The 115,343-nt window shown below is 45.3% G+C and carries 115 protein-coding genes, 1 tRNA gene and 1 pseudogene (1 of these 117 running past the window's edge); 79 read left to right on the top strand and 38 right to left on the bottom strand.

Annotated features, from left to right (window positions below):
* A protein-coding gene (locus tag L4C34_RS08085) for an ion channel (RefSeq protein ID WP_428788830.1) crosses the window boundary here: on the top strand, positions 1-704 show its 3' portion. The gene continues 271 nt to the left of window position 1, outside the view; only the last 704 of its 975 coding nucleotides appear in the window; its start codon lies beyond the left edge, outside the window; it ends in the stop codon at positions 702-704.
* Between the two features lie 32 nt (positions 705-736).
* Here L4C34_RS08085 and L4C34_RS08080 read toward each other — a convergent pair whose 3' ends face one another.
* Positions 737-1,699 carry a D-2-hydroxyacid dehydrogenase gene (locus L4C34_RS08080; protein ID WP_428788829.1) on the bottom strand — a complete coding sequence of 321 codons (963 nt, stop codon included), beginning with the start codon at positions 1,697-1,699 and terminating at the stop codon, positions 737-739.
* Positions 1,700-1,956: 257 nt separating this feature from the next.
* Here L4C34_RS08080 and L4C34_RS08075 point away from each other — a divergent pair, with 257 nt between their 5' ends.
* On the top strand, positions 1,957-2,694 hold the full coding sequence (locus tag L4C34_RS08075; RefSeq protein ID WP_428788828.1) for a pirin family protein: 738 nt from the start codon (positions 1,957-1,959) through the stop codon (positions 2,692-2,694).
* Positions 2,695-2,766: 72 nt separating this feature from the next.
* On the opposite strand, the gene L4C34_RS08070 is transcribed toward L4C34_RS08075, so the two are convergent.
* The 3 genes from L4C34_RS08070 to citS form a co-directional block, all read right to left on the bottom strand.
* Complete coding sequence (locus tag L4C34_RS08070; protein ID WP_428788963.1) at positions 2,767-3,453, bottom strand: response regulator; 687 nt, start codon at positions 3,451-3,453, stop codon at positions 2,767-2,769.
* Positions 3,437-5,062 carry an ATP-binding protein gene (locus L4C34_RS08065; protein WP_428788962.1) on the bottom strand — a complete coding sequence of 542 codons (1,626 nt, stop codon included), beginning with the start codon at positions 5,060-5,062 and terminating at the stop codon, positions 3,437-3,439. Before L4C34_RS08065 ends, L4C34_RS08070 begins: the two co-directional genes overlap by 17 nt.
* Before the next feature lie 317 nt (positions 5,063-5,379).
* Complete coding sequence (gene citS / locus L4C34_RS08060) at positions 5,380-6,726, bottom strand: citrate/sodium symporter CitS (RefSeq protein ID WP_428788961.1); 1,347 nt, start codon at positions 6,724-6,726, stop codon at positions 5,380-5,382.
* A gap of 453 nt (positions 6,727-7,179) precedes the next feature.
* On the opposite strand from citS, the gene L4C34_RS08055 reads away from it, so the two are divergent.
* The gene (locus tag L4C34_RS08055; protein WP_428788827.1) at positions 7,180-7,395 is read left to right on the top strand and encodes a MerR family transcriptional regulator; all 216 of its coding nucleotides are present in this window, start codon (positions 7,180-7,182) and stop codon (positions 7,393-7,395) included.
* Positions 7,370-7,600: a GDCCVxC domain-containing (seleno)protein gene (locus tag L4C34_RS08050; RefSeq protein WP_428788826.1), complete on the top strand. Its 231-nt coding sequence runs from the start codon at positions 7,370-7,372 to the stop codon at positions 7,598-7,600. Before L4C34_RS08055 ends, L4C34_RS08050 begins: the two co-directional genes overlap by 26 nt.
* 188 nt (positions 7,601-7,788) lie before the next feature.
* Here the strand turns inward: L4C34_RS08050 and L4C34_RS08045 are convergent, their stop codons facing one another.
* Entirely contained in the window at positions 7,789-9,147 is a 1,359-nt protein-coding gene (locus L4C34_RS08045; RefSeq protein WP_428788825.1) for an aminotransferase-like domain-containing protein, read from the bottom strand.
* A 157-nt stretch (positions 9,148-9,304) separates the two neighbouring features.
* Here L4C34_RS08045 and L4C34_RS08040 point away from each other — a divergent pair, with 157 nt between their 5' ends.
* Positions 9,305-9,913: a LysE family translocator gene (locus L4C34_RS08040; protein ID WP_428788824.1), complete on the top strand. Its 609-nt coding sequence runs from the start codon at positions 9,305-9,307 to the stop codon at positions 9,911-9,913.
* 97 nt (positions 9,914-10,010) lie between these two features.
* Entirely contained in the window at positions 10,011-10,277 is a 267-nt protein-coding gene (locus tag L4C34_RS08035; protein WP_428788823.1) for a hypothetical protein, read from the top strand.
* A gap of 188 nt (positions 10,278-10,465) precedes the next feature.
* Here the strand turns inward: L4C34_RS08035 and L4C34_RS08030 are convergent.
* The 12 genes and pseudogenes from L4C34_RS08030 to L4C34_RS07975 all read right to left on the bottom strand — a co-directional run bounded on the left by L4C34_RS08030 (position 10,466) and on the right by L4C34_RS07975 (position 20,866).
* Positions 10,466-11,312: pseudogene (locus L4C34_RS08030) on the bottom strand (MBL fold metallo-hydrolase).
* Between the two features lie 215 nt (positions 11,313-11,527).
* Positions 11,528-12,184, bottom strand: coding sequence for a substrate-binding periplasmic protein (locus L4C34_RS08025; RefSeq protein WP_428788822.1), 657 nt, complete (start codon positions 12,182-12,184; stop codon positions 11,528-11,530).
* 247 nt (positions 12,185-12,431) lie between these two features.
* Positions 12,432-12,719, bottom strand: coding sequence for a hypothetical protein (locus L4C34_RS08020; RefSeq protein WP_428788821.1), 288 nt, complete (start codon positions 12,717-12,719; stop codon positions 12,432-12,434).
* Positions 12,703-12,843: a hypothetical protein gene (locus L4C34_RS08015; protein ID WP_428788820.1), complete on the bottom strand. Its 141-nt coding sequence runs from the start codon at positions 12,841-12,843 to the stop codon at positions 12,703-12,705. Before L4C34_RS08015 ends, L4C34_RS08020 begins: the two co-directional genes overlap by 17 nt.
* 313 nt (positions 12,844-13,156) lie before the next feature.
* The gene (gene csdA / locus L4C34_RS08010) at positions 13,157-14,368 is read right to left on the bottom strand and encodes a cysteine desulfurase CsdA (protein WP_428788819.1); all 1,212 of its coding nucleotides are present in this window, start codon (positions 14,366-14,368) and stop codon (positions 13,157-13,159) included.
* The gene (locus L4C34_RS08005) at positions 14,365-14,967 is read right to left on the bottom strand and encodes a DJ-1 family glyoxalase III (protein ID WP_428788818.1); all 603 of its coding nucleotides are present in this window, start codon (positions 14,965-14,967) and stop codon (positions 14,365-14,367) included. The genes csdA and L4C34_RS08005 overlap by 4 nt, the downstream gene beginning before the upstream one ends.
* Before the next feature lie 5 nt (positions 14,968-14,972).
* The gene (gene panE / locus L4C34_RS08000; RefSeq protein ID WP_428788817.1) at positions 14,973-15,863 is read right to left on the bottom strand and encodes a 2-dehydropantoate 2-reductase; all 891 of its coding nucleotides are present in this window, start codon (positions 15,861-15,863) and stop codon (positions 14,973-14,975) included.
* Positions 15,864-15,978: 115 nt separating this feature from the next.
* Positions 15,979-16,767: a nucleoside-specific channel-forming Tsx family protein gene (locus L4C34_RS07995; protein ID WP_428788816.1), complete on the bottom strand. Its 789-nt coding sequence runs from the start codon at positions 16,765-16,767 to the stop codon at positions 15,979-15,981.
* 350 nt (positions 16,768-17,117) lie between these two features.
* The gene (locus tag L4C34_RS07990; RefSeq protein ID WP_428788815.1) at positions 17,118-18,506 is read right to left on the bottom strand and encodes an AmpG family muropeptide MFS transporter; all 1,389 of its coding nucleotides are present in this window, start codon (positions 18,504-18,506) and stop codon (positions 17,118-17,120) included.
* 61 nt (positions 18,507-18,567) lie between these two features.
* Positions 18,568-19,119, bottom strand: coding sequence for a peptidylprolyl isomerase (locus L4C34_RS07985; RefSeq protein WP_428788814.1), 552 nt, complete (start codon positions 19,117-19,119; stop codon positions 18,568-18,570).
* Entirely contained in the window at positions 19,119-19,688 is a 570-nt protein-coding gene (locus L4C34_RS07980; protein ID WP_428788813.1) for a YajG family lipoprotein, read from the bottom strand. The genes L4C34_RS07985 and L4C34_RS07980 overlap by 1 nt, the downstream gene beginning before the upstream one ends.
* 47 nt (positions 19,689-19,735) lie before the next feature.
* Complete coding sequence (locus L4C34_RS07975) at positions 19,736-20,866, bottom strand: methyltransferase (protein ID WP_428788812.1); 1,131 nt, start codon at positions 20,864-20,866, stop codon at positions 19,736-19,738.
* Positions 20,867-21,179: 313 nt separating this feature from the next.
* On the opposite strand from L4C34_RS07975, the gene L4C34_RS07970 reads away from it, so the two are divergent.
* The 9 genes from L4C34_RS07970 to nqrM all read left to right on the top strand — a co-directional run bounded on the left by L4C34_RS07970 (position 21,180) and on the right by nqrM (position 29,244).
* A complete protein-coding gene (locus L4C34_RS07970) occupies positions 21,180-21,497 on the top strand; it encodes a BolA family protein (RefSeq protein ID WP_428788811.1) in 318 nt (105 codons plus the stop codon).
* A 418-nt stretch (positions 21,498-21,915) separates the two neighbouring features.
* A complete protein-coding gene (locus L4C34_RS07965) occupies positions 21,916-23,262 on the top strand; it encodes a Na(+)-translocating NADH-quinone reductase subunit A (protein WP_428788810.1) in 1,347 nt (448 codons plus the stop codon).
* Positions 23,263-23,269: 7 nt separating this feature from the next.
* On the top strand, positions 23,270-24,517 hold the full coding sequence (locus L4C34_RS07960) for an NADH:ubiquinone reductase (Na(+)-transporting) subunit B (RefSeq protein WP_428788809.1): 1,248 nt from the start codon (positions 23,270-23,272) through the stop codon (positions 24,515-24,517).
* Complete coding sequence (locus tag L4C34_RS07955) at positions 24,504-25,271, top strand: Na(+)-translocating NADH-quinone reductase subunit C (RefSeq protein ID WP_428788808.1); 768 nt, start codon at positions 24,504-24,506, stop codon at positions 25,269-25,271. The genes L4C34_RS07960 and L4C34_RS07955 overlap by 14 nt, the downstream gene beginning before the upstream one ends.
* Positions 25,271-25,903: an NADH:ubiquinone reductase (Na(+)-transporting) subunit D gene (locus L4C34_RS07950; RefSeq protein WP_428788807.1), complete on the top strand. Its 633-nt coding sequence runs from the start codon at positions 25,271-25,273 to the stop codon at positions 25,901-25,903. Before L4C34_RS07955 ends, L4C34_RS07950 begins: the two co-directional genes overlap by 1 nt.
* Before the next feature lie 7 nt (positions 25,904-25,910).
* Positions 25,911-26,507: an NADH:ubiquinone reductase (Na(+)-transporting) subunit E gene (nqrE, locus tag L4C34_RS07945; protein ID WP_428788806.1), complete on the top strand. Its 597-nt coding sequence runs from the start codon at positions 25,911-25,913 to the stop codon at positions 26,505-26,507.
* A 33-nt stretch (positions 26,508-26,540) separates the two neighbouring features.
* A complete protein-coding gene (gene nqrF, locus L4C34_RS07940; protein ID WP_428788805.1) occupies positions 26,541-27,767 on the top strand; it encodes an NADH:ubiquinone reductase (Na(+)-transporting) subunit F in 1,227 nt (408 codons plus the stop codon).
* 198 nt (positions 27,768-27,965) lie between these two features.
* Complete coding sequence (locus L4C34_RS07935) at positions 27,966-29,003, top strand: FAD:protein FMN transferase (RefSeq protein ID WP_428788804.1); 1,038 nt, start codon at positions 27,966-27,968, stop codon at positions 29,001-29,003.
* 7 nt (positions 29,004-29,010) lie between these two features.
* Positions 29,011-29,244 carry a (Na+)-NQR maturation NqrM gene (nqrM, locus tag L4C34_RS07930; RefSeq protein ID WP_428788803.1) on the top strand — a complete coding sequence of 78 codons (234 nt, stop codon included), beginning with the start codon at positions 29,011-29,013 and terminating at the stop codon, positions 29,242-29,244.
* Positions 29,245-29,386: 142 nt separating this feature from the next.
* Here the strand turns inward: nqrM and L4C34_RS07925 are convergent, their stop codons facing one another.
* Positions 29,387-30,601, bottom strand: a complete 1,215-nt coding sequence (locus L4C34_RS07925) for a GGDEF domain-containing response regulator (RefSeq protein ID WP_428788802.1) — start codon at positions 30,599-30,601, stop codon at positions 29,387-29,389.
* Between the two features lie 283 nt (positions 30,602-30,884).
* On the opposite strand from L4C34_RS07925, the gene dinB reads away from it, so the two are divergent.
* Positions 30,885-31,946 (top strand): DNA polymerase IV, encoded by a 1,062-nt coding sequence (gene dinB / locus L4C34_RS07920; RefSeq protein WP_428788801.1) that lies wholly within the window; start codon positions 30,885-30,887, stop codon positions 31,944-31,946.
* Here the strand turns inward: dinB and L4C34_RS07915 are convergent.
* Entirely contained in the window at positions 31,915-32,757 is an 843-nt protein-coding gene (locus L4C34_RS07915) for a helix-turn-helix transcriptional regulator (RefSeq protein ID WP_428788800.1), read from the bottom strand. The genes dinB and L4C34_RS07915 overlap by 32 nt on opposite strands.
* A 127-nt stretch (positions 32,758-32,884) precedes the next feature.
* Between L4C34_RS07915 and L4C34_RS07910 the strand changes: the two genes are divergently transcribed.
* Positions 32,885-33,643 carry an HAD-IIB family hydrolase gene (locus L4C34_RS07910; RefSeq protein ID WP_428788799.1) on the top strand — a complete coding sequence of 253 codons (759 nt, stop codon included), beginning with the start codon at positions 32,885-32,887 and terminating at the stop codon, positions 33,641-33,643.
* Between the two features lie 108 nt (positions 33,644-33,751).
* Here L4C34_RS07910 and L4C34_RS07905 read toward each other — a convergent pair whose 3' ends face one another.
* Complete coding sequence (locus L4C34_RS07905; RefSeq protein WP_428788798.1) at positions 33,752-35,224, bottom strand: aminoacyl-histidine dipeptidase; 1,473 nt, start codon at positions 35,222-35,224, stop codon at positions 33,752-33,754.
* A gap of 363 nt (positions 35,225-35,587) precedes the next feature.
* Between L4C34_RS07905 and L4C34_RS07900 the strand changes: the two genes are divergently transcribed.
* The 14 genes from L4C34_RS07900 (at position 35,588) to pgpA (ending at position 48,167) form a co-directional block, all read left to right on the top strand.
* Positions 35,588-36,877, top strand: coding sequence for an NCS2 family permease (locus L4C34_RS07900; RefSeq protein WP_428788797.1), 1,290 nt, complete (start codon positions 35,588-35,590; stop codon positions 36,875-36,877).
* A gap of 29 nt (positions 36,878-36,906) precedes the next feature.
* The gene (gpt, locus tag L4C34_RS07895) at positions 36,907-37,371 is read left to right on the top strand and encodes a xanthine phosphoribosyltransferase (RefSeq protein WP_428788796.1); all 465 of its coding nucleotides are present in this window, start codon (positions 36,907-36,909) and stop codon (positions 37,369-37,371) included.
* A gap of 167 nt (positions 37,372-37,538) precedes the next feature.
* A complete protein-coding gene (gene frsA, locus L4C34_RS07890) occupies positions 37,539-38,786 on the top strand; it encodes an esterase FrsA (protein WP_428788795.1) in 1,248 nt (415 codons plus the stop codon).
* 161 nt (positions 38,787-38,947) lie between these two features.
* A complete protein-coding gene (gene crl / locus L4C34_RS07885) occupies positions 38,948-39,337 on the top strand; it encodes a sigma factor-binding protein Crl (protein ID WP_428788794.1) in 390 nt (129 codons plus the stop codon).
* Positions 39,338-39,514: 177 nt separating this feature from the next.
* Positions 39,515-40,654: a glutamate 5-kinase gene (gene proB, locus L4C34_RS07880; protein ID WP_428788793.1), complete on the top strand. Its 1,140-nt coding sequence runs from the start codon at positions 39,515-39,517 to the stop codon at positions 40,652-40,654.
* Positions 40,655-40,665: 11 nt separating this feature from the next.
* The gene (locus L4C34_RS07875; protein WP_428788792.1) at positions 40,666-41,916 is read left to right on the top strand and encodes a glutamate-5-semialdehyde dehydrogenase; all 1,251 of its coding nucleotides are present in this window, start codon (positions 40,666-40,668) and stop codon (positions 41,914-41,916) included.
* 185 nt (positions 41,917-42,101) lie between these two features.
* Complete coding sequence (nrdR, locus tag L4C34_RS07870) at positions 42,102-42,551, top strand: transcriptional regulator NrdR (protein WP_428788791.1); 450 nt, start codon at positions 42,102-42,104, stop codon at positions 42,549-42,551.
* A 19-nt stretch (positions 42,552-42,570) separates the two neighbouring features.
* A complete protein-coding gene (gene ribD, locus L4C34_RS07865) occupies positions 42,571-43,671 on the top strand; it encodes a bifunctional diaminohydroxyphosphoribosylaminopyrimidine deaminase/5-amino-6-(5-phosphoribosylamino)uracil reductase RibD (RefSeq protein ID WP_428788790.1) in 1,101 nt (366 codons plus the stop codon).
* Between the two features lie 14 nt (positions 43,672-43,685).
* Positions 43,686-44,342: a riboflavin synthase gene (locus L4C34_RS07860; protein WP_428788789.1), complete on the top strand. Its 657-nt coding sequence runs from the start codon at positions 43,686-43,688 to the stop codon at positions 44,340-44,342.
* Positions 44,343-44,446: 104 nt separating this feature from the next.
* Positions 44,447-45,559 carry a bifunctional 3,4-dihydroxy-2-butanone-4-phosphate synthase/GTP cyclohydrolase II gene (gene ribBA, locus L4C34_RS07855; RefSeq protein ID WP_428788788.1) on the top strand — a complete coding sequence of 371 codons (1,113 nt, stop codon included), beginning with the start codon at positions 44,447-44,449 and terminating at the stop codon, positions 45,557-45,559.
* A gap of 120 nt (positions 45,560-45,679) precedes the next feature.
* Positions 45,680-46,150: a 6,7-dimethyl-8-ribityllumazine synthase gene (gene ribH, locus L4C34_RS07850; RefSeq protein ID WP_428788787.1), complete on the top strand. Its 471-nt coding sequence runs from the start codon at positions 45,680-45,682 to the stop codon at positions 46,148-46,150.
* On the top strand, positions 46,150-46,617 hold the full coding sequence (nusB, locus tag L4C34_RS07845; RefSeq protein WP_428788786.1) for a transcription antitermination factor NusB: 468 nt from the start codon (positions 46,150-46,152) through the stop codon (positions 46,615-46,617). The genes ribH and nusB overlap by 1 nt, the downstream gene beginning before the upstream one ends.
* A gap of 75 nt (positions 46,618-46,692) precedes the next feature.
* Entirely contained in the window at positions 46,693-47,664 is a 972-nt protein-coding gene (thiL, locus tag L4C34_RS07840; protein ID WP_428788785.1) for a thiamine-phosphate kinase, read from the top strand.
* Positions 47,664-48,167 carry a phosphatidylglycerophosphatase A gene (gene pgpA, locus L4C34_RS07835; RefSeq protein ID WP_428788960.1) on the top strand — a complete coding sequence of 168 codons (504 nt, stop codon included), beginning with the start codon at positions 47,664-47,666 and terminating at the stop codon, positions 48,165-48,167. Before thiL ends, pgpA begins: the two co-directional genes overlap by 1 nt.
* Positions 48,168-48,261: 94 nt before the next feature.
* Here the strand turns inward: pgpA and L4C34_RS07830 are convergent, their stop codons facing one another.
* The 4 genes from L4C34_RS07830 to map all read right to left on the bottom strand — a co-directional run bounded on the left by L4C34_RS07830 (position 48,262) and on the right by map (position 53,055).
* On the bottom strand, positions 48,262-48,645 hold the full coding sequence (locus L4C34_RS07830) for a DUF3461 family protein (protein ID WP_428788784.1): 384 nt from the start codon (positions 48,643-48,645) through the stop codon (positions 48,262-48,264).
* Positions 48,646-48,842: 197 nt separating this feature from the next.
* A complete protein-coding gene (locus tag L4C34_RS07825; protein WP_428788783.1) occupies positions 48,843-49,280 on the bottom strand; it encodes a hypothetical protein in 438 nt (145 codons plus the stop codon).
* Positions 49,281-49,467: 187 nt separating this feature from the next.
* The gene (gene glnD / locus L4C34_RS07820; RefSeq protein ID WP_428788959.1) at positions 49,468-52,053 is read right to left on the bottom strand and encodes a bifunctional uridylyltransferase/uridylyl-removing protein GlnD; all 2,586 of its coding nucleotides are present in this window, start codon (positions 52,051-52,053) and stop codon (positions 49,468-49,470) included.
* A gap of 162 nt (positions 52,054-52,215) precedes the next feature.
* Positions 52,216-53,055, bottom strand: a complete 840-nt coding sequence (map, locus tag L4C34_RS07815; protein WP_428788782.1) for a type I methionyl aminopeptidase — start codon at positions 53,053-53,055, stop codon at positions 52,216-52,218.
* A 380-nt stretch (positions 53,056-53,435) separates the two neighbouring features.
* Between map and rpsB the strand changes: the two genes are divergently transcribed.
* Positions 53,436-54,167 (top strand): 30S ribosomal protein S2, encoded by a 732-nt coding sequence (gene rpsB / locus L4C34_RS07810; protein WP_428788781.1) that lies wholly within the window; start codon positions 53,436-53,438, stop codon positions 54,165-54,167.
* A gap of 128 nt (positions 54,168-54,295) precedes the next feature.
* Positions 54,296-55,138 (top strand): translation elongation factor Ts, encoded by an 843-nt coding sequence (gene tsf, locus L4C34_RS07805; RefSeq protein ID WP_428788780.1) that lies wholly within the window; start codon positions 54,296-54,298, stop codon positions 55,136-55,138.
* A gap of 16 nt (positions 55,139-55,154) precedes the next feature.
* On the opposite strand, the gene L4C34_RS07800 is transcribed toward tsf, so the two are convergent.
* The gene (locus L4C34_RS07800; RefSeq protein ID WP_428788779.1) at positions 55,155-55,316 is read right to left on the bottom strand and encodes a hypothetical protein; all 162 of its coding nucleotides are present in this window, start codon (positions 55,314-55,316) and stop codon (positions 55,155-55,157) included.
* Here L4C34_RS07800 and pyrH point away from each other — a divergent pair.
* The 19 genes from pyrH (at position 55,315) to L4C34_RS07705 (ending at position 76,148) form a co-directional block, all read left to right on the top strand.
* A complete protein-coding gene (gene pyrH, locus L4C34_RS07795) occupies positions 55,315-56,061 on the top strand; it encodes a UMP kinase (RefSeq protein ID WP_428788778.1) in 747 nt (248 codons plus the stop codon). The genes L4C34_RS07800 and pyrH overlap by 2 nt on opposite strands.
* An 88-nt stretch (positions 56,062-56,149) precedes the next feature.
* The gene (frr, locus tag L4C34_RS07790; protein WP_428788777.1) at positions 56,150-56,707 is read left to right on the top strand and encodes a ribosome recycling factor; all 558 of its coding nucleotides are present in this window, start codon (positions 56,150-56,152) and stop codon (positions 56,705-56,707) included.
* A gap of 106 nt (positions 56,708-56,813) precedes the next feature.
* Entirely contained in the window at positions 56,814-57,566 is a 753-nt protein-coding gene (gene uppS / locus L4C34_RS07785; RefSeq protein ID WP_428788776.1) for an undecaprenyl pyrophosphate synthase, read from the top strand.
* A gap of 17 nt (positions 57,567-57,583) precedes the next feature.
* Positions 57,584-58,426 carry a phosphatidate cytidylyltransferase gene (locus L4C34_RS07780; protein ID WP_428788775.1) on the top strand — a complete coding sequence of 281 codons (843 nt, stop codon included), beginning with the start codon at positions 57,584-57,586 and terminating at the stop codon, positions 58,424-58,426.
* Positions 58,427-58,477: 51 nt separating this feature from the next.
* Positions 58,478-59,686 carry a 1-deoxy-D-xylulose-5-phosphate reductoisomerase gene (gene ispC, locus L4C34_RS07775; RefSeq protein WP_428788958.1) on the top strand — a complete coding sequence of 403 codons (1,209 nt, stop codon included), beginning with the start codon at positions 58,478-58,480 and terminating at the stop codon, positions 59,684-59,686.
* Entirely contained in the window at positions 59,683-61,041 is a 1,359-nt protein-coding gene (gene rseP, locus L4C34_RS07770; RefSeq protein ID WP_428788774.1) for a sigma E protease regulator RseP, read from the top strand. Before ispC ends, rseP begins: the two co-directional genes overlap by 4 nt.
* A 38-nt stretch (positions 61,042-61,079) precedes the next feature.
* Positions 61,080-63,527 (top strand): outer membrane protein assembly factor BamA, encoded by a 2,448-nt coding sequence (gene bamA, locus L4C34_RS07765; protein ID WP_428788773.1) that lies wholly within the window; start codon positions 61,080-61,082, stop codon positions 63,525-63,527.
* A 14-nt stretch (positions 63,528-63,541) separates the two neighbouring features.
* Positions 63,542-64,051, top strand: coding sequence for an OmpH family outer membrane protein (locus tag L4C34_RS07760; RefSeq protein WP_428788772.1), 510 nt, complete (start codon positions 63,542-63,544; stop codon positions 64,049-64,051).
* 7 nt (positions 64,052-64,058) lie between these two features.
* On the top strand, positions 64,059-65,090 hold the full coding sequence (gene lpxD, locus L4C34_RS07755; RefSeq protein ID WP_428788771.1) for a UDP-3-O-(3-hydroxymyristoyl)glucosamine N-acyltransferase: 1,032 nt from the start codon (positions 64,059-64,061) through the stop codon (positions 65,088-65,090).
* A 101-nt stretch (positions 65,091-65,191) separates the two neighbouring features.
* Entirely contained in the window at positions 65,192-65,644 is a 453-nt protein-coding gene (fabZ, locus tag L4C34_RS07750) for a 3-hydroxyacyl-ACP dehydratase FabZ (RefSeq protein WP_428788770.1), read from the top strand.
* Between the two features lies 1 nt (position 65,645).
* Entirely contained in the window at positions 65,646-66,434 is a 789-nt protein-coding gene (gene lpxA / locus L4C34_RS07745; protein ID WP_428788769.1) for an acyl-ACP--UDP-N-acetylglucosamine O-acyltransferase, read from the top strand.
* Between the two features lie 133 nt (positions 66,435-66,567).
* Positions 66,568-67,707 (top strand): lipid-A-disaccharide synthase, encoded by a 1,140-nt coding sequence (lpxB, locus tag L4C34_RS07740; RefSeq protein ID WP_428788768.1) that lies wholly within the window; start codon positions 66,568-66,570, stop codon positions 67,705-67,707.
* 1 nt (position 67,708) lies between these two features.
* Positions 67,709-68,341: a ribonuclease HII gene (gene rnhB / locus L4C34_RS07735; RefSeq protein ID WP_428788767.1), complete on the top strand. Its 633-nt coding sequence runs from the start codon at positions 67,709-67,711 to the stop codon at positions 68,339-68,341.
* Positions 68,342-68,410: 69 nt separating this feature from the next.
* On the top strand, positions 68,411-71,890 hold the full coding sequence (dnaE, locus tag L4C34_RS07730) for a DNA polymerase III subunit alpha (protein ID WP_428788766.1): 3,480 nt from the start codon (positions 68,411-68,413) through the stop codon (positions 71,888-71,890).
* A gap of 36 nt (positions 71,891-71,926) precedes the next feature.
* Positions 71,927-72,886, top strand: coding sequence for an acetyl-CoA carboxylase carboxyl transferase subunit alpha (accA, locus tag L4C34_RS07725; protein ID WP_428788765.1), 960 nt, complete (start codon positions 71,927-71,929; stop codon positions 72,884-72,886).
* Positions 72,887-73,109: 223 nt separating this feature from the next.
* On the top strand, positions 73,110-74,444 hold the full coding sequence (tilS, locus tag L4C34_RS07720) for a tRNA lysidine(34) synthetase TilS (protein WP_428788764.1): 1,335 nt from the start codon (positions 73,110-73,112) through the stop codon (positions 74,442-74,444).
* 5 nt (positions 74,445-74,449) lie between these two features.
* Entirely contained in the window at positions 74,450-74,767 is a 318-nt protein-coding gene (locus L4C34_RS07715) for a c-type cytochrome (RefSeq protein ID WP_428788763.1), read from the top strand.
* Positions 74,768-74,911: 144 nt separating this feature from the next.
* Positions 74,912-75,250, top strand: coding sequence for a nitrogen regulatory protein P-II (gene glnB, locus L4C34_RS07710; RefSeq protein ID WP_428788762.1), 339 nt, complete (start codon positions 74,912-74,914; stop codon positions 75,248-75,250).
* A gap of 40 nt (positions 75,251-75,290) precedes the next feature.
* Positions 75,291-76,148: an endonuclease/exonuclease/phosphatase family protein gene (locus L4C34_RS07705; protein WP_428788957.1), complete on the top strand. Its 858-nt coding sequence runs from the start codon at positions 75,291-75,293 to the stop codon at positions 76,146-76,148.
* A 93-nt stretch (positions 76,149-76,241) separates the two neighbouring features.
* On the opposite strand, the gene L4C34_RS07700 is transcribed toward L4C34_RS07705, so the two are convergent.
* Together L4C34_RS07700 and gloB are read right to left on the bottom strand one after the other, a co-directional pair.
* Positions 76,242-77,837, bottom strand: coding sequence for a LysM peptidoglycan-binding domain-containing protein (locus L4C34_RS07700; RefSeq protein WP_428788761.1), 1,596 nt, complete (start codon positions 77,835-77,837; stop codon positions 76,242-76,244).
* A gap of 70 nt (positions 77,838-77,907) precedes the next feature.
* Positions 77,908-78,666, bottom strand: a complete 759-nt coding sequence (gloB, locus tag L4C34_RS07695) for a hydroxyacylglutathione hydrolase (protein WP_428788760.1) — start codon at positions 78,664-78,666, stop codon at positions 77,908-77,910.
* 41 nt (positions 78,667-78,707) lie between these two features.
* On the opposite strand from gloB, the gene L4C34_RS07690 reads away from it, so the two are divergent.
* Positions 78,708-79,481, top strand: coding sequence for a class I SAM-dependent methyltransferase (locus tag L4C34_RS07690; RefSeq protein WP_428788759.1), 774 nt, complete (start codon positions 78,708-78,710; stop codon positions 79,479-79,481).
* Between the two features lie 147 nt (positions 79,482-79,628).
* On the opposite strand, the gene rnhA is transcribed toward L4C34_RS07690, so the two are convergent.
* Positions 79,629-80,096: a ribonuclease HI gene (gene rnhA / locus L4C34_RS07685; protein ID WP_428788758.1), complete on the bottom strand. Its 468-nt coding sequence runs from the start codon at positions 80,094-80,096 to the stop codon at positions 79,629-79,631.
* A gap of 54 nt (positions 80,097-80,150) precedes the next feature.
* Here rnhA and dnaQ point away from each other — a divergent pair, with 54 nt between their 5' ends.
* The 6 genes from dnaQ (at position 80,151) to L4C34_RS07655 (ending at position 86,984) form a co-directional block, all read left to right on the top strand.
* A complete protein-coding gene (gene dnaQ / locus L4C34_RS07680; protein WP_428788757.1) occupies positions 80,151-80,891 on the top strand; it encodes a DNA polymerase III subunit epsilon in 741 nt (246 codons plus the stop codon).
* A gap of 97 nt (positions 80,892-80,988) precedes the next feature.
* Complete coding sequence (locus tag L4C34_RS07675) at positions 80,989-82,242, top strand: TIGR03503 family protein (protein WP_428788756.1); 1,254 nt, start codon at positions 80,989-80,991, stop codon at positions 82,240-82,242.
* 73 nt (positions 82,243-82,315) lie between these two features.
* Positions 82,316-83,941, top strand: a complete 1,626-nt coding sequence (locus L4C34_RS07670; RefSeq protein WP_428788755.1) for a peptidoglycan-binding protein — start codon at positions 82,316-82,318, stop codon at positions 83,939-83,941.
* A 429-nt stretch (positions 83,942-84,370) separates the two neighbouring features.
* A complete protein-coding gene (locus tag L4C34_RS07665) occupies positions 84,371-84,742 on the top strand; it encodes a hypothetical protein (RefSeq protein ID WP_428788754.1) in 372 nt (123 codons plus the stop codon).
* 723 nt (positions 84,743-85,465) lie between these two features.
* The gene (locus L4C34_RS07660) at positions 85,466-85,837 is read left to right on the top strand and encodes a hypothetical protein (protein ID WP_428788753.1); all 372 of its coding nucleotides are present in this window, start codon (positions 85,466-85,468) and stop codon (positions 85,835-85,837) included.
* A gap of 811 nt (positions 85,838-86,648) precedes the next feature.
* Positions 86,649-86,984 carry a hypothetical protein gene (locus tag L4C34_RS07655; RefSeq protein ID WP_428788752.1) on the top strand — a complete coding sequence of 112 codons (336 nt, stop codon included), beginning with the start codon at positions 86,649-86,651 and terminating at the stop codon, positions 86,982-86,984.
* A gap of 919 nt (positions 86,985-87,903) precedes the next feature.
* Here the strand turns inward: L4C34_RS07655 and fadE are convergent.
* Positions 87,904-90,348 (bottom strand): acyl-CoA dehydrogenase FadE, encoded by a 2,445-nt coding sequence (gene fadE, locus L4C34_RS07650; protein WP_428788751.1) that lies wholly within the window; start codon positions 90,346-90,348, stop codon positions 87,904-87,906.
* Positions 90,349-90,688: 340 nt separating this feature from the next.
* Between fadE and lpcA the strand changes: the two genes are divergently transcribed.
* Together lpcA and L4C34_RS07640 are read left to right on the top strand one after the other, a co-directional pair.
* On the top strand, positions 90,689-91,264 hold the full coding sequence (gene lpcA / locus L4C34_RS07645; protein ID WP_428788750.1) for a D-sedoheptulose 7-phosphate isomerase: 576 nt from the start codon (positions 90,689-90,691) through the stop codon (positions 91,262-91,264).
* A 74-nt stretch (positions 91,265-91,338) separates the two neighbouring features.
* The gene (locus L4C34_RS07640) at positions 91,339-92,166 is read left to right on the top strand and encodes a class II glutamine amidotransferase (RefSeq protein WP_428788749.1); all 828 of its coding nucleotides are present in this window, start codon (positions 91,339-91,341) and stop codon (positions 92,164-92,166) included.
* Between the two features lie 171 nt (positions 92,167-92,337).
* Here L4C34_RS07640 and purN read toward each other — a convergent pair whose 3' ends face one another.
* Complete coding sequence (purN, locus tag L4C34_RS07635) at positions 92,338-92,976, bottom strand: phosphoribosylglycinamide formyltransferase (protein WP_428788748.1); 639 nt, start codon at positions 92,974-92,976, stop codon at positions 92,338-92,340.
* Positions 92,977-92,978: 2 nt separating this feature from the next.
* Positions 92,979-94,019: a phosphoribosylformylglycinamidine cyclo-ligase gene (gene purM / locus L4C34_RS07630; RefSeq protein ID WP_428788747.1), complete on the bottom strand. Its 1,041-nt coding sequence runs from the start codon at positions 94,017-94,019 to the stop codon at positions 92,979-92,981.
* A 175-nt stretch (positions 94,020-94,194) separates the two neighbouring features.
* Between purM and upp the strand changes: the two genes are divergently transcribed.
* Together upp and L4C34_RS07620 are read left to right on the top strand one after the other, a co-directional pair.
* Positions 94,195-94,821, top strand: coding sequence for a uracil phosphoribosyltransferase (upp, locus tag L4C34_RS07625; RefSeq protein WP_428788746.1), 627 nt, complete (start codon positions 94,195-94,197; stop codon positions 94,819-94,821).
* Positions 94,822-95,060: 239 nt separating this feature from the next.
* Positions 95,061-95,468, top strand: coding sequence for a hypothetical protein (locus L4C34_RS07620; RefSeq protein WP_428788745.1), 408 nt, complete (start codon positions 95,061-95,063; stop codon positions 95,466-95,468).
* 103 nt (positions 95,469-95,571) lie between these two features.
* Here the strand turns inward: L4C34_RS07620 and rluF are convergent, their stop codons facing one another.
* Together rluF and smrA are read right to left on the bottom strand one after the other, a co-directional pair.
* Positions 95,572-96,591 carry a 23S rRNA pseudouridine(2604) synthase RluF gene (gene rluF, locus L4C34_RS07615; RefSeq protein ID WP_428788744.1) on the bottom strand — a complete coding sequence of 340 codons (1,020 nt, stop codon included), beginning with the start codon at positions 96,589-96,591 and terminating at the stop codon, positions 95,572-95,574.
* 61 nt (positions 96,592-96,652) lie between these two features.
* Complete coding sequence (smrA, locus tag L4C34_RS07610; protein WP_428788743.1) at positions 96,653-97,231, bottom strand: DNA endonuclease SmrA; 579 nt, start codon at positions 97,229-97,231, stop codon at positions 96,653-96,655.
* Positions 97,232-97,487: 256 nt separating this feature from the next.
* Between smrA and L4C34_RS07605 the strand changes: the two genes are divergently transcribed.
* A tRNA-Pro gene (locus L4C34_RS07605) sits at positions 97,488-97,564 on the top strand.
* Between the two features lie 122 nt (positions 97,565-97,686).
* Here L4C34_RS07605 and L4C34_RS07600 read toward each other — a convergent pair.
* Positions 97,687-98,547 (bottom strand): TraB/GumN family protein, encoded by an 861-nt coding sequence (locus tag L4C34_RS07600; protein ID WP_428788742.1) that lies wholly within the window; start codon positions 98,545-98,547, stop codon positions 97,687-97,689.
* Between the two features lie 79 nt (positions 98,548-98,626).
* Positions 98,627-101,359 (bottom strand): heavy metal translocating P-type ATPase, encoded by a 2,733-nt coding sequence (locus tag L4C34_RS07595; RefSeq protein WP_428788741.1) that lies wholly within the window; start codon positions 101,357-101,359, stop codon positions 98,627-98,629.
* Between the two features lie 238 nt (positions 101,360-101,597).
* On the opposite strand from L4C34_RS07595, the gene gltX reads away from it, so the two are divergent.
* Positions 101,598-103,025, top strand: coding sequence for a glutamate--tRNA ligase (gltX, locus tag L4C34_RS07590; protein ID WP_428788740.1), 1,428 nt, complete (start codon positions 101,598-101,600; stop codon positions 103,023-103,025).
* A gap of 90 nt (positions 103,026-103,115) precedes the next feature.
* Here gltX and L4C34_RS07585 read toward each other — a convergent pair whose 3' ends face one another.
* Positions 103,116-103,961 (bottom strand): AraC family transcriptional regulator, encoded by an 846-nt coding sequence (locus L4C34_RS07585; protein WP_428788739.1) that lies wholly within the window; start codon positions 103,959-103,961, stop codon positions 103,116-103,118.
* A 109-nt stretch (positions 103,962-104,070) separates the two neighbouring features.
* Here L4C34_RS07585 and L4C34_RS07580 point away from each other — a divergent pair, with 109 nt between their 5' ends.
* Positions 104,071-104,529 carry a GNAT family N-acetyltransferase gene (locus L4C34_RS07580; protein ID WP_428788738.1) on the top strand — a complete coding sequence of 153 codons (459 nt, stop codon included), beginning with the start codon at positions 104,071-104,073 and terminating at the stop codon, positions 104,527-104,529.
* Between the two features lie 167 nt (positions 104,530-104,696).
* A complete protein-coding gene (locus L4C34_RS07575) occupies positions 104,697-105,887 on the top strand; it encodes an MFS transporter (protein WP_428788737.1) in 1,191 nt (396 codons plus the stop codon).
* A gap of 112 nt (positions 105,888-105,999) precedes the next feature.
* Here L4C34_RS07575 and L4C34_RS07570 read toward each other — a convergent pair whose 3' ends face one another.
* Positions 106,000-107,988 (bottom strand): BCCT family transporter, encoded by a 1,989-nt coding sequence (locus L4C34_RS07570; protein WP_428788736.1) that lies wholly within the window; start codon positions 107,986-107,988, stop codon positions 106,000-106,002.
* 434 nt (positions 107,989-108,422) lie between these two features.
* Between L4C34_RS07570 and L4C34_RS07565 the strand changes: the two genes are divergently transcribed.
* Positions 108,423-108,896: a MarR family winged helix-turn-helix transcriptional regulator gene (locus L4C34_RS07565; protein ID WP_428788735.1), complete on the top strand. Its 474-nt coding sequence runs from the start codon at positions 108,423-108,425 to the stop codon at positions 108,894-108,896.
* A gap of 312 nt (positions 108,897-109,208) precedes the next feature.
* Here L4C34_RS07565 and L4C34_RS07560 read toward each other — a convergent pair whose 3' ends face one another.
* Positions 109,209-109,967 carry a substrate-binding periplasmic protein gene (locus L4C34_RS07560; protein ID WP_428788734.1) on the bottom strand — a complete coding sequence of 253 codons (759 nt, stop codon included), beginning with the start codon at positions 109,965-109,967 and terminating at the stop codon, positions 109,209-109,211.
* Between the two features lie 404 nt (positions 109,968-110,371).
* Here L4C34_RS07560 and L4C34_RS07555 point away from each other — a divergent pair, with 404 nt between their 5' ends.
* From L4C34_RS07555 to L4C34_RS07505, 11 genes are all read left to right on the top strand, one after another.
* On the top strand, positions 110,372-110,515 hold the full coding sequence (locus tag L4C34_RS07555; protein ID WP_428788733.1) for a replication endonuclease: 144 nt from the start codon (positions 110,372-110,374) through the stop codon (positions 110,513-110,515).
* Positions 110,478-110,948 carry a hypothetical protein gene (locus L4C34_RS07550; protein ID WP_428788732.1) on the top strand — a complete coding sequence of 157 codons (471 nt, stop codon included), beginning with the start codon at positions 110,478-110,480 and terminating at the stop codon, positions 110,946-110,948. The genes L4C34_RS07555 and L4C34_RS07550 overlap by 38 nt, the downstream gene beginning before the upstream one ends.
* A 114-nt stretch (positions 110,949-111,062) precedes the next feature.
* On the top strand, positions 111,063-111,854 hold the full coding sequence (locus L4C34_RS07545; RefSeq protein ID WP_428788731.1) for a YwqG family protein: 792 nt from the start codon (positions 111,063-111,065) through the stop codon (positions 111,852-111,854).
* 56 nt (positions 111,855-111,910) lie between these two features.
* Entirely contained in the window at positions 111,911-112,618 is a 708-nt protein-coding gene (locus L4C34_RS07540; protein WP_428788730.1) for a hypothetical protein, read from the top strand.
* A gap of 48 nt (positions 112,619-112,666) precedes the next feature.
* The gene (locus tag L4C34_RS07535; protein WP_428788729.1) at positions 112,667-112,969 is read left to right on the top strand and encodes a hypothetical protein; all 303 of its coding nucleotides are present in this window, start codon (positions 112,667-112,669) and stop codon (positions 112,967-112,969) included.
* A 24-nt stretch (positions 112,970-112,993) separates the two neighbouring features.
* The gene (locus L4C34_RS07530) at positions 112,994-113,227 is read left to right on the top strand and encodes a DUF4259 domain-containing protein (RefSeq protein ID WP_428788728.1); all 234 of its coding nucleotides are present in this window, start codon (positions 112,994-112,996) and stop codon (positions 113,225-113,227) included.
* 127 nt (positions 113,228-113,354) lie between these two features.
* Entirely contained in the window at positions 113,355-113,810 is a 456-nt protein-coding gene (locus tag L4C34_RS07525) for a DUF7832 domain-containing protein (protein WP_428788727.1), read from the top strand.
* 49 nt (positions 113,811-113,859) lie between these two features.
* Positions 113,860-114,270 (top strand): hypothetical protein, encoded by a 411-nt coding sequence (locus L4C34_RS07520; RefSeq protein ID WP_428788726.1) that lies wholly within the window; start codon positions 113,860-113,862, stop codon positions 114,268-114,270.
* A 50-nt stretch (positions 114,271-114,320) separates the two neighbouring features.
* The gene (locus L4C34_RS07515) at positions 114,321-114,761 is read left to right on the top strand and encodes a hypothetical protein (protein ID WP_428788725.1); all 441 of its coding nucleotides are present in this window, start codon (positions 114,321-114,323) and stop codon (positions 114,759-114,761) included.
* A gap of 3 nt (positions 114,762-114,764) precedes the next feature.
* Complete coding sequence (locus tag L4C34_RS07510; protein ID WP_428788724.1) at positions 114,765-115,226, top strand: DUF6881 domain-containing protein; 462 nt, start codon at positions 114,765-114,767, stop codon at positions 115,224-115,226.
* Positions 115,127-115,343, top strand: a 217-nt coding sequence (locus tag L4C34_RS07505) for a transposase (protein ID WP_428788723.1), incomplete at its 3' end; no start/stop codon positions are given. The genes L4C34_RS07510 and L4C34_RS07505, both read left to right, overlap by 100 nt.

The raw sequence follows: 115,343 nt of genomic DNA, 5'->3' as shown, positions 1-115,343 counted from the left end.
TGACGGAGGCACACTTTTTTGGCTTGGATCTTCGCGGTTCGTCTTTGATGAAAGCCAAACTCAATTGCGCTAACTTGCACTGTGCGCGGTTAAATGACTGCAATTTACTCGGCGCAGATTTATCGCGAGCAAGATTGGAAAATATAGATTGGGGACCTGAATTAAAACAAGAAAGCGAAGCTAAAAAAGCACACTCGCAAGGACGAAGAGCTGAAAGTATTTCCTTGTATCAAGAGGCGGAAGAAGTATGTCGTAACGTACGTAAGCAATGCGAAACTCAAGGGTTATTTGAAACCGCAGGGATATTCTTTAAAAAGGAAATGCGCTTTCGCCGCTATCAAATGCCGAGGTTCAGTTTCGCTCGGACTATTTCTAAGCTCGTCGATGCATTCTGTGGTTATGGTGAATCACCAGCGCGCGTGGTGGCTTTCTCGTTGGGCTTGATCACTGCGTGTGCGATAGCGTACTTTTTCCTAGATACGACCTCTGAGCACCCGCTATATGAAGGGGAAAAAGGCTGGAGATTCTATTTGTTTGAGTTTCTTAATGCCTTGTATTTTAGTGTGGTGACCTTTACAACGCTCGGCTATGGCGATATTTCGCCGGTGGGAGCCGCGAGGTTTATCGCGGCATTTGAAGCCTTTCTAGGTAGTTTTACTATGGCGTTGTTCGTGGTGGTTTTTGTAAAAAAAATGACCCGTTGACGAGCTGATTTCCACGAGAACGTCTTGTTTAATCACACTATATTTTGCGGTTGGCCAGCAAGAAAAGAGGCCACGTTTTTTGCGACGATATCCATAATTCGTTGGCGGGCATCTAAGGTCGCCCATGCGATATGTGGCGTAATCACACAGCGTTTCGCGGTCAGCAAAGGGTTACTTTGCAATGGCGGCTCTTGCCATAAAGTATCTAAGGCGGCCCCAAAAATTTGATTCTGATTCAGTGCGTCGGCTAAGGCTTGTTCATCAATTAACTGGCCGCGAGCAGTGTTGATCAATAACGCGCTTGGTTTCATTTGTTTCAGTCGTTCAGCGTTGATCATATTTTCTGTTTCAGGCTGTGCGGGGCAGTGTAAAGAAACTATATCAGAATCGCGAAATATCGTATCAATATCAACGTGCTGATGCGGGTAACTAGGATACGTCTTCGGCGTTCTGTCGTGAGCAAGTACCTTCATATTAAAGGCTTGGGCGATAGCGCCGACGCGTTGCCCGATGTTACCAAACCCGACAAGGCCAATGGTTTTTCCGGCGAGTTCCATTTGTGGTGACAGCCAGTAACTCCAATCTTTATTTTGGCTCCAACCTAAATTTTTTCTCACATCATCGCAGTTTCTTCCGACGTTTCTTGCCAGTTGGAACAGCAGCGCAAAAACCATCTCCGCCACCGTATCGTTGCCATAAGATGGCACGTTCATGACCACAATGCCTTTTTGTTTGGCGTATTTGACATCCACCACATTGTAGCCTGTCGCAAGAACCACAATGCACTCTAGCTGAGGGCAAGCATCAATCACCTGTCGGTCTAGGCAGGTTTTGTTGGTGAGCAGGATATTGGCTGGATGGGCGCGCTCAATCACTTGTTCAATGCCGCTCGTGGAGCGTTCATAGCAGTGAAAGTCGCCCAGCTTTTCAATCGCTCGCCATGGGTTATCACCCGGATTGAGTGTATAGCCGTCGAGGCACACTATGGTTTTCATCGTCTTTCCTTGCTGATATTAAAGTTGCCTCTGCGTGAGTCAGAGGTTGGATATAGGGTTATTTCACTTCACCCCATAAAAGTCAAACCTTACTGAGAAGATTGCCAATGGGGTAGGCTTTTATTGTCATAGTCACTTGTTCAAAAATCTTGATGGAGATGGTTAGCGTGAATGGATTTTTTCAGTGCTGACATATCACTATGCTTGATGAAGGTTCACATTAGTTTTTGTCTTTACTGAAGCATAAGGAGGCGGAGATGATAAGTATTCGGCATAGAAATGAACGCGGCCAAGTGGATTTGGGGTGGCTGAACAGCAAGCACAGTTTTTCGTTTGGTGACTACTACGATCCCGAGCATATGGGGTATTCCGCATTACGAGTGATCAACGACGATCAGGTAGCACCGAGCGCAGGTTTTGCGCGCCATGGTCATCGTAATATGGAGATCATCAGCTATGTATTAGAAGGTGAAATGGTTCATCAAGATAGCCAAGATAATCAACAAAATCTCGTGGCAGGTGAGGTTCAATTGATGTCGGCAGGTAGCGGCATTGAACACAGTGAATACAATGCGTCTAGTGATTCTAATCTGAAGTTTTTGCAAATTTGGATTGAACCCAATGTGCTAGACCAAGCGCCGAGTTACCAACAGCGCCCGTTTCCAAATGATACTGGTTGGACGACGTTGGTGACACCGGATGGGCGCAATGACAGTTTGCAAATTAAGCAAGACATGACTTTGCGACAGTTGATGTTATTACCAAAGCAAAGCATGCAACTTGACCTTATAGAAGGGCGAAGAGTGTATCTTCAGCAGGTGAAAGGGGAGATAAAAATGGAGGCTGTGACACTGAAAGCAGGTGATGGTGCCAAGTTAGAGAACGGTTTAACTAATGCTGTCGATGTAATTAACGCTGTCGATGCAAGTCAGCATATTACCTTAACCAACGATGGCAGTGTTGCTAGCACTACCTTAGTGTTTGATTTGCCTTAGTGGTTGATAATTTGTCTTAGTGATTGATGATATGGCGCACGGTTTTCCGTTTGTCACAAGAAAAAGCCAAGCCTAGGCCTTCAACTTTTGATACATACGCTCAGGGCGACCGACTCGACCATGCTGGATTTCAGCCGATAAAATGCCTTGGGCGGTGAGGTGTTCAAGGTAGCGTCGAGCGGTAGTTTTGCTGATGCCACTCAGCTTGCCAAGTTCTTCGGCAGTCAGTGGAAGCGGGCTGCCATCAAATACCGCTCTTACTTTATCTAGTGTGAGCTCGTCGATACCTTTTGGCAACGCTGGGCTGTGCATAGATTTACTTTGAAAGTTGAACAGCTGATCGACATGGCGCTGATTAACGTTGTCGCTGGCTTTCAGAGAATTAGTGTATTTGAGATAGCGTTCAAGTGAATCGCTGAGCCTGTCATAAGAGATGGGCTTGAGCAGATAATCAAATGCGCCGCAGCGTACGCCTTGGCGTACGTTTTCCATATCGTTGGCCGCGGTGATAAAAATGACATCGGGTGTCGGGAGCACGGCGCTGATTTCTTGCAGCAGCTCGATGCCAGAGCCGTCGGGAAGATAATTGTCGAGCAATATTAACCTAGGCTTTAGCAGCCGAATCATCTGCTTTGCTTGTTCAATGCTATGGGCGATGCCAACTGGATTAAAACGCTGGGTTTGATGCAGGTAATGAGAATGAAATTCGGCAATGTTGGCCTCATCCTCAACAATTAAAACGTCATAAACTTCCATGATCGGGTAATTTCTCGTTTGGTATAAAAATAGAAAAGATGGTGCCGCTGGGCTCGGCATTGTCCAGTAAAATAGTGCCGTCTACGCCGCTGACCAACTGTTGTATCAAGTGCAAACCGATACCATGGTTGGCTTGTGATTTGGTGGTGGCACCTCGCTCAAACATCGAACTCGCCACTCGCTCATCAATACCGATACCATTGTCCGACACTTCTATCACCAGCTCTTTTTTGTTGGCGTCACTGACAAATAAGGTAATGCGGCGGTGACTGTCTGGGTTTTTTAGGGTTGCTTCAAATGCATTGTCGAGCAAATTGCCAATAATGGCTGCCAGTTTGTCGCCCTCTAATGGCGTATTTCGCGATAACTGACAAGCGGGATCAAATTGTAGATTGAGCCCTAACTCCTTTGCACGGCTATATTTTCCCAGTAGTAAGCCAGCCACGACACTTGGTTGAAAAGTTGCCGTCACGGTATCGATTAAAGTTTGCTGCTGCTGCGATTCTTGCCGAATAGCTTTAAGCGCCTGCTCAGGCTGCCCCATTTGAATTAAGCCGCCCACCATTGAAAGTGTGTTGGCGTATTCGTGGCTGAGCACGCGTAGGTTGTCGGTTTGCTGGCGGATATGGCTGAGCTGAGTGGTCAGTATGCTGATTTTATCTCGTAGGCGAAAGCTGGTGACCCAGCCAACTCGCTTGCCATTTTCCATCATTGCTACACGGGTCGCGAGCAGGGTTTCGCCATTGCAACTGATGCATCGAGCGTGGCGATCTGAATCGCTCGCGGTTTGCCTATCATCTAGACCCACGAAGAAATCCGCTGGAGTAATATGCTGGTGAATTAAGCACCCTTTTAGCACAGTTGGTGAGCTGACAATGCCCAGTAAATACGTAGCTTGTTGGTTAATCGACAGTATATGTCCTTGATGGCCGACTGCGACTATGCCTTCATAAATTGCAGACAAGACCGACTCATTGAGGTGGTGACTGGTGGCGATATCTTTGGGTTCCATGCCATACATTTGCTGCTTGATGTGTTTGGCAAAGATCCATGATGCACCGACACAACATATTAATATAAGGCCGAGAATGATGAAAAATGGCAAGGAGTTTAGCCATAAATCGGCACTGACGGTGCTGAGCAAATATCCCACTGACACCACGCCAATAATGTGGTCCGTGGAGGATAGAATTGGAGACTTCCCCCGCACCGACCAACCAATGCTGCCTTTTCGTATCGAGGTGTAGTGTAAGCCTTGCTGCAATGCGCGGCGGTTATCACCTCCAGTCATCGCTAGGCCAATTTTGTGCTTGTTTGGGTGAGCTAATCGAATGCCGTGTATGTCTCCCACCACGATAAAAGCCGCGTCAGTTAAGCGTTGCAGGCGAGTAATCTGCCGCTGAAGCTCATTTGGGCTGTGATGTTCCACCGCCGCTCTTAGCTGCGGGTCGCTGGCAATTTCGCGTGCTTGAATTAATGCTTTGCTACTGATTTGCCGCTTTAAAGTATCAAACTGAAAATAGTGGAAAAAAATGGCGATAAATAGCAGTAACAGGGTCACCATCGTCAGTAAAAGCGCTAATACACGTTGCTGAAAATTCATGCATAACATGGAAGATAGGTGAGGCTTAATAGAAAGCATTAGGGTATAGAAACATGGCGGATTGATCGTGCTTGAGCGGGGGAGGTTATTGATGAGTAACTTAACAGACAATGTTAGAGGAGCGTTAGCAATGCGACTAACTTTGCATGAAAAATGAGAAATCTTTCACTCTGCCAGCAAATAGTCATCCAGTAATGGCTTGGGTAGCGCTAAAAATAGGGAGTATAAATACAATGAAATAGGAAATAGAAAGCAGCGTTAAACGATGAAGGCTGGCTTACGCCAGCCTATAGAATAGAGGGTTCAGGGAGAATAGAGCCCAATAATTAATGCCCAAACATACCAAACACCACGCTCGCAATCACCAGCACAATGCCGCCGCCTAAGCGTGACGAAATCTGCGCGTAAGACATCAAGTTCATCCGGTTGGCTGCTGACAGCACTTCTAAGTCGCCAGAACCGCCGCGGTTCGCCATACATAGTCCAGCCGAGATGGCCGATTCGATAGGATAGAAACCCATTACCCAGCCGCCCAGTGCGGAGCCAAAAATAGCACCAATCACGATCATGGTCGCCACAATCAGGTTGGTGAAAGTCAGCGCATTAATGATTTCGCCTAAGTTGGTGTAGGCAATGCCCACCCCTACCATCAGCACCCAAAGTAGATGGGTGGAAAAGAACGACGCCAAATGTTTACTGCCTTCTTTAATTTCATCCGAGCATAAGCCACAAGCATTGAGCGCTGCCACGATGAGCACCATGTAGGCAAAAGTGTGGATTTTGATATCACCAAAACCCGGTAGAATATGCGTGGAAAGTGCTGACGACAAGGTATAGATACACGCTGCTAGCATTAAGCCAATGGCAATCTCACGTGCGGTGATGGTGGGTGCTGGCTTGTCGCTGTGTGCTGCAAAACTTGATTTGCGCACCAGTTCCCCATTACCGGTCAGTGACGGGTGCTTTTCCCCTAAACTATTTAGTAAAGCTGCAGCGAAGATGGCGACCACATTAGCGATGGTAAGAATAGCAATGGCAACTGAGTAGTATTGCTGTTTCGAACCCCCAGTGACTGAGTGATAAATTTCCGAGAGTGGAATCGCGCCCGCGCCGTTACCGCCGCCCATAATTGGCAGTACGTAGAGCATCAGCACGTGATCAAGAGGGATCCCGAAAATCAGTCCACCGAGCATACCCATCAGCGCCGCGCCCGCGACGGCGGCGAGGATCGAAGGAATGTAGCCCACTAGAGATTTGATTAACAAGCGTCGCTCAACCGACAAAATGGAGCCAGTAAGAAGAACGGCAATAAACAAATCGAGAAAATCTGTTTTTTTCATCACAGCGCTAACCGTGCTGACTTCGTTTTGAGAAAGCCAACCCACATGCACCAGCCACGCCGTGGCCAAAAAGATCATCACCGGAGCTCCGCCGATGTATTTGTTGAATATGGGTAGTCGCTTACCAATTTCACCAAATAGCGCGCCCACCACAAACATAAAGCTAAACCCACCCACAATATTACTTGGTAAGGTATCGGTAAGGTGCGCGATAAAAATGACCGCGAATAAAGCCGCGTATAGAGGCAGTGGCAGGCCGAATATTTTCACCTGGTTAAGACGAGCTAAGGTATTTGTATTGTTTTTCGGCAGGTCGAGAGTCTTCTCGTTCATCATGCAAGTTCCATGTTGCTTTCACGTGAACTTATTATGAGAATTTTGTAAATAGTTACAGTGAGTGCGATCATTTAACCCCGTGGATTAAAACGCACTTATGAATTTTATGGTTTTTATTCTTCAGCCGGTGAGGGGGACAATGGACGATCCTAGACGGTGACAAGTGTACGAATGAGCTATTCAGCAATATCCCCGTCTCTTTTCATGAAAAAAGCGCCCAATTTTTTTGTGAGCAGCATCATAGCGTGGCGTTTGAGGTAGTCTGTAAGACAATGGGCCTGCAAGGTTTGATCGATTTTATTCTCTTTTTTGGACAGAAATGAGTTAGAGTGAGTGGGCTAATTATCGAGCCTATCCTGAATAAAAGTGTCTTATCTGCCGTCTCGCTCTATTACTTTCTAATATCTATAGTGCCTTGTTATGTAGTAAGAAAGTGTTTTTGGGATTGTTATGATATTTACAAGAAGGAAACTGGCTGATGCCGAAGGGGTTAATGCAGAAACTATCCGTTTTTACGCAAGGGCGGAGTTACTCACCCAGTCTCATAAACCGATTGAAGGCTTTCGCCAGTATTCTTCGGAAACGTTACTGAGATTATCAGAAGCAGGCTACCCCTCCATAGCTAAGAAGGGAAAAAGCAATGAACAACATTATTTTAAAGTCTGAAATAACTTGTCCAATTTGTGGAAGTAAAAAAGTCGAAATGATGCCAACCAACGCTTGTCAGTGGTTTTATGAATGTGAAACGTGTCATAAGCTTCTAAAACCAAAACCGGGTGACTGCTGTGTATATTGTTCCTATGGCACTGTCCCTTGCCCTCCAATGCAGGAGAATCCATCAGAGAAGGGGAAAGGTTGTTGCCAATCTTGACGATATCGTTAGATTGAAGAGATCCTATTGGAACGAGGCGTGAATGTAGGCCCTGCTACTGTCACTGGTGGGTTATCAAATAATCCAATAACATTACGGACGACTCTCTCAGCGGTATTCAATTTCTTCCCATTGCCCCAATATACTGATATTTTTACTTTTTATCTTTTGTTCAGCATGACACTACTCTAAGTAAGCCGCGATATACAGTCTTTCATTATATCCAAAGCAGATTGTAATTGCGGACGGCTTAAAGGGCTTACCAGAGAGACTCTGATCGCAGCTGGCGCTTCATACCGCCCCACGGCAAACATCTCTGCTGGTTTCACTCTGACTCCGTTTTCCAGCAACGACTGAGCAAACTGATATCCCGTTAATGGTTCAGGAAGAGGTAGCCACACGTTGTAACCAAGTACATCTATTTCAACCTTTGGAAAAGCGGTTTTCCAGATCCTATGACGAGCACTGAGCTCCATAGAGATTTCTTCGTCCACAGCTTGCATTGATCCATCAGCCAACCAACGACAAACCAGATCGACCATTAAAGGGCTGATATTCATACAACTGGCTCTCAATGCTCGTTGAAGGGAGTCTTTAAGTGATAATGGCAGAATCATGAAACCTACCCGTAGACCTCCGGCAAAGTATTTGGAGAAGCTACTTACATAAATGGTGATATCAGGAGCAATTGCGACCAACGGGGACTTACGACTACTTGGCGGACAATAAAGTACATCATCTTCAATAATCAGTACTTTATATCGACGACATATCTCTATGATTTCCAGTCTTCTACTGTCGGTCAATTGAGCGCCTGTTGGGTTTTGAACTGCCGGAGTCAAATAGAGCAACTTTGGACGATGTCTCTTGCATGCCAAAGCTAAATCTTCTGGGTCTAAACCATATTGATCAACTTTTACCGGTACCAACTTTCGTTCAGATTGCTGACATGCATGAATAAACTCTGGATAACATAATCCTTCAGAAATAATGGTGTCTTTTGGGCGGGTTAGAGCATGTATAATCGTCGATAACCCGTGCTGACCTCCATAGGTCCATAACAAACGTTGGGCATCTATATCGATGTTGAATTTACCCATAAGCCATCGTTGAAGAGTCTGATTGTGACCGCGAATTCCATCAGCTGAGTAGTACCCTAATACCGCTGTTTGTGCGATAGGTTCATGGGACAACTCTTCCAGTGCGTTAGCTAATAGCTTAGGTTGTGAACACAGCAAAGGTCGACATAATGCCAGATCAATACCCTCATGCTTGGATTCTGGGTGATAAAATCGATTTTGCTCTGTTTTTAAGTCTCTAACGTATGTACCACTTCCCACTTTTGGCTCCGTCAAGCCTCGATGCTCTAGCTCTTTATACGCTCTGGTTACAGTACCGACAGTCACACTAAGCCGATAGGACAAAATACGCTGCGGCGGAAGCTTAGTGCTTGCCTTAAGCTCACCACTTTCGATTACTTCAGAAAATGCGTCAGCCAACGCTATAAATATAGGCCCAGATCGCCCTGATATATCTGGAATGAACATTGTCTCTCTCTGTGGGGGTACAATTTAACATTGTATACAGGATAGATAATGCTTCATCCGAATGAAACTAAAGAATTGTCATGGTGACGCATAAACAATAGGTATGAACAACTTTTCTCATTTACCCTGAGTTATGCAATTCTCTAAGAGTAAGAAAATGACCATATTATGGAGCGTTATACCAGCGATGTCTTTGTTCGCACTTGTCGCAACTATTACACCAGGACCTAACAACTTTTTGCTTGCCAGTTCAGGAGCACAGTTTGGGGTCATGAAATCATGCCGACATATCATTGGTATTCGTATTGGTATAATTGGGTTATTGTTGCTCTGCGCCTGTGGTGTCGGTGTTGCTCTTCAATCTAATCCTAATTGGTATCAAACACTAAAGCTTTTTGGTTTGTCGTATATGCTCTGGTTAATGATAAAGCTGTTATGCACTAACCCATTTTCAGGAAAAGCAACCAAGAACAAACCACTTAATATCACCCAAGCAACATTTTTTCAGCTTGGTAATATCAAAGCTTGGATGAGCTCTATCGCTTTAGTTACTAGCTATAGCCTTCCTTCTCACTATTGGTTTTCGGTAGTTTTAATCCTATGTATATTTACCGTAGTTGGCTTATTCTCCAACCTATTCTGGGTTTGTGTCGGAAAGAAGCTCAGTGTTTATTTAAATACACCACTAAAACAGCGCTCTTTTAACCTTAGCCTTGCTGCGATGGTCTTAGTTTCTATTCTACCAATATTAGACACTGTGTTATGAATTTAGATAACGACAAATATGGCCACAACGGACCTTTTTAATGTGTGATAAGCGGTGTAATGTTCGCACCACCCTGATAATTTGATGGAGATAGAAAATGAACAGCAGTTGGGCTAACTTCTTTCCGTACTTTGCTGGAGCGTTTAAACTTATTGTATTAGGCGTTGGAGCTTACTTTTCCATTAAATGGCATTTTGATGAAGAGAGGAGGGTTAGGGAAGCAGAAGGCGCGGTATTTGATAGACCAAGCTTCATGAAAAAGTTGGCAATGATGCTATTCCTTTTAGTCCTTCTAGTCCTTCTGACCTTTCTACTGATCTATGCGACTAACTGGTTGCTTGATCTGCTTCAGCTAGGCTGGTGATCTGCTCCAGCCTGAGCAGTCCACTTTTAGTCGGCCAAACTTAGCTCAACTTGTACTCACGACTTTGTAGGGCTAAATGAAATTGGGGCAAATTTGTGTTGAAGCTCGTGGACAATATCATGTTCGGAAAAATGCCTCCTCTTTAACGGCCACTGCCCCAGATAAATTTTCCAGTTGGTGATATAACCCTATATGGTCAGGCTTCGACCTGTTGGAAAGTACTCAAGTCGATCACCAAGTACGTTCTTAAGTATTCCGTATGCCTTTTTCCCCGTGCAGTGGCCTGTATATAATTTATCCACGGGGTAGCTGAGCAATGTTTCTCCAATGGCTTCAATATCTTTTTTACTACCTCCTATGCTATTAAATAAAGGAAGGCCTACCAAATGAAAACCACCCACAACAGCTTTGATCCTAGAACCTGGGAACAACTGGACTGTTGTCTCTAGCATGTTAAGTACACCGTTGTGGGCACATCCGGTAAAGATGACTATGCCATCATCCTCTTTCACTATAAGTAGTAATTCATGCTTAAAGGTATCAGCGTGATAGCCTGTATCACTTTGAGTAAAAAGATATTTGTTTCCTTTAGGGAGGGGGGTACTGATTGCTTAACTCTGTAACAATAAAAATATCAGGGTATATTTCGGTTAAAGTGTCGACAAAAACGAATCTCTGTAGGGACTGGTTCAGTACACTTTTATTGAAACCTACGTTGTTCCTGAAGCCGAAAGCCTTAAAAACGTATTCAATATCTTCACAATCCCGAATAAACACTGGAGCGTCAGAGTTGAGAGAAAGGAAGTGAGTAACACCATTGCAATGATCATGATGGTGATGTGAAATCACGGCAGCATCGATAGATTTCATGTCGATGTTTAGTCGTTTGGCATTGTCACAAAACGCCTGACTATTACCAGTATCAAAGAGTATTTGTTTACCCATTGTTTCTGCGTGGAACGATAAACCTCTCTCTACTTTGAGATCAGGTCGACTATCTAGCCGTGTATTTTCAATTAAAGCTGTCAGCTGCATCATTTCCCTCTGCAATTGGTCTCTTTGTAAATATTGGGTAGAGTAGACAATTCCGGCTGATTATCCGCGATAAGTATGAGCGGTTCTATGAACCAAGCTCCAATGTTGATGAAGGTAAGCTGGATGCATTACTTTTATGAGGGTAAACCTTCGTTAATACCACACAGCGATTTAGTGCGGCCAGGCAGCTATGGGGCAAAAAAAGTCAATGTTGTTCAATATTTTGAAACAGAGTGTCTTTGCCTAAATTCGGTAAGCGTCCCATCTTGCTGCATGTCTCTAAGCATTTGATCTATTTGTTCTACGTGTGGGAACAGTTGCCCTTTCTTTGACACACCAACCAATACGTCGATTGGCTTTTCTAAGCTCCCATACCGGGTGACTTCAGATGCTTCTCCCAGTATCTCAAAAGAAAAATTAGGCATAATAATAAAGTCAACTCGCCCTTTTTCTAAGATAGCCAGCAGTTGTTGATCAGTATTAACGCGCACCGATTTTGTAGTTCCACTTTCTAGTGCCTTATCGAGAGCTGGGCTGTAACGTATCCCTCGTCTTAAGCCGATGTTTTTCCCGTAAAAACTATCTACCCCAGAGAAGTCTAAGGACGGGGCGTTTCTTCCATAAACAGAGATTTCAAATCGACTAATTATAGGAGTAGATAAGTAACGGATAAAAGGAGTTCTTTCCTCGATGTACTGAATCGGTGATGTGATATCGCTCTGACCTCTCTCCATGTTTAAGATGATGCGTTTAAAAGGTAATCCGCTTACCGTGATCTGGGAGTTTAGTCGGCGAGCAATTTCATTCATAACATCAACAGCTAAACCAGATAATGCACCATCTTCTTTGTCACGATAACATAGTGATACCATACCTTCTGCGCAACTTGCGTTTATAGTTATACCTTTGACAGGTAAACATACAAAGCAGGTGCATATCAGCCCAATCGTTATGAACTTCATAAGTGGTTAAATTCAGCCTTAGTAGTTATTCAATCGATTATAGTTCAGTCCTATAGTGTTTTGACTTAAGCAGTATGGTTCGCTCGTTAATGGACTGATTTTAGCCAACCAATGTGCATAGCTTCTTACAACAAATAGACCCGCTTCGGGGAAGAAGTTACTTGATTTTTCTGGTTTGAGATTTTTCGAGCGTATCTAGGCAGGCTTGATAAGCCTCTTTATAATCGAAATGAAAATGCAAGTTGCTCGCATTATGTACTTCGCTATCAAAAGCAAATTGTTGTAATTTTATGGAAAACACAAAGGCAACATAGATGCAGTTGTGTTCAAGCATCCAATTTATTATATCATTGGCGGTGCTCCAAGCATCTAGCGATGTTATTTCCCACTGGCGACAATCTTGCAATATTACCCACGGCAAGTTATCACTACCTTGCGATGACAAAACGTTTCCTTTCATTGAACCAGGCTTGAGCAGCCTCTTTATTGGTTGCCCCTTGCACTTCGGTAATAAGAAATCGGTTCTCGAAACTCATCGTCCAGAGTCCATGAATATTACGCTGCGTCATCGTTCGTTACCCAGTCGTGGTAAATGCTTCAATTTAGTATAGACCGTGTGTATTAACCACTTAGGAAATGCTGACTGTTTGGACTCAAAATAAGGCTAAAAATGTCCATGGCTCTCTTCACACTCCAAACATCAACATCAAATATACTGGACGAGTTTCAAATTAGTTTTATGAGGGTAAAGAAGCCTTAATGCAACGTGGCCAGCTGAGAGAGCTGGCTTGCTTAGGGGCAAATATTAGTTTCAACCCTGACGCTACTTTTCAATACACAAAGTTCTTAGCTGTGATTGTCTTCCCTAACAATCAACCACCATCACAAAATATCCATGGCCTTATGGAGCGCTGCTACCAATCGTTTCACATCTTCCATTGTGTTATAAATTCCAAACGAGACTCGAACAGTACCTTTCACTTTGAAGGCTTCCATCAGCGGGTGGGCGCAATGGTGGCCGGAGCGGACGGCGATGCCTTGTTGGTCGAGTAGGGTGGCGATGTCTTGGTGATGTACGCCATCAATCACGAACGAAATAATGCTGGACTTTGGCTGGAAGCCAAGGATTTTCAGATCTTCGATTTGGCTGAGCTCAGTAAACGTTTTGGCTTGCAACTGGTGGATGTGGGCTTCCACATCGGCTAATGGGAAGGTTTGATACCAATTAATCGCGGTGGCTAGGGCGATGGCACCTGCCACGTTGGGTGTGCCTGCTTCAAACTTGGCCGGCACGCCAGAGAAGGTGGTGCCAGAGAAGGATACTTTCTCCACCATTTTTCCGCCGCCGTGCCACGGAGGCATGGCATCGAGCAGGGCATACTTGCCATATAACGCGCCGATGCCTGCGGGAGCGTAGAGCTTGTGGCCAGAAAACACGTAGAAGTCGGCATCGAGTTCTTGCACATTGGTGGCTTGGTGCACGATGCCTTGCGCGCCATCGACGACCACAATCGCGCCGACTTGGTGCGCAGCTTCGATGCAAGGTTTGAGATCGAACCGGCAGCCGGTCACGTTGGTAATTTGCGCTAAAGCGACGATTTTACAGCGCTCAGATAATAGAGGGTTTAGCTCGTTGATCGAGACTTGGCCGTCGTTGTTCATCGGGATTTTTACCACGATCGCGCCGGTTTGCTCAGCGACAATTTGCCATGGCACTATGTTGGCGTGGTGCTCCATCTCACTCACTAAAATTTCATCGCCCGGCTGCAATGTGCTGCGTGCGTAGGTTTGTGCGATGAGATTAAGCGCTTCGGTGGCGCCGCGCGTCCAGATAATTTCGTCGCTGCTTTTCGCGCTGATAAATTCGGCGACCGTATTACGCGCTGCTTCAAATTGTTGGGTGGCGTTAGCGGTGAGCGAGTGACTGCCACGGTGCACATTGGCATTTTGCGCTTGGTAATATTGGCTGATGGCATCAATCACCACTTGTGGCTTTTGTGTGGTGGCAGCGCTGTCAAGATACACTAGTGGCTCGCCATTCACATTTTGTTGTAAAGCGGGGAACTGCTGTCTTATTGCATCTACGTTAATCATTGTGGTTCACCCAAGATGTTGTAATGTAGATTTGGTAGGGGAACCATCGGCTCTGCAACGCTCCATGCGTGGGCTTTCCCCGAAAGTTTAATGATGATTTCCATAGCGAATTCGAGCGCGCTGCCCGGCCCTTGGCTGGTGAGCAGATTGTGGTCAATATCATAGGTGACACGTTTGGCGCGCAACTTGTCGCTAGCGATAGTGTGTTGCAAACTCGGGTGACAAGTCATCAGTGCTTTTGGGTAGAGGTTATGGTGTTGCAGCACGAGAGCGGGCGCGGCGCAAATCGCAGCGACAAGCTTGCCATCGTATTGTTGCTGCTTGACGATTTCCAGCAGCACTGGGCTGTCGCGAAACATTTCGGCTCCTTGCAAGCCGCCCGAAAGTATCACGGCATCAAATTCATCATCGGCGACATCGACCAATAAGCAATCGGCGGTGAGAATCACGCCGCGTGAGGCCGTCATGGTGAGCTTGCCATCGAAATCGGCACTGGCCACGACCACGTCATAGCCTGCTCTGACCATCATATCGATGACGGTGACCGCTTCCATTTCTTCCGTGCCCGGAGCGATAGGCACTAATATTTTCTTTGTCATTATGATTACTTAGTTTGAATTACAGGCTCTTGCTGTTTGATTGCTTGATATAAGCGCTGATTCACTGGAGTGGCGATTCCATGGTGTTGTGCGCGTTTTAACAGATAGCCAGTAATAAAATCGATTTCTGTTTTTCGAGTGTAGAAGACATCTTGTTGCATTGATGAAAAATTGTTGGCGGTGGCTGTGATCACTTGCTGCACTGTGTGAGTAAGCGAGGTGAGGTCGGCATTCAGGCCTTCAGCTTGCATTACGGCCACGGCTTCTTTGACAACGGCGCTAATATCGGCTTGGTAGCGAGCCTTGCCAAGCTGGCCATTTTTGCAGTTCCCTAGAGCCGTTAGCGGGTTAATCGCACAGTTTACAGTGAGCTTTTGCCATAGGGCTTGCTCGATATCGTCAAACCATTCGCATTCTGGCAGTGCATGATTAAACACATCGCAGATAAATGTGCAGCGCTTGCCAAGTTCGTTGTAGCCACCGATTTGCGTGCGACCTTGGCCTGTGTGCAACACTCGTTGCGGCGAAGGGCGATAAGCGCCATGGCTAGTAGTGGCGAGCAATACGGGCAAGTGCTTCACTTGTGGCAAGATTGAATCGACTGCACCCATGCCGTTGTGCATCAGCATCAGCATGCAATTGGGATCGATGTATTTGATGACTGGGGCGATCGCCTGTTCGATTTGCCAAGCTTTAACGGTGACTAGAATAAGATCGGCGCGGCGAGTAGAGTCTAGATCGTTATGCTGAAAACCAAGTGCAGGACTGTCATTTAACTGAAGTGAAATATGGTGGGCTTGTTGGCGGCTCCAAAGGGATACCTGATGGCCTGCGTGCTGCAAAGAGGTCGCCCACAGTGAGCCAATTGCCCCCGGACCAATAACCACAATATTCATCGATTCACCTCATCGTATTTTTGACGCCAAGAATAATGAGGATAAAGGTAAATTCCAACAAAAAATGGTGCCTAAGGCACCATTTTTTAGTATATCGAGTTGAGCAGGGTTCTGATTAGAACTTGTAGCTCACGTCGATGTAGTTAGTCACGCCAGATGTGCGGAATCCTGGGGTATCTTTAATACCAAATACATCTTTGTATAGTTTCATGCCGTAGCCGATTGCGTAGCGGTCTGAGTGCCAGTATAGGCCGTTAAACATTGCACCGCCTTTGCTCTCAGTTGTATATTCAGACTTCATACCGAATTGGTAATCGATGTAACCTTGGTATGATAGGAAAGTGCCGTTCGCAAAAGTGTAGAACGGTTTGAACCAGTTAGTCGAAATTTGGTAGCCATTCCAGTCTTTCACATTTGAATCGTAAGTTTTGTAAAGGTTTAAGCCCATTTTGCCCAACCAAGGCGCCATGACGTCAGAACCTAGACCGATTTTTTGTGTGTTAGGCGTTGCGTCAGTACCGCCTCCCCATTCCATCAATGAAGCAATGTAAAGCTCTTTAACAGGGCCAAAAGATAGGTCTTTCCCAGTCAGCGCATCTAGAGATAGACGAGGCGCAAACTTCATGAACATTTTGTCTTGATCTGCTTTGTCGCTGCTTGGGTTGCTAAGCAGGTTGAATACGTCAACGTATCCGTATAGGTCGAACAAGCCAGAGCGGCCACCGAATTCCATTTCACCGTAATCGTGGCTGTTGTTACCAGGCTTTTCGTTGAACGCACCCATTAGGTTAAATTGCATCCATTTGAAGTCGTTTTTATGGATGTTACCGTCTGAGTAATCAGCAGCAAAAGCAGGTGCAGAAAGTGCAGCCAGTAAGCTAACAGCAAGAAGTGATTTACGCATAGTGTGGAATTCTCTCAGTCAAATCTATTAAGGGCGCCAATACGTGCGCTCTTCGTCATTCGTTCGCGCTGCATGATAACGATATTTCCGACAATTTAAAGGGTGTAATTGCGTAATATTACAGATAATTGGTGATGTAGATCACATTAATAATATTATCAATGGAACTTTTAGCGTAGTGAGCTATTGAGCGATGCAATCGTTTGCCATTTTGCTGCAGAAAATGGCGCTAGGGAAATAGCAAACGTTTAGCTGGGGTTTTGAGTGGCGGAATATATGCGGTGGCAAAATGAAGAAAAGCGGCCAATATGGCCGCTTCGTTATCGTTGTCGTATTGTTGGATAAATACTTTAAGAATTGCTGCTTTCTAAGTCGTTCTCTTGTTCTTCTTTTTGCTTAGATCTTTGCAAAATGGCCGCGAAGTAGTGTCTGAGAGAATACAGCATGATCAAACTTGGAATGACCATCACGGCTGTTAGCACAAAGAACGTTGACCAATTATTGAGGTAATCGGCCAATGCGCCGCTAAATGAGGCGAGGGTGGTACGGCCCAAGTTACCCAACGACGCGAGCAAGGCGTATTGGGTGGCTGAGAAAGCTTGCCCAGTGAGTAGCGTTAAGAACGACACAAAAGCGATGGTGGCAAATGCGCTGGTGAAGTTGTCGACGATGATCGTTGCCAAGAACACATGGACATCAGGGCCAACGTGCGCGATCCACGAGAACATGAGGTTACTGGCCGACATGGCAATACCGCCGATCATCAGCCCTTTGATGATGCCGAAACGAACATTGATCATGCTGCCAATGATCGTGAAGACCACGGTTGCGCCCCAGCCGATGAGCTTGGAGTATTCGCCAATTTGTTCGTTGGTGAAGCCGACATCTTTATAAAACGGAATAGACATTCTGCCCAAGAAGGCTTCGCCAATTTTAAATAGGAATACAAACAAGAGTAAGGTGATGGCTACACGGGTTCCATTGCGGTTGAAAAAGTCTCGAAAAGGTTCAACCAAGGTAACCGTTAGCCATGCCAGTGACGTGGAACCCACGACTTTAGAGTGTTCTTTCTCAGCTTGCTTTTGTAGTTCATCACGGTGGGTTACAGGTTCAGTGGTGAATAAGGTAAACAGCATCAGAATGACCACCACGCCCGCCATGCCATAGTAAACGCCATTCCAACCAATGCTATCGGCGTTGCTAAAGGCAAGGTAGCCGGGTAGCGAATAGCCAGTCCACCAGCCAATGACAGCCATGGCTGAAGCTTGTGGAAGTTTGCTTGATTCAGATTTAGGGAAAGTATCGATGCGAAACGCATCGATGGCCACATCTTGGGTAGCTGAGGCTGTCGCAATGCCTAACGCAAGCATTGAGGTCACCATTAAATCGTGCGCTGGATCGGTACCTGCGATGAAAATGGTCAGCACTAGCACAATGAATTGGCACAGTAAAATCCAGCTGCGTCGCTGGCCAAGTAAGTTGTACAGCACTGGTAGTTTGACGCGGTCGACTAAAGGCGCCCAGAGAAAGTTGATCGCATAAACAACAAATACGCTGCCAAAATACCCGATATCAGTGCGGGTTAACCCTGAGTCTTTTAACCACCCCGACATGTTCGAGCCGATGAGGACCCAAGGAAAGCCGCTTGAGCAGCCCAACATGAACACCCAAAGTAGTCGTTTGTCGAGATAGGAGCGCAGCGTTTCCTTCCAAGAAAAAGGCGTGGAGTCGATAGACATAACAGATCCTAATGAGAAAAGATGCTCCGAGCAGAGGCGCTCGGAGCAGGGGGTGAGCTAGTTAGCTGTTTTTAATGACCTTGATGTTGGTAATGACGATAGGTTTAACCGGTACATCTCGCATCTGACCCAGAGAATGGGTTGGCTCTTTTGCCATTTCTTCTACGACGTTAAAGCCTTTGACTACTTTTCCGAACACAGCATAGCCAGTTTGGCCGCCAGTCTGGTTGAGGAAGTCGTTGTCTGATAAGTTGATGAAGAACTGGCGTGTGGCTGAATCAGGATTGCTGGTACGTGCCATCGCGATGGTGGCAGTGTCATTTTTCAATCCATTACTCGCTTCATTCTCGATGGGTGCATAGCTCTTGAGACGGTTCATTTGTTGATCAAACCCGCCTCCCTGCGCCATAAATCCGGGAATGATACGGTGGAAAATACTGCCGACATAGCTACCATCTTTCACGTATCTGAGAAAGTTGTGCGTTGTGATCGGCGCTTTTTCCGAATTTAGCGCCACGGTGAAGGCGCCAATATTGGTTTCAATTAACACTTTTGGCCCTGCAAACACCATGCAGCTAAACAAAGCCAGTGAAGCAATAATTGCTCGCATCATTAAAAATTATCCTTCATGTAAGTTTGAAGTTCTTTGTCGTGAGCAATTTCCTTGAGCACATGGTCCACTAAATCATTCAACACGAGCTGAATGTTTTTGTTGGAAGCACTAAGTAGGCCAGTTTTCTTCGACACACCATGGTAGGTTTTCACTAGTTTACCTTGTGCAGTGCGCGCCGTTACCACTATTGTCACATCGCCTTCAATGGTGTTTTTCATCACTGAGTGTTTCACGTTGACTAGCAATTGTTGGATGTCTAGTTCAACGGAGTTCGGGCTGTTGACCGAAAGCTGGTAGCCTTGTGATTTGAATTGCTCAGACAGAGCATTTTCTAGGGCGATACGAACATTTTGTCTTGAGTGCAGTGGCTCGATGTTAGATCGGCCGCTGTCGACTAAGGCAATATATTGCGCAGAACGTACGTCTTTGCTGGTTAGATTAAATGCTTTTCCATGCACCATCTGATTTTGGCTGTGTACAGCCGTTGGGGTGAAATTAATTTGTTCTGGTTGTGGAGATGAACACGCACTTAGCAATGCGATCGATACTAAAATGACCAGTTTTCTCATGGTTTTTTCCCTTACTTTCCCTGAGGTGACATGGATATAATAATGAATTATTTAGTTGCTTGTAAAATAACAAATTTATTGTTGGTCGCCAGTGTCTCTACATTTTCTTCGCCAAACAACCTTTCCAGTTTTTCATCGTAACTGAGGTGGCGGTTGCCGATAACAATTAATTGTCCGCCTGTATTCAGAACTCGCTGTGCATCACAGAACATTTGCCACGCAATATGATCGGTGATGGCTAACCCTTGATGGAAAGGAGGGTTACACAATACTAAGTAACTGCTGTCTTGCTTAAAGCCATCAAGGCAGTTATTGGCAATACACTGAATATTGCGATCAGGCCCTAGGTTATCGATCAAGTTTTGTTTGGCTGAATCGAGCGCCATAAAGCTCTCATCCACACACGTAATACGCGCTTGCGGGTTGAGCTGACCAGCTTTTACTGCCAGGACGCCATTGCCGGAACCAAGATCGATGATATGGCGAAGCTCTGGATCTTCGGGGATGTGCTCTAGCATAAAGCGAGCGCCTAAATCGAGTGACTCGCCTGAGTAAACATTGGGTAAATTTTTCAGATGGATAGACTCACCATCTACTTTCCATTCTGTGTTGGGCTCGACTTGAGTCTGTAAGGTATTGTCGGGTGTCGAGAACACTAGGCGGTGTTTTTTCTTGGCCAGTGATGTTGTGGTTGGCCCTAGGTGTTTTTCAAACAGGTTCAGTGTTGAGGTGTGGATCTCTTTGACTTTGTTGACGCCGATGACAGGAACGTTGTCACTAAGTTGGCTACGCAGTTGATGCAGTTGCCAAGTCAGTAGGCGGTTGTTTTTTGGTAATTTAAACAAAACCAGATCGATGTCTTGTGGCAATTCATCCATCGCGGTTAAAAATTCAATACGATTACACTCGTTGCGTTGCAGATTTTTCAGTGTTGCTCTGTGCGAGATAAACGAATCGCTCATCATGGTTACGCGATGATCTTGTGAGAACCAGCACGACAGCGCGCCGAAGTTGTCGTTTAAAACTAGAATATGCTTACCCGTATCCAGCTGCTGCTCCGCCACATGTTGGATGATATATTCATCGCCTGCATCCCATGCTTGCAAGGTTTCATTAGCACGCTTTGGGAAGCGTTGCAGGGTAAGTTCTCTATCTAATAAGTTCAGTTCTAGTTTCATGATATTCATACGGCGTTGATGTTGGGCCTTATTCTCGCAAATGCTTACACAACAATATACCAAAACCTTTCGTGCATTCTTTTAGCTAGGTAAAATCGCCACAGCACCTGATTAATTCCGTACAATAGCGTGCAAATTTATCGCGGCTGTTTGTCGGTCGCTGCAAATTATCCGTTGTGACAGACTGATTTTTGGTGTGCTGCTGAAAAACAGTATAAGCCGCGATTGTCGATTGCGGGAAACTGTTCACGCGAAAACGCAGATTGGCACTCCTTGCTCAATAAGGACCAACCTTGCTCAATAAGGACCAACCATGATCAAAGATACGATAGAAACAAAATTAACCGACGCGTTTGCCCCACAGCATTTGCAAGTGATCAACGAAAGTTACATGCACAATGTACCTGAAGGTTCAGAAAGCCACTTTAAAGTCGTCGTAGTGAGTGCTGAGTTTGAAGGCCAGCGTTTGATTGCTCGTCATCGCGCGGTCAATCAAGTCTTGGCGGTAGAGTTGGCGGAGCATATCCATGCTTTATCCATTAATACTTATACGGCCCAAGAGTGGCAACAGCAAAATCAGCTAGTACCTGAAAGTCCAGCCTGTATGGGTGGGGAGAAAAAACACTCTTAATTTGTATGTAATTGTTGCGTGTTGGTTAAATTGGAGTCAGTTCATCAACTTGCTGTTCGTTTGCTGTGCTATGCTAGTTGAGTCAGAGGGCGTGGGGAACGACATTGCGATGCGGATTTTGTATTGCAAAATGTAACGAATTTACTGACTGTGCGGCGGTTCAAAGATATGATCTTTCACCGTATTCTATTATTCAATTCAAACCAAATTGAGCAATCATTCAATTGTTATCGTGGCGTCAAGTTTGTAAAAAATGCTAGACTACCGCCCCTATTTAAACTCGCCGAAAGATGTGGCGTTTTTTGATACGGGATGTTGCATTTTTGGTGTAAAACTAGCCAAGAATAGTGCACTGATGTCGTGCCTACTAGTGACGCAATGATAACAACCTTTTTCCGATAAATTAGTGCAAGTGCGTATGATTACAATAAAAAAGGGATTGGACCTTCCAATAGCAGGAGTTCCTTCTAAGGCAATCGACGACGGCAAAGCTGTTAAAAGGGTTGCCTTGTTAGGTGAAGAATACGTGGGCATGCGTCCAACAATGCATGTTCGCGTGGGAGATGAAGTAAAAAAAGCACAGATTCTTTTTGAAGATAAGAAGAATCAAGGTGTGAAATTTTCTTCGCCAGCAAGCGGTAAAGTGGTCGAAGTGAACCGTGGTTCGAGACGTGTACTGCAATCCATTGTGATTGAAGTGGCAGATAACGAAGATCAGCAAATCACTTTCGATAAATTCGAATCAAACCAACTTACGTCGCTACAGCGTTCCGTTGTTGTCGACCAATTGGTGAACTCTGGGCTTTGGACAGCATTACGTACTCGTCCATTTAGCAAAGTCCCAGCCATCGACTCATCAAGCAAGGCGATATTTGTAACGGCAACGGATACTAATCCATTGGCCGCCGATCCAGCTTTGGTGATCAATGAGCAAGCTGAAGCATTTACCGCGGGCTTAGATATTTTGTCGGTTCTGACTGATGACACGGTCTACGTGTGTAAAGCGAATCAAAGTATACCAACCAGCTCAAGCGACAAGGTAGAAGAGCATGTCTTTGGTGGGCCGCACCCATCTGGGCTGACGGGCACTCACATGCACTTTTTATATCCAGTCAACGCTGACAATGTCGCGTGGAGCCTGAACTATCAAGATGTGATTGCTTTCGGCAAGCTATTCCTTACTGGTGAACTTTACACCGAGCGAGTTATTTCGTTGGCTGGACCTGTAGTGAATGAACCGCGTTTAATTCGCACGCGAATCGGTGCGGATCTAAATGAGCTCACTGAAAACGAGCTGATGAAGGGTGAAGTCCGTGTCATTTCTGGATCTGTTCTTTCTGGTATCCATGCCTTTGGGCCTTACGCCTATTTAGGGCGATATCACGTTCAGGTATCTGTGCTGCGAGAAGGTCGCGAGAAAGACTTTTTAGGCTGGGCGACGCCGGGCAAAAACAAATTCTCAGTGACACGTGCCTACCTTGGTCATCTGTGTAAAGGGCGTTTATTCAATATGACGACCTCGACTAACGGTAGTGATCGCGCCATGGTGCCAATAGGTAACTACGAAAAAGTCATGCCACTGGATATGGAACCAACATTACTGTTGCGTGATTTATGTGCGGGCGATAGCGATAGCGCTCAACGACTTGGTGCTTTGGAGCTAGATGAAGAAGATCTCGCACTCTGTACCTTTGTATGCCCAGGCAAATACGAATACGGTCAACTGCTTCGTGAATGTCTAGATACGATAGAAAAAGAAGGGTAATGCGATAATGGGCCTTAAAAAGTTTCTAGAAGATATCGAGCCTCATTTTGAGCCTGGTGGGAAACATGAAAAATGGTTTGCGTTGTATGAAGCAGCGGCAACAATTTTTTATACGCCAGGTTTGGTAACAAAAAAAAGCTCGCATGTTCGTGATAGCGTCGATTTGAAGCGCATCATGATTATGGTTTGGCTAGCGGTTTTCCCTGCTACGTTTTGGGGAATGTATAACGCAGGTGGTCAAGCGATCGCTGCACTAAATCATCTATACACGATTCAACAACTCGCTGGCGTGATTGGCGCTGATTGGCACTACTGGTTTACCCAAATGCTCGGGGGCAGTTTAGGGGCTGATGCTGGTTGGGGCAGTAAGATGCTCCTAGGGGCGACCTACTTCCTACCCATTTACCTGACGGTGTTTATCGTTGGTGGTTTCTGGGAAGTGCTGTTTTGTATGGTGCGTAAACATGAAGTGAACGAAGGATTCTTTGTTACCTCTATCTTGTTTGCACTGGTTGTTCCGCCGACTTTACCACTTTGGCAAGCCGCTCTAGGGATCACCTTTGGTGTGGTTGTCGCCAAAGAAGTATTTGGTGGCACAGGGCGTAACTTCTTAAACCCTGCGCTTGCTGGCCGTGCATTTTTGTTCTTCGCTTACCCAGCGCAAATCTCTGGTGACTTAGTGTGGACTGCCGCGGATGGTTTCTCTGGTGCAACACCGCTGAGCCAATGGTCTCAAGGCGGTCATGGCGCACTAGTGGATTCCGTTACTGGCCATACGATCACTTGGATGGATGCCTTCATCGGTAATATTCCTGGTTCAATTGGTGAAGTGTCTACCTTGGCACTGGCGATTGGTGCAGCGTTTATCGTATATATAGGAGTCGCGTCATGGCGCATTATTGCTGGCGTTATGCTAGGGATGATTGCAGCTGCTACTCTGTTTAATGTGATTGGCTCAGATACCAACGCTATGTTTAGCATGCCTTGGTACTGGCATCTTGTGTTAGGTGGTTTTGCCTTTGGTATGTTCTTTATGGCGACAGACCCAGTGTCGGCGTCGTTTACCGATAAAGGTAAATGGACATACGGAATTTTGATCGGGGCGATGTGTGTGATGATTCGTGTCGTGAACCCGGCGTATCCCGAAGGGATGATGTTGGCAATCCTGTTCTCGAATTTATTTGCGCCACTATTTGACCATGTGGTGATAGAGAAGAACATCAAGCGGAGACTTCGTCGCTATGGCAAGCAATAACGATAGCATTAAAAAAACGCTGATTGTCGTCATTTTATTGAGTCTTGTGTGCTCGGTAATTGTGTCGGTGGCAGCGGTAGGCCTGCGTAGTAAACAGATAGAAAATGCGGTGTTGGATAAACAAAGCAAGATTCTTGAAGTAGCAGGCATCAAAGAAAAAGGCTCAGTTCCTGAGTTGTTTAAAAAATTCATTGAACCTAAGTTGATTGATTTCAACACCGGTGATTTTCAAGCTGGTGATGCAGCCAACTACGATGAGAAAAAAGCGGCGAAAGATCCGAAAACTTCAATCAAGTTGACGTCACAAGAAGACATTGCGCGCATTGGTCGCCGTGCCAAGATTGGTGTGGTGTATCTAGTGAAGCAAGAAGGCAAAATTACTCGAGTTATCCTGCCGGTGAACGGGACAGGACTTTGGTCAATGATGTATGCCTTTGTGGCGGTGAAAACCGACGGTAACACTGTGACAGGTCTAACTTATTACCAGCAAGGTGAAACTCCTGGGCTAGGTGGTGAAGTGGAAAACCCAACTTGGCGTGCACAATGGGTAGGCAAGAAATTGTATGACTCTCATTTCAAACCTGCAATTAAGGTTGTGAAAGGTGGTGCTCCAGCAGGTTCTAGCCACGATGTTGACGCATTGTCGGGTGCGACGCTGACCAGTAATGGCGTACAGCACACGTTTGACTTCTGGTTGGGCAAATTGGGTTACGCCCCATTCTTGGCGAAAGTTCGCAATGGAGGTTTGAACTAATGTCTAACGCACAGAGCTTGAAAAAAAGCTTGTTGTCTCCGGTGCTTGATAACAACCCTATTGCCTTACAGGTGTTGGGTGTGTGTTCAGCACTAGCGGTGACCACTAAGCTAGAAACGGCGTTTGTAATGACAATAGCGGTCGCTTTGGTTACCGCATTTTCAAACTTTTTCGTTTCCAGTATTCGTAACCACATTCCAAATAGCGTACGTATCATTGTGCAAATGGCGATCATCGCCTCGTTGGTTATCGTGGTCGACGAAGTGTTGCGCGCTTATTTCTACGATATTTCTAAGCAGCTATCGGTGTTTGTCGGCCTTATCATTACTAACTGTATTGTAATGGGACGCGCAGAAGCCTACGCAATGAAATCAGCGCCAATCCCGTCTTTTATTGATGGTATTGCGAACGGCTTGGGATATGGTTTTGTTCTGCTAACCGTGGGCTTTTTCCGTGAACTATTGGGCTCGGGCAAACTCTTCGGCATGGAAGTATTACCATTGGCGAAAAACGGTGGCTGGTATGAACCAAACGGTTTGATGCTCCTCGCGCCATCGGCCTTCTTCCTTATCGGTTTCCTTATCTGGGTTATCCGTAGTTTAAAACCAGAGCAAGTAGAAGCGAAGGAGTAAAGCAACCATGGAACATTATATTAGCCTATTGGTTAAATCGATATTTTTAGAAAATATGGCGCTGTCCTTCTTTTTGGGGATGTGTACTTTCCTAGCGGTATCAAAGAAAGTGAAAACGGCTTTCGGTTTAGGCGTTGCGGTTACCGTTGTGTTGACACTCGCCGTGCCAATGAATGAGTTGGTGTACAACCATGTACTGAAAGAAAATGCGTTGATTCAAGGTGTAGATTTAAGCTTTCTAAACTTCATTACCTTTATAGGTGTTATCGCCGCTTTAGTACAGATTTTAGAAATGATCTTAGATCGCTTCTTCCCACCATTGTATAACGCACTGGGTATCTTCCTACCGTTGATTACAGTGAACTGTGCAATATTCGGTGGTGTATCTTTCATGGTGCAGCGTGATTACAACTTTGCAGAATCCGTCGTTTATGGCTTTGGTTCTGGGGTTGGTTGGATGCTGGCGATTGTCGCGTTAGCCGGTATTCGCGAGAAGATGAAGTACTCTGATGTGCCTCCTGGGCTACGTGGTTTAGGGATTACCTTTATCACCGTTGGCCTAATGGCGTTAGGATTCATGTCTTTCTCTGGTGTTCAACTGTAAGTCGGGTAAACCGCAACAATAAAGGATTCGTCAATGGAGATTATTCTTCTTGGTGTCGGAATGTTTACTCTGATTGTACTGGTACTAGTGCTAGTGATTTTATTCGCTAAATCTAAATTGGTACCGACAGGTGACATTACGATTTCGATCAATGGAGACGATGACAAATCTATCGTTTCCTCGCCGGGTAGCAAATTACTCAGTGTCCTAGCTGGCTCTGGTGTATTTGTATCGTCAGCGTGTGGTGGTGGTGGCTCTTGCGGTCAGTGCCGCGTAAAAATAAAATCAGGCGGTGGGGACATTCTTCCTACTGAGCTTGATCATATCTCTAAGGGTGAAGCCCGCGAAGGTGAGCGTTTAGCTTGTCAGGTCGCAGTGAAAACCGATATGGATATCGAACTACCGGAAGAGATTTTCGGAGTGAAGAAGTGGGAATGTAGCGTTATATCTAATGATAACAAAGCAACATTCATTAAAGAGCTTAAACTTCAAATCCCTGATGGAGAGTCGGTTCCATTCCGTGCAGGTGGATATATTCAGATTGAAGCGCCAGCACACCACATCAAGTATGCAGATTTTGATGTGCCGGATGAGTATCGCGGCGATTGGGATAAATTTAATTTGTTCCGTTACGACTCAAAAGTGGACGAAGAGATCATTCGTGCTTATTCAATGGCGAACTATCCGGAAGAGGAAGGCATTATCATGCTTAACGTCCGTATCGCGACGCCTCCGCCGAATAATCCGAACGTCCCTGCAGGTCAAATGTCTTCTTATATTTGGTCATTGAAAGATGGTGACAAGTGTACTATTTCTGGCCCATTTGGTGAGTTTTTCGCTAAAGATACGGATGCAGAGATGGTCTTTGTTGGTGGCGGTGCGGGTATGGCACCGATGCGTTCTCATATTTTCGATCAGCTGAAGCGTTTGAATACCAATCGTAAAATGTCGTTCTGGTATGGTGCGCGTTCTAAGCGTGAAATGTTCTATGTGGAAGATTTCGATGGCTTACAATCCGAGAATGATAACTTCATTTGGCATTGCGCTTTGTCGGATCCTATGCCCGAAGATAACTGGGATGGCCACACAGGCTTTATTCATAACGTATTGTATGACAACTACTTGCGCGATCATGATGCGCCAGAAGACTGTGAATACTACATGTGCGGTCCACCGATGATGAATGCAGCTGTGATCGGGATGCTAAAAGATTTGGGCGTAGAAGACGAAAACATCTTATTGGATGACTTCGGCGGTTAATCGCTGTGTTGAACTCGGTTTCAAATAGAGTGTACAAGCATTTAGCGTAAAAACGTTTAGCGTATAAATCTACGGACAACAACTGTGTATCAAATGGCTGGCCTAAGTGGCCAGCCATTTTTTATGCGCCGATGATGCGTGTGAGAAGCTAACGTAAATAAATATTTGGGTTATTAGGAACATTGATTGGGACTTGTGGTGATAAGATTAGATAAAATAATTCGGTTCTGTGGGGCGGTTTTCCTTAGCGTATTATTGCTGGGGTGTAGTGAGCCACAACAAACTCAAGTGTCACTGCAAGGTGCCACAATGGGGACTTACTATTCAATCAAGTTAGTTGAGCAAGACCACACGCTTAACGCCAAAGAGATCCAAAAGGGAATTGATGTTCGGCTAGAACGTATTAATGATCTAATGTCCACATATCGTCCAGACTCCGAGTTGAGTCGATTTAATCAATATCGCCAAGAGAACCCTTATTCGGTATCGTCAGCCACCGCGACGGTTGTGCGAGAAGCACTAAGATTATCTAAACTCAGTGCAGGCGCGTATGATGTGACCGTGGGACCTTCGGTGAACTTGTGGAGTTTTGGCCCAGAAAATCGGCCTGATACCATTCCGAACGCGCAAAGCATCGCCCAACGCAAGGCCCAGGTCGGTTATAACAAGCTGCACGTATTGGGCGGCAATCAATTACAAAAAGACGTACCCGGTCTGTATGTCGATTTGTCTTCGATAGCCAAAGGCTATGGTGTTGACGATATCGCCCATTATTTACAAAGTGAATGGCATATCAAAAACTTTATGGTCGATATTGGTGGTGAAATCAAAGCGCAGGGCCATAATCGTCTAGGGCAGCCATGGCGGATCGCCATAGAGAAACCCGTTGCGGGCCAAAGGAGTGTTCAGGAAGTTTTAGCGGTTAAAAATAAAGCGATTGCGACTTCAGGTGACTATCGAAATTATTTCGAGCAACAAGGGAAACGCTTTTCTCATTTGATTGATCCGAGAACTGGTCGGCCGATTACAAATCGTGTTGTATCGGTGACGGTACTGGATGATAATTGCATGACGGCAGATGGCTATGCCACAATGTTTTCTATCTTGGGTGAGCAGGAGTCTATCGCTTTGGCTGATCAAGAGCAGATCCCAGTGATGTTGATCGTAAAAACCGATCAGGGCTTTAAAGAGTATCGCTCTGAAGCCTTTCAGCGTTATGTACAGAGTAATAAATGAGGTAACAATGACGACTTTTTTGATCACTTTTGGCATCTTTCTACTGGTTATCGCGGCGATGGCAGTAGGTTATATGTTCCAGCGTAAGCCGGTGAAAGGCAGTTGTGGCGGTTTAGGAGCCGTTGGTATTGATAAGGTTTGTAATTGTCCAGAGCCTTGCGACGCGCGTAAAAAGCGTGAAGCGAGAGAGGCGGCTAGGGCAGAAAAGTTAGCTAAGTGGGATAACGAGCGCATCTTGTAGTGAACTGAGTTTCTTGAAAACTTTGTTTCTTTAACACGTTAGCGGCATGTGTTTCCAGCCTAGTTGTGCTCCTAACCTAGCTGTGTTCCTAACCTAATAGGTTACCAATAGCTAGATTACCAATAGCGTTATGGTCCACAGCCTAATCGTGACACAGCTGGTTTCGCCCATGGTGTTTGGCTTCATATAGCCAATGGTCTGCAGCTTTAATTTGTTGTTCCAAGCTACCTTGAACTTGTGATACGCCAATACTAATCGTGCAGCGAATAATGTCACCATTGCTTGGAGTGTCGCACTGTTCAATCTCGCAACGCATCTTCTCCAATCGCGCCTTAAACGAATCAAAGCTGCCTTGATGGACGATACAGAATTCTTCTCCACCAAATCGAACGCAGATTTCGTTTGGGAGAGAGTCTTTGATGAGCTTGGATATTTTGACTAATACCGCATCTCCTCCATCATGCCCGTACGTGTCATTCACTTTCTTAAAAAAGTCGATATCAATCATGGCCACGCAGCGATCGTCTTGTTGGCCAGTTTGATGTCTGAATAGGTAACGTCGGTTCCACATCCCAGTCAGAGAGTCTTGGTTAGCTAATTTATAAAGCTCATCGGTTGCTTCTTTCATATTAAGCATGTGATGAATTCGACAGTAAAACTCTTCTTGGTTAAAGGGTTTATGGAGGAAGTCGTTAGCGCCTGCTTTTAGAAATTGGGCAGTTAAGGTTCGATCTTCGCTTGCCGACAGGCCTAAAATAGCGAGTTGGCTTTGATCGTGGATGTGACGCATTTCTTTTATCATCTCAACCCCGTTCTTGTTCGGCATATCATAATCTGTGATGACGAAACTGATGTTAGGGTTCTCAGAAAGTTTTTCTAGCGCATCTTGGCCGTCTACCGCTTCAATTGATTCTATGTATTCATCATTCAACAGCTGAACAATCGTGGCGCGTATGCTTCGTGAATCATCTACCACGAGTGCTCGATGATTCACATTAGACATCAATCGCTTAACGAAGGGGTTTAAATAAGATACGGAGGTAATACTGTCCTTCAAAATGTACTCAAGTACGCCTTTTGATAGGAAGTGGTCACGAATTTCAGGATTAAAGTAGGACGTCATTACGACGACTTTTATATTGTTGTCCAAGACTAAGTCAATGACTTCACCGTTTGCACCATCGGGTAAGCAGTAATCGAGTACCGCACAGAAAAAATCAGTACTTTTCTGCAACACTTCGTTTGTCTCGGCAACTGAGCCAGCAGGTATAACCTCGCAGTCCAAGGATTGAAGTTCTTGTGAAATTAAGCTTCGTAACGACTTACTGTCTTCCACCAGTAAAATTTTGTTATTCAAATTACTAACCTGTTGAGAAGTTAATTGCGTTAAAAATGTTGAATGAAAAATTGCGATATCATCATTTTCCAATTAAGTGTTTAGCTCATATGCTTACAGATAAGGCGACTGTGGCCTTTTAGTATTACTTAACCACTTGTTGAGTAATAACTTTCTGAGCTGGTGTTGCTTAAATACTTCTTCAAATAAGGTATAGCAGAGTCTAGTTAAATTCGTTGTGCATTTTCTTTTAAATTTGACACGGGTATACTGGTTATTTATACAGTTCCATTAAAGGTCGGTTGTGGAGAATAAACCAAGAAAAATCATTCATATTGATATGGATTGCTTTTACGCCGCCGTTGAAATGCGTGATAACCCTGATTACCGTAACCGTCCACTGGCCGTTGGAGGGCGTGAAAATCAGCGTGGTGTGCTGAGTACTTGTAACTATGAGGCACGAAAATTTGGTATTCGCAGTGCTATGCCTACAGGCCAAGCGATGAAGCTATGCCCCAAGCTTTTGGTTGTCCCCGGTCGAATGGACGTATATCGACAAATTTCTCAGCACATACGCAGTATTTTTTCGCGCTATACCCAGCGAATAGAACCACTTTCGTTAGATGAAGCCTTCTTAGACGTTACCGACAGTGAACATTGTCAAGGTTCGGCAACCTTGATTGCCGAGGCTATACGTCGTGATATCTGGCATGAGCTAAACCTGACCGCGTCAGCTGGCGTGGCACCCATTAAGTTTTTGGCAAAGGTTGCGAGCGATTTAAATAAACCTAACGGCCAGTATGTGGTGACTCCTGCCCAAGTGCAGTCTGTAATTGATGGCTTAACATTAAATAAAATCCCCGGAGTGGGGAAAGTTGGCTTAGAAAAACTCAACAAAGCGGGCTATTTTACCTGCCTCGATATTAGAACGGGTGATTATCGGACTATTTTACAGCAATTTGGCCGGCTAGGCAGTTCGCTGTGGAAACGCAGTCAAGGTATCGATAATCGTGAAGTCGTAGTCGAGCGCCAACGTAAATCGGTGGGCGTAGAGCGCACTTTCACACAAAATATTTTCAGCTATCAAGAGTGCTGGCAAGTGATTGAATCAAAGCTGTTCCCTGAATTAGAGCGCAGGTTGGCTAAGGTCGAAAAAGACATCGTCAAGCAGGGGATTAAAATGAAGTTTGCGGATTTCACTCTTACCACGATTGAGCACGGCCAAGCTCAATTAGAGCTGGAAGACTTTAAGACTCTCCTGAGGGATATCCTGAAGCGGCAGCAAGGGCGAGAAATCCGGCTTATGGGGTTAACAGTGATGCTGAAGCCCGATGCTAAGCAGAAGCAACTGAGCTTTTTTGATTGAAGCGCCAGTGGTATACAGCTCTAAATTGTTTAGGGGTCAATGAACTATACGCTTTAAAAGCAGCATTGAATGAGCGCGTGGAGTTGAAACTACTCTTTTCAGCAATAATCGGAATGGGTGTCGAAGTACTTGCTAATAGCTTTTGCGCTTTGCTTATTCGGATATGCCGATAGAAGTCGGTGAAGTTGGTGTCCAATTCTTTTTTTAGCCACCTTTTTAATGTCGATTCACTCATATTTAGAGCCACGGCACATTCCGCTAAAGAGCGCACTTTCTCACCGCTCATATAGGCGACTAGCTCGGATAATTTAGCACTTGGGTAAGTCATGTCGCCATGTTCAGCTTGGTAATTGTCGTGACTAAGAGAACTCAGCAGATTGAGTACCGCGGTAACCCTCTCAATTGGCGCCAGTTTTTTCATCGTTAACAGTGTTTGAATATAGTGATCGTTCGTGTGTGAGACTTCCAAATCAAGAGAGATCGGTTGCTTTAGCGTTTTTAGCCAACGGGTGAGCGGTTGAAATTCAGGTATCGTTAGATCTAGTAACTCTCGCCCAAACAAAACCACAACGATGTCTTCAGCTACGTATTTACTGTCCCATGTGTGCGGAACAAAAGGTGGAATCAAAACCAGCTCATTTGATGAGACTTCTTCCACGGAATCACCAATGTAACGCTTGCCGTTACAATTTTTCAGCATTATCAGCTCATAGCTGTCGTGAGCGTGAAATTCAAATATAGGAGAGCGGTGTTTTAAATGGTGGACTTGGATTGAGCGATTTGGGGAGAAACGGGTTAGTTTTATGTTCATCACTGCTCTGAAACGTCTTAATGTTGAGCTGAAGGTGCTAAAATTAGCATATTGACTTGTTATTGTTAAGTCGAAGGGAATGAGTACTGTTCATTCCTTCTATCACTTATATAACAAGGCACTAGCAATGATCCCGAATCTGTTAAATATCGTTTTCGACTTAGATGGCACCATAATAAACAACGGCGAACCACTGTGTGAGAGGAAAGTTCACGAAATAAAGGATTTATCAGCCAAGTCTAATCTACTCTTTGCTTCTGCTAGGCCCGTTAGAGATATGCTTCCTTTGATTCCAGAACCGCTTAGAAGCTCCACGTTTATTGGCTGTAACGGGGGGCAGGCGTGGAAGCAAGGTGAACTTATTTTCTCCGATAGGTTTGATAAACATGATGTGTTGCAGGTGATTCTTTATCTCCAGTCTAGGCTTGTACCTTACATACTTGATGGAGATTGGGGCTATTCATTGTCCCCACGTACACACCCGTTTCATGAGTATATACAGACGTTATCCAATGATTTGAAATCTGAAGACGAGATAATGTCACTTGGAGTGACAAAGGTGTTGGTTCTCGATATGTCTATAAAACAAGAAGTTGAAGCGCTACTTAAGTCTTCTCATTTGCAATTTAGTGTGCACCCTCATAGCAGTGAAAACATGTTTGATTTGACGCCGAACGATACGAATAAAGCTAAAGCACTTTCGAAGCTTGACGTAGACTTTAACCGCACGGTAGCAGTGGGGAACGATCATAATGATTTTAGTATGCTGGATAGTTCTCGCGTGGCCGTTTTTGTTGAAGGGAGGAGTGTTTATAGGAATGCAGATCACCTTTGTTCATTCGATGAAGTGATCCCTTTGGTGCGTGACATTCTTGGCTCGAAGTAGAGGTGTGATTTTGTATAGAGATAACAATATAGAAAGGTAACGTGCTCGAGACCATTACAATAAAAAAGCCGACGATGAGTCGGCTTTTTAGTCAATACTCGTAGTAAATTATGCTTTGCGAGGGATGTTCGCGAGTAGTGCGACCATTTGTTCCCAGTAAAGCGCAACAGTGTCGATTTTCACTTTTTCATCTGGAGAGTGAGGGAACTTGATCGTTGGGCCGAAAGACACCATGTCCATGTTCGGGTACGGTTCTTTGAATAGACCACACTCAAGACCTGCGTGAATAACCATGATGTTTGGTTTGTGACCGTAGATGCCTTCGTACATGTCACGGAAAATCACCATGATCTCAGAATCTGGATCCGGCTTCCAACCCGGGTAAGCGCCACTAAATTCAATGTTTGCGCCTGCCAGATCTGCCACTGAACGTAGCATGCTCTCTACTTGCTCTTTACCAGAATCGATCAGTGAACGAACTAAGCACAAGATAGTCACTTTGTTTGCATCTGTCGTGATCACGCCAACGTTTAGAGAAGTCTCTACCACGCCTTCAATGTCGTCGCTCATGCGAATCACACCATTCGGACATGCGTTCAGTGTAGCGATCAGTTTTTTCTGGTCGTCTGCTGCGATGATTTCTGGCTGGCCATCAACGGCTTCGTTGAAAGTAACAAGGTTAGTTTCAATACTGCCTAGCTCGCTGCGTAGCATTTCAGTGAAGTGAGTGTATAGCGCATCTAGCTTGTTTAGGTTTTCTTCTGGTAGTGCGACAGTGATAAAGCCTTCACGTGGGATAGCATTACGTAGGCTACCACCACGGAATTCAACTAGGCGTAGATTTAGCTCTTCTGCGTGGCCTGCTAGGAAGCGAGCCAGCAACTTATTTGCGTTGCCACGGCCAGTGTTGATATCACAACCAGAGTGACCGCCTTTTAGGCCTTTAAGGGTAAGCTGGCGAGCAACGTAACCCATTGGTAGCGCTTCGCGAGTGATGTCGAATGTGATAGCGCCATCGACGCCGCCCGCACAACCCATGTACACTTCGCCTTCTTGCTCTGAATCTGTGTTCAGCAAGATGTCACCTTCTAGCCAACCTGGCTGAAGGTTGAACGCACCTGTCATGCCTGCTTCTTCGTCGATAGTCAGCAGCACTTGAAGTGGACCGTGTTGAATGTCGTCAGCGGCAAGAACTGCCAAGCAAGACGCCATGCCCATGCCGTTGTCTGCGCCTAACGTGGTGCCTTGCGCTGTTACCCATTCGCCGTCAATGTAAGGACGAATCGGGTCTGTGACGAAATCGTGCGCCGTATCTTCATTCTTCTGCGGCACCATATCGATATGGGCTTGCAGTACTACGCTTTTGCGATCTTCCATACCAGGGGTTGCTGGCTTTTTGATGAATACGTTACCTACGTCATCGCGACGAACATCTAGATTCTGCTCTTTCGCCCAACCTACGATGTAGCTAGCTAACGCTTCTTCGTGCTTTGATGGGTGAGGAATGGAACAAATCTTGTCGAAGAATTGCCACACAGGGCGAGGCGATAGGTTACTAATTTCAGAATGATCTTGAGACACGGATAGCTCCTTTCAGTATTTTTGCCACACTTTTGTTTTATTTCGACTCAGTCTTTATCCGCATAAAAACGGAGGAAGGGACGGCCGATTTATCGGGCAAGGATAACATAACGATAACAGGGAGTGGGAAATCCTTTGGAAGGCTACTCTGGCCAGCCTGTAGTGCCTTATGTACGGATACGATGACAGTTTAGCTTTAACTCTTGTCTGCACCGTAAAAATCTCACTTTTCACATAATTTCTAAAACTTGCTCGCATGGAATTTGCGCGGGACAATGCCGCTTGAGGTTACTTGGGTATAAACTTATAATCCCGACCCAAACGATTACGCAATCGTTTTTATTCTATGCTGCGAGAGCCTCTATGTTAGAAAAGTTATTTAAACTGAGTGAATATGGAACCAATGCCCGAACGGAAGTTGTCGCCGGATTGACCACTTTTTTGACCATGGCGTACATTATCTTTGTGAACCCCGCGATACTATCATCGACAGGGATGGATCACGGAGCAGTGTTTGTGGCAACGTGTCTGGCCGCCGCCATTGGCTGTTTCATCATGGGCTTTGTGGCTAACTTCCCTATCGCACAGGCGCCGGGGATGGGGTTGAATGCCTTTTTCACTTACTCAGTTGTACTGGGCATGGGCTATACATGGCAAGTGGCACTAGCTGCTGTGTTTATGTCGGGCTGCCTGTTTATTCTGCTTAGCTTGTTTAAAATACGCGAGCTGATCATTGATTCTATCCCTATGTCTTTGCGGACGGGGATTTCTGCTGGTATCGGTCTGTTTCTGGCGTTCATCGCCTTAAAAAACGCAGGAATTATTGCCGCTAACCCAGCCACCTTTGTCACGTTAGGTGATATTACCTCGATGCCATCTCTTCTTGCTTGCGTCGGTTTTTTTCTGACAATAGCCTTGGTATATAGAGGTGTGGCGGGCGCCGTGATGATTGGTATTCTCGCGGTAACAGCGTTAGGCATAGTGTTTGGCGGTGTGCAATGGCAAGGGGTGATGTCGATGCCTCCGAGTATCGCACCAACCTTTCTAGCTTTGGATTTTTCTGGTTTGTTCCAAGTTGGAATGATTTCGGTGGTTTTCGCGTTTTTGTTTGTTGATTTGTTCGATACGGCTGGCACCTTAGTCGGCGTGGCGAGCAAAGCGGGGCTGATGAAAGAAGACGGCAAGATCCCGCGTTTAAACAAAGCACTATTAGCTGACTCCACCGCTACGTCAATTGGTGCCTTATTGGGGACATCCAATACGACTTCATACGTCGAGAGTATCTCAGGCGTTGCCGCGGGTGGGCGTACTGGCCTCACTGCGGTTGTCGTTGGTATTTTATTTTTGCTGGCTTTATTCTTCTCGCCTTTGGCGGGCATGATTCCAGCGTACGCGACATCGGGCGCGTTATTTTATGTCGCGATATTGATGATGTCTGGGCTGGTGGGGGTCGATTGGCGAGATCTGACGGAAGCCGCTCCAGTAGTGGTTACATGTTTACTCATGCCACTCACTTTCTCTATTGCAGAAGGCATCTCTTTTGGCTTTATTTCATACGCCGCGATTAAAGTGCTTAGCGGTAAGGGACGGGAAGTGTCGCTTAGCGTGTATATTATGGCAGCGATATTTGTGGTGAAATACGCCGTAGGTTAACGAATTCAACAAGGTAGATTAGGTTTAACATGAGCAATAAATTCATTATTACTTGGGAAATGATGCACGGCTACTGTCGTCAATTGGCAGAACAACAAATGCCAGCAGAACAATGGAAAGGTATTTTGGGCGTGAGTCGTGGCGGCTTGGTTCCTGCGGCTATCTTGGCTCGCGAGCTGGGCATTCGTTACGTTGATACCGTGTGTATCTCAAGCTATGACCACGATCATCAACGTGACATGACGGTACTAAAAGCGCCGGAGCACGATGGTGAAGGGTATTTAATTATCGATGATTTGGTCGACAGTGGTGATACCGCGAGAAAAATTCGTGAAATGTATCCAAAAGCTAAACTGATTACAGTCTGTGCGAAACCGGCAGGGCAAAACTTAGTGGATGAGTATATCGTCGACATCGCGCAAGATACTTGGATTGAGCAACCTTGGGATATGGCACTGTCGTTTGTAGAGCCAATTAATCGCAAAAGAAAATAACTGAGTTATTCAGTAAGATCCCGTAAAATGGCCCAATCTAGGGCCATTTTTTTGGTTGGTCGATAGGGATTAACTTTCTCTATGCTCAGTCATGCTAGGGTAAAGTGGCCCACAATATAAACACCAAGCAGAGTGATCACTTTGCCAATCTTGAATTAGGATGGGGTATGCCGCAATCATCGAGTAAAAACTTATCTGAGGTCTTATTTGATAAGCATAAACAAGCTAAAGAAACCTCGGCTTTGACTCAATACTTACCCAGCAGTCAAAAGGTTCTGGAAGAGAAGAACGCAGAGCATCCTAGTGCTTGGTATCGCAACTTACGTCGCCTTCAATGGATTTGGCAGGGGATTGATCCTATCGAGCAAGAAGGCGTATTGGCTCGTATCGCTTCCTCGCCGCATTCTCGAACGGAGGATGCTTGGCTAGATACTGTCATGGGGTATCGCAGTGGCAACTGGGCATATGAGTGGAGCAAGCTTGGTATGACTTACCAAAAACGCGCCAACTCATTGGCAGGCGAAGAGGCCGCTAACTCGTTATTTTCAGCCTCGTTATGTTTTAGTATTGCCGGGTACCCTCACCTTAAAAATGACTCCTTATCACGTCAGGCACAAGTGCTAGCAAACACCGCATACTCTGAAGCGGCCAAACAAACGAAATACGTGATCAAGCAAATTGAAGTGCCGTACAAAAATAAAAAAATCATCGCCAATTTACACCTCAGTAAAACAGATAAACCCCAACCAGTGGTGATTGTGAGCGCAGGGCTCGACAGTTTACAAACCGATATGTGGCGACTGTTTCGCGATCATTTGGCCAAAAGAGACATTGCAATGCTAACTGTCGATATGCCTTCAGTCGGCCACAGCCACCATTGGCCACTGACTGAAGACAGTTCATGTTTGCATCAGGCGGTACTGGCTGAATTGCCGAAAGTTCCTTGGGTGGATCATTTCAAAGTGGGTTTACTTGGCTTTCGTTTCGCGGGGAATGCGATGGTTCGACTGTCGTTTTTGGAGCAAGATAAACTGAAAGGGTGTGTCTCAATTGGCGCGCCTATCCATGATGTTTTGTCATCACCTGCGAAGGTTAGCAATATGTCGAAAATGCACCTTGACGTGCTGGCCTCTCGGCTAGGAAAGTCGGCGGTGGATTTACAAAGTTTGTCTGGCCAGTTGATGGCGTGGTCATTGAAAGTACAAGGCTTTTTAACCAGTAGAAAAACTAAAGTGCCGATTATGGCGATGAGTTTAGAAAATGATCCGATTTCTCCACATTCAGATAACCGACTGGCTGCGATGTTTAGCGAGTATGGGCAATCGAAAAAGATCAGTAGCAAAACCCTTACACAAGGATATGAGCTATCCCTCGATTTAGCGATAAAGTGGCTTGAAAATGAGCTATTTAGGTGACATTTTCAGCTTTATAGTTAAGCATGTTAATAGCACACCCTAAACATCCTATGTAACGATTAACACTCCATTAGTGCAGTAAATGGAATAAACGCACCAGGATCGTTCGTTCTTAGGGTGTCACATTGCGCCGTCCCTGACACGCTAAACGGAGAGTTACTATGTCTGATGTCATCAAGCACCCCACTCACTATCGTCTAATGTCAGCCTTAAAAGCGATTGGGCCTTATTTTCGAGAGCTTCAATCCAGTGAAGGGCATTACTTATTCGATTGTTTGTCGTTTTGTATTGATGAGAAAAAGCTTCCAGAAGAGAGGGAGTTTTGGGGCTGGTGGCTTGAATTGGACAAGGTCGATGGGGGCTTCGCCGCGAAGTATTATGTCGGTATGTATGATGACGTTGGTGATTGGAAGGCTAAGAAAGTTCCTAAAAAAGTAGTTGTTGAAGTGCAGCGCACTCAAAAAGATTTCCATAAAAAGTTACTTGATACCCTCCAGCGCAGTTTTAATCTCCAAGTCCATATCCATGAAGAATCCGTCGAGTTTGTGTAAATCACTCGCAGGCCAGTATTTGTCCCCACTTTCTGCTGAAAGAACACACTCGAAAGGCTAACAGGCCGAAGTGATTCGAACAAAAAGGTGCGTAATCGCGCCTTTTTTTCTTGTGAATTTGACGTTTGATTGTTAAAACATTTGTTCGTTCTGATTTCAGTATTGATAGACGGTGACATGAAAGATAAGCAGGCAGAGGGTACAAATCGCGCATCGCAAACGGTGGTGGTGAAGTTGGGCACAAGTGTGCTTACTGGAGGTACATTAGCGTTAGAGCGCTCACATATGGTGGAACTTGTCCGCCAATGCGCGGAGTTGAAGCGACAGGGGCACGCGGTAGTGGTTGTCTCTTCAGGCGCGATGGCGGCGGGCCGTGAGCATCTTGGTTACCCAGAACTACCCAACAATATGTCGAGTAAACAGTTGTTGGCAGCGGTGGGGCAGAGCCAGCTGATTCAGGTCTGGGAGTCTTTGTTTGCTATCTACGGGCTTAAAATTGGCCAAATGTTGCTAACGCGTGCGGATTTAGAAGACAGAGAAAGGTTTCTAAATGCACGTGATACGATCAATGCTTTACTTGAACACAATATCATCCCAGTAGTGAACGAAAATGATGCCGTTGCGACCAGCGAAATCAAAGTTGGGGACAACGATAACTTATGCGCCTTAGTCGGCATTCTCTGCAGCGCAGACAAGCTACTTCTGCTCACCGACCAAGTCGGATTGTTCACGGCAGACCCTCGTCAAGATCCTGATGCTGAATTAATCAAAGAAGTTCGCACCATAGATGCAACTCTACGCAAAATCGCTGGAGGCAGCGGCACCACCTTGGGTACTGGTGGCATGGCGACCAAGTTACAAGCGGCCGATATTGCTCGGCGTGCGGGAACGGAAGTGATCATTGCCTCTGGCAGCGCCCCCAACGTGATTATAGATTCCGTCTCCGATACACCTCATGGCACTCGCTTTTTACCTTTGGCTGATGCACTAGAAAATCGCAAAAAATGGATATTAGCTGGGCCAGCGGCTCAGGGGGATGTCGTGATTGATGATGGCGCGGTGCGAGCGGTGTTGGAAACAGGCAGTAGTTTGCTGGCCAAAGGTGTCGTGAAGGTGGAGGGGCAGTTTGCCCGCGGTGATGTCATTCAAGTCATCAATTCTCAAGGGCAATTAATTGGCCGTGGGCTTAGCCGTTATACCAGTCAAGATATGACCCGGATTTTAGGCAAACACAGCAAGGACATCGTCACGGTGCTGGGCTACCAATATGGGGTAGAAGTGATTCACCGTGATGATTTTGTTTTGATTCAAGATTAAAAGGATAGAGTGTGCAGTTAACGAGTATTGGCCAAGCGGGTAAAGATGCCGCATTTCATTTGGCAACCACGTCGAGTGAACAAAAAAATAACGCTCTTTCGATCATCGCGGATCAATTAGAGGTTAATGAAGGCGCAATTTTGGCGGCCAATGGCAAGGATATTCAGCTGGCCAAAGAGGCGGGGCTTAATGACGCGTTGCTCGACCGTTTAATGTTGAATACACAACGTTTGCAGGCGATCGCTCAGGACGTCAGAAATGTCATCAATCTACCTGATCCTGTTGGTAGTGAGGAGGGCGGCAAAGTCTTGGATAACGGTATGTACCTTACTCGCCGTCGTGTGCCATTGGGTGTGGTGGGGGTGATTTATGAAGCTCGCCCTAATGTGACGATAGATATCGCCTCACTTTGCTTAAAAACAGGTAACGCAAGTATTCTACGCGGTGGCAAAGAGACATACTTTTCTAATATGGAATTGGTGAAAGTGATCCAAACCGCGTTGAAGCTAGCGAACCTTCCTCCAGCATCAGTGCAATACCTAGAACAGCCGGGAAGAGAATCGGTTACTGATCTACTCAAAATGGATCAGTATGTTGATATGATTATCCCTCGCGGTGGCGCAGGGTTACATAAAATGTGCAAAGAAAACAGCACGATTCCTGTTATTATTGGCGGCTTTGGTATTAGCCATATGTTTGTCGACGACAGTGCCGATCTTGATAGAGCACTCTTGGTTGTCGATAATGCGAAGACGCAACGCCCATCAGCCTGCAATGCCTTGGATACATTATTGGTACACCAATCGGTCGCTGAGGTATTTTTAGGTAAGCTAGCGGTTCACTTAGGTGATAGTGTGACTTTAGTCGCTGATTCTACCGCCCAGTCTCATTTAGTGAATGCACATAAGGTGAGAGCGGCGGAAGAAGGCGATTTTGATACCGAATGGCTTAGCGCTACATTGGGTGTTAAAGTGGTCGCCGATGTCGACGAAGCGATTACGCATATGCGAACGCACAACGCCAGTCACTCTGACGCAATTCTAACTAACCGGTTAGATAACGCGGAGCGTTTTATTAACTCGGTGGACTCGGCGGCCGTTTATGTTAATGCGTCGACTCGCTTCACCGATGGCGCTCAGTTTGGCCTTGGCGCTGAAGTGGCGGTATCGACGCAAAAGTTGCATGCTCGTGGCCCGATGGGATTAGAAGAGCTAACCAGCTATAAGTGGGTAGGGAAAGCGGATTATTTATCCCGCAGCTAATTTTATTCACTTGTGATGCTCGGAGTTCGACTTTCTATCTGGGACTGGGTAGTGCTCGCAAGGCTAGACAGTCATGCGACCGAGAACGTTTACGCGACTAAAAAGCCGAGTATGAGAGTTTGTTCTCCATTTTCGTTTAAATTTATCAATACTGCCAATGCTGTATAACAGGGGTAGGAGATATTATGCATTGTCCTTTTTGCTCTGAGCATGACACAAAAGTTATTGATTCTCGCTTGGTGGCGGACGGCCATCAAGTTCGCAGACGCCGTCAGTGTTTAGCCTGTAGTGAGCGCTTCACCACGTTTGAAAGCGCTGAATTGGTTATGCCTAAAGTGATTAAATCCAATGGCAACCGTGAACCATTTAATGAAGACAAAATGATCGGTGGTTTTCAGCGTGCGCTTGAAAAGCGCCCCGTGAGTGCTGATGCGATTGAATTAGCGATCAGTGTGATAAAGTCTCAGCTGCGAGCCACTGGAGAGCGTGAAATTGACAGCGCTATGGTTGGCAATCTGGTCATGGACCAGTTGAAAGAGCTGGATAAGGTTGCCTATATTCGTTTTGCATCCGTTTACCGAAGCTTCGAAGATATTCGAGAGTTCGGTGAAGAGATTGCGAAACTCGAAGATTAAATGTGATTTACTGAAATTCATGTATACACCAACAGATTATAAATTGATGCTGCAAGCTATTGAAATGGCGAAAAGTGGCATGTTTACGACGGCACCTAACCCAAATGTCGGCTGTGTGATTGCGCACGACGAAACCGTTGTCGGCGCGGGTTGTCATATGCGAGCGGGCGAGCCGCACGCAGAAGTTCACGCGTTACAGCAAGCTGGCGTGCGCGCACAGGGCGCGACCGCATACGTCACATTGGAGCCATGCGCTCATTATGGCCGAACTCCACCATGTTCGGAGGCGTTAATTCGCGCTGGTGTCAGCAAAGTGATATGCGCAATGGAAGACCCGAACCCGAAAGTTGCGGGTCGAGGAGTCAAAATGCTCCGTGATGCGGGCATCGACGTTCAGGTTGGCCTGATGCAGCAGGAAGCAGAATCTCTCAATCGTGGCTTCATCAAATTGATGCGCACCGGCCTGCCGTTTGTGCAATTGAAAATGGCGGCAAGTTTAGACGGGCAAACTGCCCTGTCGAACGGTCAGAGTCAGTGGATTACTTCTAAGGAATCTCGCCGAGACGTACAAGCGTATCGCAGCAAAGCTTGCGCTATTTTATCGACCAGCCAAACAGTGTTGGATGATGATGCATCTTTGGCGGTACGTTGGGACGAGCTACCTGAACACATTCAAGATAAGTACCCTCAATCGAAGTTGCGCCAACCTTTGCGACTGATCCTCGATCGTCAGCAACGCCTACGACCAGAATTAAAGTTGTTTAAAACTGGCGGGGATGTCTTGGTCGTTGATCAGCAAGCTGATGGCCTGCAAGTGCCCTATAATTCAGCGGGACTGCTCGATTTACAAGCCACATTTGAGCAAGTCTCAAAAAGTCATCATATTAACCATATTTGGGTGGAAGGAGGAGCAACATTAGCTCGCTCTCTTATTCAAGAAGGTTTAATAGATGAGGTTATATTGTACCTCGCACCCAAAATCATGGGCAGTGATGGGCGAGGGTTATTTGGCGCACTTGGCTTAGAAGACATGCAAGATGTGCTTGAGTTAGACATCTTAGATGTTCGACGTATTGGCCCCGATCTTCGGGTGACCGCGACTTTTCGTCGCCAATCATAAAACGAAATAGAATTATGTTTACTGGAATAGTTGAAGCCGTAGGAACCTTGACGGCATTGGAAACAAAAGGCAGCGATATGTGCGTAACCGTTGAAAGCGGTTCACTGGATATGTCGGATGTTAAACTGGGTGATAGCATTGCAACGAATGGCGTGTGCTTGACCGTAATAGAGAAACGCGACAACGCTTACCGAGCCGATCTTTCGCTGGAGACATTGAATAAGACTGCGTTTATCGATTATCAAGTTGGTGATCAGGTGAACTTGGAGAAAGCGATGTTGCCGACGACTCGATTTGGTGGCCATATTGTTTCTGGGCATGTGGATGGTATCGGTCAGATCACTCAACGCCAGCAAGTTGGCCGCTCTATCGAATTTTGGGTGGAAATTCCAGTAAGCATTTCTAAGTACATTGCAGAAAAAGGTTCGGTAACTGTTGATGGCATTAGCCTCACCGTGAATGCACTTGCAAAGAACGCATTTAAATTAACCATAGTACCGCATACCTCAAGTGAGACCACGATTGAGTCGTTTCAAATCGGACATAAGGTGAATGTAGAAGTCGACGTATTAGCGCGGTATATGGAACGTTTACTGCGTGGAGAGTCGGAAGAGCAGAAACCAGAATCTCGACTGACGATGGAATTTCTGCAGCAGAATGGTTTCGCCTAATTTTTCTCTGAAAGTGACTCAATTCGGCGATGAGTATTCATGAAAACGGGCTCATCGGTAGTAAAGTTATCAAGATTATAATAATTAAGTCGTAGGACAATAGAATGACAACCAGTACCCCACAAGAGATTATTGAAGATATCCGCCAAGGTAAAATGGTCATCCTAATGGATGATGAAGATCGTGAAAATGAAGGCGACTTGATTATGGCCGCCGAGCACGTAACGGCCGAGGCGATTAACTTTATGGCGACTCATGGTCGCGGCTTGATCTGCTTAACTATGACGAAAGAGCGCTGTGAGAATTTAGGCCTGCCGCCTATGGTTCAAGACAATAATGCTCAATATACCACCAATTTCACAGTGTCGATTGAAGCCTCTAAAGGTGTAACGACCGGCATCTCTGCTTCTGATCGCGCAGTAACGGTGCAAGCTGCGGTAGCCAAAGGTGCCAAAGCGGCAGATTTGGTTCAACCGGGTCACATCTTTCCACTTGCCGCTCAAGAAGGTGGCGTACTAACTCGCGCAGGTCACACTGAAGCGGGCTGCGATTTAGCGCGTTTAGCTGGGCTGGAGCCAGCCTCTGTTATTGTAGAAATCCTCAATGACGATGGCACGATGGCACGCCGTCCTGATTTAGAAGTGTTTGCGCAGAAGCACGGTATCAAACTAGGCACTATCGCCGACTTGATTGAATATCGTAACAACACTGAGACCACGATTGAGCGCGTGGCTAAGTGCCACTTACCGACTGAATTCGGTCAATTTGAACTGCACACATACCGCGATATCATTGACAATCAAGTGCACTATGCCTTAACCAAAGGCGAAATCAACGCAGAGAACGTGCCAGTTGTTCGAGTCCATCTACAAGATACTTTCACTGATTTACTCCGCAGTGATCGCAGTGCTGAGCGCAGTTGGTCACTCGATCAGGCGATGACACGTATCGGGAAGGACGGGGGCGTTTTAGTTATTCTGGGTAATGAAGAGTCCCCAGAGCTGCTGATGCACCGTGTGAAGGTGTTTGAAATGCAAGATAATGGCGAAGCGCCAACCCTTGCGAAAAAGCAAGGGACGTCACGCCGCGTGGGGATCGGTTCGCAGATTTTGGCTGATCTCGGCGTTACTGACATGAAACTTCTCTCCTCAAGCGATAAGAAATACCATGCGTTAGGTGGTTTTGGTTTGAATGTGGTTGAATATATCTGCGAATAATTACGATAACCGCCGGACCAATTTCTCAAGCAAATATACTAATTCTCATTAGATATTAGTCACAGTTTTGTGCTAGAATCCGGCGATTCTCACTTGATGAACATAGTTAAAGGAAAACATATGAAAGTGATCGAGGGTGGCTTCCCAGCACCAAATGCAAAAATTGCTATTGTTATTTCTCGTTTCAACAGCTTTATTAACGAAAGTCTTCTTTCTGGTGCAATCGATACTTTAAAGCGTCATGGTCAGGTTAGCGATGACAACATTGTTGTTGTTCGTTGTCCCGGAGCAATTGAACTGCCGTTAGTTGCGCAGCGCGTAGCGAAAACTGGTAAGTATGATGCGATTGTCTCTCTTGGCACAGTTATCCGTGGTGGTACACCACACTTTGACTATGTTTGTAGCGAGTGTAACAAAGGCTTGGCACAAGTGTCGTTGGAATACAGTCTTCCAGTGGCGTTTGGTGTCTTAACCGTTGAGACCATTGATCAGGCAATTGAGCGCGCAGGAACCAAGGCTGGAAATAAAGGTGCAGAGGCAGCACTAAGCGCACTTGAAATGATTAATGTTCTCGCAGAAATAGATTCCTAATGGGGGGCAGTGTGAAACCAGCCGCGCGTCGTAATGCACGTCAATTTGCTTTACAAGCAATTTACTCTTGGCAAATCACCAAAGAAAATGTTGCTAAAGTTGAAGAACAATTTTTATCTGGGGGCAAGTATGATGAAGAAGAGAATCATGCAGCTGAGCCAGCGTTATCGGCACCAGAAACCGATGTTAACTACTTTAGAGACTTATTGACTGGCGTCGTGCTGAGTCACACTGAGCTCGATAGTAAGCTAAGACCTTATCTATCTCGACCAATGCAAGATCTAGATATGATGGAACTTGCGCTGTTGCGTCTCGCTATGTACGAAATGACACGCCGTGATGACGTTCCTTACAAAGTGGTTATCAATGAAGCAATCGAGCTTGCGAAAGTCTTTGCTGCAGAAGATAGTCATAAGTTTGTGAATGGGGTGCTTGATAAAGCCGCCCCTCACGTGAGAAAGAAGTAAGCTTCTCTCCAGAAAGGTCAGCATACGCTGGCCTTTTTCTTTTCCAGTAACCTGTAACGACAAAGCATATTCCCCATGCCGAACGAATTTAATCTCATCGATCGCTATTTCCGTGATAAGCAGCCACAGCGAAAAGATGTGTTGCTTGCGATTGGCGATGACTGCGCGCTACTTCAGCCTCCCGAACACGCTTCTATTGCCGTCAGCACTGACACCTTAGTGGCAGGCACTCATTTTTTGCCAGAAGCGAACCCTGCTTGGTTGGCGCACAAAGCATTAGCGTCCAATATTAGTGACTTGGTTGCGATGGGTGCCACTCCTGCTTGGGTGTCGCTGGCGTTAACGATCCCAGATATTGATGAACCTTGGTTACACGAATTTAGTCAGGCTTTTTTCAAGTTAGCGGACTATTTTGGTGTGCAGCTGGTGGGTGGAGATACGACGAAAGGCCCTTTGAGTATTAGCATTACCGTGCAAGGTTTTGTTGATGCAAACCGCGCGTTACGTCGGGATGCGGCAAAAGTCGGGGATTGGGTTTATGTCACAGGAGACTTGGGTGACAGCAAAGCAGGCCTTGATGTCATCTTGCAGCCGCAGCTGCGCGATAAGCCTTTTGCGACTGAACTAGAACAACGTCACTACTTTTCGACACCAAGAGTGCTGGCGGGGCAGGCATTACTTAATCTTGCTAATGCGGCCATTGATATCTCAGACGGTTTAATTGCTGATCTTTCCCACATTCTTAAGCGTTCAGGGGTAGGGGCATCCATTGATGTCGGAACTCTACCTATCTCTAAAGAGCTGCTGTCGTTTGTGGGGGATTTGACCACCGCAAAACAATACGCGTTAACCAGCGGTGAAGAATACGAATTGTGTTTTACGGTTCCAGAAGCCAATAAAGGCAGCTTAAAAAGTGCCCTCGCGCATACTGGTACTAAGGTGACCTGTATCGGCCAGATTCGATCTGGCGACAAACTTGATCTGCATAATCGAGACCAGCCTTTAGACTGGCAGCTTGCAGGTTTTGACCATTTTGAGGATAAATGATGACTGATCCAAAAGCGAAATTATCGTTGAAAAACCCATGGCATCTGCTAGCAACTGGCTTTGGTAGTGGCTTATCACCGATTGTACCTGGGACTATGGGCACAGTAGCCTCGATTCCATTTTATTTATTGTTAGTACAATTGCCTGCCAGCGTATATTACGTGGCGGTTGTATTGTCGTGTTTGGTCGGTATTAAGATTTGCCAAGTGACCTCCGACGATATGGGTGTGCACGATCACGGCTCGATTGTATGGGATGAATTTGCAGGTTTCTGGATCACTATGTTGGTCGTGCCATACCTCAACCTAAATATTTGGGATTGGCACTGGATAGTTGCAGGTTTTGTATTGTTCCGTTTCTTTGACATGGTTAAGCCGTGGCCGATCAGCTGGCTAGATAAGAAAGTAGGCGGCGGGTTTGGCATCATGGTTGATGATGTACTCGCAGGTATCATGGCTTTGATTGCCCTAGTAGTACTTGGCAATTACTGTGGCTGGATATAGGTTAATTTAAAGTGTCGCCCAGTGCTATTCTGGGCGACATTTCTACGACGCTCTCTCACGCTAGCCTTCTTCAAATGAAGAACGGATAACGCCGTTATTTTAATTTATCTAGATCCGCTTCTATTTCTGCAATCTTGCAAGTGACGACTTTTTCTAAGTGCTTCAAGTCAGCAAGTATTTTACTTTTCACGTCCACTTCAGCCAGTTTTTCCGGCTTGGTTAGCGTATTCAGCTCATCGATGACTATCAGTAAGCTTCGGCTGATCTCGGTGACTTCTTTGTATTGATGGCTGCCGCGATCAACCAGAACATTTTTCACTTGCCGTGGGTATTTAAACTTAACACTTTTAGCGAATAACTCGCCTTTTTGTTTTTGAAAATAGATCTTGAGTACGTCTTTGTGCGCTTCTTGACGAAGCGAATAGCGTTCAATTTGTTTCGGGTCTTGAATACCAAGGCCCGTAAGATTGGGAAACATGGCTTATCTCTCCAGATACAATGCGATACGAGGGCGCACAAAGAACAAGCACCCTAATCGATAGTAGGCTGAGGTGGGAGATGTTGCCAGAATTCAGGGGGAGTTAGTTGGTCGAGTAGTCGGAGAACGTATGTTTCAGAAAAAGACAATCTAGCTTATTTTCGGGTACAAGAAGGCGGAAAAATAAATTATGAAGATTATTCTTTGTGCCTTTTTTGAGCTTCAGTGAGGCTATCTAGGCAAGCTTGGTAGGCTTCATTATAATGAAAAAAAACTTGAAAAACACTTTGGTTTTCTAGTCCGTTTATTAAAGCAAATCGTTGTATTTTTTTGGAAAGGACGAATGCACACAAAATACAATTATGCTCGGATATCCACTCTATGAATTCATTGCTGGCTTCCCAAGAATCAGATGAAGCCATCTCCCAGTGTCGACCATCAACTAAGTAAACCCAAGGAACAGCTCCCCCGCCTAGGGATGATAGAATGATTTCTTTCACTTCCTCAGCCCAAACTTGACAGGCTTCTTTGTTGGTTGAACCTGTTACTTTGGCATGTAGCATCTGCTTCTCAACACGTAAAGCCCACTCACCATGAATATTTCGCTGTACCATCACGTATATCTTCTTTCTCATGGAATTTAACCCTCAGACTCAGTATAGCTGATGCGAGTCTGTATATACGTGACGGCGTACTTTTTCAATTTTTCTATTAGAGTAAATTGTATACGACTTGCCCTGATAATATGTTGAGCGAGATGGCTTAGAGTCAGGTCTATTTAGTGTCGCTAGTATATGAAGCGGCTGCGATATAATAAAGCACCTATTTGCGACTCAATTTTTCAATATTACTCGCTATCCTTTCTTGAAGAACTTGCTTTTGTACCTCATCCAGTTGAGTGCCTTGATCGCTGGTGATAATAAATAAATCTTCAGCGCGCTCCCCAATGGTGGTGATTTTGGCGGCATGGAGGATTATCCCCAGCTCTGCAAACGTTGCCCCAACGGTCGCGAGCATGCCCGGTGAATCCAAGGCGACAAACTCCATTAGTGTACGTTTCTTACTCTTGGTCGGTAAGAAATCGACTTGAGTAGAGACTTTAAAGTGTTGTAACTGTCTAGGCGTTCTTCGTAGCTTGAGCTTGGATTGCCAGCCGAGCTTGAGAGCTTGGGTGAGCTGTTTGATAAGAGTCGGGTGGGTGTGATTCGGAATGGCTTGGCTGTGGCGATCGAGTACCATAAAGGTATCCAACACGTAGCCATTTTTGCTGGTTAATACCTGTGCATCGTGGACGCTGAAGTTTCTGCGGTCAAGTTCAGCAACAATGGTGGCAAACAGAGCTTCTTGATCCTGACAGTAAACAAAAACTTCTGTGCCACCTCGCGTAGCCTTTTGGCTGACCAAAATTAAGGGTTCGCTATGATCTTGGTGCTCAATTAAATGGCTGCCATGCCAAGCAATTTGTTTATGTGTGTGGCGTAGGAAATAATCGGCTTTGAAGCGTTGCCATAAATCGTGGATTTGCTGAGTGGTAAAGCCTTTTTTACGCAGCAGTGCAGAAGCGAGCTGCTGGTTGTGGCGAATTCTGTCTCGCACATCAACTGGGTTTTCTAATCCACGCCTTAGTGCTCTCTGGGTAGAGTGGAATAGCTCAGCGAGTAGGGTGCGTTTCCAACTGTTCCAAAGCTCTGGGTTGGTTGCACAAATGTCGGCGACGGTTAAGCACACTAGGTAGTCTAAATACTCTTCGTCGCGTACTTGCTTAGCAAATTCGGTGATCACCTCTGGATCGTAAATATCTCGGCGCTGGGCGGTAATGGACATTAATAAATGGTTTTTGACCAGCCATGAGACCAATTTAGATTCTGGCTTTGATAGACCGTGATCAATACAAAACTGATAAGCTTCTATTGCGCCGATCTCAGAGTGATCGCCACCACGGCCTTTGCCGATATCGTGGAAGATGGCCGCCAGTATTAACAATTCCTTCTTTTGAATTCTTGGGAAAACATCACAACATATTGGGTGTTTGTTGCTGTTCTCAGGAGAACTAAATGTATGGATGTGTTTTAGTAGGCGGATACTGTGCTCATCGACCGTGTAGACATGGAAAAGATCGAATTGCATTTGTCCGACGATTTGGCTCCATTGCGGAAAGTATGCTGCGAGCACGCCTAGTTTGTGCATCAGGCTGAAGGCTTTAGTGAGGCAGTTTGGATGACGGGCAAGGCTCATGAACTTTTCTCGAGCCTCAGGGATCGTATGCAAAAACTTGTTTAACCTGCGCCTCGCGGTGCGCAATTGGCGCATGGTTGATGGCGCGACGCCTTCAATCGTGGAGTCGTTGGCAATATGGATAAACATATCCAATATAGTTTCTGGGCGCGCTTGGAATAGAGCGGGCTTTCTTGCTTCAATAAGGGGCCCGCGACGTTGAAAATCGTCGCTGAGTTTTACCGCTTCCAATTCCACACCATTGTTTAAAATGGCTTGGTCAAAGATTTTTAGCAACATTTTATTGAGTTCAGCTACGCGACGCAAAGTGCGGTAGAACTCTTTCATCATTTTTTCTACCGCTCGATTCCCCTCACCAGTAAAACCTAAATGTTCAGCGACTTGAGCCTGATGAGCGAAGGTGAGTCGATTATCGTAGCGTTTAAGTTCGATATGTAGTGCAAAGCGTATACGCCAGAGAAAAGTTTGGCACTCGACTAGCTCGCGATATTCTGCGTCGGTTAAAAAGCCAAACCGGCTCATCTCGAGTAGTGAAGTGGCGCCAAAGTGACGCCGAGCAATCCAACTTAGGGTGTGGATATCACGCAATCCACCTGGAGTTGACTTAACATCCGGTTCTAAGTTGTATGTGGTGTCATGGTAGCGTGCATGTCGCTGTTTTTGCTCTTTGACCTTAGCTTGATAAAAATCTTCACTTGGCCAAAAAGATTGCGACAGAATGTGTTCTTTCAAGCGAATAAACGTGTCGTTGCAGCCCACTAAAAAACGCGATTCTTGTAAGTTGGTTGCCACGGTAAGGTCGTCTCGTCCAATTGTGGCACACTCTTCTACCGTGCGGACCGCATGACCAATATCTAGCCGTAAATCCCATAGAAACGTTAATAGTTCACTGACTTTTTCTTCTTCATCCGTTGCCAGTGCGTTTTTAGAGACCACTAGAATATCCACATCCGATAGGGGATGAAGTTCACCGCGCCCATATCCTCCGACTGCAACCAAGGCGAGGTTATTGAGCTCTGAGAAGCCAAAATGGTGCCACAGGCGACATAGCAAGCGGTCGATGTAATCCGAGCGACTTTGCACGAGCTCTACTACTGAGTGATGAGAGAGAAACTGCTGCTTTTGCTGGGCGCTAAATTCGGCCAATTCCTCTTTAATGCTAAGAGTGGACATTGCATGAGGCAGTTCAGCGGATTGAGAGTGTGCTGGCATAATGACTGATCAATTGAAGAAGCGATAAAAACAATGTATCAGAAACAGTTCGAGAAAAAAAACACCCCGTGGTGTGGGGTGTTTTTTGCAGGTAAGGCGTGAGCTACTGAGATTAGTATCAGACTAGTTGTGTAATTCTCGTGCGATGGTCTCTTCGCCGCGTAAAGTGAGAATTTCAACGCCAGTCGCGGTGACAAGTAAAGTGTGTTCCCACTGCGCTGAGTTTTTGTTGTCACCAGTATAAACCGTCCAGCTATCTTGATCGTCTAGGCGACAGCCAAATTTGCCAGCGTTGATCATTGGCTCGATGGTAAAGGTCATGCCTTCACGTAAGATAGTGGAGTCGTTGTTTTTGTAATGCACCACTTGTGGATCTTCATGAAACTGACTGCCAATGCCGTGGCCGCAGTAATCTTTCACAATCGAGAACTTAGCGCGTGGGTTATTTTTATTGTTGGTCTTGATGTACTTTTCGATTGTGGTGCCAATCTCGCCTAGCTTTACGCCGGGTTTCACCTTTTTAATCGCTAAATACAGGCTTTCTTGAGCAACCATGCATAGACGTTTGTTCGCTGGTAGAACTTCACCGACAAAGAACATTTTTGATGTATCGCCATGGAAGCCATCTTTGATGACCGTGATGTCGATATTGATGATGTCCCCATCTCGTAAAACGGCAGGTCGTGAAACCGATCCACATTGGCTATCTTCCGTTGCCGGAATACCATGGCAAACCACGTGGTTGATCGACGTACAAATTGATTTCGGAAAACCGTGATAGTTGAGAGGCGCAGGGATCGCGTCTTGAACTTCAGTAATGTGCTTGTGGCATATTTGGTCGAGTTCTTCGGTCGTTACACCAGGTTGCACATGCGGTGCGATCATTTCTAGAACTTCGGCAGCCAACTTGCCAGCAATCCGCATTTTTTCAATTTCTTCATCAGTTTTAATGTGTATAGACATCGAGGTTCCAACTGTTTTTGAGGTGGGGTTGTGCTAATAAGAATTATTCTAACAGGAAGAATTCGGAAAGTGTATGAAATCAGTCTGACTGCTAGTGTTCGATAGCGTTACTCATTTTGCTACCTGAAGTGGGCTGAACGCTTCTTTACCATGGGAGTGACAGCAACTTTTACTAGCCAAAATGCCTAGAAATATGGTATAAAGCGCGCCGGAACAGTGCTCAGTGTTCTCTACTTATTAGCGAAGCTGTGCACGTCCTTAAACTTTATCTTTAAATCACACACGTTCCGACACATGTTCCGGGGTGCTTCAGCTAACAAGTTAGCTAGGGGTCGGATTCATGGGGAATGTGGAGGCCTAACCCCATAGAGGATTTTAAAATGGCAACTGTATCAATGCGCGATATGCTTAAAGCTGGTGTTCACTTCGGTCACCAAACTCGTTACTGGAACCCAAAAATGAAGCCATTCATCTTTGGTGCTCGTAACAAAGTTCATATCATCAACCTAGAACAAACTGTACCTATGTTCAACGAAGCTCTTAACGAGCTAGCTAAAGTTGGCGAGAAAAAAGGTAAAGTTCTTTTCGTTGGTACTAAACGCGCTGCATCTGAAGCTGTTAAAGAAGCTGCTATTGCAAGCAACCAGTTCTACGTAAACAACCGCTGGTTAGGTGGTATGCTTACGAACTACAAAACTGTTCGTCAATCTATCAAGCGTCTAAAAGACCTAGAAGCGCAAGCTCAAGATGGTACTTTCGACAAGCTAACTAAGAAAGAAGCTCTAATGCGTACCCGTGAAATGGAGAAGCTAGAGAAATCTCTTGGTGGTATCAAGGATATGGGTGGTCTTCCAGACGCTCTATTCGTTATCGATGCTGATCACGAGCACATTGCAGTTAAAGAAGCTAACAACCTAGGCATCCCAGTTTACGCTGTTGTAGATACTAACTCTAACCCAGACGGTATCGACTTCATCATCCCAGGTAACGATGATGCAATCCGTGCGGTACAACTGTACCTAAACGCGGCCGGTCAAGCTGTAACTGAAGGCCGTAACAAAGACGTTGCTGAAGTTGCTGAAAAAGACGGTTTCGTAGAAGAAGCTGAATAATAGCGGCTCTGCCCAACTTGGTGATGCAAACTCATTTTTGATGTGCACACCAAGTTATAGTTAGCATTAGGGGCCCATATATTGGCCCCTGATTTTTACCAAATCCAGAATCAACTGAGGAATAGAGAATGGCTGTAACTGCTGCTCTAGTTAAAGAACTGCGCGACCGTACTGGCGCAGGTATGATGGACTGTAAGAAAGCGCTGAACGAAACGAACGGCGACGTTGAACTTGCAATCGAAAACATGCGTAAATCAGGTGCTGCTAAAGCTGCAAAGAAAGCAGGTAACGTAGCGGCTGAAGGCACTATCATCATCAAAGAAGAAAACGGCGTTGCTGCTCTTCTTGAAGTGAACTGCCAAACTGACTTTGTTGCTAAAGATGCTAACTTCCTTGCGTTTGCAAACGAAGTTGCACAAGATGCACTTGCTTCTAAAGCGACTGCTGAAGAACTACAAGCGAAATTCGAAGAAACTCGTATCGCTCTAGTAACTAAAATCGGCGAAAACGTAGCTATCCGTCGCGTACAGTACGTTGAAGGCACTGCTATTGCTTCTTACCGTCACGGTGAGAAAATCGGCGTTGTTGTTGCGGGTGAAGGCGATGCTGAAACTCTTAAGCACGTTGCTATGCACGTTGCTGCTTCTCGTCCAGATTACGTTAACCCAGAAGATGTACCTGCAGACGTAGTTGAAAAAGAGAAAGCCGTTCAAGTTGAAATCGCTATGAACGAAGGCAAGCCAGCTGAAATCGCTGAAAAAATGGTTGTTGGCCGCATGAAGAAATTCACCGGCGAAGTTTCTCTAACAGGTCAAGCGTTCGTAATGGAACCTAAGAAAACTGTTGGCGAAATCCTAAAAGAGCGTTCTGCTTCTGTTTCTACGTTCGTTCGCCTTGAAGTAGGTGAAGGTATCGAGAAAGGCGCAGAAATGAGCTTTGCTGAAGAAGTAGCACTAGCGCAAAAAGGTTAATCCTAGCGACTAAGTGTTAACTGTTAAGACCGTGGCCATGGCTACGGTCTTTTTGTGAATAAATGCCGTACTTTAGAGCGCAGAAGATAGCAGTGACCATTTGGCTTTGATAGATAACATCAAGCACCAAATGATGACGGTTAATCCACGACTCAAACTTTTGTAAGGAAAAGTCCATGACAACGAACCCTAAACCTGAATATCAACGTATCCTGTTAAAATTAAGCGGTGAAGCATTACAAGGCGCAGAAGGTTTTGGTATCGATCCGACTATTCTTGACCGCATGGCTCAAGAGGTCAAAGAGCTGGTCGAGCTAGGCGTTCAAGTGGGCGTTGTGATTGGTGGCGGTAACCTGTTTCGAGGTGCAGGCTTAGCAGAAGCTGGTATGAATCGAGTTGTTGGTGATCATATGGGTATGCTTGCTACCGTGATGAATGGTCTAGCAATGCGTGATGCACTGCACCGTGCATATGTGAATGCGCGCGTGATGTCTGCGATTCCGTTGAAGGGCGTATGTGATGATTACAACTGGGCAGATGCGATCAGCCAGTTGCGCCAAGGTCGAGTAGTTATTTTTTCAGCCGGTACAGGCAACCCATTCTTTACGACCGATTCTGCTGCGTGTCTACGCGGTATTGAAATTGAAGCGGATATCGTGTTGAAGGCGACTAAAGTTGATGGCGTATTTACCGCAGATCCAGTAGCCAACCCAGAAGCGGAGTTGTATGATAAGCTGTCTTATCAAAGTGTTTTAGAACAAGAATTGAAAGTGATGGATTTAGCCGCGTTTACGCTAGCTCGCGATCACAAAATGCCAATTCGCGTTTTCAATATGAATAAACCAGGCGCATTACGTCGTGTAGTTATGGGTGAAGTGGAAGGGACGCTGATCAGCGATTCCGAGTCAGTCTCAACGAAATGAGATACACAAGCAGCCTGAATATCAGGCTGTTGCCCTTGTATACAATCAATTTTCTTTAAGTCAGAACCCAAATTATTAAGGTGAGATCGTGATTGACGAAATCAAAGTAGATGCGCAAGAGCGCATGGACAAAAGCGTAGAAGCATTGAAAGGCAGCCTGTCAAAAATTCGTACAGGCCGTGCACACCCTAGCTTGCTGTCAGGTATTTCTGTTGAGTACTATGGCGCCGCGACACCATTGAACCAAGTAGCAAACGTTATTGCAGAAGATGCGCGTACTCTTGCGATCACTGTCTTTGACAAAGAGCTAGCACCAAAAGTAGAAAAAGCGATCATGCAGTCTGATTTGGGTCTGAACCCAATGTCTGCTGGCACAGTAATCCGTGTACCGCTTCCTCCTCTTACTGAAGAGCGTCGTAAAAACTTGGTGAAAATCGTACGTGGTGAAGCTGAAGGTGGCCGTGTTGCTATCCGTAACATCCGTCGTGACGCGAACGGCGACCTTAAAGCGCTATTAAAAGATAAAGAAATTTCTGAAGATGAAGACCACAAAGCGCAGGACGAAATCCAGAAGTTAACTGATATCGCAGTGAAGAAAGTTGATGAAGTTCTAGCTGTGAAAGAAAAAGAGTTGATGGAAGTTTAAATATTTATATAAACTCCTGTCAAAATCTAAAACAACGCTGTGCTGAAGTGACGTCACAGCGTTGTTTTATTGATGCCCCAATATCCGCTGGTAGTCCTTAATCCATATGCAAAATTCACAACTTCCCCCTGAAGCCTTACCGAAACACATTGCGATTATTATGGATGGCAATGGTCGATGGGCAAAAGCTCAGGGTAAACCGCGCGTCTTTGGCCATAAAAATGGCGTGTCAGCTGTGCGAAAAACAATTTCGACGGCCGCCAAGCTAGGAGTGCAAGCGATCACTTTGTTTGCGTTTAGCAGTGAGAACTGGCGTCGACCGGAGAAAGAAGTGGGATTGTTGATGGAGCTGTTTATTGCCGCTTTATCGACGGAAGTCACTAAGCTGCATCGCAATAATTTGCGTCTGTGTGTGGTAGGTGACCTATCACGTTTTAGTCAGCGCCTGCAAAAGAAAATTTCCCAAGCCGAAGAGATGACGGCTAGCAATACTGGTATGGTGGTGAACGTTGCCGCGAACTACGGTGGTCGCTGGGATATAACACAGGCGGCTCGACAGCTTGCAGTACAGGTAGAAAACGGCCAGTTAAAAGCGCAGGACATAACCGAAGAACGTATCGCAAGTCAGCTCATGATGTCAGATTTGCCCGATGTTGACCTGTTGATTCGCACCAGTGGAGAGCGCAGGATTAGCAACTTTTTACTGTGGCAAGTTGCATACGCAGAAATGTATTTTACACCGACGTATTGGCCAGACTTTAATGAAGACAGCTTGGTTGAAGCTGTATCTTGGTTTGTCGATCGTGAAAGGCGGTTTGGTTGTACCGGTGAGCAAATCAAAGCGCTGATAGATAATTAATACAGGATTCAAACAGTTTGAAGCAAAGAATAATTACCGCATTGTTACTCGCCCCACTGGTTATATTGGGGATATTTCTTCTGCCATTGCCATGGTTTGCTGTTGCAATAGCCGGAGTGACTCTGATTGGTTTCTGGGAATGGACCCAGTTTGTGAACCACAAATCACGTTATCTCGCGTTGATCCCGAGCGTGCTACTGAGTGGTCTGAGTCTGTATCTGATCCCAATGGATCACGTTAGCTTAAATAGCCATTTACCCGCTTACTACTTCATATTGGCCGCTGGCGGTCTGTGGTGGATTGCTTCGAGTGTACTCGCGATTACTTACCCAAAATCTCGTCCCCTGTGGGAAGGATGCAATAGTGCTCGGCACTTGTTTGGCATCGTGACTCTATTACCCTTTTTTTGGAGTGTGTTGCTACTACGCGCCGAGGAAGTGGGCAATGACCCGTATCATGGTGCTAAATTGGTATTATTTGTCTGTTTGATAGTGTGGGCAGCAGATAGCGGCGCGTACTTCACGGGTAAAAGCTTCGGTAAACGCCGCATGGCACCTTCAGTCAGTCCGAATAAAACCATCGAAGGCTTAATTGGCGGGGTTGTCGCAGCCATTTTAGTTGCTTGCTTATCTGCGCATTGGTTTCAATTACACTTTGAAAATACCAGCACTATGGTCGTTATTACTTTATTTACGGTTGTTTTTTCAGTGTTAGGTGATTTGGTTGAAAGCATGTTCAAGCGTGTTTCAGGCATTAAAGACAGCAGCAAAATCATTCCAGGCCACGGTGGCGTACTGGATCGCATAGACAGTTTAACCGCCGCGTTTCCTATTTTTACCTTGCTGTATTTTCTGCTTTAGTGGCAGGTGAACAGATGCTTTTTCCTATGAACAAATTAGTGATGACTTATGATGCGTAAGATAACGATTTTAGGCGCGACCGGTTCAATCGGTGATAGCACGTTAAAAGTGATAGAGCACAATCGGGATAAGTATCAAGTTACCGCTTTAGTCGCGGGTAGCAATAGTGAAAAAATGCATCAGCTGTGCTGCCGCTTTCGCCCTGAATATGCGGTCATGGCTGACAAGGATGCGGCCTATCAGTTACAAGGCCTGCTTAAGCAGAGCGGGGTCGAAACACAAGTTTTAGCTGGTTCAGAGGCAGCTTGTCAGGTGGCATCATTACCCGAAGTTGATATGGTAATGGCCGCTATTGTTGGTGCTGCTGGATTGCTTCCGACTCTTGCCGCCGTTAAGGCTGGTAAACGTGTGCTCCTAGCGAATAAAGAAGCGCTTGTGATGACAGGGCAAATCTTCATGGACGCGGTGCACGCAAGTGGCGCTGAGCTTTTGCCTATCGATAGTGAGCACAATGCCATCTATCAGTGTTTTCCTGATGTTATCCAACAAAACTTAGGAAGATGCGATTTAGCCGCAAGCGGCGTTGACCACATTTTACTGACTGGTTCGGGTGGTCCACTGCGTGAAGCTGATATTGCAACGTTTTCTCAGGTAACGCCTCAGCAGGCAATTGCTCACCCTAACTGGTCGATGGGGCCGAAGATATCTGTCGACTCCGCAACCATGATGAATAAAGGGTTGGAGTACATTGAAGCTAAATGGCTGTTCAACACTCAACCAGAACAGTTAAAAGTACTGATTCACCCCCAATCGGTTATTCATTCCATGGTTCAGTATCAAGATGGCTCGGTGATTGCTCAATTAGGCCAACCTGATATGGCGACGCCTATAGCCTATGCAATGGCTTACCCAGAGCGGATTCAATCGGGCGTAGAGCCATTGAACTTCGCCAAAATTAGCCAACTGACCTTCGCTGAGCCAGACTACTCGCGTTACCCATGCTTGAAACTGGCGATTGATGCTTGCTACGCAGGGCAATACGCGACCACAGCCTTAAATGCGGCCAATGAAATTACGGTGGCCGCGTTCCTCAAAGAGAACATTCGTTTTACCGATATTAGCGTTGTCAACGACTTGGTGCTGAATAAAATCGAAGCAATGGCCAATGTTCGTAGCTGTAGTGACTTGGAAAGCTTGTTAGAGCTAGATAGAATAGCTCGCAATTATGCAGCGGAAGCGATACGCGGGCGCACTTTATGACCGGTTTCTTATGGGATCTTATTTCTTTTATCATTGCGCTTGGTATCTTGGTCGCCGTGCATGAATTTGGTCACTTCTGGGTGGCCCGCCGCTGCGGTGTAACGGTTGAAAAGTTTTCTATAGGGTTTGGTAAGGCAATTTGGAGCCGAATTGGTAAAGATGGCACTGAATATAGTGTGTGTCTTATTCCTTTGGGTGGCTACGTTAAAATGCTGGACGGCCGTGTGGACGAAGTGCCAGAGGAACAGAAGCCGTTTGCTTTTGACCAGCAATCGTTGTGGAAACGCACCGCGATAGTGGCAGCAGGCCCCATCTTCAATTTTGTGTTTGCAGTTTTTGCATACTGGTTAGTGTTTTTAATTGGCGTGCCAACGGTGAAGCCGGTTATTGGTCAGATAACACCAGCATCGATCGCCGCTAACGCAGGTTTGCTACCTGGTATGGAACTAAAGTCCATCTCTGGCGTCCAAACGCCTGATTGGGAGTCCGTGAATATGGGATTGATTTCTCATATTGGCGATAAGTCACTGACGGTTTCAGTAGCTCCTGCAGGTGATATAGGTGTTCAAGAGCGTAAGGTGTTGAATATTAGCTCTTGGCGCTTTGACCCAGAAGCGGGCTCGGCGATGCATGCGTTAGGGATTGTTCCCTATATTCCGGAAGTATTGCCAGTTTTATCGGTAGTAAACAAGGGTGGTGCTGGCTTTGCATCTGGCTTGCAGGCTGGCGACAAACTGTTGGCAATCGATGGGCAACCAATCAACAACTGGCAGCAAGTAGTCAGCGCTATCCAAGGTAATCCGAACACCCAATTGAGCTTTTCCGTAGATAGGCAAGGTCGCACCTTGTCTATTGTTCTGACTCCTGGCGGGAAAACATTAGCGAACGGTAAACTGATTGGTTTTGCCGGCATTGTACCGACAGCACAGCCTTGGCCTGAACAATATCGAATTGATTTACAATATGGCGCATTTGCCTCAGTAGGCAAAGCACTAGATAAAACTGGTCAAGTTATTGGGTTAACGGCCAGTATGTTGAAGAAGTTAGTGGTTGGAGATGTTGGATTAAATAACTTAAGTGGACCGATTTCTATTGCCAAAGGCGCAGGTACGACTGCGGAACATGGGCTGGTTTATTTCTTAGGTTTCCTAGCGTTAATCAGTGTTAACTTAGGCATCATCAACCTTGTCCCTCTCCCTATGTTGGATGGTGGACATTTACTGTTTTTTGCAATTGAAGCCGTGATTCGTCGACCGGTCCCAGAAAAGGTACAAGAAATGGGCTACCGAGTGGGAGGCGCGATTATTTTTTCTTTAATGGCATTGGCAATTTTTAATGATTTTACACGCCTCTAGTTAGGCAGCAGCTGTATCAAGGAATAACTAGAACTAATATGGCAATGAAAAAAGTTTTGTTAGCAACATTGATTGCAACAAGTGTCTGTGCAAATGCGGCTGAACACCACAAGAGCCCAGTTCAGGCTCAAAGTAGTCTTGAAGGGTTCGTTGTAAAAGATATCAAGTTTGAAGGCTTGCAGCGTGTGACATTAGGGGCGGCATTATTGGAAATGCCGATCCGGGTGGGCGATAGAGTGAATGGCAGCGATATCGCGGATATCATTCAGTCTATGTACGCTTCAGGTAACTACGAAGATATTCAAGTGTTACGTAATAACGACGTTTTGATCGTGAAAGTGCAAGAGCGTCCAACGATTGCGAGTCTTTCTTTTTCGGGTAACAAAAGTATTAAGGATGAGCAACTCAAGAAGAACCTCGGCGCTTCAGGCGTAGCGGTGGGTGATGCACTGGATAGAACCGCATTATCTAATATTGAGAAAGGCTTAGAAGACTTTTATTACAGTGTTGGTAAATACAACGCGACGGTAAAAGCGGTGGTGACGCCATTGCCACGCAATCGCGCTGATTTAAAGTTTGTCTTCACTGAAGGCCCCTCTGCAAAAATTGAACAAATCAACCTGATCGGTAACAAGGTTTTCTCAACCAACGTGTTGCTTGCGCATTTTAAATTGGATGCCGATGCACCATGGTGGAACTTCTTATCCGACGACAAGTACCAAAAGCAGGTGCTTGCGGGTGATTTGCAGTCGCTGAAATCTTATTATTTGGATCGTGGTTATGTAAAGTTTCAGATTGAATCGACTGAAGTCTCGATCTCGCCAGATAAAAAAGGTGTATACGTTACCTTGGTGCTTCACGAAGGGCAGCTTTATACGGTTAAGAAAATCGAGCTACGTGGCAACCTCATTGGTGAAAAGTCCAAGTTTGAGTCGATGATCCCATTTAAAGCGGGTGACACTTACAACGGTTCTAAAGTCACCAGCTTTGAAGATAGCATCAAGAAAGATCTCGGTAAGTCGGGATACGCCTACCCGAAAGTACAAACTGTGCCTCAGTTTGACGATAAGACCCACCAAGTCACCTTGGTCACGCATATCGATCCAGGCAAGCGTATGTACGTACAAGACATTCGCTTTACTGGAAATAACTCGACGAAAGATGAAGTATTACGCCGTGAAATGCGCCAAATGGAAAGCTCATGGCTCAATTCTAAGGATGTCGAAACAGGTAAGAAGCGCTTAAATCGTACCGGTTTCTTTAAGACTGTTGATGTGAAAACTGAGCGAGTACCAGGCACTCCAGACAAAGTGGACGTAGTCTATGATGTGGCTGAGGCCAACTCTGGTAGCGTAAACTTTGGTGTGGGTTATGGTACTGAATCAGGCGTTAGCTTCCAAGCAGGTTTGCAACAGTCGAACTTCTTGGGAACGGGTAATCGCGTAGGCATCACAGCGATGACCAACGATTATCAGAAGAACGTCAGCTTGAGCTATACCGACCCATACTGGAACCTTGACGGTGTCAGCATGGGCGGCAAAGTTTTCTATAACGAATTCGAAGCGTCGAATGCAGGCATCGTCGACTACACCAATAACAGTTATGGTACCAACCTGAACTGGGGCTTCCCGGTGGATGAGTTGAACCGACTTGGGCTTGGTGTGGGTTACACACGAAACGACATTGGTAACGTTCCGACTTACTTGCAAGCTGAGCAGTTTGCTAAGAGTATTGATCAATATGGCAACAGCCATCTGATTACTAATGACTATGACATTAACTTCAGTTGGACTCGTAACGCGCTAGATCGCTCTTACTTCCCAACAGCAGGTAACTATCAAAGTGCCTCGTATAAAATCACTGTACCGGGCTCAGGCGCGCAGTACTTTAAGATGCAATACGATGTTCGCCAATATATCCCTCTAACCAAAAAGCATGACTACACATTGTTGATGCGCGGTCGTTTAGGTTATGGTAACGGCTATGGTAAGACGAACGGTAACGATAACCTGTACCCATTTTATGAGAACTTCTATGCGGGTGGTTTCTCTACGTTACGTGGGTTTAGCCAAAACTCAGTCGGCCCGAAAGCGGTGTATCGCGATTACTCTGGTTCGAACAATGGTCAAGATTACGCGACTGACTCATCGGTGGGTGGTAACGCACAAGCGTTGGCCAGCTTAGAATTGATTGTACCGACTCCGTTCGCGTCCGATGAAGCTCGTAGTCAGATCCGTACCAGCTTGTTTATCGATGCGGCCAGCGTTTGGGATACCGAGTTTGATTACTCACCAAATCAAGTCGAATACGGTAACCAGTATTACTACGATTACTCCGATCCAACTGATTATCGTGCTTCTTACGGCGCTGCATTGCAGTGGATGTCTCCAATGGGACCTTTGGTTTTTGCCATTGCGAAACCTCTGAAAAAGTACGAAGGTGACGGTGAAGAGTTCTTTACATTTACTATCGGCAAAACTTTCTAATAAAGGAACATATTTTGAAAAACTTAATCAAAGCAGCGGGCCTTGGCCTAGTATTATTGAGCTCGTCTTTTTTTGCGAATGCGGCGCAAGCTGCGGAAAAAGTCGCATATGTGAACACGCCGGCTGTATTCCAAGCTTTGCCGCAACGTGAAGTCGCGATGAAGCAAATGCAGCAAGAGTTTAAAGACCGTGCTGCTGAACTGCAAAACATTAAAACTGAAGCTCAAGAAAAGATTCAGAAGCTTAAGCGTGATGGTTCTATCATGAAGCAGGCGGACGTGGAAAAACTGCGTATTGAGATTGGCCAGCTAGAATCAACTTACAAAATTAAAGGCCAAGCGTTAGAGCAAGAGTCTCAGCGTCGTGAAGGTCAAGAAAGACAGAAGCTGTTTAAAGTGATTCAAGCGGCTGTGAAAAAAGTGGCAACGAAACAAGGCTACGACATGGTTGTGGACGCGCAAGCACTTCGCTATGCAAATCCTAAGTACGATATTACCCAAGAAGTTATCAAAGAGCTGAAGTAATTTAGTTATGGTTAAATTGACGTTAGCCGAATTGGCAAAAGTGACAGGTGGTGAACTCCATGGTGATCAACAAGCAGTTGTGACCATGGTGGCGCCAATGAATAAAGCACAGGAAGGTCATGTGACTTTCTTGTCGTCGCCTAAGTATGCAAAGCATCTTGCTGAGTGTACGGCGACGCTTGTGATGGTGAAAGAAGCGCATAAGGATATGTGTAACACGAATGTGTTAGTGGTTGACGATCCTTATGTGGCCTTCGCCAAAGTAGCCCAAGCGTTAGATATTACTCCAAACCCCGCTAGCGGTATCGCGCCGTCTGCGGTGATAGATGACTCGGCTCGTTTAGGCGCGAATGTGTCTATTGGAGCCAATGCGGTGATTGAATCCGGTGTGGAGTTGGGTGATAACGCGATTGTTGGTGCTGGCTGCTTTATTGGTAAAAACACCAAGATCGGCCATCGCAGTAAACTTTGGGCTAACGTCACTATTTATCACGAAATTTCTATTGGTGATGATTGTTTAGTTCAATCTAACGCAGTGATTGGGTCGGATGGCTTTGGCTATGCGAATGAGAAAGGTGAGTGGATTAAGATCCCTCAGCTTGGTTCAGTGCTGATAGGCAATCGTGTAGAGATTGGTTCTTGTACCACCATAGATCGCGGTGCGCTGGAAGATACTATCATTGAAGATAACGTGATTCTCGATAATCAGTTGCAAGTCGCGCACAATGTAAAAATTGGCTACGGCACGGCAATGGCGGGTGGCACGATTATCGCGGGCAGCACCACCATTGGCAAATATTGTGTGATTGGTGGCGCCTCTGTGCTTAATGGGCATATTGAAATTGCAGATGGGGTGACGATCACTGGTATGGGCATGGTAATGCGCAGTATCAGTGAGAAAGGCATGTACTCATCAGGCATTCCATTGCAGTCCAATCGAGAGTGGCGCAAAATGGCGACGCGTGTTCATCGTATTGATGAAATGAATAAGCGCCTAAAAGCGGTTGAAAAGCAGCTTGATAATACTTCCGAGTCTTGATCTACGCTAATTTACAAAAGGCTCGCGAAAAGCGAGCCTTTTTCGTTTATAATGCGCGGTGTTGAGCAAATGACGTACATATTTTATATAGGAAAATGACTTTGACTACTGAAAATAAAACTATGAATATCACTGAGATACAAGAATTGTTGCCTCATAGATATCCTTTTTTGTTGATTGATCGCGTTATTGATTTCCAAGAAGAAAAATACCTAACAGCAATCAAAAACGTTTCAGTGAATGAGCCCCAGTTTACAGGTCATTTTCCTCAGTTGCCTGTTTTTCCAGGTGTGCTTATTCTAGAAGCAATGGCGCAAGCAACAGGTTTGCTGGCGTTTAAATCTTTTGGCGCTCCGTCAGAAAATGAGCTTTACTATTTTGCAAGTGTGGACGGCGCAAAGTTCCGTAAACCTGTGACTCCTGGCGATCAGCTAGTGATTGAAGTAGAGTTTGTTAAAGAGCGTCGCGGAATCGCCCAATTTAATGGAACGGCGAAAGTAGACGGTGAAGTTGTCTGTTCTGCTGTGCTGAAGTGTGCTCGCAGAGAGTTCTAATATGATTCATGAAAGTGCAAAAATTCACCCAAGCGCAGTCGTAGAAGAAGGCGCAAAGATTGGGGCGAATGTGGTTGTTGGGCCATTTACTTATATCACTGAAGATGTAGAGATTGGTGAAGGTACGGAGATCATGTCGCATGTGGTAATCAAAGGCCACACGGTGATTGGTAAGGATAACCGGATCTTCCCTCAAGCTGTGATTGGTGAAGAAAACCAAGATAAGAAATATGGCGGTGAAGAGACACGAGTGATTATCGGTGACCGCAATGTTATCCGTGAAAGTGTACAAATTCATCGCGGTACGGTACAAGATAAGACTCAAACCATTGTCGGCAACGACAATTTACTTTGTGTCAATGCCCATATCGCGCACGATGTGATTGTGGGTAATCATACGCATATTGGTAATAACTCAATTTTGGGTGGCCACGTGACGGTTGATGATTACGCGGGAGTCATGGCACTTTCTGCGATTCATCCTTTCTGCACGATTGGCGCTTACGCGTATATTGGCGGCTGCTCAGCGGTTGTACAAGATGTGCCTGCCTATGTGCTTGCGCAAGGTAACCACGCTTCACCATTTGGGCTGAACTTGGTTGGCTTGAAGCGGCATGGGTTTGAAAAGCCTGAGCTTCGAGCTCTGCAAAAAGCGTATAAAGAGTTGTACCGTTCAGGGAATACTCTTGAGATTACGCTACCTACTCTTAAAGAGATGGCGCAAGAATACCCGTCGATTCAACGTATGCTTGATGTGATTGAGAGTAGTGAACGCGGCATTATCCGCTGATCTGCCACAGGAATTAATAAAAAGATCGCTGCTTCGGTTGCGATCTTTTTGCTGTTTTTCGACAGCTAAATTAATGCTCATATCTGCCAATGGGCAACGTGAGTATTGGTTGTCAGAAGTAAGGTGAAAGCGCATGGCAAAACCACTGAGAATAGGTATCGTTGTTGGTGAACTATCCGGAGATACTCTGGGAGAAGGCCTGATCAAGGCTATCCAACAGCTGCATCCAGATGCTGAGTTTGTCGGTATTGGAGGCCCTAAGATGATGGCTCTCGGCTGCCAATCTCTGTTCAATATGGAAGAGCTCGCAGTGATGGGCTTGGTTGAAGTGTTGGGGCGTTTACCACGTTTACTTCGAGTAAAAAAAGAGCTGGTCAAATACTTTATATCTAACCCACCCGATGTTTTTATTGGTATTGATGCACCTGATTTCAATTTACGCTTAGAGCGAACTTTGAAAGATAGCGGCATTAAAACCGTGCACTATGTCAGCCCATCCGTTTGGGCATGGCGTCAGAAACGCATTTTTTCTATCCAAGCAGCCACCAACTTAGTGCTTGCTTTCTTACCCTTTGAAAAAGCCTTTTATGATAAGTTCGACGTGCCTTGTGAATTTATAGGTCACACTTTAGCCGATTCTATTCCAATGAAAACGGAGAAGGCTGCTGCTCGTATGGCGCTCAATCTTTCTCAAGATAAAAAGTGGTTGGCGGTACTGCCAGGCAGTCGTGGGAGTGAGCTGGCTATGCTGTGTGAGCCTTTTATTCAAACTTGTCAAAAGCTGCATCGCCAGTACCCAGATCTCGGCTTTGTCGTGGCTTTGGTCAATGAAAAGCGACGTCAGCAGTTTGAGCAGGCTTGGCAAGATTTAGCGCCAGAGCTTGAGTTTCAATTGGTGAATGATACAGCGCATAACGTTATTGCTGCGTCTGATGCGGTGTTACTGGCGTCGGGGACTGTCGCACTAGAGTGCATGCTGATAAAACGGCCAATGGTGGTGGGATACAAGGTAAACGCTATCACCGCATGGATCGCGAAGAAGTTGGTCAAAACCGATTATGTGTCTTTGCCTAATATTCTCGCTGAGCAAGAGCTGGTTAAAGAACTATTGTTAGAAGATTGCACCCCAGACAAGTTGTTTGAGGCAGTGAGCGAGCTGTTGGATTCGGATAATCAGGCTCTGATTGAGAAGTTTACCGAAATGCATCATTGGATTCGCAAAGGTGCCGACCAACAAGCCGCCAACGCCGTATTAAAATTGATCGACGCATAAGATGATAAAGAAAAAGACGACTCAACCTGAATTTGCCCCTTTTGAATACCCTGAGGGCATTGAGCTTATCGCGGGTATTGATGAGGTTGGGCGAGGCCCACTCGTGGGTGATGTGGTGACTGCTGCTGTGATACTCGATCCGAATCAACCAATAGTTGGTCTCACGGATTCTAAAAAGTTATCGGAAAAGAAACGCTTAGCTTTGTTTCCTGAAATAAAAGAAAAAGCACTGGCGTGGTCAATTGGCCGCTGCTCACCTCAGGAAATCGACGAGCTTAATATTTTACAGGCGACCATGGTCGCCATGCAGCGCGCTATTGCTGGACTGCATATTGCTCCTCAGTACTGCTTGATCGATGGCAATCGGGTGCCACAACTGCCAATGGATGCGGAAGCTGTCGTGAAAGGCGATTTACGTGTCGCTGAGATCAGTGCGGCCTCTATTTTGGCGAAAGTTGTGCGTGACCAAGAAATGTTAGATCTGGATAAACTTCATCCAGAATTTGGGTTTGCCAATCACAAAGGTTACCCAACCAAAGCGCACTTGGAAGCGATAGAAAAGTATGGCGTTATCGATTCATACCGAAAAAGCTTTAAGCCAGTGCAGCGCGTGTTAGCTGCTCAACAAGGTTAGCCGCTCAACAAGAAGGGTAATCGATGCAGGCGGTATAGCATTCGCTAACGCTGCAATCAGGACGGAAATATGCCAGAACCTAAATTTATCCATTTAAAAGTTCACAGTGACTATTCCATGGTGGATGGGCTTGCCAAGGTCCCGCAGTTAATCAAAGCCGTGGCTGAAATGGGCATGCCTGCCGTTGCACTGACCGATTTTAGCAACCTGTGTGGGTTGGTGAAGTTTTATGGCGCAGCGCACAATAGTGGCGTGAAGCCTATTATCGGTGCGGACTTCATGCTGCAATCTGATTTGTTTGGCGACGAGCTGACCAAGCTAACGGTACTGGCCGCTGATAATATTGGTTATAAAAACCTGACGTTGCTGATTTCTAAAGCTTATCTCCGCGGCCATGTACAGCATCTACCCGTGATCGATAGATCTTGGCTCACGGAACTCAATGAAGGCTTGATTCTCTTATCTGGAGGCAAGAGCGGTGAAGTGGGTCGTGCCTTACTGAAAGGCAATCACGCTCTGGTGCAGCAGTGTGTCGATTTTTATCAGCACCACTTTCCTGACCGTTTTTATCTGGAGTTGCAGCGTACTGGACGCCTTGACGAAGAAACCTACCTCCATTTTGCACTAGAGCTTGCTGGGCAAGCCGATTTGCCAGTCGTGGCCACTAACGACGTGGTGTTTCTCACTCAAGATCGTTTCGACGCCCACGAGATTCGGGTGGCTATCCATGATGGTTACACCATCGAAGACCCGAGAAGGCCAAAAAATTACAGTGAACAGCAATATCTGCGCAGCGAAGATGAAATGTGCCAGTTGTTCTTTGATATCCCAGAAGCGCTACAAAATAGTGTTGAAATCGCGAAACGTTGTAATGTCACAGTGCGACTCGATGAGTACTTCTTGCCTGCTTTCCCAACGGAAGGCATGAAAGAAACAGAATTTTTGGTTAAAAAATCGGAAGAGGGACTCGAAGATCGTTTAGCGTTCTTGTTCCCTAATCCTGCGGTGCGAGCTGAACGCCGCCCTGAGTATGATGATCGTTTGAAAATCGAGCTGGAAGTCATCAATAACATGGGTTTCCCCGGCTATTTCTTGATAGTCATGGAGTTTATCCAGTGGTCTAAAGATAATGATATTCCAGTCGGACCAGGACGTGGCTCCGGTGCGGGTTCTTTGGTGGCGTATGCGTTGAGCATTACCGATCTTGATCCGCTGGAATACGATTTGTTGTTCGAGCGATTTTTGAACCCTGAACGTGTCTCGATGCCCGATTTTGATGTCGATTTCTGTATGGATAAACGCGATCAAGTAATTGATCATGTTGCAGAAATGTATGGCCGTGATGCGGTATCACAGATTATTACTTTCGGCACTATGGCTGCCAAAGCTGTGATTCGAGATGTGGGGCGCGTACTCGGGCATCCATTTGGTTTTGTTGATCGACTGTCTAAATTGGTACCGCCTGATCCGGGTATGACGTTAGAAAAAGCTTTTAAAGCTGAACCTACGTTAGTTGAGCTATATGACAATGACGAAGAGGTCAAAGAGCTCATCGACATGTGTCGCATCCTAGAAGGGTGTACTCGAAACGCAGGTAAGCATGCCGGCGGCGTAGTGATATCGCCAACCACCATCACCGACTTTGCGCCAATTTATGCCGACTCTGAAGGTCATTTCCCTGTTACTCAGTTTGATAAAAACGATGTGGAAACGGCTGGCTTGGTCAAGTTCGACTTTTTGGGGCTGCGAACTCTCACGATCATTGACTGGGCTCTTGGCCTTATTAACCCTAAGCTGGAAAAAGAAGGGCGAGCGCCGATCAAGATAGAATCGATTCCTCTTGATGATGCCCGTTCATTCCAATTGTTGCAAAATTCAGAAACAACCGCGGTTTTCCAGCTTGAATCACGCGGTATGAAGGATCTGATTAAACGATTACAGCCAGACTGCTTCGAAGATATCATCGCCTTGGTAGCCTTGTTCAGACCGGGCCCCTTGCAATCGGGCATGGTAGATAACTTTATCGACCGAAAGCATGGCCGAGAAGCTGTCTCTTACCCAGATGAGAAGTGGCAGCATGAGACGTTAAAAGAAACGCTTGAACCGACTTACGGCATCATCTTGTATCAAGAACAGGTGATGCAAATTGCGCAGATTCTTGCTGGCTATACGCTTGGCGGCGCCGATATGCTGCGTCGTGCTATGGGTAAGAAAAAGCCGGAAGAAATGGCCAAGCAGCGGGCAGTGTTTGAAGAAGGAGCGATCAACAATGGCGTAGATGGCGAGTTGGCGATGAAGATCTTCGACTTGGTAGAGAAATTTGCGGGCTACGGCTTTAACAAATCTCACTCTGCGGCCTATGCACTGGTTTCCTACCAAACATTGTGGCTAAAAACGCATTACCCAGCGGAGTTTATGGCTGCGGTAATGACCGCAGATATGGACAATACTGAGAAGGTTGTCGGTTTGGTGGATGAATGCCACCGAATGAAGTTGCCAGTGCTACCACCGGACATTAACGCTGGTTTATATCGATTCAATGTCGATGAATCAGGGGCGATTGTCTATGGCATTGGCGCTATTAAGGGCGTCGGAGAAGGCCCAATTGATGTTATTTTAGAAGCACGAAATCAAGGTGGTCATTTTAAAGACTTATTCGATTTCTGCGCACGAATTGACATTAAAAAAGTCAATAAACGGGTTATTGAAAAGTTAATTCATGCGGGCGCGCTCGATAGGCTCGGCCCACACCGCGCGGCAATGATGGCATCACTAGACGATGCGGTGAAAGCGGCCAGCCAGCATCACCAAGCCGAATCCTTTGGCCAATCTGATATGTTTGGTGTATTGACTGAAGCGCCCGATGAAGTGGAGCACAAATATGCTCAGGTTGCGCCTTGGCCAGAAAAAATATGGTTAGAGGGAGAGCGAAATACGCTCGGGCTTTACCTGACAGGGCATCCAGTTAACGAGTACATTAAAGAGTTGAACCGATACACCAGTTGCCGGTTGAAAGATGCGACACCCACTAGGCGTGATCAATCCATTACAATTGCCGGTTTAGTGATTGCTGCACGGGTAATGACAACCAAGCGCGGCAGTCGTATTGGCCTCATGACATTGGACGATCGTTCCAGTCGAATGGAGGTGATGTTATTTTCGGATGCGCTAGAAAGGTATGCAGAGCTGCTAGAAAAGGATAAAATCCTCGTGGTGACGGGACAGGTCAGCTTTGATGATTTCAATGGTGGTCTTAAAATGTCCGCTCGCGAAGTTATGGACCTAGGGGATGCCCGTGAAAAATATACACGAGGTTTGTCCATATCGATAAATGAATCCCAAATTGACAGCCAGTTCTTTGAACGTTTTGGTCAAATATTAGAACCGCACAGAGCGGGTTCTGTACCTGTCAATATATATTACCAGCGGTCTGACGCAACAGCGAAAATGACGTTAGGCACTGAATGGCGAGTAACGCCAGCAGATGCGTTGCTAGATGAATTAAAACAACTACTTGGTGCAAACCAAGTGGAACTCGAATTTAACTGATTCTCGACCTATGGTTGAGTGGAAAAGGATCGATAGATGAGCCTAAACTTTCTAGAATTTGAAAAGCCAATTGCGGAACTTGAAGCAAAAATTGAAGCCCTTCGAGGTGTTTCTCGTCACGGTGGAGACGCGGCAGTTGATCTAGATAAGGAAATCGAACAACTTGAAAAGAAAAGCCTTGAACTGAAGAAGAAAATCTTTAGCGACCTAGGGGCATGGGAAACTGCGCAGCTTGCGCGTCACCCTCAGCGTCCTTACACGTTAGATTATCTAGAGCATGTCTTTACTGAGTTTGACGAGTTGGCTGGTGATCGAGCGTTTGCTGATGACAAGGCTATCGTGGGCGGTATTGCTCGCCTAGAAGGTCGCTCAGTAATGGTTATTGGTCACCAAAAAGGCCGTGAAACCAAAGAAAAAGTGAAGCGTAACTTTGGTATGCCTAAGCCTGAAGGTTACCGTAAAGCGCTGCGCCTAATGAAAATGGCAGAGCGTTTCAACATGCCAATCGTTACTTTCATCGATACGGCTGGCGCTTATCCAGGTGTTGGCGCGGAAGAGCGTGGCCAATCAGAAGCTATTGCGACTAATTTGAAAGTGATGTCAAGCCTGAAAGTGCCAGTTATCTGTAACGTGATTGGCGAAGGCGGCTCTGGTGGTGCATTGGCTATTGGTGTGGGTGATTATGTCAATATGTTGCAATACTCAACGTACTCAGTGATTTCACCTGAAGGTTGCGCCTCTATCTTATGGCGTGATTCAGAAAAAGCGCCACAAGCTGCAGAAGCAATGGGCTTAATCGCGCCACGTTTGAAAGAACTTGAGCTCATCGATGATATTATTGAAGAGCCACTAGGCGGCGCACATCGTGATTACAAACAGATGGGCGAGAACATGAAAGCGACGTTGCTTGCTCAGTTAAAAGAGCTAGATAAGTACACCAAAGAAGCGTTGCAAGAACGCCGTTACCAACGCCTAATGAGTTACGGTTACTGCTGATCCTTGAATCAACGTCTGCTCGCTTTACCGGGTAGAAGGGTATTCAAAGTAAAGAAAGGGTCGACATAGTCGGCCCTTTTTACGTATTTATATTGATGCAGCTAAAGTTAACTCGACTCTTTGTATGTGTAATGAGTCTTCAGAAGAATTGCGTTGAGAGCAGCTGAGCTGAGAGAATTCAAGGACTAAGCCGTCGCAGCGGTGACTCGATAAAGAGGGAGCAATGAAAGACTTATACAGGCTTTTTTGTGAGCAGGTAAGCCAAGTACGACGACCTAGCGGCCAATTAGTGTTGGCACTAAGTGGTGGTATGGACTCAAGAGTATTGTTGGATCTGATGGCTCGTTATCGAGTCGATGAAGGCATTTCTTGCCAAGCGGTATACGTGAATCATGGACTGAGTCCGAATGCGGTGGGGTGGGGCGAGCAATGTCAACAATGGTGTCAGGAATATGGCATTCCACTGTCCATTGAAATGCTTAACTTAGACATCTCCACCGGAGACAGCATTGAGCAAGAGGCGCGGCAAGGGCGTTACACTGCTCTGCAAGGTTACCTGTTGGAAGGTGATATCTTACTGACTGGTCAACATGGCGAAGATCAAATTGAGACACTGTTGCTGGCCCTCAAGCGGGGCAGTGGGCCGAAAGGGCTTTCTGCTATGGCGGCGTGTAAACCATTTTCGGCTGGGTATTTGTTAAGGCCATTATTAGCCTGCACCAAAGCAGACATTGAGCACTACGCGCACACTCAACAATTACAATGGGTTGAAGATGAGAGTAATCAAGACCAACGCTTTGACCGCAATTTTCTACGCCATGAAGTGACCCCAGCGTTGATACAACGTTGGCCGGGCTTTCATCAAGCAGTGCAACGCAGTGCGACCTTATGCGCTGAGCAAGAGGCTTTACTGAATGAATTACTGGCCGCCCCATTTGAACAAGCGCTACAAGCCGATTTGAGCTTGTCGGTTGCGGTGTTGGACAATTGCAGCGAACGCGCTCGCTGGCAACTACTGCGTATGTGGTTTGCGCATTTAGGTCTCTTGATGCCCAGCCAAGTTCAGCTTAAGCAGGTTTGGGAAAATGTCGCTTTAGCTCGCTCCGGTGCAAACCCAAGCGTGACTCTGACTTATGGCCAAGTACGCCGTTTTGAACAGCGACTATTCTTAGTGGCTGATTATGCCGATGTGAGTGATTGGCAGCATGAAATGGGCCCAGAGCAAGCATTGACACTGCCTGATGGGCTTGGCCAAATCGCATTGCAATCGTCGAACACTGGTCAGCTTGGTCTGACGAAAGCACAATTGGGCAAGCTACGGATTACGTTTGACCCAGAAGGACTTTCTGCGCATCCGGTAGAGAGGAAACACAGCCGTAAGCTTAAGAAGCTGTTTCAAGAATATGCGGTGCCGAGTTGGCTAAGACGCAGAACGCCGATTTTAATGTGTGGTGATCAATTGGTGGCGGTCGCCGACTTGTTTGTCGATAAAGCCTTTCAAGGGCAAGATTATCAACTGATCTGGCATCAACCAAAAACAATAAAAAATAGGAATTGAGGGCAATGAAGAAAGTCATATATGGGATCGTCGTAGCGATGGGTTTGTTGGGTAGCTCGATTGCTTTTGCTCAAGGGGATGCTGCCGCGGGTAAAGCGAAATCTATGGTGTGTTCAGCCTGTCACGGTAGTGATGGTATCGCCGCGATTCCCGGCTATCCAGATCTCAAAGGGCAAAATGAACAATACTTGATAAATGCACTGACGGCTTATAAAAATGGTCAGCGCGCGGGAGGGTATTCCAACATTATGCAAATTCAAGCCAAACTGTTATCTGAGCAAGATATCAAAAACCTCGCCGCTTACTACGCTAATCTAAAGTAATTGTGCCAATCTGAAGTATGAGCCAGTACTGAAAGCGGCCTATTGAGATTAATGATGTCTGCTTATCAAGTCTGTTCTGAGTGTGTTGAATGTTCCAATTAACTCACTGATAATGGGCTGGTTCATCAATGTGTAGGGAAAAACATGAAAAAAGTCGAAGCAATCATCAAACCTTTTAAACTTGATGACGTTAGAGAGGCACTGGCGGAAGTTGGGATCACAGGTATGACGGTCTCGGAAGTGAAAGGGTTTGGCCGTCAAAAAGGCCACACTGAACTTTATCGCGGCGCAGAGTATATGGTCGACTTCCTGCCGAAAGTGAAGTTAGAGATTGTTGTTACAAGTGACGTGCTTGATCAATGTGTCGATACTATTATTGAAACGGCGCAAACTGGAAAAATTGGTGATGGTAAGATTTTTATCACCGACATCGAACGTGTAGTACGTATCCGTACTGGCGAAGAAGACGACGACGCAATTTAAATGTAAATAGATGAGAGGAGCCCATCGCTCCTTTTTCTTTATGGGTAGAAAAACAAAGATAATTGGTATTCTGACGGCGGTATCAACGTCGATGGTGGCGGGCTATTCACTGGTGTTCGAATTGCCTAGTGCTCCCACCATATCAGTGATAGATGGCCAGCAACTGGCTAAGCATTTGATGTGTTATGAAAATGCCGCCGCGCCAGCAATTGACCGACATGGTCAATTGGAAGTGTTGGTCTGGAATATTTATAAGCAAAATCGCCCTAATTGGCAATCTGAACTTACCCAATATACTCAGAGCTCGCATCTGGTCTTGTTACAAGAAGCGAGCTTAACGCCCGAGTTTATCCACTGGATTAAGGACACAGGCTTAGTCGCTCTACACGTGGACGCTTTTAAAGCCTTTAATGTGCCAGCGGGCGTTTCGACTTTATCTCATTCCGCTCCGTTGTTTTCTTGTGCTTACACAGAAAAAGAGCCCTGGATTCGATTACCTAAATCCGGCTTATACAGTTTGTATCCTTTGTCGAATGGGCAAAAGTTAGCCGTGGTGAACCTGCATGCGATCAATTTCACTTATGGCACCAAAGACTATTTTGAGCAGATAAAAACTTTGATCGGTCGGCTACATGACCATGATGGCCCGGTAATCATCGCGGGAGATTTTAACAGCTGGAGCGCTGCTCGATTGAAATCACTGAAGAAAAACCTACATAAAATCAATGTTGAAGAAGCGCAGTTTTCCCCAGACAACCGTAAATTATTTATTAATGGGTTGCCTTTAGATCATTTGTTTTATCGAGGATTAATGCTTGAAAGTGCTGAGGCGCCAGTGACGACCGCCTCAGATCATAATCCACTCATTGTGCGTTTTCGGCTGGACAGTGATTTTTAATGTCGATTAAGTTTAGCAGCTTAATCATGGGCAACAAAAAGATAACGGGTAACAAAAAGGGCCGAATTAATCGGCCCTTTTTACGTATTTTCTTTATACACTCACTTTCGTGACGTCCACATACAGCTTAAGTTTTTGTCCCGGTTGAATATATTTCTGATTTGCCAAGTCGTTCCATTTTACGATGTCTCGACTATGGACTTTGAACTTACTCGCGATCGCGTCGATAGTATCGCCTGAGCGCACGCGATAAAAGACAGTGCGGATAATCGCGCCATCGGTGGCTTTCTTCCAGATAACCAGATGTTGGCCTAGACGTAACACATCTTTTGGCCCCATGCCATTCCACTTCGCTAGCGATGTGTACGACACTTTGTTTTCACGGGCTATCGTCCATAGGCTGTCACCTGATACGACGGTGTGAGTTAGCTTATATTGGCCACGAGATTTGTCTTGGATTTTCGCTAATCGATTGGACGCGCTGAGTGCGTAGGCCTGATCATTCCTAGTCGATGTAGGGATAAGCAAATAATGGCCAGCTCGAATGTTATTGCCAGATAAGTTGTTCGCCACACGAATAACTTTGACGGTGGTGTTGTATTTATCGGCTAACACGCCAAGTACATCACCCTGCTTCACTTTGTAGCGTATCAGCTTCATACCCTTGCCAGGGTTTTCTGCGAGTTCTTTCTTAAAGTGTGCAACAGAATCTATAGGCAGCAGTAACTGCTGTGGACCACTTGGTGCGGTCGCCCATTGATTATAAGCAGGGTTCAGCTCTTGCAGTTGTTTGACTGAGATATTTGCATAGCGCGCGGCGATCGCGAGATCGAGCTGCTCTTTCGGGTTGATAAGCTCAACAGCAGGGCGGTTGGCAATCGGCGGGATGTCGATGCCGTATTTCTTTTGGTGCGCAATGATATCGGCCAAAGCTAAGAGTTTTGGCACGTAGGCGCTAGTTTGGTCTGGTAAATCAATAGAAAAGAAATCAGTAGGTCTGCCGAGTCGTCTATTACGCTCAACGGCTCTTGATACTCGGCCAGGCCCGCCGTTATAGGCTGCAATTGCTAAGTCCCAGTTGCCGTCAAACATCCTGTTGAGTCGAGTTAGGTAGTCGAGGGCGGCGTCGGTAGAAGCGGAAACATCTCGGCGTCCGTCGTACCAAAAGTCTTGCCTCAAGCCCAGTCCTTTTGCTGTGCCCGGTACAATTTGCCAAAGGCCAGAGGCGCTGCCATGAGAGTAAGCAAATGGGTCAAAAGCACTTTCAACTACAGGAAGCAAAGCAAGCTCTAAAGGTAGACCGCGTTTTTCAATTTTTTCTGTGATCATATACAGAAAAGGTGCAGCACGCTCAGAGACGACTTTTAAATGGCTTGGGTGAGTAATATACCAAGTGCGGTAGTAATCAACCAGTCGGTTATTCGGCACACGCAAGTGCAGTTGCATGCCAATACGATGCCAGACATCTTTTTGGCTTTGTGGTGTAATACGAGGCGCGGCTGTGCGAGCTAATGGAGCGCGATTTTCATGGATAACCGATACAGGCGCATCGTGAGTTTCAGATGCTACCTTCTTACTGTGAGAAGGAGTGTTGGTGGTGTCGGTTTGGTCGATGGTTTGGTCAGAAGACTGGGTAAGTTGACATCCTGATAATAGGAGCGCCAACACCCAGCTGTATTTTGCTCGCATTGCACAGCCCTTTTAGTAAACGGCTGCTGATGATACTTGTCACGCTATGCCTCTGACAAGTAACAATTTGTCAAAATTCGTTTTTCCACTCACGCAAAGCCGTAAAAATTGACAGCGGATCGGTTTTGTCGGTTCTATTCGCCACCGATTTGATAACACTTGGCTGATCGTAACGTAGAAAAGGGTTAATCCATTTCTCTTGACGAAGGGTGGTTGGTAGCGTCGGGCGGTCTTGTGCGCGCAGTCGGATGACAGTGTCTCGATACTGGCGTAGTTGAGCATTATTAGGTTCCACCGCCAGCGCAAAAGCGACGTTGCTCGCGGTATATTCGTGTGCGCAATAGACTTGGGTTTCTTCTGGTAGGGCGCAAAGTTTAGTGAGCGAGGTCAGCATTTGCTGCATGGTGCCTTCAAACACGCGTCCGCACCCCGCAGAAAAGAGCACGTCACCACAGAACAGTTTGCCATCACCGACATAGCCGACATGACCATGAGTATGACCTGCGAGACCAAGCACAAAGAATATTTCGCCAAATAGTTCAATCTGGTCGCCGGCGCTTACTGGGTGAGTGAGAGTGGGCACAGGTTCGCTGGATGGCCCAACCACATTGATACCTGGATTTTGCCTAACCAATTCCGCCACGCCGCCAATATGGTCGTGATGGTGATGAGTAATTAGAATCGCATCGAGCTTGAGTTGGTGTTGCTCAAGGTAGGCAAGAACAGGCGCGGCATCGCCTGGGTCGACCACGGCGCAGTAATTGTCGCTATTTTGGATCAGCCAGATGTAATTATCGTTAAATGCGGGTATGCTTTTGATATGTAACATGCTTCAGCCTCTTTACGACTAACCAATAAAACAGGGTGTGAATGAACTCAGCACGTAGTGAGAAAACGTTAGAAAAGCCTCATTCATGGTCCCAGCTAAAAAATGGGTCTTGGGTTTGCGAGTCCATTCAACAGCGCCTCGATGAGTGGAGTCCAAAACTATTTGGATATCACTTACTTAAATTTGGTGGCTTAAGCTGTGAGCTGGCGAGCGACAATTGTACTATCCCACACCAAGTACACTTAGACATCCAAAACCCATTGCACAATATTATCGCTGATGGATATGATTTACCATTCTTAGAGAAGAGTTTTGATGCGGTCATCATGGCGCACCAACTCGATTATTGTAATGATCCCCACCGCATGTTACGAGAGGTGGATCGAGTCATGATGGACGATGGCTACTTGATCATCACAGGTTTCAATCCAATTAGCTCGGTTGGACTGTCGAGCTTGATGCCATGGCGAAAAAATAATTTGCCGTGGAGCGGTCGCATGTTTACAGCTAATCGTGTAAAAGACTGGCTCGGGCTGTTGAACTATCAAGTCGTGGAAGGTGACCGTTACGCTTTATTTCCGTTCTATAATCCCAAGCCAGTTTGGACTTGGTTAGAAAATGGCGTCGGTGATTGGCTAAGCCCATTGGGCAGTTTATATTTTATGGTTGCGCGCAAACGCACTTATCCACTAAAACCAATTCGTCCACATTGGCAATTGAAGCGCAAGCTCTCGCCACTCAGTGTTAGTCAGACCATCCATTCTGAAGCTAGAGCAGGAAACACTGAACCCAGAGTAGGAAAAAAGCCTAGGTAACTCGCTCGATGGTAGGCGTGAATCGCAATCAGATCAGCACACTTTTGTTCGCCATACTTTATTTACTCATCAAGCTGTTGCTCATCAAACTGTTGTTCATCAACTCATTGTTCTTAAGGCTTTTCTCATCACGCTTTGTCATGGGGATTACAGGCTCGCAAGATAGCCAGTGTCTTCTTCTGTTGGGCTTTCTGCTGCTTGGCGGGCAAGTTCGTCACAGATTTCATTCTCCCTATGGCCAGCATGGCCTTTAACCCATCGCCAATCGACACTATGGCGCGCGGTTTCTTTATCGAGCTCTTTCCACAAGTCGGCATTTTTCACCGGTTTTTTATCTGATGTTTTCCACCCACGTTTTTTCCAGTTATGAATCCACTGAGTGATGCCTTGGCGCACATATTGGCTATCGGTGGTGAGGATGACTTCACAAGACTCTGTTAGGGTTTTAAGAGCGACGACGGCTGCCATCATCTCCATGCGGTTGTTGGTTGTTTGGGTAAAGCCTTTCGACAGGGGTTTCTCCACACCTTTATAGCGGAGCAAAATGCCATAGCCACCGGGACCTGGATTACCTAAACAAGAACCATCCGTGAAAATTTCGACTTGTTTGTTCATGATTTGATACTATTGAGCGAAGTACATTAGCTGCATAGTCTGACATATATTGTAATGAATACCAGTAACAATTCTGAACCGCAAAGAATCGTGGTGCTCGATACCGAAACCACAGGTATGAATATCGAAAGTGGCCCCCATTATCTTGGTCACCGCATCATCGAAATCGGTGCCGTTGAAATCGTTAACCGTAAGTTAACGGGCCGCCACTTTCACGTGTACATCAAACCTGATCGTGAGATTCAGGCAGAAGCGATAAAGGTTCACGGTATTACCGATGAGTTTTTGCTGGATAAACCGATGTATCGTGAGATTCATCAGGAATTTATCGAGTTTATTCGTGGCGCCGAGCTGGTCGCACATAACGCGCCCTTCGATGTCGGCTTTATGGACCACGAGTTTGCCAAGCTAAGCCAACCATTCGGCAAAACCACTGATATTTGCCGAGTGACCGATACGCTGGCAATGGCCAAAAAGATATTCCCCGGCAAGCGCAACAATTTAGATATTTTATGTGACAGGTACGGAATCGATAACTCCCATCGTACCCTCCACGGCGCTTTGCTCGATGCGGAAATTCTAGCTGACGTCTATTTATTGATGACGGGTGGACAAACCTCGCTACAGTTTAACGCCGCAGGTCAAGGAGGAGCTGATTCTGCGACTGATGACATCAAGCGGGTTGCTGAAGGGCGAAAAGCGCTAAAGGTTTTGCATGCAACCGCCGATGAATTAGACGCGCACCAAAAAAGATTGGAACTGATTGATAAAAAAGGTACCTGCCTGTGGCGCTGATCTCCGGCGTTTGACATCAGCAACCAAAGAAAGAATCAAGATCCAAAAATAACAAGCCCGTAGTCACAAGGGCATCACGTCGGCTCAAGGAGAAGAGATGTTGAGGATGATCATAGCGTTGGTGGTTGTATTGACCAGTATCAGCGCCTCGGCTGTGACCGAATCTTCGATGTCTTTACTCGATAATCGCTTTCGCATAGATCCTACCGTTGAACAAGTCACCTTTGTGATTTATCGCGCCAAGCCGTCTCAGCCAGTGGTATTAGTGCGCCCAGATGGCACAAAATATTACGCTTGGGAACACCCTAAAAATATCCAGTGGTATCAAGAGCCTTCGATGGATATTGTGCTGATTGATAAACCCATGCCGGGTCCTTGGCAAGCGATAGGTAAAGTGACGCCCAAGAACAACATCAAGTTATTTTCAGATTTGGAATTGAGCACAGATAAAATTCCTCAGCGTTTGTATCATGGTGAAACGATTAAATTTACCGCGCGGTTAACCTCCGATGGTAAACCGCTGGTGCTGCGTGACTTTCTCGATCGAATTAAATTGGACGTTAGTTTTACCAAGTATGTCGATAACGAGGATGAACTATCCAATGAAGCGCGACCAATTCCAGAAGTGTTAGGTGAATTTGCTGACGATGGCCAAGGGTTAGATGAATATCCCGGAGATGGGGTCTTTACCGTGTCTTTACCGATCACCCCAAGGCCGGGTAAATATCGAGTGCGGATCACAACAGGCAACGGCGTATTTTTACGTGCTCACGAACAGGAAGTATTGGTCTATCCGACCCCTTACGTCGCCACCTTTATTCAATCACGCCAAGAAGGCGTGACACACAAAGTGATCATTTCCGGTGAAGATGGAAACATTGAGCCCGGCTCGATATCGGCGCACATTAAACGCATTGATCCTGAAAGCAAACAAGTGATGGTAGAAGGCACCGCGGACAAAGACAAACTCAAGCTGGAACTAGAGCTTCCGTATTCCGGTGAAATTGGTAATTACACTTGGTCGGGCAGGGTATATGCCAATGAGCTCGGCACCAAACGACCATTGATGTTTACCATTTCAGACAATACTTACAACGTGTTAGAAGAAGTAGACTTAGAAGAAACCCGCCGGATTCAAGAAGAGCAGAAGCAGATCCAACAGAAAAAACTTGAGGAGCTGCGCACGCTGCAAATTCGAGAAGAAGCGCGTACGCGCAGTATGGTGTGGATCGGCATAGGGAATGTCATCGCGATCGTGTTGGTGCTACTGGGCTGGTTTGTTGTGCGCAAGGTGAAAGCATCGAGAAAAGCGATGGCTGAAGTGACTGAACTGGATATGCCTGACACCTAAATAGATTTTTCTGTCATAGGCAAAATGCCTAAAATACTAGTGAAAATAACCAATTACTCGCCAAGATATGTTCATGCTTGGCGCGACAAGCTACAATCCGCGCATTCAATTTCAGCTGCCATTTGTCATGACAGAACCACGCTACCCATTTCCTCCGCCTTCATCTGCCTACTGGAAAGGCCCTGATGCGCTCATGAGCTACGACGAAGCCGTGCGCCGTTTCAATGCTCAGTCGGATAAAGAAAAAGAGATGATGTGTAATCCAGTGCAATCGGCGAACAAGCCGTCTCCAACACGCACAGGTCACCCATTGCCACCGCCTTCGTCCATATATTGGAAAAGCAGTAATACGACCTACGATAAGGCTGTGGCAGATTATCAGAAAAAGCACAATATTCAGCCGAGCGACTCTCCAGACGGAGGTGCGTCTTCGAGTGGGAACAGCGATAACCCCCCACAGCCGCAGGCCAATGGGAATGGCGGCGCTACAAGTAAAGACAGTACTAACAACGGCAGCACTGGTCATACTCATGATGATTCAAACCATCATCAAAATGGCCATACAGATAGCGAAAGTAACGGTGCGCCAACCGCGACCCCCACGCCCGAGCCCTCACCACCACCAACGCTGCTCAAGTCTGAGTTACTTTGCCATTCAGAGACGTTAAATCACTTAGCCAAAACGCGCTCAGGAGTATACCGAGCAGGCACTAAAGGCTCTGCGGTAAAGTTGGTTCAACAAGCATTGCAAAAGCTGGCATTTGATCTCAAAGCCAATGGCTACTTTGACGAAACAACCAAGCAGCAGGTTCTGCTGTTTCAAAAAGCGTATACGCCAAGCCATACCACGCACCCAAGTTATACCATGGGCCCTGCGGATGGCGTTGTCGGCCGTAAAACTTTATTTGCGCTAGACGAAGCCTTACTCGACTCGTGGCAATATTCTTTTTCTTCTTCTTCGCAGCCACAGCCAACAGGCAACGATAGTGATGAAATGGATATCAAATGGTTGAAGGTGCCGAAAGGGCAGTTAACTTTTGATGCAGAGGGGGATGACTTCCCTCATTCACCATATTTTACGCGTCGTGCTAGTGTTCCTCATAACGGCGATAAAGTGGTTGGGTCATCAGGCGTAACTATCGGTAAAGGTCTAGATCTTGGTTCTCCTCCATCTGGTGCCAACGGGCAGAGGCCCAATGCATTGGACTTGAGTGCTTTATTTGAGAAGGCAGGATTAAATCCCAGATTAGCTAGTTGGTTATTAAGTGTAAAAGGGAAACAAAAACAAGCGGCACTAGACTCACTGACAGCCGTCCTTAAAAAAGGAGTGCTAACAGAGAGGGAACTAGTTATTACCCGAAAGCAGCAATACATCATGTTTAATATGACCTATCAGTTTATGGAGGAAAAAACACGTATTTTGATGACAAAGGAGGATGTTAAAAGGGCATATGGCACTGTTGATTGGGGACGATTACCGAGAAAGGTCAAAGATGTGTTAATTGATTTGACCTACAGAGGAGACAGCTACAAAGCGACACGAAGCCGGTATGTTCCTGCTGTAGTGTATGATCAGGAACATAAGTTATCTGGTGGGTCATCGAGGTTTTACCATATTATGAGTGAACTATTTTGGACCAGTAAGAATGCTGGAGTTGACAAAAATAGATTTACTAATAGGAGGAATAGATTGCTGTGAGAAATTTCATTTACATTGTTTTATTATTTTCCTTTTCTGTTTCCACTGTTGCATCGGAAATGAACAGTTATAGGTATTACCATGTTGATTATAGCTGGGGTGATAAAAGTGAATCTTTTGCAATTTACATGTCTAAATTAGACGATTGTATAAATATAAAAAAGTTTGATACTGGTAAGGTTTATAGATACTGCAAAATTCCCAACAGTACGATGGATCTTAGCAGTAAGACTTCATTATTTGATATAAATATATTCGATGTAAATGCTGGTTCAGCAAGGATTATCGTGTCTAATGGTAAGGAAAAGGTTAGCTGTTTCTTAATTCCGGAAGTGAGTCTTGAGTGCAACCCGGACTAATGTTTTTTCGATATGAAACATTATCATTAAGTTTTAGAAATGTTTTTTAACAACTAATCATGGATTAAATATGAAAGCGATTATCATAATGTTTTTTTTAGTCATGTCATTTAATATCATGGCTAAAGCGAAACAATCTGATTATGTCTACTACCAGACTAACGACACAAAAGGTGACCCTAGCGGAAGTTTTGCTGCTTATATGCTAAAGACGGACCCATGCATGAGGGTAAAAGTATTTAAAACTGGCGAGGAGACGCGATATTGCAAAATGGATAATAGTGGTATTGATTTACGGGTTGCCTCTCCAAGTGCTTGGCTTACAGACCAATACGTACATGGTAATACCGTGTCTTTTTATGTTGCTGCTCCTTGGGGGGAACAAACATGCATCATCACAGTGTCTACGAAATCAATTAAATGTGTGCCTCAAGGACGATGATTAGATAATTTGGTGGTGACGCCAACATGTTGAACTAGCAGTAATATTCCCGCTCAATAAAGGGTTGTGACGCTTATTACTGAGATCTAGGCCGAGGAGACAGTTACCAAGCTACACGAAGCAAGTATGTTCCTGCTGTAGTGTATGATCAGGAGCATAAGCTACCCAGTAGGTCGTCGAAGTTTTTACAGATTATGCGTGATCCATTTTGGATGAGTAAGAAATTTGGAGTTGATAGAAATAGATTTTTAACTAGGGTGGATAAATTGTCGTGAGAAATTGTGTTTTTATTGTTCTATTGTTTTCCTTTTCCTTTTCCTTTTCCTTTTCCTGTTCAATCTTTGCATCGGAAATGAACAGTTATAAGTATTATCATATTGATTACAATTGGAAGAAGAAAAGTGAATCCTTTGCAATTTACAGGACTAAAGAAGACGACTGTATAAATGTGAAAATGTTTGATACAGGCAAGACTCATAAATACTGCAAAATTCCAAATAGTACAATGGACCTTAGCAGTAAAAATATATCATATGATGTCAAGATATTTGATGTGTATGCCGGTACAGCTAGCATTGCCGTGTCTAATGGGAAGGAAAAGGTTAGCTGTATATTAATCACAGAAGTGAGTCTTGAGTGCAAGCCGGACTAATGTTTTCATCGACACTAAACTTTAACGTTAAGTTTTTAAAGTCGTCATAAAAGAACAATTATTGATTAAATATGAAATCTATTATCATAATATTTTTTTTAGTCATGTCATTTAATACCATGGCTAACGTGAAGCAATCTGATTATGTCTACTACCAGACGAATGAAACAAAAGATGCCCCTAGCGGAAGCTTTGCCGCTTACATGCTAAAGATGGACCCATGCATGAGGGTGAAAGTATTTAAAACCGGAGAGGTTACGAGATATTGCAAAATGGATAAGAGTGGTATTGATTTACAGGCCTACTCTCCAAGTGCTTGGCTTGTGGAGCAAAGCGTGCATGGCAATACTGTATCTTTTATAGTTGCAGTTCCTTGGGGTGAACAGAATTGTACTATTACAGTGACTACGAAATCAATTAAATGTGTACCAACAGGGCGATAATTCAATGATTTCAACTTTGTCGGTGAAAGTTATTTAAATTTTCAAGGCTCATCATGCTTAATTTTTATCGTCACCATTTAATGTCCAGAGTTACCGCATGAGTTTTTTCTTAATGGAAACAATTCGAGTTGAACTTCTCTCTTACCTGTTAACAGTTGTTCATACTTTTCCGATCACTCCTTTAATCGTCAAAGGTAACAAAGATACGGTTAGAATCAATTCAAGAATGCTCCTGTTGAAGAGGGTTATCAGGAACATAAGTTATCTAGTACGCTGTCGAGGTTTAATTATTATTGGTGATTAATTTTTGATAGCAATAAGATTTGAGTTCATACAAATAGATTTAATATTAGGGTGAAAAGTTGTTGTGAGAGATTTGATTTTTGTTTTTCTATTATTGTCCTTTTCTTTTTCCATTTTTGCGTCGGAAATGAACAGTTATAGGTATTATCATGTTGATTATGCTTGGGATGACAAAAATGAGTCTTTTGCCATATATAGGTTTAAAGCAGATGACTGTATAAATGTAAAAATATTTGATACTGGCAGGTTTATAGGTACTGCAATCTCCCAAATAGTACGATGGATCTTAGCAGAAAAAACACGTCATATGATGTGAAAATATTTGGAGTATATGCGAAGTTAGCTAGATTTACTGTGTCCAACGGTAAAGAGAAGGTTAGCTGTCTATTAATTACGGGTGTTAGTCTTGAGTGCAAGCCGAACTGATTTTCATTAACTTTAAATTTGTTGTTTTAACAACTAATAATGGATTAAATATGAAATCTCTTACCATAATGTTTTTTTAGCCATGTCATTTAATGTCATGGCTAAAGATAAGCAATCTTATTATGTCTACTATCAGACTAATGACACGAAAGATGATCCTAGTGGAAGTTTTACTGCTTATATGTTAAAGACAGACCCATGTATGAGAATAAAGGTATTTAAAACGGGGGAGGAAACGAGATATTGCAAAATGGATAAGAGTGGTATTGATTTACGAGTTGACTCTCCAAGTGCTTGGATTACAGACCAAGGTGTACATGGAAATACTGTATCCTTTTATGTTGCTGCTCCTTGGGGTGAACAAACTTGTACAATTGCAGTGTTTACGAAATCAATTAAGTGTGTGCTTCAAGAATGATGATTAGATAATACTGATTTTATTAGTGAAGATAATTTAAGTTGTCAGAATTCTCTGGGTTTTCTTTCCTCGCCACTATTTAATTCCCAGAGTTACCGTATGAATGTTTTTCTGAGTAAAAATAGTTCGAGTTGACGATTGCTTTTACCTTTGACCATATCAGGGTGAGATCATACTAACTTAATCGATCAAATGGCGATCGCGATGCTTGTTTATTGAGCCATGTAGTTGGTGCTTTCCTATCAAGTTTAGTGAAAATCGACTTGGATTTTCAGCCCGGATACGTATTGCTTAAAAAGCAAGTAAAGTATACTCCCGCCCTGCCCATGATTCAGTTTGGTACGAAAGATATTAGTTGCAAGTCGAATTATTTAAGTTGATAGTAAGGCCCCAATTGTTATGTCAATAATTTTTATTTTAGCAAGGTTGTTTGCATGTTTTTTCTTGCTAATGGTTTCATTCGTATCCTTTTCAAAGGACGTAAATAACTATACTTATTATCAAACTGACTTTGATGGGCACACAGGAACAGAACGCTATGCCGTATATAAGCTAAAATCAGATCCTTGCCTCACAGTTAAATTGTTTCAATCAGGAGAAACATCTCGGTACTGCAAAGTGTCTGGTACAAGTTTAGGTTTGAAAGGTGATTACCCAACTATTTACGCCACCGAATTTAGTGTTAGCCCCAGTTTCGTATATTTTACGGTTTCTGCTCCGTGGAATGGACAAAGTTGCCGTATAGAAGTAGCTACAAAGAAGATGCATTGTGAATCAAATGGAAGGAATTAAGGGCGGCAATTTTCGTTTTAGATTAATGCCGAAATAGCTCATTGATTATTGTCAATATCGCTATTATAGAGATAAAGTGGCCGCATGCACGGCCACTTTATATTAGAAGGTATCTCTAATCTTCCTTTCAGGCGACTTGATTCACCTCTGGTGAGTGTTTAAGAGCTGCAAGGATTTGAGGCTCAAAATCATCAACATTGATGGTTTCTAGGCGGCGAATTTCAGCTTCTATGAGTAGCTCTGCTTCTTCTTGAGTGATCAGTTTGTTCTCTAGCCCAATTTCAGCGACAAGATCTAGGTTTGTGAACGGACGTTTGGTGTACGTTGCGTGGCACACTTTGTTGAATACTGGCTCGGCTTTGAGAATCACCTCTAGCGCCTTTTCAATTCTCCCAACTGGGTTGTTGGCGCAATCTTCTAAGAACTGGTGGCGGCCGATGCGAGAGCGAGTTGCTGATGGCGTTTGCAGAATTCTTGCTACTTGGCTATCAAGTCTATCATTTGGTTTTTTGCGAATAGAGCCGAATGGCAAGATGACCATTTTAAGAGCGCGACTGACAAATCGGTTTGGCAAGTTGCTCAGTAGTTCTTCAATCGCGACCTCTGCTTGTTGCAGGCTATCTTGTAGACCCCAGTGTACTAAAGGCATATCTTCGATTTGACGGCCTTCCATTTCATAACGGGAAAGGGTGGCAGAGCTAAGATAAAGCTGGCTCAGCACATCTCCTAAACGCGCCGATAAACGTTCTTTACGTTTTAGCGAACCGCCTAGCATTGCCATGCACACGTCTGATAAGAAGGCCATATTTGCGCTGTAGCGGTTAAGCTGCTGGTAGTAGCGTTTGGTTTGGTCTTTGGTTGGTGCTTTAGAGCCGCGTCCATCGGTTAAGCCTAGCCATAGGCTGCGGATTAGGTTACTTACGGTGAAGCCAACATGTCCAGTGAGTGCGGCGTCAAATCGGTTTAAGGCGTTGCTTTCTTTAGAGTGAGCGGCGTCCATTTCTTCAATCACGTATGGATGGCAGCGAATAGCGCCTTGGCCATAGATGATCATCGAACGAGTTAGGATATTGGCACCTTCAACGGTGATCGCGATTGGCGCACCTTGATAGCTACGAGCGAGGAAGTTCGATGGGCCAAGGCAGATCCCTTTGCCGCCGACGATGTCCATGGCGTCAATGATGCCTTGCTGGCCACGATGAGTGCAGTGGTATTTGACGATAGCAGAGATAACCGATGGCTTTTCACCTAAGTCGATCCCCGCCACTGTGAGTGTGCTTGCCGCATCCATGACATAAGCATTACCAGCAATACGTGCCAATGGCTCTTCGATGCCTTCCATATGGCCGATAGGTTGCTTGAATTGGCGGCGAATACGAGCGTAAGCACCGGTAGCCATGGCCGCGGTTTTGAGCCCACCTGTTGAGTTGGAAGGAAGAGTGATGCCTCGGCCAACCGATAAGCATTCCACCAACATTCTCCAACCTTGACCAGCCATCGCTTTACCACCAATGATAAAGTCGATCGGAACAAAGACTTCTTCACCGCGTGTTGGGCCGTTTTGGAATGGAATATTAAGTGGGAAGTGGCGGTTACCGATCTCCACACCAGGAATATTGGTCGGGATAAGGGCACAGGTAATACCTAGGTCTTTCTTGCCGCCCAGTAGTTTCTCAGGATCTTGCAGTTTAAATGCGAGGCCAAGGACGGTTGCGACTGGAGCCAGCGTGATGTAGCGCTTGTTCCAAGTTAGGCGCATTCCTAATACTTCTTCTCCTTGCCATTCTCCTTTGCATACCACACCGAAATCTGGGATGGAGCCCGCATCTGAACCTGCTTCTGGGCTGGTTAGTGCGAAACAAGGGATTTCTTTGCCTTGGGCTAAGCGAGGCAAGTAATGATCTTGTTGTTCTTGAGTGCCGTAATGTTGGAGCAATTCGCCGGGGCCAAGGGAGTTTGGTACGCCAACGGTAGAAGAAAGCAGCGCAGAAACACCCGTGAGTTTTTGCAGTACTAATGATTGAGCGTAAGCCGAGAACTCTAGGCCGCCATATTTTTTCTTAATGATCATGGCGAAGAATTTATGTTCTTTTAGGAACTGCCAAACTTCTGGAGGCAAGTCAGCTAGCTCATGAGTGGCTTGAAAATCGTTGACCATAGCGCAGACTTGATGAACGGGTCCGTCTAAAAACTCTTTTTCTTCTTTAGATAATTTCGGTGCATTGATGTCGTGTAGCTGTTTCCAGTTTGGCTTACCTTTGAAAAGCTCGGCTTCCCACCAAACAGTCCCTGCATCCAGTGCTTCCTTTTCGGTCTGAGACATTTCTGGAAGGATCTTTCTAAACACTTTAAGCGCGCGTTTGCTTATTAGTGCTTTCCTAACTGCCGGAATAGAAAGGGGAGCGCCAAGAACCACAAAGACTAGCCAACCGATGACGCCAGTGAACCCCAATATGGTGAACGCTGCCATGGTGACAGCAAGGGCCAAGAGTGATTTATAAAGAGACAAGCGATGGTAGCTGCACACTGAGAGCACAATGGCCATCCCTACGAGGGTGAGTAACGATTCCATGATAATTTCCTTTAACAAAACCGGTGGTTGGTAGATTAATGTTCGTGGTCGTACCAGTGATTCTGTTTCTTTGTTAATGCATTGTAAAGTGCTTGTAATGGCTAATTGTTCGAATAGTGATCTGAATAGAGTTTAAGCTCTATTACTTAATCGTGAGCCGTTTTTATTGGTTGAATTTTGCGCAGTGCTGGAGGCGGTGAGGATATTTGTGGCCCCACCACTATCGGCTCCTATAGGCATGAGGTACACTTTGTTCATACAGGCCTGTTTGTGGTTTAGACGCCACCAGACGGCTATAAATACATATTTCTTTTATTAGATGATGAAGAGAATGAAACCTATGTACCTAGATCTAATCAAAAATGAATTGACCGAAGCGGCAGACGTATTAGCTAAATTTATTAATGACGAGAATAATCTGGCTCAGATCCAAAATGCTGCAAAATTGATCGCTGATTCATTCAAGCAAGGTGGCAAGGTTTTATCTTGTGGTAATGGTGGTTCTCACTGTGATTCGATGCACTTCGCGGAAGAATTAACAGGGCGTTACCGTGAAAACCGACCGGGTTACCCAGGTATCGCGATTTCAGATCCAAGCCATCTGTCGTGTGTGAGTAACGATTTTGGTTACGACTTTGTCTTCTCTCGTTATGTTGAAGCGGTTGGCGCAAAAGGAGATGTGCTGTTTGGTTTATCGACTTCGGGGAACTCTGGCAATATCCTAAATGCTATTGAAGCGGCCAAAGCGAAAGGCATGAAAACCATCGCATTGACGGGTAAAGACGGCGGTAAAATGGCAGGCTTGGCGGATATTGAAATTCGTGTGCCGCACTTTGGTTATGCCGATCGCATTCAAGAAATCCATATCAAGATTATTCATATCATTATCCAGCTAATTGAGAAGGAAATGGAATAACTGCTTACTGGCTTCACGTCTTAGTAGCGGATAGGATAGAAGCCATTAGAGCCATGACAAAAGGGAGTTAGCCTATGTGTGAATTGCTCGGAATGAGCGCCAATGTGCCGACGGATATTTGTTTTAGCTTCACTGGCTTGATCCAGCGTGGGGGCAATACTGGCCCCCATAGTGATGGCTGGGGGATCACCTTTTATGAAGGGAAGGGGTTTCGTACCTTTAAAGATCCTAACCCCGGTTTTGAATCGAAAATTGCTGAGTTAGTACAAAGCTATCCGATCAAAAGCCAAGCGGTTATCAGTCACATTCGCCAAGCGAATCGTGGTGGGGTTAATCTTGAGAATACTCATCCCTTTACTCGAGAATTGTGGGGGCGGTATTGGACGTTTGCTCACAATGGCCAACTATCGGATTACGAAACATGGCCAACGGGCAGACATCGCTCCGTCGGGCAAACCGACAGCGAGTTCTCATTTTGTTGGCTGATGGCTGAGCTTGAAAATCGTTACCCTAAGACCCCAGAAGATATGAGTGAGGCATTTCGGTTCATCACTGAATGCTGCGATAAACTGCGTGGCCAAGGCGTGTATAACATGTTGCTATCTGATGGCGACTACGTCATGGCTTATTGCACCAACCACCTGTATTGGATTACTCGGCGCGCGCCATTTGGTAAAGCCAGTTTGATTGATGAAGAGGTGACGGTTAATTTTCGTGAAGAAACCACGCCGAACGATGTGGTGACCGTGATTGCCACTCAGCCTTTAACCAATGATGAAACTTGGCACCGAATGAAGCCGGGTGAATACGCGGTATTTCAAAAAGGTGAGTTGCTTGAAGGGAATGCGGAGCAGCTGACCGATATTGCGTTTGCACCCGCTAAAGTAAAAAAGAAGCGCTAAGATTTTCCTTCGCCAGCCTAGGCTCTTTTCTAGTGACAAACCTTGGTTCTTGTCTAGAGATAAACCTAGGCGCTTTAGCAAGACATCGCTGGTATAGATCAAAAAAGGGATACGTCATGTATCCCTTTTTTATATGCTTAAGTGGACTTACTTTTAGCCCACTTCAACGAGTTACTCGCCAGCGTGACCGTACACGCTCAGCTGCTTACCATCTAGGAAAGCTTTTCCTTGTTTCATTTCTAAGCGGCCTTCCACAAACCAATTCACCACAAGAGGGTAGATTCTATGTTCTTGAACTTGAACACGCTTGGTCAGTACTTCGACGCTATCTTCATCAAAAATAGGCACTTTCGCTTGCAAGATAACTGGACCACCATCTAGCTGCTCCGTAACGAAGTGAACACTGGTTCCGTGCTCTTCGTCGCCCGCGTGAATGGCGCGCTGATAGGTGTTAAGGCCCGGGTATTTCGGCAACAACGAAGGGTGAATGTTGATCATTCGGCCCATGTAGTGACGTACGAAGTCGTTGCTTAAAATACGCATGTAACCCGCTAACACAATCAAGTCAGGTTGAAAGGTATCAATCCGCGTCATTAGCTCATTATCAAAGGCTTCACGAGTCTCGAATGCTTTCGGGTCAATAAAGACGCCTTCAGCGCCCGCTGCTTTTGCACGTTCAAGGCCGTAAGCATCAGCTTTGTTTGAAAAAACCGCTGTCACTTTTCCATCTTGGATACTGTCTGCGCACGAATCAATGATCGCTTGCAAGTTGGATCCGCTGCCTGAGATCAATACAACGATATTTTTCATATTTACTTGATCTCGACTTGTTCTTCGTTGGCGCTTGCATCGGCAATCTCACCAATCACCCAAGCTTTTTCGCCTTCGTTGTTCAGTAGTTGAACGGCAGCGTCTGCTTGGTCTTTCGGTAGCGCAATCACTAGGCCAACGCCACAGTTAAAGGTGCGGTACATTTCGTGCGTCGTCACGTTGCCTTTTTCTTGTAGCCAGTTGAAGATGCTTGGCCATTCCCAGCTTTTGCCGTCGATGATCGCTTTTGTGCCTTCAGGCAATACGCGTGGGATGTTTTCCCAGAAGCCGCCACCCGTAATATGAGAAATCGCGTGGATGTCATGCTCGGCAATCATTTTCAGCGCCGACTTGATGTAAATCTTGGTTGGTTCTAATAGATGCTCACCGATAGCTTTGCCATCAAGCAATTCATCTTTGCTAGCACCAGACACTTCAAGAATCTTACGTACGAGAGAGTAACCATTCGAATGTGGGCCGCTAGAACCGACTGCGATCAGAGCATCACCGGCAGCAACTTTGGTGCCATCAATGATGTCTGCTTTTTCAACGACGCCGACACAGAAACCAGCCACATCGTAATCTTCACCTTCATACATACCCGGCATTTCGGCAGTTTCGCCACCAATCAATGAACAGCCAGCTTGTATACAGCCTTCAGCAATACCTGATACAACATCGGCAGCCGTATCAATATCAAGTTTGCCAGTTGCGTAGTAATCTAGGAAAAAGAGAGGCTCTGCGCCTTGTACGATGAGGTCGTTCACACACATTGCAACTAAGTCGATGCCAATGGTGTCGTGTTTTTTCATTTCCAACGCAAGACGTAGTTTTGTGCCCACACCATCGGTGCCTGAAACCAAAACAGGTTGCTTATAATTAGCAGGAAGCTCGCACAATGCGCCAAAGCCACCAATGCCTCCCATCACTTCAGGGCGACGAGTACGTTTTACTGAGCCTTTAATACGATCAACTAGTGCGTTGCCTGCATCGATGTCGACGCCAGCGTCTTTGTAGCTTAAAGAAGAATTGTTACCGCTCACGGGAAGCCCTCAATCTTGAGTTGGATGGGAAAACGGCGCTATTCTACCAGTGCTTAATGCAATATAGCAAACGTTTGCGCAAGTTTTTTTCCTTGTTTTCAGCACTGAAAAGCCGCGTCACTTTAGGTATACTTAGTCGGTTTATTCAAAATTCCCTTTATCTATGGAGATGGAAATGAAAGTTGTTGAAGTAATGCATCCTCTTGTGAAACATAAAATTGGTTTAATGAGAGAAGGTGATATCAGCACCAAGCGCTTTCGTGAGTTGGCTGCTGAAGTCGCTAGCCTGTTAACGTATGAAGCGACGTCTGACTTTGAAACTGAAAAAGTTACCATCGAAGGCTGGGATGGCCCGGTTGCCGTCGATCAGATCAAAGGTAAAAAAGTAACAGTTGTGCCAATTTTGCGTGCAGGCCTTGGTATGATGGATGGTGTACTTGAACATATTCCAAGCGCTCGCATCAGTGTGGTCGGTGTTTATCGCGATGAAGAAACATTAGAGCCCGTTCCTTACTTCAATAAGTTAGCCTCTAACATTGAAGAGCGTATTGCTTTGGTTGTTGATCCAATGCTGGCAACTGGTGGCTCAATGATAGCGACCATCGATCTTTTGAAGGAAAAAGGCTGCTCAAACTTTAAAGTATTGGTGCTAGTGGCGGCTCCTGAAGGTGTTGAAGCGCTTAAAAAAGCACATCCAGATGTTGAGCTGTACACAGCGGCAATCGATGAGAAGCTTAACGATAAAGGCTACATTGTACCGGGCCTAGGTGACGCAGGTGATAAGATCTTCGGCACTAAATAATTCTTGGTAATGAAGGGAGGCAATTGCCTCCTTTTTTATGCAGCATGAGTGTTGACTATGATACTACCCCAATGTTTGCAAGCTGACTTTTACTTAGTCCAGCGCGCTTTTTCACCTCTATTCTTAAAACTCTAGTCGTTCTAGGCAATCTAAATCAGGGCCTACACTTCCCCGACAAAGTTCTTTCTCGTGAACTAAAATAGTAATGTCTTTTTATTGTGACTGTTAGAGATTGAATCATGACTTATCGCCCTAACCTACATGGTGACTATTCTATTGAGGTTCGTCCGCATCAACTCCGATTAAAAATGTGGGGTTCGTGGAATCAACAAGCCTCAGAGCAATGTACGGCGCACGTATTTTCTGAAGTGGAACACTTAAAGCACCAACCCTGGGTGTTTTTTGTTGATCTGCTCGAATGGGAATTTACGTCTCCCGAAGTATTGTCTGGATGGGATCCTTCGCTTGCCAAGCTGATTGAAAGTAACCTAAAGATTCAGTGCATCGTATGTGATTCCAAGTTGTGTGAGTTCTTACTACACAAGCATCAGGAGAAAGGCGATACGGATCATAAGCTGATTTGTAATTTCTTTGATGATTATGCTAAAGCAGAAGAGTGGGTTAACAGTCAAGTCAGACAATTTTGAGGGGAAATAGATGGCTAGTCGTGATTATGGGGCTGAACTCACCGAGTCTACTCGGTAGACTAAACTCGGCGAGTATTGTGCATTCTGATTACAAGTAAGGCTGTTATTTTTTAAAGCTTAGAGTACCCGCCACGCGTTTCCTAGGAGCTTGACCAGATTCTTCCGATGAAGACGTTGAAGCAGACCGGTTACTCGGCTTTACGTAGTTTCTCGACTTATCATTCGGTCGTTTTGTATCAGACTTGCGGCGAAATTCGTCGGCGTTGTTGCCACGAAATGTCGTTTGTTTTTGATTACGACGCGCGGTTGAATCACGATTTTCATCACGGCTGTCAAATAGCTTAGCATCGGTGGCTTTGCGTATACGTTTGCCTTTGTGATCTTCGCGTGAGGCATCTTCTGTACCAACAGAGTTATCGCACATCGCCAAAATTTGGCTAATTTCTTCCTCACTCATATAACGCCATTGACCATTTGGAATGCCGTCGATGGTGATATTCATGATGCGCACGCGTCGTAGCTTGAGCACTTGATAGTCGAGCGCTTCACACATACGGCGAATTTGGCGATTGAGACCTTGGGTTAGCACGATGCGGAAAGAAAACTTGGTTTCTTTGCTGACTTGACACGGTAGAGTCACGGTATCTAGGATTCTTACGCCAGCGGCCATTTTCTTGAGAAAATCTGCGGTGATTGGTCTGTCGACACGTACCACGTATTCTTTCTCGTGGTTGTTGCCTGCACGCAAGATTTTATTGACGATATCGCCGTCGTTGGTAAGAAAAATCAGGCCATCAGAAGGCTTGTCTAAACGCCCGATCGGAAAGATACGCTTGCTATGACCGATGAAGTCGACAATGTTGCCAGGGATATCACGCTCTGTAGTACAAGTGATGCCTGTTGGCTTGTTTAAGGCGATATAAATCGGCTTTTCTTTTGCTCGTACAGGTTTGCCATCGATACATACCTCGTCGCCCTGCGCGACTTGAGTACCTTTCTCAGGTGTTTTGCCGTTAATCGTAATACGGCCTTGCTCAATGAGTTTGTCTGCTTCTCGGCGCGAACAAAATCCTGTTTCGCTGATGTATTTATTAAGGCGTTTGGTCGTGGTCATAGATGTCATTGCGTTCTCTTAACGTTTCACAACGGATGATAGGGCGCGCAGTGTAACATTATTTGCTCAATTATCCCATGCGCTTTTGGTGACGCTCGCGGTTCTCTAATTTTTTGTCCTGACTTTTTCTAAGCAATACATAGAGCGCGCCAGCGCCGCCATGAAAGCGTTGTGCGCTATGCGCACATTGCACATCGGTCAGTTGGGCGAGCCATTGTGTCACATGACTTTTCATTAATGCGGGTGGGTTTGCTTGCCTGCCGCGGCCATGAATGATGATGACGGTACGAATATCGAGCCTCAAACATTGTTTAAGGAATTTGAGGACTTCCTCCCTAGCTTCTTTGAGGGTTTTCCGGTGTAGGTCTAGCTTAGCTTGAATCGGATATTTCCCAAGCCTGAGTTTGCGGTATACGCCTTCTTGTACGCCATCTCGTTTGAACTCGACAATATCGTCGGGTTTAAGCATGGGCGCATAATCAATCGATAAATACTTAGCGCAGTTCTCATTGAGGGAAATGGCGGCCGCTCGTTTGGTCTGCTGAGCTTCTGTTGAACGAAAGGCTTTTTTGAGCTTGGCAGTGTCCTGTGCGATGGGCGTGACATCCGCCATCATCTGTTTGAATAAATCGGTATCTTGATCTGACATGGCAATTCACCGGATAAAATATCAATCCAAAGAGTATATCAATATCTCTGATGTGAGGTGAATAAGGTCACTAATTTACATTTACATAGAATTGAGTGAGCAATAAACACACGCTTTAGGTGTGAGTTTTAAGCGTTTGACGTTAACTTGAGCAGTTGTACGTTAAAAGCAAATAAATCTTAGAAAATGACTTGCACGCAGGGAAATATTCAGTAATATACACCTCAGTTACGGGCAAGACCCAAAGTAACGTTCTCGGTGAATAGCGCAGCTTGGTAGCGCATCTGGTTTGGGACCAGAGGGTCGGGGGTTCGAATCCCTCTTCACCGACCACCTTCTAAAGGCCTCGACATTGTCGAGGCCTTTTTCGTTTCTGAAGTTCTTAATCGAAGGTATTACGCCAACCGATCTTATCTCGACTGCGTATACTTAAACTGACGGTACTCAAACTGACCTTATTCAAACTGACACTGCGCGGATGTGCTTGTTGATCGTTGAATGATTGAGTAACCCTGTTGTTTTAACAAATTCAAGACGTTGCCTGGCCCAATTAAATGCATAGCCCCAACGACCATGGTGTAGCGACCATTCTTACTCGGTAAAAAATCATCTGAGGTGATTTTCTTTACCCAGCTCTTATTCCGACTATACAAAAGCTTATTATCAAAATCGTCTGAGAATGAGCTGAGATCAGAAAATTTAGTGAGGGCGGCGGCGTCCCCTTGTTGCCAAGCAGTGATCAAACAACGGCCCATTTTTGTGCCATTATCAGACTCTGAGAGTGTATTGGTTAGCAACGCCTTTCCGCCTTTGGGCAGTGTAGCCAGTAGATTAAGTTGAAATTGTAAGGTTTCTAATCCCAATACTGGTACGTGTTGGTTATCGGCCAATGCAATCATCGTCGTGTCGACCCCATAAGCTGGGCTTAAACCAATTTTGTCAAAGAGTGCCAATTGTATTTGCAGGGCGCTCGCCCATGGCGGTAGCTTCAATAGCGCGCTTGGGTTGAGACTCAACTGCTTGGCGATATTCTGCAGTTTTTTAGTTTGTTGGCGATTTAAAACCTCTTGGGAGCTCCACTTAGGTTTAGCTAGGCGAGGCGATTTTCCCTCGCGAATATCGGCTTCGACGATTAAGCCATCACTGTTAGCAAGAAATTGTCTTACTTCGTCGGGAAGGGGATATAAGCTTGGTTTGCCAACATGTATCGAGCCTAAAATGAGCAATCGAGTATTGCCCTTTTGTGCCAACCAATAGAGCGGCTCAGCGTGGGCAAGTGGACTTAGCAAAGTGAAGAGAAGCAGTATGATGCGCAATGAACTGTCCTTAGCGAAACAAGATATCGACCACTACCGCAGTGATGGCCGATATCTCATAAGTGTTTATTATTTATTACTATACGTGTTTTGCTTTAAAAAAGCGTAGTCGGTTCGCATTACTGACGACCGTAATCGAAGACAGTGCCATCGCAGTGCCCGCGATTATCGGACTAAGTAAAAAGCCTGTCCACGGGAATAAGATACCTGCCGCGACTGGAATCCCTAACGAGTTGTAGAGGAAAGCCCCGATTAAATTCTGCTTGATATTTTTGCTGGTTGCTTGAGATAACTCGATGATATTGACCACAGACAAAGGCGATGAATTTAGAATCGTCATTTGAGCACTTTCTATTGCCACATCACTGCCACTGCCCATCGCGATGCCTAAATCGGCCAGCGCAAGAGAAGGCGCATCGTTAATGCCATCGCCAATCATTGCGACACGTTTACCTTCACTTTGCAGCGCGGTAATAACATCGGCTTTTTGCTCTGGTAACACTTGAGAGATCACTTTATCTATACCCAATTGTTTACCGACATGCTGAGCGACTGCGTCGTTATCCCCCGTCAACATGACGGTAGAGATGCCTTTTGCTTTGAGTGCTTGGATGGCTTTGGCCGATTCTTCTCTTATCGTATCTGCAATGGCCACGATGCCAGCGAGTTTTCCATCGATGGCAATGGCGACTGGCGTCCAAGCCGAAGATGCACATTGCTTGGTGGCCGATTCTCCTGCCGAGATATCGATACCTTGCTGTTCCAAGTGCTGTAGGGAGGCAACGGTAACCGCTTTGCCATTGATCTGCGCGCTAACGCCTTTGCCTTTTAAATTTTGAAACTGCTCGATGGCAAGTGCGGTGACAGAGCGTTCGGTGGCGTAATTGCAGATTGCTTTCGCTAATGGGTGCTCTGAACCCAACTCAACGCTATATAGGTATTGCAGTAACTCGTTTTCTTCAATGTTAAAAGGGTAAACGTTTTGTACATTTGGTTTGCCCTCTGTGAGAGTCCCCGTTTTGTCAAATACGACCGTGTCGACTTTGCTCGCGGTTTGCAGCACATTGGCATCTTTGACCAATACTCCTAATTCCGCTGCTTTGCCAATTCCTGCTGTGATGGAAAGTGGCGTTGCTAATCCTAGTGCGCATGGGCAGGCAATGATGAGTACCGTTGTGGCGACGATCAACATATAAGTTGATTTCGGATCTGGGCCGTAGATATACCAGATACCTGCTGCGACAAGCGCGATCGAGATCACCACAGGCACGAACACAGCTGAAATTTGGTCCGCCAGTTTGGCTATGGCAGGCTTGCTTGATTGTGCGTCCCGAACGAGGTGAATAATTCTCGATAGCATGGTGTCTGCGCCAATTCCCGTTGCTTCGATAACTAGGCTGCCGTCTGAGTTTAATGTTCCAGCCGACACTTTTTGTTCCGAGGCTTGTGCCGCCGATTTGAATACAGGGACAGGTTCGCCGGTGAGCATGGACTCGTCGATGTAGGACTCACCTTGAAGGACTTTGCCGTCGACTGGTATTTTTTCTCCCGGTTTTATTCTTAGCTGCATTCCGAGTTGAATGTCTTCGACAGCGATTGTTTGATCGCCTTGCTCGGTTACTAGGGTCGCGTGTTTTGGTTGCAAGTTAACAAGCGATTGCAGTGATTGGGTGGTTTTCGCTTTTGCTTTTGCTTCGATGTAGTGGCCAAGAGAAATTAGGCCGATGATCATCGCGCTGGCTTCAAAATAGACGTGGCGTGAGTGAAGAGGAAACCATTGCGGTGCCAGCACCACAACCATAGAGTATAGCCACGCAGCCCCTGTCCCTAATGCCACTAAGGTATCCATGGTGGCGCGGCGATGTATGAGTGATTTCCACGCATTTGCAAAAAATGAGCGCCCGGCAGTGGCCAGCAACACAAAACAAACCAACCCGATGAGGCCAAAGGTCCACTGGTCGTTCACACTATTGATGCTAGGATCGCCCGCGACCAATCCCCATGCCATCAAACCGCCCCCGACAATGAGACCGAAAATGGAACTGTGTAAAAATTCTTTCTGATGTTTTTTCTGTTGAATGAGTTGATTATCAGCGTGTTGGGTGAGATCTTCGATGATTTGAGCCGGATAGCCGTTGTTAGCCAATATGCCGGGCAAGGTAGCGGTAATGTTCGCAGCCGGATCAATGGACACCAACGCACTTTGTTCGGCTAAATTTACCTTAGCATCGAGCACGCCGTCGACGGCAAGTAGCGCTTTTTCAATGGTAGAGACACAACTTGCGCAGTTCATTCCTTCAATTGCCAGTTGCACCGATTTACTTGCAGTGTCAGCCGTTGTATCAACTGACGACGTGGTATTGGAGTCTTTGGCATTAACTGCATTGGTTGGCGCTGCTGGCTTTTGAGCTGCGGCTTTGTCTTCTGAGTCGGAAAGTTGAGCTTGAAAACCTAAAGTGGCGATACGCTGAGCGACTTCATCGGCAGAAAGCAAGGTAGTTAAAGTCAGTTGGGTTTTTGTCGCCGTATACTCACCCACTAATTCTTCTTGATCTAATGACGCAGAGAGTTTGGCGACACACTTCATGCAGCTAAGGCCAGTCAACGAGAAGTTAAGAGTTTGACCAGCGGTATAGCCCAGTTGAGTGATGGTTTCAGCAATAGTACGCAAGCTTGAAGGCGTGCTTAGCGTAATGGATTCAAGAGACAAATGCTGGATCTCAACCTGATGTCGCTCTGATAGGCCTTGTTCAATTTTGCTTTTACATTTACCGCAATTTAGCTTTGCTAGGGGGATAGTGTAGGTATTCATAGTTTCACTCGATGTTGCTTATTTTTTGTTAGGTTAAGGCTTCCCTCTAGGGCAAGGTCAAGCATCAAAAACACACATTTCCAGTTTTGCGCCAAATAAATTGAATTGCCAGAAACCCAACAATAATAAATCGCGATGGACAATTGGAGTTGCTTGCAGGCGGTGGTAGAATGGCGCGCAAATTTCGCTTCATACTGAGTCTTTCAGCAGCAGTTATTTAGTAAAGGTAATCAAAACAATGACGGTTAAAACTCGTTTTGCTCCAAGCCCAACAGGCTATCTTCACGTAGGTGGTGCGCGTACTGCACTATATTCTTGGTTATACGCTAAAAGCCAAGGTGGTGAATTTGTTCTACGTATTGAAGATACTGATCTAGAACGTAACTCTCAGGAAGCAGTCGATGCGATCCTAGAAGGTATGCAGTGGATGGGACTCGAGTGGAATGAAGGCCCTTACTTCCAATCTAAGCGTTTCGACCGTTACAACGAAATGGTTGATAAGCTGCTTGCAGAAGATAAAGCTTACCAGTGTTACGCATCGAAAGAACTGCTTGACGAAATTCGTGCAGAGCAAGAAGCTGCGAAAGAAATGCCTCGCTACGACGCAAACCACTCTAAAATCGTTGCGGCTAATGAAGCGGCAAAAGACGGTGATCCATGCGTAGTGCGTTTCCGTAATCCGAAAGAAGGCAGCGTTGTTTTTGAAGATCAAATCCGTGGCCGTATCGAGATTGGCAACGACCAACTAGATGACTTGATCATCCGTCGTACGGATGGTTCCCCAACGTACAACTTTGTTGTTGTTGTGGATGACTGGGATATGGGCATTACTCACGTAGTGCGTGGTGAAGACCACATCAATAACACGCCTCGTCAAATCAACATCTATGAAGCGCTAGGTGCACCAGTACCAACATTCGCTCACTGTGCGATGATTTTAGGTGACGACGGTGCCAAGCTTTCTAAGCGTCACGGCGCCGTTTCTGTCATGCAATACCGTGACGAAGGTTACTTGCCAACGGCTCTAAACAACTACCTAGTGCGTTTGGGCTGGTCTCATGGCGACCAAGAAATTTTCTCTCAAGAAGAGATGATTAACTTGTTCACTCTGGATGCAATTTCTAAGTCAGCATCTGCGTTCAACACTGACAAGTTACTTTGGTTGAACAACCACTACATCAAGACCTCGGATCCTGAGTATGTGGCTGAGCATTTGCAATGGCATCTAGACAACCAAAACCTAAACGTTGAAAACGGCCCAGCGATCACTGAAGTGATCAAGCTAGTGGGTGAACGTTGTAATACTCTAGTTGAACTTGCTGAGCAGATCCGTTACTTCTATGAAGATTTCGCTGAGTTTGAAGCGGGCGCTGCGAAGAAGCACCTACGTGGTGTAGCGAAAGGTCCACTAGATCTTGCGCTAGCGAAAGTAGAAGCTTTGAAAAACTGGGAAACAGCAAGCATCAAAGAAAACGTGATTGCTGCGGTTTGTGAAGAGCTAGAAATCGGCATGGGCAAGATTGGTATGCCTTTGCGTGTTGCAGTCACTGGCGGTGGTCAATCGCCATCTGTTGATGCAGTGATGGAGCTGGTTGGTAAAGAGCGCGTTATTGCCCGCATCAAAATGGCATTAGCATTTATTGCCGAGCGCGAAGCAAACGCTTAATTACCCAAGCTAAGCACAAATAAAGAACGCCCAGCGTGGTAATACCGCGCTGGGCGTTTTCGTTTTTTGAAGCGTCTTCTAGCGTAGTTGTTATTCCACCATTAGATTGCGCATATAACTTTTCGGCGAGGCGTTGAGGTGCTTTTTAAACACCGTAATAAAGGCAGAGCTGGATTCATAACCAAGCTCTAGAGCGATTTCAGTAATCGGGCGTTGTTTCTGCAATAGCTCTAATGCGCCAAGTACGCGAAGCTTTTGTCGCCATGTACTAAAGCTCATTTCACACTCTTTGACAAATAAACGATTTAACGTGCGAACCGACGCTCCCGAATTATGAGCAAGTTCGGCGAGTGTTCGATTATCGGCTGGATTATCTTGTAGCACTGAACACACCGATTTTAAGCGTGAATCGGCTGGCCAAGGTAAATGAAGTGGGCTCACTGGGGCTTGAGTTAGCTCTTCGATTAGTAAAGTCATGAGCGCCGAATTTACGTCTGTCATTGGGTACTTGCCTTGCCATGCTTCGCAGCCGCGTAAAACTAGCTCACGCAAAAAAGGCGAGACTTGAATAACTTTGACTTGGTTTCCTAATCTGCCTCCTAGTGTTTCATCGATATGTAAGCTGCGATAACTAACAGGGGCGAAGTGGTTCACTTGGTGTTCGACATTGGTTGGTATCCAAACGGCACGTTGCGGCGGAATAATGTAGCTGTGGTTTCCGGCGTTAATGTGCATGATGCCTTTGGTGGCGTATTGCAATTGGCACCACTTATGCGAGTGAATAAAGCCGACTCCCTCACCGGGTTTCTCCTCGGCGATGGACTCAATAGGCCGATACATTTTTTCTTTCTGTGATGAGTGGCGCATTGGCGTATAAATCCAATTAAATAACGTAAACCCGACATGGATACTAACTCGCAATCGAAGTAATGTCATTTCAAGGTTGGCGTTAATTATTCCCGAGAAGTGACTTTAAAGATGATGGTGATCATTGAGTGACTGCGTTCACAATCCATTTTACACTGGCGATACAACAGAGAGGGCCATGATGAATTTTATCGTTAAACAGTTTAAAGAGTTGTCGACTGACGAGTTATATGAAGTATTACGTTTGCGCAGCGAGGTGTTTGTCGTTGAGCAAACCTGCTATTACCAAGATATGGACGATCGCGATCGCCACCCCGAGGCTTTGCATGTGTTGGGCTATCAAGATGAGCAGCTTGCAGCTTACTTACGCGTGTTGCCAAAAGGGACGACCTATTCTGATTACCCAAGTGTCGGCCGAGTTGTGATTGGTGAGAGTGTGCGCGGACAGGGAGCAGGACATGTGCTAATCGAATGCGGTATTGAGGCCTGCGAGTTAAAAAACCCTCAGCAGGGAATCAAGATATCGGCTCAATCCCACCTTCAGGCATTTTATCGTCGCCATGGGTTTGATGTGGTTTCTGAAGAGTATTTAGAAGATGGCATTCCGCACATCTCGATGTTGAGAAAACCCGAATAGCATATCTGGATAAAGAGCCTATCGCGTTGGGCTCTATTTCTATTCTTATTATTGTGCAACTAGGTTGGCGCATTTCATCAATACATTGTCACAATCTATAAATCAAGACACAAACTTTCCACTTAGAATATTGCTCTGTTATTTAATTATGTGAATGGAGCTTTTCTGTGTCAGATCAAAGCAAACCCGATCAAAGCAAACAGTCGCAAAAGTTTTTACTCCTCAGTGCTATTTGTGTCGCGATCACTTTTTCAGTATGGCAAGCCCTGCTAAACAACTTCTCCGTCGACCATGCTAACTTCGTGGGTACTGAAATAGGCTGGCTGCAAACCTTGCGTGAAATTCCAGGCTTTTTGGCCTTTGGTGCCGTATTTTTACTGCTATTGATGAAAGAGCAGTATATTGCCGTTTTGTCTTTGGCAATTCTTTCTGTGGGTGTAGCCATGACGGGTTTTTTACCGACTACATACGGTTTATATGCCACCACTATCATCATGTCGATTGGTTTTCACTACAACGAAACCATGAATACTTCTTTGCAAATCCAATGGTTAAATAAAAAAGAAGCGCCGAAAATCATGGGCAGTATCATGAGTAAGGCTGCCTTTATGGCCTTGGTGACCTTCATTTCTATTTGGTGTGCGATGGAGTTTTTGCATATGCCATATTGGCTTGTGTACCTCGTCGCAGGAGCGCTTGGGATGTCGCTGGCGTTCTACATGTATGTGAAATTTCCAATTTTTTCTCAACACTCTGAACAACACCGACATTTGGTACTAAGAAAGCGTTACTGGCTCTATTACGCGCTGGTATTTATGTCGGGTGCCCGTCGTCAGATCTTCGTTGTATTCGCTGGCTTTTTGATGGTATCCAAGTATGGCTATTCGGTAGAAAGCATGGCGCTGCTATTTATCATCAACCAAGTAGCAACTATGTTCCTTGCGCCGAAAATTGGTCGGATCATTGCTCGAATTGGCGAACGTAACATTTTGCTAATCGAATACGTCGGGTTAATTGCCGTGTTCATCTCTTACGGTGCGATCGATAACCACTGGGTCGCATCTGGGTTATACGTAACAGACAATTTGTTCTTTGCGATGGCGATTGCCACTAAGACGTATTTCCAAAAGATTGCGGATCCGAAAGATATCGCGTCGACAGCTGGCGTGTCGTTTACCATTAATCACATTGCTGCGGTTGTGTTGCCCGTTACTTTGGGCATGGTGTGGATGAATAATCCTTCTTGGGTATTCTACATTGGCGCGGGCATGGCGGTCGTGTCATTGTTCTTAGCGACGTTTGTACCAAAACACCCAGCTAAAGGTCGTGAATCGGTATTAGTTCCGCAAGCGGCGTAGGGTTTGGAAGTGCCTTTACCTAAAATTCTTAATACATTTTAGGGCGAGATAACTATCAGAAAAAGGGCGGATACCGTGAGGTTATCCGCCCTTTTTGCCTTATTAACTTATCTTAGCTTTCAGGCTGATAAGTAGGTAGTACGTCTGAATCATCACTTAAACGTTCAGAGCTCGACATGTGAATGAAGTGTAGGTGCTTCTCATATTGAGTAATGGCATCTGCGATGATTTGTTCTTGGGTATAACCCAATACATCGTAATCTTGTCCACCTTGCATTAAGAAGACTTCGGCGCGGAAGTATTGCTCTTGTGTCTCTTCCGCATAAGTCGGCATTGCGAACTCCACTAGGCGGATCCCATAGCTAAAGTCAGTACTGTCTTCCATGCTGATCGTGATGCTGACTTGTTCTTTGTCTTCGTCTAAAGCAACGCTAAATCCTCGATGGGTAAATTGATCGGCAAGCTGTTTTAAGGCTGGTGCTGCCATTTTTTGAATAAAGCTGCCTGCTTCTTTTTGCATTGGGTGGCTAATGATTGAATCTAAGCGTTCTTTCCAAGGCATATTGGTCTGGGCAAACTGAACGATATTGGTGTGATTATTGATGCTGTTGTGCAACATATAATCTTCACGCAGAGCTTTTAGTAGGCTGTAGCAGAAGACCAACATGACGAGCAAAAATGGGAACGCACTAGCAATGGTCAGTGTTTGTAATGCAGACAAGCCACCAGCAAAAATCGTTGTTGCGGCGATGACACCAATCATAGCCGTCCAGAATACACGTTGCCAAACTGGTGTGTTACTTTCACCACCTGCGGTTAGGTTATCAATGACCAACGCGCCCGAGTCTGCGGATGTGATGAAGAAAGTCACAATCAGCATCACGGCCAAGCTAGAGAAGGCGGTCGAAAACGGGAAGTTTTGGAAGAACACAAAGAGGGCAACCGGCACATTGGTGTTTACGGTTTCTGCTAATTGAGTGGCACCTTGCTGAGCAATCGCATGAATAGCGGTATTACCAAATGCTGTCATCCAAAGGAAAGTAAAGCCAGCTGGGATCAGTAGCACACCAATGATGAATTCACGAATCGTACGGCCTTTCGAAATACGTGCGATAAATACACCCACAAATGGCGACCAAGATATCCACCAACCCCAATACAACAGCGTCCAACCACCAAGCCAAGACTCTTTCGGTTGATAAGCGTAGAGGTTAAACGTCGAACTGACTAGGTTACTGATGTAAGTCCCCGTATTTTGTACAAAAGAACGCATAATCAGCTCTGTCGGGCCAAATACAATCACACCGACTAGCAAAGCGAGCGCCGCTAGAATGTTGACGTTTGACAGAATCTTGATGCCTTTATCCAAGCCAGAGACAACCGATAGCGTCGCGAGTGCCGTGATGATAATTATCAGGCCAAATTGTATGGTTGGGCTTTGAGGAATATCGAATAAGAAATGCAATCCGGCGTTTAACTGCTGGACCCCATAACCGAGTGAGGTGGCAACGCCGAACAAGGTGCCTAATACGGCAAATGTATCGGCGATATGACCAATTGGGCCATAAATGCGGTCACCGATCAGCGGATAAAATGCTGAGCGTGGCAATAATGGCAGGTCGTGTCGATAGCTGAAATATGCTAGCACCAAAGCGACTAATGCGTAGATAGCCCAAGCATGCAAACCCCAATGGAAAAAAGTGATGCGCATAGCTTCACGCGCTGCGGCAACCGTTTCTGGAGTGCCAACGGGCGGTGCCATGTAATGCAGCACAGGTTCTGATACGCCAAAGAACATCAGGCCAATGCCCATGCCCGCTGAAAACAGCATGGCAAACCACGACATATTACTAAACTCAGGTTCTGAGTGATTCGGCCCTAGTTTTATGTTACCGAGGCGACTTGAAGCGAGTAGCACGACAAAGATTAAGAAGATCGCAACCGATAAAATGTATAACCATCCGGCTTTCGTTACTAACCAATGTTGTACCGACTTCAATACTTCACCGCTCGCATGAGGGTATACCGAAGTGAATACAACGATGAGCAGCGCTGCCAAAAACGAAGATATAAAAACAGGTTTATTGATTTTGATAGGCATAAATGATGTTAGGTCTTTACGTTGTGAGCATTTATTACCGATAAATCGGCAAGAAATACTTTGATTTCGATGTAATTATTTTGTCTAAAAATCGATATGAAACGGATTTTCAGAAAAAATAACAACGAGTTATGTGCCCTAGGTCTCGCTATTGTCTACCTATTGAGCTGCAAAATGCTTTCTATTCTAACTATTCGAGTTCTATATTTCTAGTAGGGAGATTTTTTGTCGCCGGTGAGTGTACGGTTTAATGTGCAGTGTGTAATGAGGGAGTAGGGACTCAGTGGAGATGAAATCGTTGCTCTTGTGTCGTTGCGGAGACAGATTTTATGGTAAGGGAGCCATGGGATTAAAATGAAGAAAGTAGTTGGAGGCGCGAATAGAAGTCTATTAGAATCGCGCCAGTTTTTTCCCCTATTAAATAGGCAGCATGCGTGAAACCGACAGACGAAGTGTTGATTTCGTTACGACGAGTCATTCGAGCGACCGATATCCATTCTAAGCACTTAGCAAAAACAACTGGGCTTACTGCGCCGCAAATTTTATTACTGCAAACTATCCGAGATAGGCCTCAAGCGACGTTAAAACAGCTAGCAAATGATGTTAGCCTTAGCCAAGCCACCGTCACCTCTATTCTAGATCGACTGGAAAAAAAGCAGTTTGTGATGCGCCGTCGCTCGGAAGCCGACAAGCGCAAAGTGATCACTCAGCTAACAGAATCGGGTTGTGAGGTTTTAGAAAAAGCGCCGACACCATTGCAAGAGCATTTTTCCAATCAATTTAATCAGCTGGAAGACTGGGAGCAAAAAATGATCATTGCTTCTCTTCAGCGAGTCGCTTATATGATGGATGCGCAAGATCTTGATGCATCTCCGTTACTAGATATTGGGGTAATTGCACAGCAGTAGGTAAGCTGTCCTATTCTTTTCCATTACTTCAAAAAGAAAAAACGCTGGCTCAATAGGCGAGCGTCTGATTTTATAAGTAAAGCGTATGAGCGCGTTGTTCGTGCTATCGCTTGTTCGGCGATTCAGTACAAGCATTAGCTTTTTTGCGGCTTTACTCATCGATTTAGACGCTGTTCTCACCAATTTTCCATTGCAACAATAACACTGAGTTAACCATTGGTTATTATTGCCAGTTCGGATGATTTCACGGGAAAGGTATCACTCGGATCAGATGAATTGCTTGGAAGCTTAAACACGTCTAGCCCGACATATTTACTCTTTTAGTTTTATTTTATGCCGTTTAGCAATTTCGGCCAACGTGCCGTCATTACTCATTTCACCTAGAATCTTATCAATCTCCGTGTAGTGATCATTGAGCTCACCGCTACGCGATAACGCAGCCCTTAACTCGACGGTTTCCGTTAAATACCCATAAGAAATAAATTGGTCAGATAACAGACTACGATGGACCACTACGACATGATCGGGTGTCGCAATATACTGCACCCTTCCTTTTGCCAGTAGCCCCACCAATTGACGATCGGAATTTGCATATACCACCTCAATGTCTCCGCTAGAAACTGATTGGGTAAATTCGTTGCTCATATAATAACCACGACGTACTCCGACCTTTTTCCCCCAAAGGTCGCTTATTTGAGTAAATAGGAAATAGTCCTTTTTCGTACCAAAAATGATACTGCGGAAGGAGAACAATGGCACAGTCAGATAACGAGCAAATTTGTCACGTTCAGGACTATAGAGTAGAGGCATGAGAATATCGTACTGCCCCGATTCCAAATAGTTCATCGCACGCTTAACCGGTGCAATATGAATGTTGATAGGTCGACCCAAACGATCACTCAAGGCTTCATACACATCGATAATCATTCCCTTCCCTACACCATTAATTTGGTAGCAAAACGGTTCCATTTTATCAATGCAGCCCGCTTTTATGGTAGAGGCACTTGCACCGTATGATATGACTAACAAAGTAATGAAAGTGGTAGTTGGGACGAGTTTTAACAGTGACATTCGTCTGGCACTCAATGACAAAGGGTATTTTTAGTATAGGAGAACACTCTACGTCTACAGGACCTTTGGAAACACACAGCGAGTGCCACGTTCAAAGGTTAAATTGGCTGCTTCACACCCACGGCGCTCATTCATTTTCTACAATCAAAACGAAATGGCCCCGGTACACCGGCTTACTCACCACCTTTATAATGGTGAACTCAACATAAAGGGCTTGCTCAATGAGACAACCAATGAGTGGCACACTGGGATAACCTCACACCTTGTTCGATATCCACGGATATTGGCAAACTCCCTACACGACGGCTGTGATTGAATCGCTGTTCGATTATGTTCGAAGGTAGGCTTACGGATTATTTGTAACCCAGAGCAAGCCTACGAATTACCCAGAACTGATAGATATTATGCGTGATTATTGTTTGCGGGAGGATGGTGAAGAGCGAGGCTCATCGCAACATCGGTTTACTGAGGTAAAAATCGACCCATCGAAAAGTTCAGCAACAGGATATATTGCTAAGTACATATTCAAAGAATATCGATGGCAGTGATTTAGAGACAGGTGTTTATGGAGAAGACCCTTTAGACGCTGCTTCCCGTGTTGATACTTGGGCATCGTGCTGGGGGATTCGCCAGTTTCAGCAACTAGGCGGCTGCTCGGTGACGGTGTGGCGCGAATTGAGAAGACTAAAAGAAATTCAAAATCTACCCGAGCTCGCAAACACGATCGTAGAAGCGGCAGATAAAGGGGACTGGAAAATGTTTACCCAGAAAATGGGGGGCGTGTTTAGTAAGCGTACAGAGCAGGTGTTTAAGCCCTATTACGAACTTTTTGTGGATTCAGATACAGGAGCGATTAAAACGAGCTTGTATTACCCTCAAGAGCTTGTTAAAACCTTAAAAGGAGTTGTCATTGAGGGGTTAGAAATAATAACCCGTATTTTCAAATGGCGCATCGATTTCAACCTACGCTATTCTTTTTAACTTGGAGTTCTGTGAATAAGTGTATTTTATTAAAGGTAAATAAGTTTTCGTTATTGTATTTGAATCGCGCAAAGAGATAATACGCGAAAAAACAACAGGCTCGAGAGAATTATAATGAGTAATAAGTCAGCAGTGGCGGTGCCTGAGTGCTTGAAGAAGTTTGAGGAAGAGTTAATCTCGTTTCAACGCGAGTACGTAAGAGTAACCGCTAATTCATTGCCAAATAAATTAACGGATGACCCACTCGGAATCCTATCAAGTAAGTTCTTAGGTAAGCCTTCTTTACCTTTGAAGTATGATTATCCAGTCGACGACAAAGGCAAGCCCATGTTTCTGCTTGCTCAAATCAATTTTTCTGAAGTTCCTAATTTAGAGGGTTTCCCTACTAGTGGGCTATTGCAACTCTATCTTCCTACTGAAGATTGGTATCCTGAAGAGTCTGCAAAAATTCTTTTTATTCCTGAAAAGGAACTATACGAGCCAAGTTACGAAGATTTCAACTTTCTGTCTGAATCTTCGTATACGGAATCTCCCGTGTGGAAAATTCACCAGTTACACTTTTCTCGGTCAATCGACACTGGCTGCGGCGAAGACTGTCAATTTGACGTTTCATTTGATGACCAAGAGTATTGGGGATTTGAAGATTCTTTAGAAGAGTCTGAGCAGTCTGAATTTCTGGAGTATTTTTCGTGCGATGGTCATAAAATTGGTGGCTATGGGGGTTTCACTCAAGGGGATGTAAGAGAAAACCTTGCTGGTGCTCAAGATGATATCCAACTTCTTCAGATCGATGTCGATGACGACATTATGTTTGGAGACAGTGGTGTTGCCCATATTTTTATCAATCCTAATAGTTTGAAAGAAGGTAAATTTGAGCATGCTTATTTTTACTGGGATTGCTGTTAGTTAACTTAGCATCATAAAATTATTGCCTAGAATTTTACGATTATATCGAGACGTAAATGAATACAACGACCACAAAACTCTATTTTATGCCTAGCAGCACTAAGCGAATGTTGATTTTGTGCATAATCATATTCTTTATTGCCGCGTTAGGCACATTTAGCTTATTCTTTTTTCCAGACAAAACCCAAAGTGATGTGAGTTTGGCCGTTCTCGGTACCATTGTCTTTGGCGGCTTTTCTATCTATTTCATAATTAACTTAAAGCGACTACCTACATTTAGTCTCTCCATTGATGAGCAAGGCATTTGGCCTGCTCACTTACCAAGAGAAAAAAACTTAATCTATTGGTCGGAGATTGCAGAGTGCCAACATGCAAAGCCATTTTTTAAGTGCATGTACCTTTTAGGCAGTAATAACCAAAAGCTAGTGACCATACATTATCAAGTAGAACGTTTTGACGAATTAGCAGATGAAATTTATAAGCGAACAAACATTCAAGTTGCAAAAGCGCCAGTAGACCAGTGGGAAAATCAGAGAAAACAAGGCTTGGTTAAGTTTGCCATTATCAATGGCTCCTTGTCGTGGGGCGTTATTATGCTCATTGCTATGGCGCATACCAGTAAGCCATTCCAGCAAGGCTTATTTTCAGCAATGTCAATTAAATATTGTATTACTTGGTTAGGGGCTGGGTTTGTTTATGGCGTGTTTATCTGGTTTTTAAGAGAGTCTCGCTATAAAAAGCAAGTACAAGGCACAATTAAGTAGTTAGTGGCTTAATAAGCGTTATAGTCACTTAGAAGTTGAGTAATTGATATGGAAAAGTTCGAAGACCTCCCCTTGCACGATGCCGTTGTTAAGGACTTTTGTTTTCTTTGGGAGCAATCCGTGGTTGAGATCCATTTGTCTGTTTTTAAAACATTTAAAGAGAGAGCAAAACCTCATCTGTTAAAATTCTATGATGTTCGCGAGCTTTATTGCCCTCAGAAATGTGACTGGGGAATGTCTGCGCACGTTAACTCGAATGAATTTAAAGATGGCTTATATATGATTCAAATGCAAAGCGGTGATGTAGTTCAAGTTACGGCTGGCCACTTTGAGTTAACAGAAATCTTATAAAATAGACAATAACAGGAGTTCAGTATGGGAGCTTGGGGAGTGGATATTTTTGATGATGACACAGCCTGTGAAATCATCGAAGAAGCTATTGAAGAAAAGAATACTCTAGAACACTTGGTAACAGTCGCCCTAAGCGTGGCCAAAAGCGAGTATCTTGAGTATACCGAATGTCATCAAATTATAGTCGCGTCCGCCTTAGCTAATAGCTTAATAAACGGCAAAATGTTGAGTGTGTTATCCCATTCAAAAGTGAGTTAGCTGAGTCATTATCTTCAGTTCTTGGGGAATCATCAGAATTGAATGAACTTTGGAGTGAGAACGGCGACGATTACCTCATATGGCGTAGTGGAATTGAGTCTATTTCACTCCAGCTTAGGGGGCTGAAGTGAATCAGTTGGTTGTATATGATAAAGCTAAGTATCATTCTGATACCGTTGAAGAGTACGGCCTACCTCTAGAACAGGCTTATGTTCATACTGCTATCTATTTAGGTTGGGTCATCGAAAATGACCTGTGTAGTTCGGAATTTCGGTCACAAACTAAAGAACTGATTGAACAGTATCTATCACGAAAATGTACAGCTTTAAATATATATGAATACTGGGATGGCTGTTTCGTAGAGGATATGCTCTGTGAGATCGGAAATGCGTTCACACAAAAATATTTTGATTTTGAAACAGGAAATTACATCAACGACTATTGTAATACGCTAGCGGGTTGTGAAGATTCTGTATTTCATGTTGAGTATACATGGAGCGTACAAGATCAAATCTCAGATATAATTTCTGACCGTTTTAAGGAGTGGGAGAGAAAACAGAATAAAAGGCTTTGGCTATTTTAGCACTCCCCTACAATAGACTTTAAGTAAAGCTATGTCATAGAGAAAAGTCGTGAATTATATACTTACAAAGTGCTCAAAAGTTGATTTTTATACAAGCTTAGTGGATATTTCTAAGTGGCTTGAAATAGACTTGAGAGGTTTTGATTGGCATATCTCAGATATTGAAGGCGCGTGGGATGAGCTGGATGATCCATCTTGGTTTTTAGGTCAAGATTTGCACAGGAAGTTACAAGAGTGCGACTACCAGTTTTCTTGGGCTGTTGTGTCGGCTTTTCCTAAAGGCACTAAGCCTTTTACTACTGAAGAGCCTTTTGCTGATGGAAACGTAAATTTGTGGAATGGTAACGCGAAGAAGCAGCTCAAAAACTCGCTCTTTGAAATTGTTTGTTTTGATAGCAGTGCTACTTTGTTTATTGGATTGCCCCAGTATTTGGCCTATAGGCTAATGGCTAATGGCTAATATGCCGGCTACTCGTGAATTATTGGTAGGTGACAGGCTTACCTATTAAAATGACGACAACTGCAGTATTAGCAAAACTTGAAACTATGAAAATCACAAGAAACTTTCACCAAATAGATCTTCACGACTGTTTTATAGAGAGAGTAGAAAGATCGGGAAATACTATAACACTCCGTATTAAGGGCGGTGTGATTTCGGAGCATCATCCTGAGGGCAATGGGAAGTGTACTTACTTGGATAGCGGTATTCTAAAGTTTTTTGAGGTAGTTGGTGAGAGCACATTTACATGGATAGATGATACGAGCAAAGTTCCTAGCAGCTGTCCTGAGTTTCCGATTGATGAAATCATGAATGCTTCATTTCGTGATGGAGAGTTTCTCCTTGATGGGTTTAAGGAAACAGAACCGTGGCACGAGTGGTATATCAAATCATTTAGGTTTGAGGTGCAGGTGATTTCTTCAAATGAAATAACAACCGACTCAAGCTGTTAGAAGATGAAATATATCGATATCAATTGGATACATAGCTTTCTTGATGAGCCTTATCGTATAGTTTCAGAGCTGGACGATGAACGCTTTGAAGTCAGAAAACTCGAGTTTTATCCTAACGGTGCAGTTGGATATGCCTACAACGAAGTAGAATCTTTTAACACTAGGCTAGGTGTATGTTCTGTGCCAACCCTTTCTGAAATCAATGAAAATGAATATGACGAGTTTTGCGGAAAGTACATAACCAAGTTGGAGTTTGAAGTGTTTTGGCAAGCTTATGCTTCTCAAAGGCGTTGTTGCCCAAATCGATTGAACCTTTTTCCATCCTTACGATCTGATCTTTTGAGAATGATTGTTGGGATACAAAAATGGGTAAGTCGAAAGCTAAAATCACGAACTGGAGAGCATACAACCAAGCACTCTGTCAGCGTGGCGGGGTTACTTTTTGGATTGACGATTCAGCGGTGAAAGCCTGGAAATGTATGACCCATCACGGCAAGAGAGGTCGAGGGTTTCAATACACCGACACGGCGATTGAAACCGCCCTAATGATAAAAGGTATCTTCTCTCTCCCGCTTCGTGCTC

The sequence above is a fragment of the Vibrio profundum genome (assembly GCF_050337555.1).
In the GTDB taxonomy this organism is placed as follows: domain Bacteria; phylum Pseudomonadota; class Gammaproteobacteria; order Enterobacterales; family Vibrionaceae; genus Vibrio; species Vibrio profundum.
The sequence above is the reverse complement of the archived record's forward strand: the minus strand, read 5'-3'. Positions and strand labels throughout refer to the sequence as shown.

What these genes read in the sequence shown, in the direction of transcription:
- L4C34_RS08080 (WP_428788829.1), bottom strand. Translation starts at nt 1,699, where the DNA reads ATGAAAACCATAGTGTGCCTCGACGGCTATACACTCAATCCGGGTGAT.
- L4C34_RS08075 (WP_428788828.1), top strand. Translation starts at nt 1,957, where the DNA reads ATGATAAGTATTCGGCATAGAAATGAACGCGGCCAAGTGGATTTGGGG.
- L4C34_RS08065 (WP_428788962.1), bottom strand. Translation starts at nt 5,062, where the DNA reads ATGTTATGCATGAATTTTCAGCAACGTGTATTAGCGCTTTTACTGACG.
- citS (WP_428788961.1), bottom strand. Translation starts at nt 6,726, where the DNA reads ATGAACGAGAAGACTCTCGACCTGCCGAAAAACAATACAAATACCTTA.
- L4C34_RS08055 (WP_428788827.1), top strand. Translation starts at nt 7,180, where the DNA reads ATGATATTTACAAGAAGGAAACTGGCTGATGCCGAAGGGGTTAATGCA.
- L4C34_RS08050 (WP_428788826.1), top strand. Translation starts at nt 7,370, where the DNA reads ATGAACAACATTATTTTAAAGTCTGAAATAACTTGTCCAATTTGTGGA.
- L4C34_RS08045 (WP_428788825.1), bottom strand. Translation starts at nt 9,147, where the DNA reads ATGTTCATTCCAGATATATCAGGGCGATCTGGGCCTATATTTATAGCG.
- L4C34_RS08040 (WP_428788824.1), top strand. Translation starts at nt 9,305, where the DNA reads ATGACCATATTATGGAGCGTTATACCAGCGATGTCTTTGTTCGCACTT.
- L4C34_RS08035 (WP_428788823.1), top strand. Translation starts at nt 10,011, where the DNA reads ATGAACAGCAGTTGGGCTAACTTCTTTCCGTACTTTGCTGGAGCGTTT.
- L4C34_RS08025 (WP_428788822.1), bottom strand. Translation starts at nt 12,184, where the DNA reads ATGGTATCACTATGTTATCGTGACAAAGAAGATGGTGCATTATCTGGT.
- L4C34_RS08015 (WP_428788820.1), bottom strand. Translation starts at nt 12,843, where the DNA reads ATGACGCAGCGTAATATTCATGGACTCTGGACGATGAGTTTCGAGAAC.
- csdA (WP_428788819.1), bottom strand. Translation starts at nt 14,368, where the DNA reads ATGATTAACGTAGATGCAATAAGACAGCAGTTCCCCGCTTTACAACAA.
- L4C34_RS08005 (WP_428788818.1), bottom strand. Translation starts at nt 14,967, where the DNA reads ATGACAAAGAAAATATTAGTGCCTATCGCTCCGGGCACGGAAGAAATG.
- panE (WP_428788817.1), bottom strand. Translation starts at nt 15,863, where the DNA reads ATGAATATTGTGGTTATTGGTCCGGGGGCAATTGGCTCACTGTGGGCG.
- L4C34_RS07995 (WP_428788816.1), bottom strand. Translation starts at nt 16,767, where the DNA reads ATGCGTAAATCACTTCTTGCTGTTAGCTTACTGGCTGCACTTTCTGCA.
- L4C34_RS07990 (WP_428788815.1), bottom strand. Translation starts at nt 18,506, where the DNA reads ATGTCTATCGACTCCACGCCTTTTTCTTGGAAGGAAACGCTGCGCTCC.
- L4C34_RS07985 (WP_428788814.1), bottom strand. Translation starts at nt 19,119, where the DNA reads ATGATGCGAGCAATTATTGCTTCACTGGCTTTGTTTAGCTGCATGGTG.
- L4C34_RS07980 (WP_428788813.1), bottom strand. Translation starts at nt 19,688, where the DNA reads ATGAGAAAACTGGTCATTTTAGTATCGATCGCATTGCTAAGTGCGTGT.
- L4C34_RS07975 (WP_428788812.1), bottom strand. Translation starts at nt 20,866, where the DNA reads ATGAAACTAGAACTGAACTTATTAGATAGAGAACTTACCCTGCAACGC.
- L4C34_RS07970 (WP_428788811.1), top strand. Translation starts at nt 21,180, where the DNA reads ATGATCAAAGATACGATAGAAACAAAATTAACCGACGCGTTTGCCCCA.
- L4C34_RS07965 (WP_428788810.1), top strand. Translation starts at nt 21,916, where the DNA reads ATGATTACAATAAAAAAGGGATTGGACCTTCCAATAGCAGGAGTTCCT.
- L4C34_RS07960 (WP_428788809.1), top strand. Translation starts at nt 23,270, where the DNA reads ATGGGCCTTAAAAAGTTTCTAGAAGATATCGAGCCTCATTTTGAGCCT.
- L4C34_RS07955 (WP_428788808.1), top strand. Translation starts at nt 24,504, where the DNA reads ATGGCAAGCAATAACGATAGCATTAAAAAAACGCTGATTGTCGTCATT.
- L4C34_RS07950 (WP_428788807.1), top strand. Translation starts at nt 25,271, where the DNA reads ATGTCTAACGCACAGAGCTTGAAAAAAAGCTTGTTGTCTCCGGTGCTT.
- nqrE (WP_428788806.1), top strand. Translation starts at nt 25,911, where the DNA reads ATGGAACATTATATTAGCCTATTGGTTAAATCGATATTTTTAGAAAAT.
- nqrF (WP_428788805.1), top strand. Translation starts at nt 26,541, where the DNA reads ATGGAGATTATTCTTCTTGGTGTCGGAATGTTTACTCTGATTGTACTG.
- nqrM (WP_428788803.1), top strand. Translation starts at nt 29,011, where the DNA reads ATGACGACTTTTTTGATCACTTTTGGCATCTTTCTACTGGTTATCGCG.
- L4C34_RS07915 (WP_428788800.1), bottom strand. Translation starts at nt 32,757, where the DNA reads ATGAACATAAAACTAACCCGTTTCTCCCCAAATCGCTCAATCCAAGTC.
- L4C34_RS07910 (WP_428788799.1), top strand. Translation starts at nt 32,885, where the DNA reads ATGATCCCGAATCTGTTAAATATCGTTTTCGACTTAGATGGCACCATA.
- L4C34_RS07900 (WP_428788797.1), top strand. Translation starts at nt 35,588, where the DNA reads ATGTTAGAAAAGTTATTTAAACTGAGTGAATATGGAACCAATGCCCGA.
- gpt (WP_428788796.1), top strand. Translation starts at nt 36,907, where the DNA reads ATGAGCAATAAATTCATTATTACTTGGGAAATGATGCACGGCTACTGT.
- frsA (WP_428788795.1), top strand. Translation starts at nt 37,539, where the DNA reads ATGCCGCAATCATCGAGTAAAAACTTATCTGAGGTCTTATTTGATAAG.
- crl (WP_428788794.1), top strand. Translation starts at nt 38,948, where the DNA reads ATGTCTGATGTCATCAAGCACCCCACTCACTATCGTCTAATGTCAGCC.
- proB (WP_428788793.1), top strand. Translation starts at nt 39,515, where the DNA reads ATGAAAGATAAGCAGGCAGAGGGTACAAATCGCGCATCGCAAACGGTG.
- nrdR (WP_428788791.1), top strand. Translation starts at nt 42,102, where the DNA reads ATGCATTGTCCTTTTTGCTCTGAGCATGACACAAAAGTTATTGATTCT.
- ribD (WP_428788790.1), top strand. Translation starts at nt 42,571, where the DNA reads ATGTATACACCAACAGATTATAAATTGATGCTGCAAGCTATTGAAATG.
- L4C34_RS07860 (WP_428788789.1), top strand. Translation starts at nt 43,686, where the DNA reads ATGTTTACTGGAATAGTTGAAGCCGTAGGAACCTTGACGGCATTGGAA.
- ribBA (WP_428788788.1), top strand. Translation starts at nt 44,447, where the DNA reads ATGACAACCAGTACCCCACAAGAGATTATTGAAGATATCCGCCAAGGT.
- ribH (WP_428788787.1), top strand. Translation starts at nt 45,680, where the DNA reads ATGAAAGTGATCGAGGGTGGCTTCCCAGCACCAAATGCAAAAATTGCT.
- nusB (WP_428788786.1), top strand. Translation starts at nt 46,150, where the DNA reads ATGGGGGGCAGTGTGAAACCAGCCGCGCGTCGTAATGCACGTCAATTT.
- thiL (WP_428788785.1), top strand. Translation starts at nt 46,693, where the DNA reads ATGCCGAACGAATTTAATCTCATCGATCGCTATTTCCGTGATAAGCAG.
- pgpA (WP_428788960.1), top strand. Translation starts at nt 47,664, where the DNA reads ATGACTGATCCAAAAGCGAAATTATCGTTGAAAAACCCATGGCATCTG.
- L4C34_RS07830 (WP_428788784.1), bottom strand. Translation starts at nt 48,645, where the DNA reads ATGTTTCCCAATCTTACGGGCCTTGGTATTCAAGACCCGAAACAAATT.
- L4C34_RS07825 (WP_428788783.1), bottom strand. Translation starts at nt 49,280, where the DNA reads ATGAGAAAGAAGATATACGTGATGGTACAGCGAAATATTCATGGTGAG.
- glnD (WP_428788959.1), bottom strand. Translation starts at nt 52,053, where the DNA reads ATGTCCACTCTTAGCATTAAAGAGGAATTGGCCGAATTTAGCGCCCAG.
- map (WP_428788782.1), bottom strand. Translation starts at nt 53,055, where the DNA reads ATGTCTATACACATTAAAACTGATGAAGAAATTGAAAAAATGCGGATT.
- rpsB (WP_428788781.1), top strand. Translation starts at nt 53,436, where the DNA reads ATGGCAACTGTATCAATGCGCGATATGCTTAAAGCTGGTGTTCACTTC.
- tsf (WP_428788780.1), top strand. Translation starts at nt 54,296, where the DNA reads ATGGCTGTAACTGCTGCTCTAGTTAAAGAACTGCGCGACCGTACTGGC.
- pyrH (WP_428788778.1), top strand. Translation starts at nt 55,315, where the DNA reads ATGACAACGAACCCTAAACCTGAATATCAACGTATCCTGTTAAAATTA.
- L4C34_RS07800 (WP_428788779.1), bottom strand. Translation starts at nt 55,316, where the DNA reads ATGGACTTTTCCTTACAAAAGTTTGAGTCGTGGATTAACCGTCATCAT.
- uppS (WP_428788776.1), top strand. Translation starts at nt 56,814, where the DNA reads ATGCAAAATTCACAACTTCCCCCTGAAGCCTTACCGAAACACATTGCG.
- ispC (WP_428788958.1), top strand. Translation starts at nt 58,478, where the DNA reads ATGCGTAAGATAACGATTTTAGGCGCGACCGGTTCAATCGGTGATAGC.
- rseP (WP_428788774.1), top strand. Translation starts at nt 59,683, where the DNA reads ATGACCGGTTTCTTATGGGATCTTATTTCTTTTATCATTGCGCTTGGT.
- bamA (WP_428788773.1), top strand. Translation starts at nt 61,080, where the DNA reads ATGGCAATGAAAAAAGTTTTGTTAGCAACATTGATTGCAACAAGTGTC.
- lpxD (WP_428788771.1), top strand. Translation starts at nt 64,059, where the DNA reads ATGGTTAAATTGACGTTAGCCGAATTGGCAAAAGTGACAGGTGGTGAA.
- lpxA (WP_428788769.1), top strand. Translation starts at nt 65,646, where the DNA reads ATGATTCATGAAAGTGCAAAAATTCACCCAAGCGCAGTCGTAGAAGAA.
- lpxB (WP_428788768.1), top strand. Translation starts at nt 66,568, where the DNA reads ATGGCAAAACCACTGAGAATAGGTATCGTTGTTGGTGAACTATCCGGA.
- rnhB (WP_428788767.1), top strand. Translation starts at nt 67,709, where the DNA reads ATGATAAAGAAAAAGACGACTCAACCTGAATTTGCCCCTTTTGAATAC.
- dnaE (WP_428788766.1), top strand. Translation starts at nt 68,411, where the DNA reads ATGCCAGAACCTAAATTTATCCATTTAAAAGTTCACAGTGACTATTCC.
- accA (WP_428788765.1), top strand. Translation starts at nt 71,927, where the DNA reads ATGAGCCTAAACTTTCTAGAATTTGAAAAGCCAATTGCGGAACTTGAA.
- tilS (WP_428788764.1), top strand. Translation starts at nt 73,110, where the DNA reads ATGAAAGACTTATACAGGCTTTTTTGTGAGCAGGTAAGCCAAGTACGA.
- L4C34_RS07715 (WP_428788763.1), top strand. Translation starts at nt 74,450, where the DNA reads ATGAAGAAAGTCATATATGGGATCGTCGTAGCGATGGGTTTGTTGGGT.
- glnB (WP_428788762.1), top strand. Translation starts at nt 74,912, where the DNA reads ATGAAAAAAGTCGAAGCAATCATCAAACCTTTTAAACTTGATGACGTT.
- L4C34_RS07705 (WP_428788957.1), top strand. Translation starts at nt 75,291, where the DNA reads ATGGGTAGAAAAACAAAGATAATTGGTATTCTGACGGCGGTATCAACG.
- L4C34_RS07700 (WP_428788761.1), bottom strand. Translation starts at nt 77,837, where the DNA reads ATGCGAGCAAAATACAGCTGGGTGTTGGCGCTCCTATTATCAGGATGT.
- gloB (WP_428788760.1), bottom strand. Translation starts at nt 78,666, where the DNA reads ATGTTACATATCAAAAGCATACCCGCATTTAACGATAATTACATCTGG.
- L4C34_RS07690 (WP_428788759.1), top strand. Translation starts at nt 78,708, where the DNA reads ATGAACTCAGCACGTAGTGAGAAAACGTTAGAAAAGCCTCATTCATGG.
- rnhA (WP_428788758.1), bottom strand. Translation starts at nt 80,096, where the DNA reads ATGAACAAACAAGTCGAAATTTTCACGGATGGTTCTTGTTTAGGTAAT.
- dnaQ (WP_428788757.1), top strand. Translation starts at nt 80,151, where the DNA reads ATGAATACCAGTAACAATTCTGAACCGCAAAGAATCGTGGTGCTCGAT.
- L4C34_RS07675 (WP_428788756.1), top strand. Translation starts at nt 80,989, where the DNA reads ATGTTGAGGATGATCATAGCGTTGGTGGTTGTATTGACCAGTATCAGC.
- L4C34_RS07670 (WP_428788755.1), top strand. Translation starts at nt 82,316, where the DNA reads ATGCTTGGCGCGACAAGCTACAATCCGCGCATTCAATTTCAGCTGCCA.
- L4C34_RS07665 (WP_428788754.1), top strand. Translation starts at nt 84,371, where the DNA reads ATGAAAGCGATTATCATAATGTTTTTTTTAGTCATGTCATTTAATATC.
- L4C34_RS07660 (WP_428788753.1), top strand. Translation starts at nt 85,466, where the DNA reads ATGAAATCTATTATCATAATATTTTTTTTAGTCATGTCATTTAATACC.
- L4C34_RS07655 (WP_428788752.1), top strand. Translation starts at nt 86,649, where the DNA reads ATGTCATTTAATGTCATGGCTAAAGATAAGCAATCTTATTATGTCTAC.
- fadE (WP_428788751.1), bottom strand. Translation starts at nt 90,348, where the DNA reads ATGGAATCGTTACTCACCCTCGTAGGGATGGCCATTGTGCTCTCAGTG.
- lpcA (WP_428788750.1), top strand. Translation starts at nt 90,689, where the DNA reads ATGTACCTAGATCTAATCAAAAATGAATTGACCGAAGCGGCAGACGTA.
- L4C34_RS07640 (WP_428788749.1), top strand. Translation starts at nt 91,339, where the DNA reads ATGTGTGAATTGCTCGGAATGAGCGCCAATGTGCCGACGGATATTTGT.
- purN (WP_428788748.1), bottom strand. Translation starts at nt 92,976, where the DNA reads ATGAAAAATATCGTTGTATTGATCTCAGGCAGCGGATCCAACTTGCAA.
- upp (WP_428788746.1), top strand. Translation starts at nt 94,195, where the DNA reads ATGAAAGTTGTTGAAGTAATGCATCCTCTTGTGAAACATAAAATTGGT.
- L4C34_RS07620 (WP_428788745.1), top strand. Translation starts at nt 95,061, where the DNA reads ATGACTTATCGCCCTAACCTACATGGTGACTATTCTATTGAGGTTCGT.
- rluF (WP_428788744.1), bottom strand. Translation starts at nt 96,591, where the DNA reads ATGACATCTATGACCACGACCAAACGCCTTAATAAATACATCAGCGAA.
- smrA (WP_428788743.1), bottom strand. Translation starts at nt 97,231, where the DNA reads ATGTCAGATCAAGATACCGATTTATTCAAACAGATGATGGCGGATGTC.
- L4C34_RS07595 (WP_428788741.1), bottom strand. Translation starts at nt 101,359, where the DNA reads ATGAATACCTACACTATCCCCCTAGCAAAGCTAAATTGCGGTAAATGT.
- gltX (WP_428788740.1), top strand. Translation starts at nt 101,598, where the DNA reads ATGACGGTTAAAACTCGTTTTGCTCCAAGCCCAACAGGCTATCTTCAC.
- L4C34_RS07585 (WP_428788739.1), bottom strand. Translation starts at nt 103,961, where the DNA reads ATGACATTACTTCGATTGCGAGTTAGTATCCATGTCGGGTTTACGTTA.
- L4C34_RS07580 (WP_428788738.1), top strand. Translation starts at nt 104,071, where the DNA reads ATGATGAATTTTATCGTTAAACAGTTTAAAGAGTTGTCGACTGACGAG.
- L4C34_RS07570 (WP_428788736.1), bottom strand. Translation starts at nt 107,988, where the DNA reads ATGCCTATCAAAATCAATAAACCTGTTTTTATATCTTCGTTTTTGGCA.
- L4C34_RS07560 (WP_428788734.1), bottom strand. Translation starts at nt 109,967, where the DNA reads ATGTCACTGTTAAAACTCGTCCCAACTACCACTTTCATTACTTTGTTA.
- L4C34_RS07555 (WP_428788733.1), top strand. Translation starts at nt 110,372, where the DNA reads ATGCGTGATTATTGTTTGCGGGAGGATGGTGAAGAGCGAGGCTCATCG.
- L4C34_RS07545 (WP_428788731.1), top strand. Translation starts at nt 111,063, where the DNA reads ATGAGTAATAAGTCAGCAGTGGCGGTGCCTGAGTGCTTGAAGAAGTTT.
- L4C34_RS07540 (WP_428788730.1), top strand. Translation starts at nt 111,911, where the DNA reads ATGAATACAACGACCACAAAACTCTATTTTATGCCTAGCAGCACTAAG.
- L4C34_RS07535 (WP_428788729.1), top strand. Translation starts at nt 112,667, where the DNA reads ATGGAAAAGTTCGAAGACCTCCCCTTGCACGATGCCGTTGTTAAGGAC.
- L4C34_RS07530 (WP_428788728.1), top strand. Translation starts at nt 112,994, where the DNA reads ATGGGAGCTTGGGGAGTGGATATTTTTGATGATGACACAGCCTGTGAA.
- L4C34_RS07515 (WP_428788725.1), top strand. Translation starts at nt 114,321, where the DNA reads ATGACGACAACTGCAGTATTAGCAAAACTTGAAACTATGAAAATCACA.
- L4C34_RS07510 (WP_428788724.1), top strand. Translation starts at nt 114,765, where the DNA reads ATGAAATATATCGATATCAATTGGATACATAGCTTTCTTGATGAGCCT.